The sequence below is a fragment of the Phaeobacter gallaeciensis DSM 26640 genome (assembly GCF_000511385.1).
Classification (GTDB): Bacteria; Pseudomonadota; Alphaproteobacteria; order Rhodobacterales; family Rhodobacteraceae; genus Phaeobacter; species Phaeobacter gallaeciensis.
In genome coordinates this window covers 115,344-229,905 of record NC_023138.1, presented here as the reverse complement: position 1 = coordinate 229,905, position 114,562 = coordinate 115,344, and the positions used below count along the sequence as shown (strand labels likewise).

Genomic DNA, 114,562 nt, shown 5'->3' with positions numbered 1-114,562 from the left:
GAGAACACCACTGTCGGGGATGTCGATACGCGATACTCGCCTTGTAGAACGGTCACCGTGGTAGAGTTAGCAAAGACGCTCAAGGTGATTTCCTTCCCAGTTATTTGTCAGGTCTTGCAAGCCTGAATCAATGTTCCGGCCATTCGCGCAAGCGAGACCTGTTGCTGCGCGGCGCCCATTTCCCAGGCAACGCGTGGCATCCCGTAGACGACGCTGCTTTTCTCGTCCTGCGCAAAGGTCTTCGCCCCAGCCTTGCGCAGTTCCAGCAGCCCTTGCGCCCCATCTTGCCCCATACCGGTTAAGATTGTGGCAACAACGCTTTTTGCGATGGGCACGGCAGACATAAAAAGTGCATCGACTGACGGCATGTGACCCGAGATCGGAGGGCCCTCCTTGAACCGGGTGCGATACGGCTTTCGGGGGGTCATACCCATGTGGCGGGGTTGGCCCGCCGCTACATAGACATGGCCGGGCGACAGCGTCATATTGTCGTCTGCCGCCAATACTTTAGCCGGGCAAATGCGGTCCAGAAGAGAGACTAGCCCGCGGCCAAAGTTCTTGCCGGTGTGCTGAACGATTAGGGTCGGCGGACAGTTCAGCGGAAATCCGACCAGCACGCTGCGCAGAGCTTCCACGCCACCGGTGGACGAGCCAATCAGGATAATCTTGTCACTACCTTGGCCTGCGGCGGCGCCAGCGGTTTGTTTTTGCAAGGGCGAGGCCTGATCCCGGCGCGGCGCCTTGACCATCATGTCGAAATAGCGTGAAAAATCGCGTGGGTTATCCGATTTCGTCAACTCGAAGATGCCAGCACCAACGTCCAGCAACGGCGAAGAGTTACGTGCTGGCGTTGACCCCTGATTGTCCATTACAGACACCCATCTGATGTCAAGCGCCGAGAAGAGAGCCAGCATCATTTCGAACTCGGGTAGTTTGGTGAACCCATCTTCGACGAAGGCAAAAGTGGGTTGGCCCGCCTCTGCCTGATTGTAGGCCATCATCAGATTGTTGGCCAAAAGCACCTGAAGGCCAGGATAGGTGGCCTCCATATGTTGTTGTAGGGTCTGCGCAAAACGCCGGTCCGTGGTGATGATCAATAGGCTCTGTGACAATGCTCATTCCGCTTGTTGCGTTCGGACAAAGGCCGAAGTGTTTCAGATGTACGTGCCCCCAACCGTGGTTTGAGGCTGGAGGCTTTTGGGGGGATCAGAAATCCTGCCAGATATCCTTGGCGGCATTGCCGCTGGTGCTGGCCGCTGCGGGGACCGGCTGCGGTGTCACAGCCTCGATGTCCCAATCATCGCCATGGGCGCTGGGGGCGGCCGGTGGAGCATCCTGCATGGCAACCGTTTTCTGGGGTTGGGCTGCTGGGGCCGCTGTGGATTTGCGGGCCGGGGCGGCCGCCTGCCCGCCGCCCGCTGCGACACGGAAATGGGCAACCAGGTCGGCCAGCTTGCTGGCATCCGCATTCAGCATGTGACCGGCGGCGGTGGCCTCTTCAACCATGGCAGCATTCTGCTGGGTGACCTGATCCAGCTGGGTCACGCCGGTGTTGATCTCATGCAGGCCGGTGGATTGCTCGCTCGCCCCGGTTGCGATGCCGGACACCAGTTGCGAGATATGGCTGACCCGTTCGACAATGCCCTGAAGCGCATCGCCGGTTTTGCCAACCAGATCCACGCCACGCTCCACCTGTTTGGTGCTGTCGCCGATCAGGGTCTTGATCTCCATCGCGGCATCCGAGGAGCGCTGCGCCAGGGCGCGCACTTCGCTGGCGACCACGGCAAAGCCCTTGCCCGCCTCACCGGCGCGTGCGGCTTCCACCCCGGCATTGAGTGCCAGCAGGTTGGTCTGGAAGGCGATATCATCAATCACACTGATGATCTGCGAGATATGGGTCGAGGATTGTTCGATCTCGGTCATGGCAGAAACCGCGCTCTGGACGACTTCACCGCTGGTCTCGGCCTCCTGTTTGGCCTCCTGCATGATGGTTTCGACGCTGCGCGCGCCTTCGGCGGCGGATTTCACGCTGGCCGTCATCTCATCCAGCGCGGCGGCGGTTTCCTCCAGCGTGGCGGCCTGGCTTTCGGTGCGGTTGGACAGATCGTCAGAGGCCTGGCTGATCTCATTTGCGCCACTGCGAATGCTCTCGGCCGTGTCTATCACCTGGGTGACCGTGGAGCTGAGCGTTTCAGAGGTACGATTGAAATTCTCGCGCAGTTTTTCATGATGGGATGGGAAGGGGTCTGAGATGGGCTGGGAGAAGTCTCCGGTAGCAAGACGCACGAGACCCGAGCTGAGTTGCTCGACAACAACCTCTTGTTGTTGCTGCAGTTCTGCACGATCCAGTTCAGCAGAGCGTGCTTGCTTAAGATCATCCTGCAGGCTGATCAGCTGTTTGCCGATATCACCGATTTCGTCATTGCGGCTCGCTTCGGGGACATTTGACTCCAGATTTCCGGAAGCCACCTCTTCGATACGGTTGCAAATACGGCTGATTGGATGGGTGATTGAACGTGCAAAGAGCCAGCCTATGAGCGACATGACCGCTGCACAAACCAGAGAAATCAGGAGCAGAATATTGCGTTCCCGCGCGACAGGCGCAAACAACTCCGCACGGGCCTGTTCTGCAACAATTGCCCAATTGACTTGCGGCATGTCGATAGGTTGCGAATAGGCGACAACCGGGGTGCCGTGTGAGTCTACAGTATCGGCGTAAAAGCCACTTTCGCCGGTGAGAGCGGTTGAAATCTGTTCCGTTTCAGGCAGTTGTTCCAACACCTCGTGCACGTCGTCATGACGCGAGTTTGTGCGCACCTTCAAATCTTGGCCGATGATGAATACGTCCAGTGTCTCGTTCATGTCGGTCACAGGATTGACGATTTTGGTCAACATGCTGACAGGTACCTGCAGGGCAATAGCCCCCTGCAGGTCGCCAGCGGCGTCAAAAACTGGGCTGGCAACAAATGCAGCGGCGTCGCCGTTGCTCGGCGCGTAAGCTTCGAGATCCGCAAAAGTGACCTCTCCTGCGGACATGTCGATGGCTGCCCTGAAGGCCTTGCCAAGTCCAGAATCGGCATAAGCGCCATTGACCAGGTTCGAGGCGTAGTCGGCTTCCTTGGTGACCGAATAGACGACGTCACCCGCAGTATTGATCAAGAAAACGTCGTAATACCCCTTGTTTTGGAGCACCGCTGTCAGAGAGGGGTGAAAACGAGCATGGTGCATGTGGTAGGGCGAGTCCCCGACGCCCCGATTCAGCAGGTGTTTTTCACCTGCCGCGTTGGGGTTTGCGTCGATATAGGCGTTTCGCAGCGTTTTCTGCGGATCCCCTTCGATTCCTTCCCAAGTCATGGTGAACCATTCAAGAGCGGTCGCCGTTGAGGGGATCGCTGCCAGGGTCGATGCGTCAGCACGAATGCCCTCAACAAGCGCTTTCAGCGCCATACTGCGGTCCTCGGTCATGGCGTGAAATTGTTCCTCAGCATGTGCAATTGCATTGCGCTGAAAGGCGAGGGAGCTGATCGTTACAAAGATCGCTGTCACCAGCACGCTGAACCCTACGATGAAGAGGGGCAGCTTGTAGGCTAGGCGCAAGTTGGGAATAATTTTCATCGGATACTCCATTCACAGGCACAAGAAGTGGGTGATGGCCCTCTCCTTTTCCCTTTGATGCCTGCTAGGGGTTAATTTCGACCTTACGAGGGGTTGGTTTTTCACGGCAATTTCTCGGTAAAACGCCATAATGGACGTCAGTGCGAGTCCGTATAAATATATTCCCGCGCGTGAGTGCTGGTGTTCTGGCGAGGCGGGGCGGTCCAGAAATTGACCATCAGCACGCAGGTAAAATTTAGCGAAATTCCAGCTGGTTTTTACTGTCAATTCCACGCCGATTCAGGGCGCCCCACGGTGGGTCCGGCAATCAAATATTAAGGCCCGCCGTCTACTCCTACCGTATCGACTTGAAACCTGTCGCCGAATACGGGGGTGCGAATCGCTGACCATGACGACGGAAACGCAAAAACACATCTTGGACCTGCCCAATGCCTTCTCGGATCTGGATCCGCTGATCGCATTCTTGCGCGGGGCGCGCACTCAGGCAGTGGAGATTGATTGCAGCAATGTGGCGGTCATGCCGTCACGCTGCCTGCAGCTTCTGCTGAGTGCAGAACAACAATGGCGGTCAGAGGGGCTGGGGTTCTCAGTCGCCAAGATCACTGAAGGGTGCCGGAAATCGCTCACTCTTTTGGGGCTCGAGCCCAACCGATTTGAAGACGAGGAAACAGCATGAAGACGAAAGTTCTGGCAATCGACGATTCCCGCACCATCCGGAATCTCCTGGCCGCCGCTTTGGAAGAAGCCGGTTTTGAATACCACTGCGCCGTGGACGGCCGCGAAGGTGTGGACATGTATGCGGATGTGGCGCCGGATGTGGTGATCACAGATATCAATATGCCCAATCTGGACGGCTTTGGTGTGATTGAAGAGTTGCGCGGTGATGGCATCAACTCGAAAGTGCCGATTTTGGTTCTGACCACCGAGAGTGCGCCTGAGCTGAAAGCCCGCGCCCGTGGTGCTGGCGCCACAGGATGGATCACCAAGCCATTTGATGACGCGTCTCTGATTTTCGCGTTGAAGCGCGTTACCGGAGCCGCGGCCTAAGATGGCGGGGTCGATACAGGACACATTCTTCGAGGAGTGCGAAGAGCTCCTTGAAGCAATGGATGAGGGTTTGACCGCTATCGAAGGAGGCGATCACGACCCTGAGGTTGTCAATGCCGTCTTCCGGGCGGTTCACTCGATCAAAGGTGGCGCAGGGGCATTCGGCTTGGACGAGCTCGTCGCGTTTGCCCATAAATTTGAAACCGTCTTTGACGAGGTGCGTGCCAACCGGCTTCAACTTGATACCAAGCTTATTCAGCTGCTGCTGCGTTGTAGCGATCACCTGTCTGATCTTGTGGCGACCTCCCGCGATGGTGGCAGCGTTGATGAGGCACATAATGATGTGCTCGTCTCTGCTCTCGAAGAGTATATCGACGAGGAAGAAGAAGAGGTCGTATTCCAGCCGATGGGTTTGGGTGGTGCTTTTGAAATGGCGCCGATCGAAGTGGAAAAGGAGCGGGTCTATACCATTCGCTTCCACCCACTGAAGGATATGTACGGCACGGGCAACGAACCTTACTTTCTGTTCCAGACCCTCGCCGATCTTGGCACGCTGGAGGTCACACTGGACGAGAGTGAGCTGCCCGGCTTCGACGCGCTGGATACCGACGAAAGCTATCTGATCTGGGCGCTGACGCTGACCACGACAGAGCCGAAGTCGGCAATTGAGTCGGTTTTTGAATTTGTGGAAGGACTGTGTGAGCTGTCCATCGATTCCGATATGGATGAAGAGGACGATGCCAATGCGCTGGCTGCGCTGGAGGCTGCCTTTGGGGCCGCTCCAGAGGAAGGTGGTGATCAGGTGACTGCCCCTTTTGAACCGCCGGTCTCAGCTCCAGAGCCGGAGGCCGTGGAAGCCCCGGTGGCCGCCAAAGCGGCGGCGCCGAAAGCTGAGGCCGCGAAATCCGAGCAGCGTGGGCCAAACCCGACGCTACGGGTTGATCTGGAACGGGTCGACCGGTTGATCAACGCTGTAGGCGAATTGATCATCAACCATTCGATGCTGGCACAGCAGATTGCCAACCTTGATGTTGCAGATCTGCGGGATGTGGAAACTGAACTGGAGGGCTTCAAGAATCTGGCCCGTGATATCCAGGAAGGTGTCATGTCCATCCGCGCACAACCCGTTAAGCCGCTGTTTCAGCGGATGGCGCGAATCGTGCGGGAAGCCTCCGCCGCGACTGGCAAGACAGCCAAGCTGATCACCGAGGGTGAGGGCACCGAAGTTGATAAGACCGTTATTGAGCGACTGTCTGACCCGTTGACCCACATCCTGCGCAACGCAGTCGATCATGGTATCGAAAAACCTGAGGATCGCGACGCGGCGGGCAAGACCAAGAGTGGTGAAATCCGGCTATCGGCGTCTCATCGGTCTGGAAGTGTCTGTATCGAAATCAAGGATGATGGTGCGGGTGTCAATCGGCCGCGCGTGAAGCAGATTGCCATCGACAAGGGCCTCATTCCCGAGAATGCGGACCTTTCCGATAGCGAGATCGACAACTTGTTGTTCCTGCCGGGATTTTCCACGGCAAAAGAGATCTCAAATCTGTCCGGGCGCGGTGTCGGAATGGATGTGGTCAAGAATGCGGTGACAGCCTTGGGGGGGCGGATCAATATTTCCTCCACACCGGGTAAGGGTTCGGTATTCACCATTATTCTGCCACTGACTCTCGCTGTGATGGACGGGATGGTTGTTTCCGTAGCGGATCAGACCATGGTTGTCCCGATCACTTCGATTGTCGAGACGATGCGCGGCAGCGATGATATGGTCAATAATCTGGGCGCGGATGGCACGCTGCTGTCTATCAGGGGGAATTTTGTTCCTGTCTGCGACGTTGGCGGCGCGTTGGGACTGTCCAAGGCTGATCAGGATCAGCCACCTGGGGTCTATCTTCTGGTCGAGACAGAGACGGGTCAGCGCAGTGCTTTGGCTGTGGATGACATCCACGACCAACGTCAGGTCGTCATCAAAAGCCTTGATGGCGTTTGCGGAAACATCCCCGGCGTCGCGGCCGCAACCATTCTCGGTGACGGCAAGATTGCCATGATCCTTGACCCCGAAAGTATTCTTGCGGCTTCGCCTTCGGCAGCCGCTTTCGACACAGAGCGGAGAATAAGCAATGCAATCGCAAGCTGAAGCCAAATATGACGATTCGGAAATCAAACACGCCCAGCACAGCGAATTTGTCAGTTTCACCGTTGCTGGCCAGGCGTTCTGTTTGAAAATCACCCAGATCCGGGAAATTCGGCGCTGGTCTCCGGTCACGATCCTGCCTCATGCACCTGCGGATGTGCTGGGGGTCATGAACCTGCGCGGGGCTGTGATCCCGATCTATGACCTGTCTGCACGTTTCGGACTGCAGCAGACAGAGGCGAGTGAGCGAAATGTTGTGATCGTCGTCTCGGTGCATGGCAAGCCTGTTGGCCTGTTGGCCGAGTCCGTTTCGGAGATCATTTCGATCAATCCGGATGACATTCAGGACACGCCGCCGGTCGATAGCCGTAACACGATGGACTACATCCAAGGGATTATTTCGCACGATGAAACGATGGTGCGGATCATCAATCTGGATGCTGTTATCACTGTACCGGAACAGGTGATCTCGTGACTATTGCTAATCCCATTGATACTCGTGCGGATGGTTTCACCCTGTCAGATCAGGACTTCGAAGCTATCGCCGACTTTGCGCACAAGCACTTTGGGCTGGCTATGTCGAGCAGTAAGAAGCCTTTGGTTTCTTCACGCTTGGCGCGGCGGTTGCGCAAGCTGAATTATACCGATTTCAAATCCTATCTTAAGGAATTGAACGGTCCCAATGCGGATGCAGAGCGCAGTGAACTGCTGTCTCTGCTGACCACAAACGTGACGCAGTTCTTTCGCGAACCGCATCATTTCGACACGCTGCGCGATGATGTCCTGCCGCCGTTGCTGGAGAAAGCACGTCGTGGAGATCGTGTGCGCATCTGGTCTGCAGGATGTTCGAACGGTCAGGAGCCTTACACCATCGCGATGGTGTTAAAAGAGCTCTGTCCAGATGTTGAGAAGCTGGATGTAAAAATCCTTGGCACGGATATCGATCCGGTGGTTGTTCGCAAGGCGTCCGCGGCCCGGTATTCGGCTGATGAACTGTCGCAAATACCCCAGAAATATAGCGGGTATTACAAGATCGAAGGCCAGGATGGGGCAATCCGCGATGATCTGCGCGCATTGCTGACATTCGGGGTGCTCAATCTGATTGAACCCTTCCCGTTCAAGGGCAAGTTCGATGCGATTTTTTGCCGGAACGTGGCGATCTACTTCGATACTCCGACGCAGCAGAAAGTCTGGCATGCCTTCCAACGCAGCCTGAACCCCAGTGGCTATTTGTTCATCGGTCATTCGGAACGCATGTCGGGGCCCGCGGCATCGGCGCTGCAGACCGTTGGCATCACCACTTACCTAAACTCTCCTGCCGGTGGGAACACCTGAGCAGTCCGGCACAATAAGAGAAAATGAGGAACTAAAAATGAGCTTGAAAGACTCTCTGCGCGTGATGGTCGTTGATGATATGTCCACCAGTCGGGGCATCCTGACCCAATGTCTGGATGAGCTTGGCGTGAGCAACTATATGGTTGAAAACAACGGGCAATCGGCATTTCAGAAGCTCGTCGCCAATCCGGTGCACCTGGTCCTGTCTGACTATAATATGCCGGGCATGGATGGTCTGGGTCTCTTGAAGGCCTTGCGTGAACATCGTGTGACACAACGGGTGGGCTTCATCCTGGTGACTGGCAAGCCAACGCCCGAAATCGTCGAGGTTGGCCGCCGTCTTGCGATGAACAACATCATTCGCAAACCCTTCACAGTTGCCACGATGAAGCAGGCTATTGAACAAGTGGTTGGTCGCCTATGAATATGCAATCGGCACCACCGCCGAAAGGCCACACGATCAGTGACCTTTGCGATGTGTCGCGCGCTGAGATGAAGCGGCTGCAAGAACAGGTGCAGGTGCTTGAGGATACTGTGTTGACGATCTTTGAGCGCGGGACACCTCCCACACGTGAAGAACGACAGTCTTTGCAGGACTTTGATCTGGTTGTGCAGACACTGGCTGCAATGGTGAAGTTCTATGATGAACTCAGAAAACTTGCAGCGGACACCGGCGGTATCAACCTAGAGGACAGCAGTGCGGTGGTAACACTACACAAGCTGCGTGACCGGCTGCGTGATCCCGCAAGTGCAGCTCAGGAGTAAGAACACTTGCACCGCCTTCTCGGCGGTGCAGGCCTGCACCGGAATTGGTTTTCTGCGCAGATTGCCTGACGCCATGACTGCAAGCACCACCGTTCGCGCCTCGGCAGGCTCCCCTGTGCGAGTATCAACAATGGTCAAGAGAGGACCAAACCCTGAATAGAGCGAGCTGAAGCGCACGCTCTGATAGGAAAGCGCTATGTTTAGTCTCGATCAACTATCTCTTGGACATAAAAACGTAGTTCACCAGACGTAGACCTCCATTTCATTGGCGGAGATGGAGTATCCGGTTTGACCAAGATTGGTTGACTGCAATTGCGTGCGCATGGTCCCTGTCACCCAAACAGGATCCCAGAGCATGTCGCCCGGCCAAGGCGTCTTGGTGCTCACCATAACCAGTTGATTTGCAGGTGGTGGGGGGGTGTGGATACAGGCGCCGACGTAGGGAACCAACATGAAGTCGGTGACCCCGTCGGAACTGATTTCAAAGGGAATGATGAAGCCGGGCATTTTGATGAAAGCACCGTTGAGCGCTTTGTTCAGTTTTGTGGCATTGGCGTCGTAAACCGGCGACCATGTATCATTTTCCATGTCCAAATCGCCTTCACCGATAATCTCCGAATAGGGAACACCGGGTGGAATCAAATCCTCCCACATGATTTCTCGGGGGGTCGCTCCAAAAGCCATATGCGGCGCCATGACAGATCCAGCCAAACCCATCATAACCGTTCTGCGGTTCACCATGTGCATTCACCTCACTCAGAGCATCACGTTTTGACGACCATACCATCAGCGACAGACATTCTGTAGGCTCGCATGGCGGGTATGAGGCTCACAATCACGCCAGCGCAGATTACACCCAGAATGAGCCAAACCTCGCGCAGCGTCGGAGTATCAATCGGTATCCAGAGGCCGAAAGTGCTGTCTAGGATAGGTTGGGCCACCAGCAATCCAGCGTATTGCAAAACCAGTCCAAGAAGTGCGCCAACGGTGGCCATCACCATTGCTTCCAGCACCAGTAAGCTGAGGATGGTCCGGGGTCGGGCACCCATGGCGCGGAAAATTGCCATTTCACGGCGCCTTTCGTTAAGGCTGGAAAAAATTGTCGCCATCATTCCGATCAAGGCGGTGACCACCACCATCGCTGACACCGCGAGCAAAGCGGTTTCCGCGATGCCGACAATGCTCCACAGCTCCTGCAGCGCAACGCCTGGCAAAATCGCCAGCAGGGGCTCCTCGCGATAGTCATTGATGGCGCGTTGCAACGCGAAGGTCTGGAGTGGGCTTTCAACGCCTATGAGGGCTGCGGTTATAGCCTTGGGCGTCAGCTCCATCTCACGGATGACGTCGACCGGCGTTGATTGGCCGGGGATTTGGGCGCCGCTTTTCCAGTCAACATGTATTGCTTCGATTGCCTCCATGCTAACGATGACTGTGCGATCAACTGGTGTGCCCGTTTTCTCCAGTATCCCGGACACGCGGAAGGGCTGATCTTTATGTTTGGCAAAGGACGCAAGCCCATGCGCTACGATAATGGGGTCTCCGACATGATAGCCGAGTGTGGCAGCGACATCGGCACCAATCACGGTATCAAAGAGATCATCCATCCGGGTGCCATCGGCCATCACTAGAGATCGGCCTTGGCGGTATTTGTAATGATCGAAGAATGCTTTGGTTGTGCCCATGACACGAAACTGACGATGGCTGTCGCCCAGTGAAATCGGTACGATCCAGTCAACTTCGGGTCGTCTTGCGATGTCTTGATAGCTTTCCCAGGTGACATTGTTGGTCGCATTGCCAATGCGGAAAACAGAATAGAGCAGCAGCTGCACTGATCCAGACCGGGCACCGACAATTAGATCGGTCCCGGAAATTGTGTCGGCAAAGCTTGCTTTGGCACCCGTCCGTATTTTCTCGACACCAAGAAACAGAGCGACAGACAACGCGATGGCAAGGATTGTCATGCCGACAGTCAACGCGCGTGCGAAGAGGGAAGCAATTGCAAGGCGCACTATCATGTCATCGCCCTTTTCATGTGAGCGATATCTTCCATATGGATCACACGGTCAAAACATGCGCTGAGCCGTGAGTCATGGCTGACCATCAGCAGCGAGGAGCCATGCGATGCTGTCTGAGTAAAAAGTAAGTCTAAAAAGGCGCTCTGCACACCGCTATCAAGTGCTGAGGTCGGCTCGTCGGCGATGATCAATGGGGGGGTGCCGATCAATGCTCGGGCCACTGCAACGCGTTGCTGTTGGCCCACGCTCAGGGTCCGGGCCTTGGCGCTGATAACATCCTCTGGCAAATTGAGCGCAGAACACAGTCGCGCTGCCTCTGCAGTTGGGTCACTCACACGCTGCCGCCGTGACGGCGCGAAGCGGAGCGGGAGTAGAATGTTGTCTATCACCGATCCAAAGGGCAACAGGTTAAATTGCTGAAAGATAACCCCAATATGGTCTGCTCTAAACGTGTCGCGTGCGCCACCGCTCAACGCGGAGATCGTCCTGCCCGCGATCGAGATCTCGCCACGGTCCGGCAGGACTGTGCCGCAGATCAACGATAAAAGCGTGGACTTTCCCGAACCGCTTTCGCCCAGCAACAGCACAGTTTCACCTGCTGATACAGTAAGGTGCGGGACCGTCAGCGAGAATCCGTCGCGACCTGGCCAGCGATAGGCCAGATCGTTGATTTCGAGGGTTGCATCAACCACCAGGGGTCACGGCTCCAAGTTTAAGACTGGCGCGTTACGGTCAACCTGATAGGCCTGTGCGCCAGTTGATCTGATCACTTGCACATCCACACTTTGCGCCTGCTGAAAGGCAGTGAAATAGGCAAATGTTATGTCGCTCAACGCTTCAGGATTCGCACAGTCTAGCACGTAGTTGGCATGAAACTCGGAGTGGGCCGCATGCTCTGCGTGACCATCATGATGATCACTATCGTGCTCTTCGTGTTCATGTTCCTCATGTTCAGCGTCGTCATGTTTTTCATGATCCTCATGCCCGTGATCATGCGTGTGTTCATCATCGGCATGCTCCTCATGCCCGTGTTCGTCAGCGTGATCCTCATGTTCCTCCCCGCTTTCAAGTGCTGCATGAGCATCCACTATGCTGCAGAGCGCTGAATCCGGGACGACGAACAGCTGCAAAGGTGAGCTGAGTGTGGCAAGTGCAGTGTTAACCGCGGAGATATCTGCCTCACTTTTGGCGGCGTATTCAAACCCGACGATATCTGCCCCCGGGGCTTCGAATTCCATTGAGACGGTTGTGTTTTCGATCGCAATGTTGAGCGTCCCAACGCCGTGTTCATGGGCATCAAGTTCGCGCGTGCCCTCCGCCAATGCAGGCAGAGCGGTGACGATAGCAAGCAATGAGAGAGTTCGTTTCATGATCAATATCCAATATGTTAACAGTCGATCAGGCGGCGCATGCGCCGCACAATCCGTGGATTTCGACAATATGCCGCACGGCGTGAAAAGCATTCTGGTCGGTCAGGGCCGTAAGTTTTGGTAGCAGCTCGCTACCGTCATGTTCGTCAACACTGCCGCAATCGTCACATATCGCCAAGACGGGCACGCTCTCCGCATGGCTGCAACGGCAGGGCACAAAGGCATTAATCGATTCAAGACGGTGAGCGCGCCCCTGGTGGGTCAGCGCCGAAAGCGTACGATAGACGGTCGGGGGCGCAATATTAGGCTCAGATATCTGAAGTTGTTCAAGAATTTGATACGCAGTCATCGGCTTGTCACATGCCTTCAGTACGTTCAGTACATCCTGTTGCCGAGCAGCAGCGCGTTTTCTCATATCAAGACTCCCTCGCTGCACGGTTTATTATTTTATAATATAACAAACCGCAAGATATGAATTTTCTTGCTGCCTCCTAGATCGTCTGCCGAGAGCCGTTGTCACGATCCCAGCACATCCTTGCCGCTCAGCAGGATCTGTCACCTGTCACGGGCGCTCTCTCAGTCTTTGGTTTCAGTGCGAGGAACCGTAAAGAAAAAGTCGTCTGCAAGATCCTGTTCGGTGAGCTCATCCGGGATAACATCCGGACCGTTCAGGAACACATTGGTGCAAAAATGCGCATGCATTCGGGACAGCTTGCGCAGTCTGTCGCCTGTGATTTCCTGGTATAACGTTCGCATGTCGTCGCGTTTTTTTAATTCGTCAATCTGTTCCCGATGCCGCCGACAGGTATAGTCGTGCGCGGCAGCTATATCCGGGTCACTCAACAGCCGCGCCATTTCTGCCTCAAGTTCGGGGATAAGGCGTTGAATGGATCGCTCTTCCTCAGAATTATTATTCATTCGAAACCAGTAGGGTAGCCCTTGATCTCGTTCCGTGTGGTTCACACGGCCACGGTCCCGTTTGACCAGAAAACTCTCAGCACTGCGCACTGCATAATGATTGAGCTGCACCAGATCATACCCATAGGTTTCAATGGTTGAGCGCCAGCCGCTGCGGAACATCTGTTGTGGCATAGCCTGCCCGGATCCATTCACCCAATGGATATCCCTCCAGTGGTGCGGCCGCAGCCCTTTGGGCCGATGTACGCCGAGCTTTTTGAAGATGCCATCATTTCGGAACAGCGTTTTGAAGCCCCATGCCTGGTGAGGCCTGCGCGTGATTTCATAGGCGCATCGTGTGAACTCTCGCGTGACCAGCTCCCCTGAGAATTCCGACACGTCATTGTTGCCGAACAAGCGCCACGTCATGGCGATCATATTGGCGCCTTGCGTCGCTGCATAAAGATCGCTGAGATACCCGTCACCACATTTGATGTTGATGAATTCATCAACATCCATGCTGAGGATCCAGTCAGCGTCGCGGACAAGGGGTTCCTGTTGAGCCGCCTGAAATGCCGCATGTTGTGGGGGTGTCTTGGTGTCGTGGAGGGGGTTGTCTCGATGTTGGACAATCTCCTTGTCCTGCAGAACCCTCAGCAGCGCATCAGTGCCGTCCGTGCAGTCGTTGGTGTAGATGAGAAAATCATCAACCCCGATGACCCTATGGTAGGCCAGCCATTCCAGAATGAACGGCCCCTCGTTTTTCATGGTCGTGACGACGGATGTCCGGGTTCCCACGCTTGAGTGATTCAGGCGTTTCTTTTCAGGCATACGCACCGGATTGCCGCCAAGATGTTCCAGTGAGAGTGTCAGCAGCTCCGGCGATTCCAGTAAGCTTCCTTTTGCCACGAGGTGTGAGATTTTCCGTGTTGGATGACGTAGGACCATGTTTCGAAAGAAATTTGACGGTTGCGTCGGCTCGGCTATGGCTCCGATAATCTGGCTTTGCTGCCAGATATGGCCGTCTTTGCTGCCGCCAGGCGCGACGCACCAACGTGGATGGCGGGTATTGCTGTCAAACGCAGTGCAGATGTGATCAGCAAATGAGGCATCTTGGTCCCGGCGGACGCGCCACGGATAGGTCTGGGCTCCTAGTAAGCGGATGTATTTGTCGTCTGCCTGTACTGCGCGGTCAAAGACATTCGGCCCTGATGGCGGGGCCAATAGGTCATATAGATCTATGTTTGCAACGGCGCGCGCGGCGCTTAAGAACCGTCTTCGGATGATTTCATAGATCAGACACTCGCCCAGCGGTGCTCTCCATGGATCTATGGGCGGCCGCGCTGACCAATCTCTAATAGGGGCGTTTCGAACATTCAAAGGGTGTGCTTCTGCAGGCAGTCCTTTCTGACCCAGTGGGATTTCCGAGTGTATCACGACCACTTGGCTTAGCCCTTTGATCGTGTGCGCCAAGTTGCGCAGTTCTCTGATGAAAAGGCGGCTTTCATCGGGTGGCGTTTGGTCGAGAATGACAGCCGCCTGCATTCCATGCTGCGTTGCATGATATTGCATCCAGGTCGCGGCTGTTTTCGGGCTTTCACCATTGCGGATTGCAAGCAGCACATTGAGACCGGCAAACAAGCTGGTTTCCACAGGTTCCGCAGTGAGGCTGAATGATTGCCCCTCTATATCAAGCGCAATCGGGTCGGTAGGGCTTGATATGGGAGTATCTAGGATCACAGCGCCGTTTCCGCTCCGAATTGGGGAAGCAGTCGTGTGCGGTGTTGAGATGTCTTCGAGCCGAGTACCAGATTTGAAGAAGAGTCTGGCCAGATAGCCGGTGCTTTGGGGTAGGGCAACGCAGTCCAGTAGGGTGGTTCCTGCGAGGCACTGCGTGCGCAACTGACGTTCCAGAACCTTATCCGATGTGATCGCGAAGTCTGAATGCGTCATAGAATATCCGTAGCGATTTCTTTTAAGTACCATGGCTTTGTAAATCTGACCTGTCAAAATGACGATCAATGCTGGGGTGCAAAGCAAGGCATCCTCTCTTCGAATGCAAATGGATATTCCATGTCACTTTGCCAAGAAGCTACCGATACGAACTGGTTGTTCCCCCGGTCCAGCGACGGAAGGCGCGGTGAAAGTTCGCAGCCGATGAAAAGCCAAGGTCGTCGGAGATGTCCTCGATGGATTTGTGACCAGCCCGCAGGTCACGGATGGCGATGTCACGGCGTAAAGCGTCCTTGATGGACTGGAAGGACGTCGCCTCATCCTCCAGCCGTCGCATAAGCGTGCGAGGTGTCACATTTAGCATCGCCGCCGCGTCCCCCAGACGGCAGTCTTCCCAGTTTGATCGATAAAGAAAATCCCGGATCTGCAGGGACAGCCGATGCTCGCGAAAACCGGTGAAAATCCAGTCCCGCGGCGCCCGATCCAGGAATGCCGCAAGTTCCGCCGGGCTACGAGGTTGCGGGGGTCCCAGCTGTTGCGGATCAAATGAAATCGCAGAACACCACTGAGAGAAGCGCACCGGGGCGGGAAAAATCACCCCGTAGTCCTGCGCAAAATCGGGTTGGTCAAATGCAAACTGCACAGCGCGAACCGGTACCTCGTAACCTGCAAGCCAAGACAGCAATCCATGCGCTAATTTGAGCAGGAGCATATGCCCGAAACGGTGAGCTTCCGGCGCGCCACGTGGCATGAGGCTTAGAGTGATCTTTGATTTTTCGGATTTTAGTTCAATGCAGTAGTCGTCCAGTATCAGATTCCAAAACGTCGAAAACCGATAGAGTGCTGCCGGCAGAGTTCCAGCTTCGCGCACAGTTGTGAGCAGGTGCTGAAGCGCCCGTGGACGAACCGGACGGCTCCACAGGCCAGGCATCTCATCGCCGGTTTCTGCAGCGGCAATTTGATAGAGCTTAACGATCTGATCCAGTGTAACGCGCTGAGTGGCTCTGTTTGCCTCGGGCTTTGAGTTGACAAGTTGGGACAGACCGCAGTGAGACAGGATCCTGTGTATCTGATCCACATCACAGCAGGGCTGAAGAGCGGACAGCCAGTCTTCGATGAAGGGCAGTGAAACGGTTGCCAGCGTGTCTGGATTAGGGCGTGTCATAGAGGCAATAGAATACGTCGATTTGTCACTTTCGGAAAGTCGTTTGTCAAATTCTGGAATGGGCAGTCTTCTGGCCATAGCTTAGACAATCGGCAACAGCTAGCACATCAACGAGGCGCCAATGGCTTATGAAGCTCCGATCCGTGACATGATGTTTAATCTCGACCATCTTTCGCAATGGCCGCAGGTCAGCGCCCTTGAGAAATACGGTGAGATTGATCGCACCGATGCCCGGGCCGCGCTGGAGGAATTGGGCCGGTTTTGCACTGATCTGATCGCGCCGCTGTCGGCTGTCGGCGACACCACGGGGGCACGGCTGGATGGAGATAAGGTCGTTCTGCCAGAGGCCTTTGCGGCTGCCTACGCACAGTTCGTTGACATGGGATGGCAAAGCCTGGCTCACCCGGCCGATCATGGTGGAATGGGGCTGCCCCGCGTGGTCGGCGCGGCAGCCACCGAAATTCTGAACGCGGCAGACATGAGCTTTGGCCTCTGCCCGCTTCTTACAGATGGTGCCATTGACGCGCTGCAATTGTCGGGAAGCGAGGCGCAGAAAGAGCTCTATCTGCGCCCGCTGGTCTCCGGCCGTTGGACCGGAACTATGAACCTGACAGAGCCACAAGCCGGCAGCGATCTGGGGCGTGTGCGTTGCAAGGCAGAGCCGCGCGCGGATGGCAGCTACGGGGTCAGCGGCACCAAGATTTTTATCACCTATGGCGCGCATGAGCTATCGGAGAATATTATTCATTTGGTTCTGGCCCGGACGCCGGGCGCGCCGGAGGGCCACCGGGGGCTAAGCCTGTTTCTGGTGCCCAAGTTCCTCGTTGATCAGGAGGGCACACCCGGCGACCGCAACAGCGTCGATTGCGTCAGTATTGAACACAAGCTGGGAGTACGGGCGAGTCCCACGGCTGTTTTGGAGTATGCCGATGCCACCGGCTATCTGATCGGGGAGGAGAACCGCGGTCTTGAATACATGTTCACCATGATGAACGCCGCGCGGTTTGCGGTTGGGGTACAGGGCGTCGCTGTTTCTGAACGCGCCTATCAACATGCGCTGTCCTACGCCAAGGAACGGGTACAGGGCCAGGCGATTGGGCTGGACCCTGACAAGACAACGGCGATCATTGGTCATCCCGATGTGCGCCGGATGGTTCTGCGTATGCGAGCACTGGTCGAAGGGGGGCGCTCTCTGAGTATGGCTGCGGCGGGTTGGCTGGATTTGTCCCAAAACGGCGATGATGACATCCGCGCCGAGACCGCGCCGGTGGCTGAATTTCTGGTTCCCTTGGTCAAGGGGTTCTGTTCGGAGCGGGCGGTTGAGGTAGCATCACTCGGGGTGCAGATCCACGGCGGCATGGGGTTCATCGAAGAAACCGGTGTGGCGCAGTTTTACCGGGATGCGCGCATTCTGCCGATCTATGAAGGCACCACCGCCATTCAGGCCAACGACCTGCTTGGGCGCAAGGTTTTGCGAGATGCCGGTCAAACGGCGCGCCGGTTCTCCGCTATGATTGCAGACACCGAGGCTGCGTTACAAACAGGGAGCGCCAAACTGCAGGATATCGCGGTACGTCTTGGCGAGGCCAGGCGGGCGTTTGATGCCAGCCTGGCCTGGCTGCTGGAAACCGCCCCCAATGAACCCAGAGCCGCATTTGGGGGCAGTGTGCCCTTCCTCAACCTCACCGGTACGCTTGCTGCCGGCTGGCAGCTGGCGCGCGCCGCGCGCGCTGCTGAGGCGGAACAGCAAAGGGGGAACGAGACCGAATTCATGGCGCAAAAAATCACCACCGCGCAGATATTTGCGCATCATGTTCTGGTCGAATGCGAGAGTGATCGTGCGCGCATCATGACGGGCGCAACCAGCCTTCTTGATGAAGCCAGCCAGCTCTGACCTCCGATAAAATATCCGCCTCCGGGCACATCTCCTAGTCCGAAAGGATCCAGCCATGTTGGCAAAAGACAGTTTCAGCTCATATCAGAACCTTGCAATCGACGTGCGCGACAACGGCGTCTGCGTCGTAAGCCTTGATCGCCCTAGCAAGCGCAACGCGCTGGATACCGCCACGATCGAGGAACTGGTTCAGTTCTTCAGCAATGCTCATCGCAAGGGGGTAAAGGCGGTGGTCCTCGCCGGGAAGGGCGACCATTTCTGCGCCGGTCTGGATCTGGTTGAGCATTGGAAAGAAGACCGAAGCCCAGATGAATTCATGCATGTCTGCCTGCGCTGGCATGAGGCGTTCAACAAGATGGAATATGGCGGTGTACCGGTGATCGCAGCACTGCAGGGCGCGGTGGTTGGGGGCGGTCTGGAGCTTGCCAGCGCCGCCCATATTCGTGTGATGGATCACACCACATATTTTGCTTTGCCAGAGGGGCAACGTGGGATTTTCACTGGGGGTGGCGCAACTATTCGGGTGTCTGATTTGATCGGCAAATCCCGTATGATCGACATGATCCTGATGGGGCGTGTCTATCAGGGGCAGGAGGCAGTTGATCTGGGATTGGCGCAGTACATCACTGATGGTTCCAGCTTTGACAAGGCGCTTGAGCTTGCTGATCGGGCAGCCGAAAACCTGCCGCTCACCAATTATGCCATCTGCTCTGCGATCAGCCATCTCAACAATATGTCCGGCATGGACGCGGCTTACGCCGAAGCTGTTGTTGCAGGCGTGGTGAACACACAACCGGCCGCCCGTGCACGGCTTGAGGCTTTCGCCAATAAAACCGCGGCTCGGGTGCGCCCGAACGACTAGCGCGATATTGGTCCCGTCAAACCGACGAGGGGAGGGCGGGACCGCGTCGCAGGGGAGTATTCCGGGTGGGTGATGCCGGCTTGACTGGCTTGATCAAATACAGCAATTCTTGAGGAATGACTAAAGCCAGAACGGGGGCGGCACTGCTGTCCCTCTCCCTTGATCGCGATGGTGCAGACACGCTTCAGGTGCAGCTTCTTACGCAGCTGAGGCGGTTGATTCTGGACAGAATGATAGCTCCGGGATCAAAACTCCCCTCCAGTCGAACGCTGGCCGAGGAGTTGTCGGTCTCTCGGGTGACGGTCTCTGCGGTCATCGATCAGTTGATCAGCGAAGGGTATCTGGAGGGGCGCGCACGGTCGGGCGTCTATGTCGAAGCAGAATTGCCGGATCAGGTGCCAGAGATGCAGTCCGGCGCTGCGCCCCATGTGGATCAGGTCAGGTCCGATATCATACCAGAAAGGGCGGCCCCTTCCGCGCCCTTGCAGCCATTTGATACCTCCTCACCCGAACTAACACTGTTCCCGTACCGGCAATGGGCGCGTCATCATGATCAGACCTGGCGAAGGCCGGATGCGGCGCTGCTGTCGCGTATCGATCCATTTGGCTGGCCGCCTCTGCGGGAAGCTATTGCGGATCATTTGCGCGAATGGCGTGGATTGCCCTGCACGGCAGAGCAGGTTTTCATCACATCAGGTGTTGTCGAAGCCATCGGTCTGATTGCCGGTGCAACGCTCAGCGAAGGAGACGAGGTGTTGATCGAGGAGCCGGGATACGCCGTCCTGAACCGGGCTGTGCACCACAACCGGCTTGTCTCTGTTCCGTCGCCGGTCGACCAACAGGGACTCGATATCAAGACGGCGCTTCAAACGACCCCTCGGGCGAAGGCGGCGATCGTGACCCCATCGCGCCACTATCCGCTCGGCGTCACAATGCCACTGTCCCGTCGGCTTGAGCTGATCGAATGGGCCGTCGCCCGCAACGCCTATGTGATCGAAGACGACTTCGACAGTGAATACCGGTTCCAAGGTAAACCGCTTCCCGCCATGATGAGCCTCAGCAATCAGGATCGGGTGATTTACGTCGGCAGCTTCTCTAAAGTGATTTTTTCCGCATTGAGGCTAGGGTTTGTGGTTTTCCCGAAGTCAATGTTGCCCAAGGTGAGGTCGGCATTGCCCCAGTTAGATCAGCAGGCATCGCTGATGCTGCAGCCGGTCCTGGCACGGTTCATGCAAAGCGGTGACTTCGCCATACACATCCGACGCATGCGGCGCCTATATGCCAAACGGCAGGCGGCAGTTTTGACGGCAATCAAGCTGCATGCCGCGGATCTTTTGATTGTCGATCCCGTGCCTGCCGGAATGCATCTGGTCGCTAGTTTGACGCCAGATCTACAGAGCCGCATGAGCGATACTGAAGCGGTAGAACGGGCTAAATCCGCCGGGGTTACCGTGCAGCCTTTGTCGTCCTTTTTCGCAGGCCCACCTGTGAGCCGAGGGCTTGTCATGGGGTTCGCGGGATTTTCGGAGGAGCACCTAGAGAAAGGTGTCCGAGCTCTCGCGGCAGCGTTGAGAGCCTGATACTCAGTTTCGTGATTGCGATATATTTAACATAATTCACATTAAGGGTAGTTTTGTTGTGCACGGGAGCGCGCTACCCTCAACTGAGCTCCTATTAGACGCCAAGGAGTTACTCAATGAGGAGAGTCTGACATCACACGAGCGCTAGGTTGCCGAGCGGCCGGTTCGTATCAGCCGTGCTGAACGACTACGCGGCGCTTGAGATGCCTGTTACGCGGCCTTTGGGATAAATAAGCCTATCCGGGGAAAGGAAGACTGCGCTCAGCTTTTGATTGGTGCAACAAGGCCGATCAGACCTGTCTTACCCAGTTATGAAACAAAAAAGCCCCCGGAAATCCGGGGGCCTTCGCTAATCGAATGATAGCCTTACTCTGCGGAAGCAAGCTGCTTTGGCAGGCGGAAGGTCCAAAGCGTGCCACCCTGGTTGAGATAGTTTACCTTCTTGGCGACTTCTCCACCCCAAAGCGGTACCGCGCCACCCCAGCCCGAGATCACTGTGACATATTGTTCCCCGTCCTGTTCCCAAGTGATTGGCTGGCCAACGATGCCTGAACCAGTCTGGAAGGACCAAAGCTCTTCGCCGGTTTCATCGTCAAAGGCGATGAACTTGCCTTCAGGCGTGCCGGTAAATACGAGACCGCCGGCAGTGGTCATCACTCCACCCCAAAGAGGGGCGTCGTTCTTGAACTCCCACTTCATCTCACCCGTGTCGGGGTCAATCGCTTTCAGGCTGCCGATATGGTCTTCGTAATTTGGCTTGATGGTAAAGCCAGACCCAAGGTAGGCCGCACCCTTCTTATAGGTGATTGGCTCGTTCCAGATATCCATGCCCCATTCGTTGGAGGGCACATAAAACAGGCCTGTCACCGGCGAATGCGCCATCGGCATCCAGTTCTTGCCGCCCAGGAAAGAGGGAGAGGCAAAGACAACTTCGCCCTTCTTGCCATCAGCCGCTTTTGATGGATCACCAGGGCGGTTTGCCTCGTTGAAGATCGGGCGACCGTTTTCGTCGATGCCTTCGGCCCAGGTGATGTCCTTGACGAAAGGCGTGGCTGAAACAAATGCGCCGTCTTCACGGTTCAGAACGTAGAAGAAGCCGTTCCGGTCCGCGGTGGCATAGCGCTTGTTGCCTGCGCGGTCGGTATAGGCGACCACTTCGTTCACACCGTCATAATCCCAGCCTTCGCGAGGCGTGGTCTGATAGTGCCATTTGATTTCACCCGTTGCCGGATCAAGACCAATGCGTGAGGCGGCATAAAGGTTGTCGCCGGTGCCATCGTTGTTTTGCCCCGCGTCGCGCAGCCAGGAGTTCCAAGGCGCTGGGTTGCCGGCGCCAAAGACCAGTGTGTTGGTGTCGATGTCGTAAGATCCGCCATTCCAGGTCGCCCCGCCGCCGGTCTTCCACATGTCCCCCGGCCATGTTGCGTTCAGCGTGCCAGTCATGGTGCTTTCTTCGCCATTCAGCATGCCCATATGGCCTTCGATCACGGGGCGATCCCAGACCAATTCACCGGTTTCGGCATCCCGCGCCTGAACCGCGCCTACAATGCCGAATTCACCGCCGGAGTTGCCAGTGATGACCAGGCCGTTCACGATCAACGGTGCCGCGGTATAGCTGTAGCCCGCCTTGTAATCGGCAATCTTCTTGTTCCAGACCGTGTCGCCGGTCTTGGCGTTCAGCGCAACGATGCGCGCGTCCAGCGTGCCGAAATAGACGTTGTCGCCGTAGATCGCCGCGCCTCGGTTGACCACGTCACAGCAAGGCAGAATACCTTCGGGCAGACGCGCATCATATTGCCACAGCTCTTCGCCGGTTTTCACGTCGATCGCGTAGAGGCGCGAATAGGAGCCGGTGATATACATGACGCCGTCATGCACCAGCGGCTGGGTTTCCTGGCCACGTTGTTTTTCCCCGCCCAGTGAGAAAGCCCAAGCCGGTACGAGATTCTTGACGTTGTCCTTGTCCAGGATGTCCAGTGGTGAGTGCCGCTGTAAGTGCCGTCCCATGCCATTGGTCAGAACATTATCTGTCGAGGCGGTGTCATTTGCGAGCATTTCTTCTGTAACACCCGCCCCATGCCCATCTGCCAGCGCAGAGGTCGCAAGCAGGCTAGCTGTGGCAGCGATTAGAAATTTGTTCATGTCTTCTCCTCCCAGTTGCCCTTCGGTGGGCGGTCCAATTGAGAGCCAACCGCGGAGCGCAGACTCTTTCCTCCGCCTCAATATTTGCAGGAACTGGTGCAATCGGTATTGCACAATGGTCGTAGGTCCCATTTGCGACTTTGGTCGCGCAGAAATTGCATCTTCAAAGAACTAAATTTTCAGCGGGAGGAGGGATGTGTCATGCGAATTGCGCCGATTATCGGATGGAGCACCTGTGAAGATTGCTAAGGTCACCTTCGCGGAGGATCGAAGCTATGTCATTGAAATGGGGCAAGAGCCCTTCAAGAGTCATTTTCTGTCCATGCGACCGTTTCGCTGTCTTGAGGGGCTGAACAAGCATTGGCGCCATGTGCCCTACCCCTTCGAAATCCATCGCGACATCAGCGCTGATTTGACAGATCTGGAGTATGACTTTCTTTTTATCTGGAAAGGCGCCACCGACTACGGGATCAATATGTGGAACGGAATCCACTACAAAAATACAATCTGAAGGAGAAGTCGCTTCATCGGAAAGCTGCATGAAATGAACATGGATGTGCTTTCTGCTCCGCCAGACCAGGGTGTGCTGCGCCCTCTCAAACCCGCTGATCTGCATGAAAGCGATCCCGAAAGCCATTGGCTGCCCCAACTGATCATCGAATAAACATCGCAAAGCACTTGGCGCAGGAGAAAACCATGAGGCTTGTTCAACATCTGCTGGGGGCTTTGGTTGCCCTACTCAGCCTTGGGGTCAACGTGCAGGCGGACCAAAGCGTGCTGCGCATTTCAGTGCTGAAATTCGGTACGGTCAATTGGGAATTGGACACGATCAAGCACCATGAATTGGACAAGGCGCATGGCTTTGATCTGTCCGTTCAGGGTGTTGCCGGGGGTGCGGCCGCCAAAGTGGCGTTCCAGGGGGGTGAGGCAGATGTCATCGTGTCGGACTGGCTCTGGGTTGCGCGGCAGCGGGCGGCGGGTAAGGATTTTGTCTTTATCCCCTACTCCAAGGCTGTGGGGGGATTGCTGGTGCCAAAAGGTAGCTCATCAAAAGAACTGCCTGATCTTGCCGGGAGCAAGATCGGTATCGCTGGTGGGCCATTGGACAAAAGTTGGCTGATCCTGCGGGCCTATACGGAGAAGAACCTTGGGATGGATCTGAAAGCGCAAAGCGAACAGGTTTTTGGCGCACCACCGCTGATTTTCAAAGCTGCCCTTAGCGGTGAGCTGGATGGTGCCATCAATTTCTGGCATTTCGCAGCAAAGATGGAAGCCACAGGCATGCACAAATTGGTTGATATATCTGACGCGGCGCGTGAGCTTGGGCTTGATCCGGAAACCCCGTTGCTGGGCTATGTTGTCAAGGGATCGTTGGTGCGCGAACAGCCCGAACTGGTGCAGGGATTTGCTGAGGCATCGCGTGAGGCCAAGGTAATGTTGGCTTCGGATGACGCAGAATGGGAAAGGTTGCGCCGCCGCATGAACGCCAAGTCTGATGCTGAGTTTTCGGCGCTCAAAGCCGGGTTCCGCGCAGGCATCCCCGCCCCACGCCCGGTTGATCCAGTGGCGGCCGCACGGATGCTGGAGGTGATGTATCAGGTTGGCGGAGAAGACCTGCTGGGCCAGGCGCGCAACCTGCCGGAAGGGACATTCTATGACCCCGAAAAACCCGGATAATGCGGTTTGAGACCGCAGGCTGCCATAGAGGATATTGTTCTTGATCTGGATCTGCGCCGCCTGATCCTGCAAGGCAAACCAATCTTGCACGGTATCCGCCTGCGCTTGAGGCGATCGGAGACGCTGGCACTGGTGGGCCCGTCCGGGATTGGCAAGACCTCGCTGTTGCGGGTTATCTCCGGGATCAACACAAATTTTGATGGGCAACGTAAGCTGAACGGCACCTGCGCGGTGGTGTTTCAAGAACCAAGGCTGCTGCCGTGGATCAATGCGCTGTGCAACATCTGCTTCACCACGGGCGTCTCGCCGGACCACGCGCGCAAAGCTATGTCAGAGGTTGGTCTCAGCGGTCGGGAAGCGGATTTTCCTGATCAACTATCACTGGGCCAGCAAAGGCGTCTGGCGCTGGCGCGGGCGTTCGCAGCAAAACCCAACCTGCTGCTGCTGGATGAACCTTTCGTTTCGCTGGACCCGGCATTGGCGGAAGAGATGATGTCTCTCTTTGCGCAGATGCGGGATCGCCACCACACCACAACAATCCTTGTCAGTCATGCTGAGGCCGAGGCGCAACGGCTTGCGGATCGGATCGTGACACTGGCTGGAAACCCGGCAAGTTTGGTTCCGCAGGTCTAGAACAGGGGTGTATATCGCCAGTTGTCGGCATCCGGCGTGACCTCATCAAGGTCATAACCTGCGTTCTGCAACCGCTGGGCAACTTTCAATCCTTCAAGTGCCGCCTCATCCACCAATTGCTGCCCCAGTGCCTCGTCCTGCGCAACGCCGTGACCGCGCATCAGCGCGATACCGTAGTTGAATTTTCCCACCGGATCGCCAAGCTCTGCCGCGCGACGATCCCATTCAGCGGTTGCATCCGGGTTATAGGCCGCGCCCAACCCGTTGCCATCCAACTGGCTCATCCAGGTCATGGCACCGGTGTAGCCATCGTTGGCACAATTGCGGAACAAGGTGCGCGCTGAGCCATGATCACCCGATTTGGTCAGCGCATAACCCATGGAACACAGAACCATGCCTGTCTTCCCCTGCTCTGCGCGCTGCAGCATGGGCTGCCAGGTCATTTCATCAGGGTTCAGTGTGCCATGCGCCTGATCCGCTTCCTGGGCCATCGCCCCGGTAACTGCAAAAACGCAAAATATCGTGGTGAGTATGGCATGTTTCATAAGGGGTTTCTTATCACAAAAAATCGAATGTTTCGAGCCTTCAGCGCCGTCCGATACGCGTACGGGCCGGATCATAACCCATCAGGGCACCAAGGGTGAAAACCGCCAGAGCCATACAGGTCCAACCCAACGCCGGGGCATTGAATTCGACGTAAAGCGCAAAGCGGATCAGTTCGACCGCATGGGTGAACGGGTTCAGCGCACAGATGTCATGCAGCAGTTCAGAGCTTTCGGCCATTTTCCAAAGGGGGTAAAGCGCGGAAGACAGGAAGAACATCGGGAAGATGACAAAGTTCATGACCCCGGCAAAATTCTCTAACTGTTTGATCAGGCTGGACAACAGCAATCCTAAAGCGCCCAGCATCAGCCCCGCCACCAGCAGCGCAGGTAGCACTGTCACATAACCCCAGCCCGGCATGGTGATGCCAAAGGCAGCGGCAATCGCCAGAAAGACACAGACCTGCAAAATCGAGATCATCGTAGAACCCACAAGCTTGCAGAACAGCAACCAGCCGCGAGGCAACGGCGAGGTCAGTAGCAACTTCATCGAGCCCATCTCGCGGTCATAGACCAGACTGAGCGACGACTGCATCCCATTGAACAACAGGATCATCCCGCACAGCCCCGGCACGATGTAGGTCTCATAAGTGATGTAGGTCTTATAAGGGGGAATAATGCTGAGACCCAACGCGGCGCGAAAGCCGGCTGCAAAGACCAAAAGCCAAACCAGCGGTCGCACCAATGCTGCCACGAAACGCTCTCGCTGATGGACAAAGCGCAGAGCCTCACGCAGCACAATAGCCCACAATGAGGTCAGATAGGCCGTCATGCGCCGGCCTCGGTCAGCCTGAGGAAGCGTTCCTGAAGTGTTGTCTCACCGGCGATATCACGTGCGAGCCCCTGCACAAGCACCTCAGCGCGATGGAGGATGATCAGATCATCATTCGGCTGCACCTCATCGGTCAGGTGGGTGGCCCAGAGAATTGTCTTACCCTGCTCAGCCAGTTGATGAGCATGTGCGGTGATGGCTGCACGGGATGCAGCATCCAATCCGACGGTTGGCTCATCCAGCAACAGAACCGAAGGGTCATGCAGCAGGGCGCGGGCCAATTCCGTGCGCCGCCGATGTCCGCCATTGAGTGTCCGCGTCTTTTCCCCTGCCCGCTCGCGCATCTCCATCAGATCAAGCGCGTGATCGATACGCATGCGTGCCGCACGCCCCGACAGACCATGCAGCGCCGCAAAGTAAGACAGGTTCTGCCGAACTGTCAGATCCAGATCCAGCGTGGTTTGCTGAAACACGATCCCAAGCTGGGCCAACGCCGAGCGTGGCGCTTGTTTCAGGTCGTGGCCAGCAATGCTGATATAACCGCTTGGCGCGACGAACAACCGGGTCAACAAACCGAACAATGTCGACTTGCCGGCTCCGTTTGGGCCAAGCAGCGCGCAAAAACTACCAACAGCGACGCTGAAGGACACATCCTTCAACGCCTGCTTGTTGCCGTGGGAGTAACTCAGGTCACGGGCCTGCAACCCATTCATTTTATGGTGATATCGAGGCGTTGAGTCTCTCCTGAGGTGCCTGGGATTTTGATATAATAGGCACCGGGTTTGATGGCGACAAAGCCGATTTCCATTTCGCCTGCTTCATCAAATTCGATGCTGTCCAACCCAAGCGGGCGAATTTCCAACCCTTCTACGACAATTTCGTCGATCCAAATGGCACGGAAAAATTCCGGACCCACAAGAGTGAGTTCCTGACTGCCATCGCCCTGAATTTCAAACTCGTAGTAGGTGCCGGATTTCAGCTCCCATGGGCCCGTTGGTGAAATCGGTTCTCCTGCGGATAGGATGATGGGGGGCAGATCTTCCTTGTTTTTGCCCGACAACAGGCCTGCCGCGCCAAAGCTGGGTTCATCATCATCATTATCCGCGAAAGCGATGGCTGGGGCACTCAGGGTCAGTGCTGCGATAACGGCAAGTCTCAACATGGTTCTTCCTCGAAGTTTGTAAGTATCAGGAACTGGTGGGTCTGAGGGCCGCGCCCCAAGGGAAACGCCCAACCTTGATGGATTTGACAGCCTTGCGCGATGCCACGTCGATTACAGTCACATCGCCAGAGACGCCGTTGGTGGTGAATAGTAAGGAACGGTCCGCATTGAAGGCCATGTGCCAGACGCGGCGGCCCACCAGAATGTAATCCTCGACCTCATAGGTTTCGGCGTTCACCACGGCGACGTGGTTTGAAGGGCCAAGCGCGACAAAGGCGTGGGTGTCACCTTCGGAAAATTCGAAACCAACAGGCTGCACCCGATCAGGATGCACGCCCTGCACCTCAAATTCGATCTTGGCCTTTTCGCTTTGACTTGCGCTGTCGAAAACCGTGATCGTACCGCCGATTTCGGAACTGACCCACATCTCGACACCATCCTTGACGAACTCGGCATGGCGCGGGCGGCTATCGACCAGCGTATTGGCAAAAAGCTTTTGCGTATCCGTGTCAATCCAATGGGCCATGTTGGTTGTTTCGGAGGTTGTGATGGCAATCTTGCCATCGGGCGAAACGGCCATCCCCTCAGGCTCAACCCCGACGTCAATCTGGGCAATCACCTTACGTGTTTCCGTATCGACCACTGTAGTGATCGCATCGTCTTCGTTGGCGATGTAAAGGTGGCGGTCGTTGGGGTGGAGGACGAATTGCTCGGGGTCATCCCCGGAAGGCAGTTCATTCAGAATCTTGCCGGTTTGCGGGTCCATCACCTGCACCGCATTGCTGTCGGAGGCGCAGATGTAGACGCGGCTGTAGTCCTTGGAAAAGATGATCCCGCGCGGGCGTTCACCGGTGTCATAGGTATTGATGACCTCTAGTGTCTCCGTAGAAATCACTGAAACCGTGTCGTCCTTTTCATTGGTCACCCAGATCTCATCCGCGTGGACGGCTGACGAGACAAGGGCGACAATCGCCACGCTGGTGGCAGTGGCAAATCTGATCATTCGAAGACCTCACAAGTGCTTTCCGGGCGGTCAAGGCCCAGGCTATCCAGTTCATTGGTTTGGTGCAGAAACCCCTCCAGCGGGGCCTGCGCGACAAGGGCACGGGGGTGCGCCAGCGCCACAGGCTGACGCAGCTGTCCGTTCCAGCGCCGATAGGTCAGCGGACGGCCCTTGAATCCTGCCAGTTCAAAATCATCCGACAAGATGTAGGTGCGCAGGCTTTGTACATCATCTGCATTGGTGCGGGTCACGGCTTCGCCCAGGGTACGGACTGCTGCCCAGGCCGCATAGTCTTGAGCATTCATCCTGCGCCCGCTTTGTTCCTCAAAACGCGACTGCAATTGCGCAGCACCCCATTGCTCAATCACCTCTGACCAGCCAAGGGCAGACAGCCCCTCCGATCCCACGACGGGACGGGCCTGCCATGTGTTGTAGAGTACGTAGCGCCCAAAATCATGAACCTCATCCGCCAGGATCAGGGCGTCGTAATCGCCAAAGGCATGAGTGAACAGCGGAACCTCCTGCGCAGCGTTCCTGCGCATGTCAGCATCAAACAGCCATTCCTTTTCGCCCTGCAAGGACAGTCCGAACTTGGCAAGCGAACGCCGCATGGCCGCCGCATAGCTTTGATCGGCAGGGTGGCTGCCGGTGATCATGACCAGATCATCCCAGCGCTTTTTTACCAGCACCTGCGCCAACGCGTCGGTGCGCATCATGTCAGAAGTAATCGTATGGAGCACATTGGCGCGGCATTCGCCATCCCGAAGGGACAGGTCCCCCGCTGAGGTGTTGAAGATCAGCGCCTCGGCTGCTTCGGGCAGATCTGCAATGGCACGCAAGTTATCTGCACTGGCGTCAACCACCAGATAGGGCGTGACCGCCAGCATCATGCGCGCTGCTTCGAGTGTATCCTCGCCCATCAATACCTGTGCGCTTAACAGCTCATAGGTTTGACCCAGAAATTTGCCGGTTGTCTGATTGTCTTTTAATCCGGCGTTCGCCCCGGCAAGCCCATTATCCTCAGGCACGGGATCAAGATTTGACAAGGTTGGCGGCAGCGGTTGCTCAACTTGCAAATAACCAACCACAAGGCGGGCTTCTGCACAAAGCACAGTGGCTAGACCTGACAAGAACCCGGCCAGGATTGTTGATCGAAAGAGCTTACAAAAGAACATGAAGCAAAGACTAGCCAAGCCCAGGTAAAGAGGAAGTACGACGATGGTCTAGGTCGGGCAGAAACAGAACCAAAGTCCAATACCACATCATTATTCCGTGCCTTAGGGAGTGATTTAACAAACCACATCTGAGAGGAGAGGCGACATGACGAAGTCTACAGCGAAGTCACTCGCACTGGGAGCAGCCATCGCAAGTATGGCAACCTTGGTTCTGGCCCATGGTGACGTGGCTCCGCAGGCGGTTGACACCACCGGGCTGCCTGAAATGGGCGAGGAATGGTTGAGCGAAAATCCCTATCGCGCTGACAAGGTTGGTGAAGAGACTTGGCTGCGCGCCATCGAAATCGGCGCTTCTGGCTACAATCAGAACTGTGCCCGCTGCCATGGGCTTGAGGTTGTTTCCGGTGGTCTGGCTCCTGACCTGCGCTTCCTAGAGGCTGAAGAATACGGCGATGAATGGTATGTCGAACGCTTCCGCGTGGGCTACACGCAAAATGGCACCACCAAGATGCCTGCCTTTGGGGAACTATTGGGTCAGGAAGCCGCTTGGGCCATCCGCACCTATATCGAAGCCCGCCCCGACGAAGGTGCACTGGATGACTACGCTGACGAGCTGAAAGCGCTCCGTGATCAGATCGCAGGCTACGCAACGGATGGCAATGGCACAGACGGTGGCGCACTGATTAACCGTCTGAATGAAATCTCAGGGCAGGTTGAAACCGCCTCTGGCGCTCCGGTGGCGGATAGCGTGGCTTTCCGCGCGGCCAGGTTGATTGATGGCACACCCGAAGGCTACAAAGCTGCACAAGAGGCGTTGACCATCGGCCTTTCGGCTGCAAACTGACTGTATGAAGCCAATCACACGCCTTTTTTCTCTCGTGCTTCTGGGTCTGCTCATTTGTGGGCAGGCCCAGGCTGCTGATCCTTGTGCTGATCATGTGCCGCAAGCCAAACCACAAAACGTGGGCCGCGACATTGTTGGCAAAGAGCTCGACCAATTGATCGAGCAAGGACACATGCTGTTTGCAGTCTATGAGAACTATCCGCCCTATTCCTGGGAGGAAGGCGGAACCGCCAAAGGGGTTGATATCGAAATTGCCCGGATTATCGCCGACGATCTGGGGGTGGAGGCCCGCTTTAATTTCGTCACGGCGGGTGAAAACCTCGATGCGGATCTGCGCAACAACATCTGGAAGGGCGCGCTGATTGGCGGGCGCGTCGCCAATGTGATGATGCGCATTCCCTATGACAGTGCCTTCAAGTGCCGGGTTGAACAGGTGGTGTTTACCGGCCAATACGCAGGCGAAAGCATTGCCATAGCTTATAATAAGTCTGCCTATCCGGACGAAAAACCGGTGCCTGCCTATTTCCGCTTTGATCTGGTGGGTGTCGAAAACGATTCCATCTCTGATTTCTATCTGTCGGGCTTTGTTGGCGGGCAGTTGCGGGGCAATATCCGTCGCCACCTTACAACGGGGGAGGCCATGGCCGCGCTTGACAGCGGTGCGGTCAAGGCAGTGATGGGGCCATTGGCAGAGCTTGAATTCGGGCTGACCGAGAACACAGCCGTGCACCAGCCGCCACTAGCGGGCTTTGCGGTCAGTCAATGGACGCTGGGGGTGGCTGTCAACTTCCGTTATCGCCCGCTGTCCTATGCGGTGGATGATGCGATCTATGCCGCCCTTCAGGACGGCCGTATTGCGGAGATTTACGCGCAATATGGCCTGTCTCATGCCGCGCCAGAGCGGTGACATTGGCGGCCAATTGCCCTGCTCTACCCAGCATATAGAACTTTAGTCGTACACACTTGGTACAATAGTGCGGATGCACCACCCGCCTTAGTCTTGGGCTCAGAACCGATGCCCGGCTGTCGGGATGTTCGCTGAATTTCTCTCAGACGGACAGGCCGACCGCCACAATGACGAAGATCCTATATGCGCGTGCTCAGAGAGACCTCAAACTATTGCACGCTCAGGAGCGCGGCGCAGGGATCTAGCCATTTTCTAATATTCAGCGGGAGGACAGAATGACAAATGTAACCATGACCGTGAACGGTAAGACCGTGACCGGCGCTGCGGAAGGGCGCACACTGCTGTCGTCGTTTCTCCGCGAGGGGCAGGGTCTGACAGGCACCCACATCGGCTGCGATACGTCGCAATGTGGGGCCTGCGTGGTGCATGTAAATGGCCAGGCGGTCAAATCCTGCACGATGTTCGCCGCCGAAGCCGCCGGTGCCACGGTGGAGACCATTGAAGGTCAGGCCAATGCGGATGGATCTCTGAATGTCATTCAGCAGGCGTTTCAGGATCATCATGGCCTACAATGCGGGTTCTGCACCCCCGGCATGGTGATGTCGGCCGCAGCTCTGCTCAAGGACAACCCAAAGCCGACCGAGCAAGAGGTGCGTGATTACCTCGAAGGTAACATCTGCCGCTGCACGGGATATCACAACATCGTCAAAGCGATCATGGCTGCGTCCGGGCAGGACGTTTCCACCATCGCTGCGGAATAGGAGGGAACCATATGCCCAAAGACAGTGGAATTGGCGCTTCGACCCTGCGCCGCGAAGATGTTCGCTTTCTGACCGGAACCGGCGAATACACTGATGACATCCAGATCGCCAAACAGGCCTGCGCGGTTTTCGCCCGCTCAACCTTGGCCCACGGCAAGATCAACAGCATCGACACCTCTGCCGCCGAAGCGATGCCCGGCGTGTTGGCGGTCTTCACCGGTGAGGATTTTGTTGAGGTCGGAGGTAACCCGGCAGGCTGGCTGATCAACAGTCGCGATGGCGAACCGATGAAGGAACCTAAGCGCCCGGTCCTGGCCCATGGCAAGGTACGTCATGTAGGCGATGCCTATGCCGCCGTGATTGCAGAAACGGTTGAACAGGCCAAAGACGCGGTTGAAGCTATTGAGGCCGATATCGAGGAACTGCCCGCTGTGGTCGACATGGGCGAGGCCCTGTCCGGTAGCAACTTCGTGCATGACGAAATCGGCACCAACCAATGTTTCGACTGGGGCTGGATCGAAGACAACCGCGCCGTCACCGATGAGGCGATCAAGAACGCCCATCACGTCACCACGCTGGAGCTAGTCAACAACCGTCTGGTTCCCAATGCGATGGAGCCGCGTTGTTCCATTGGTAGTTACAAGGCCAGCACGGGCGAATACACGCTCCACACGACCTCGCAGAACCCGCATCTGACGCGGCTCTTGATCTCGGCTTTTGTGCTGGGCATTCCAGAGAACATGCTGACCGTGATTGCCCCGGATGTGGGCGGCGGCTTCGGCTCTAAGATCTATCACTACGGCGAAGAGGCGCTGGTGTTGGCCGCGGCCAAGCGGTTGAACCGCCCGGTCAAATGGACCGCAGACCGGACGGAGGCATTCCTGACGGATGCTCATGGCCGTGACCATGTGACCAAAATCGAACTGGCGCTGGACGCCGAGGGCAAGTTCCTGGCGTTCCGCACCGATACCAAGGCGAATGTGGGAGCCTATCTGTCGAATTTCTCGACCGCGACACCGACCTTTCTGCACGGCACTTTGATTGCTGGCAATTACACCGTGCCGCTGGTCTATGTGAACGTCAAAGCGGTGTTTACCAATACCGCACCCGTTGACGCCTATCGCGGCGCGGGCCGGCCGGAGGCGACCTATTCTATTGAGCGGGTGATCGACAAAGCCGCACGCGAACTGGGCATGGACCCGATAGAGCTGCGCCGCAAGAACTTCGTTAAGCCGGATCAATATCCCTTCGCCTCTGCCGCTGGACTGGAATATGACTCGGGCAATTATGACGCGCTGATGGACAAGATGGTTGATGTCTCCGACATGGCCGGTTTTGCCGCACGTCGGGCCGAAAGCGAAGCCAAGGGTCTGCTGCGCGGCTTTGGTGTGAACGCCTATATCGAAGCCTGCGGCATCGCGCCGTCGAACCTTGTGGGGGTGCTTGGCTCTCGCGTAGGACTTTATGATGCGGCTACGGTTCGGGTGAATGCCACCGGCAACCTCAGCGTGATGGTCGGCGCTCACAGCCATGGGCAGGGCCATGAAACCGCCTTCCCCCAGGTGGTGGCAGAGATGCTCGGCATTGATGCGGCCAGCGTGGATATCGTGCATGGTGATACGTCGAAAATCCCCTTCGGCATGGGCACCTATGGATCCCGTTCGTTGGCGGTCTGTGGCTCTGCTGTTGTGCGCGCGACGGAGAAGATCATCAACAAGGCCAAGAAAATCGCCGGTCACATGTTGGAGGCTTCTGACACCGACATCGAGCTGAAGGACGGCGTGTTCTCCGTCTCCGGCACGGATAAATCCGTGACCTTTGGCGAGGTGGCGCTCAAGGCTTATATCCCGCACGACTTCCCGCTTGAGGATCTTGAGCCGGGCTTGGAGGAAACTGCCTTTTACGATCCGGCCAATTTTACCTACCCTTCGGGTGCCTATTGCTGTGAAGTCGAGGTGGATCCCGCGACGGGCAAGGTGCGCGTGGACCGGATGACAGCGGTGGATGATTTTGGCAATGTCATCAACCCAATGATCGTCACAGGTCAGGTCCATGGCGGTCTGGCACAGGGCATTGGTCAGGCATTGGTGGAGAACACCACCTATGACGCGGATGGCCAGTTGTTGAGCGCATCTTACATGGATTACTGCATGCCGCGCGCGGATGATGTGCCGTTCTATGCGGTGGATCATTCCCAAGGCACGCCTTGCACGCACAACCCTCTGGGCGTGAAAGGCTGCGGCGAAGCCGGGGCCATCGGCTCACCGCCGACGGTGGTGAACGCTGTGATCGACGCCCTGCAATCGGGTGGTCACAATATTACTGACATCGACATGCCTGTGTCACCTGGACGGGTCTGGCAGGCAATGCAGGCAAGCAAGTAAGGAGAGCGACATGTATAATTTCGATATCGAAAAGCCGGGCTCCGTTGCTGATGCAGTTGCAGCCCTTGGTTTGGAGGACGCGCAGGCGCTGGGGGGCGGGCAAACCCTCATCCCGACGCTTAAACAGCGTCTTGCTAGCCCTAGCACACTGGTTTCGCTGTCGGGCGTGGCCGAAATGCAGGGCATTTCCCTTGTAGGGCGTGATCTGCGCATTGGTGGGGCAACGACCCATGGTGCGGTTGCGGCAGATGGATCTTATCCGGCGCTGTCGGCACTGGCCGCCAACATCGGCGACCCGGCAGTACGCAGCCGCGGTACCATTGGCGGCAGCCTTGCCAACAACGACCCCTCCGCCTGTTACCCTGCCGCCGCACTGGCGTCGGGGGCGACGATCGTGACCAACACCCGCGAGATTGCGGCTGATAACTACTTCCAGGGCCTGTTTGACACAGCGCTTGAGGAAGGGGAAATCGTCACTGCGGTGAAATTCCCGATCCCTGAGGCCGCGAACTATCAGAAGTTCGTCCAGCCCGCCTCACGCTTTGCACTGGTTGGGGTGTATGTCGCGAAATTCGACAGCGATGTGCGGGTTGCTGTCACGGGTGCCTCCAACAACGGTGTGTTCCGCTGGACCGCTGCTGAGGAAGCCCTGTCAGGCAATTTCTCAGCCGATGCTGTTGAAGGGCTGTCGATGTCTGCGGATGATATGATCGCAGATTTGCATGGCTCAGCCGAATACCGGGCCCATCTGGTGCAGGTCATGACGGCCCGCGCGGTGGCGGCAGCGCGCTAAGGCATACTCCAAAGAACTGACTCAGGGGCGGATTTTTTCCGCCCCTTTTTTCATGATACCAATGGGTGGTTGCTGTTCAAAAATCAGGATATCACGGCGCACTATCATCCTTTTTGAGCGGAACAGATCAACAGGATTTTGAACTGCCATCAGACGCTCTTACCAAAGGGCATATGTTACGCTCCTCTTGCTCCAGATGCATTTGAGTTGGTGGCGGATCAATGCATTGCCTGACGCGGTGACTTCACCCTTGAGTTGACGCGCGCTATGTCGCCATTCTTGGATTGCTGGTGCAGCGCAGTGGGGCTGTGACCTTGATCAAATCACGCCGCACGCAGTTGAATAACCAAAACACCTATAGCGTGGTGAGATCGCCCGCCTCACTAATCAGCGTGATCCGATGTATTCCGGGAGTGTGACGGACCTGTCGAACCAGTTCAAGATCGGCCAGCACCAGACCTGTGGACAGGGCGTCAGCCATCGCCGCGCTGTCTGCCTCCACCGAAACCGTAGACCAGTGCGGATGCTGCCTGGGGTGCAGAATGTGCCCCTTGCTCCCAAGCGGTGTGGCCATTGGGCTTGACGTGGCAACGGCCCCTTTGCTGAGGCGGCGGGTTGCAAGCAAGCCATGAAACGGGTCCGCAATCCCCAGCCGCCAATCTCCGGCAGAGGCACGGAACTCGCCAATATTCACAAGGGCTGCGTTGAAACCCTGTTCCGCCAGAAAGTCGCTAATCACATCCGTGGCATAGCCCTGCGCAATGCCATTAAACGTCAGCGCCTGTCCCTGCCCCAGCTGAACCAACTCCTTGGCAAAGCTGACCTGTGTCCAATCAACCAGAGCAAGGCTGTGATCGGTACGACGTCCTTCAGCAAGTGCCCTCCACAAAGGTTGCACCGTTGGATCAAATAGCCCCTGCGTGATCTGATGTGCCGCGTCCGCCAATTGCATCAAGTGCAGCAGCGCCGCAGAGGGCACAATTGACCCTCCGGTGTTCAGGCGGACCAGTTCGGAGTCAGTCTGAAAAAGCGAAAAGCGGCGTTCCATCTGCGCGATGAGGTTTTGTGCAGTGTGCAATGTCCGCTTCGTGACGTCGGATGGACCTGACAGGGTAATGGCTACATCTGCCCCAAAGGCCCGTCCCTGCCAATGGTGTGGTTTGGCCACTGCAGGTGTGGCTGCAAAGGCCGCAGCAATGGTAAGGAAACGACGGCGGTTCAGGATCATTCTGCCGGGACCTCCAGCTTGCGGCACTTTGCGGCCAGGATCAGGGGAACACAGCGTTTTTCATCATCATGGATGGTCACGCAATCCAGACATTGGAAACACTCCGAATACTGGATTTTCCCCGTCTTCTTGATCGCACCATAGTTGCATTTCACCCTGCACAGTTGACAGGGGGAACCACACTCAGCCCGCCGCGCAATCCAATCCCGCCCCCGCAATAGACCACCGATAGCCATAACTGCGCCAAGTGGGCAGACATAGCGGCAGAATCCCTTGAACAGGACCATCGACAGCAGCAACACTCCAATCGCATAGGCGACGTAATACCATTCGCGGATAAAAAAGGTTGTGATCGCGGTCTTGAAAGGTTCCACCTCGATCGCCTTGTCTAGCGCTGCGGGTGCTCGGAAAAGCAATATTATCAGTCCCGCCAGGACCAGATACTTCAGCCATATAAGGCGCGTATGCCAAAGCTCGCTGGGCTCGATCTGCGGCAGGCGCAGCATTCGACCCAGGTGGTGGGCAAACTCCTGCAAGGCGCCAAAGGGACACAGCCAGCCGCAGAACATCCCCCGCCCCCACAGCACAAAGCCCAGAAGCGTAACGCCCCAGATCACCAGCGAGAAGGGGTCATAAAGCAGGAAAGCATAGCTGCCCCCTTCCAACGCCGCGCGGGCCACCGCCAAAGGTGTCGCAATGGAAAGCTGCCCCTGGCCCCACCAGCCGATAAAAACCGTGACAAAGGCCAGAATGCTCAGCCTGACGGAGGCGAAAAACCGATGCCCGGCCAGACGGTTCATGCCAAACAGCAACCAAGCCGTCAGCGCCAACAGGAAACCACCAAGGATGATCAGATCAGTGGCACGGTTGCGTATGGCATCCACCCAGGGCGGCGTGGGTTTGATCACCTCGGGGCGGGCATAAAACCGCTCTGGCGTGACATGGGTGGTCTCAACCGTGATTGAGCCGATCTCGGGCTGGAACGATCCATGGGCCCGCAAGGCGTCAATCTTCAGCGTCCACTCCGCAGTAGGATCAAACCCAAGGCGGCGGTCCGTTCTCAGGATCAGGGCAGCACCACTATGCAGGGTTTCTGGCAAGGTATCGTTCAATTCAATGTAGATGTCGCTATCCCGAAAAGCGATGGGAAACCCGCCCTGTTCCGCACTGATCAGATTGGGCGCAGTGTTGCGCACAAAATTTTCGGTCACTAACCCATGCCGCCCGGTCTCAATCAGAAGGACAGGTTCGTCCGTGTCAGAGATTTCCAGAAAATCCTGAAGCTCTGCATAGCTGCTTTTGCTCAGGACCGCCCGCGCGATGGAAGGGGCACCAATATCGACAATCCAGAGGTCCAGATAGGGCTCATCAGGCGCGTCTTTGGCCTCCGGGTCGTCATCTTCCCAAAGCGTATCGGCAAAAGCGGCGTCAATCTCGGCGTTGGAAATAATCTTGCGGGCGGCGATCCCCTGGGACACCAGATCATCCCAGGTCAGATCTTCTTCGTAAGACCTGTCGGGATAAGCTGGTGGCCCGCTTGAGATACCGCCCATTTTTTCGCGTGCCACCTGTAGGGCCGCGGCCAGAATGCTCTCATGGGCGATGCGCACAGAGGCCGTGCCCTTGGTCACCCCGTCCAGATAGACCAGCGCAGAACCTTCCGTGCCTCCGCCATAAGGTGATCCGACAACCAGCGTGTCCGAAATCGAATGGCCGCGGTATTGTTTGAAAAAATCATAAAACAGCTTTTCGGGAAGGCCAGAAACAAAGATGGGTTCGTTATGGGAAATAAGCTGCGCGTCCAGAAAGCGGCCATCCAGATCAAGCACCACAAGCACATTGATCGCCGCACCGGAAAATCCCGGTAAAGGGGCCATGGGTTCGGTTTCAAAGACATACCCCGCCTCAGCCCCGCCAGAGTTCAGCAGTTGCCAGACACCCTTGTCGTTGATCTTTTCCCCCAGGCTCATGGGTGGGACGATATAGGGTTCCAGGACGTCCCGGTCCAAAGGTTCCGCCTGCGCGCCCAGAAGGGTTGCACAGCAGAAAAAGACCGCCAACACAGTGGCGGATATTGACTTGCATACCGACATTGTCTGCAGGTTATGCCGGGCCTGCCTTTGCCCCTATGCGACCTTGGTCTCACTGCCGATAATTCTTCTGTGAGGGTCGCTGGTGTTGTGACAGTCTGCCAGACGCCATGGCTCGCTTGAAATTAGATATCCCAGCACTTTTTGGTTCGCTGTTTGCTTTCCTTGCGCTTTGGTGGCTGGCCGCCTGGTGGGGAAATGACCCTAGCGTGCTACCAAGCCCGGCTGAGGTCTGGCGCATCTTTCATCGCGAACTCGCCTCTGGTGAGCTGCAACACCACTTTGTTGCGACGTTACTGCGGGTGCTAGTGGCTTTTTGCCTCGCGATGGGGATCGGCTGTGTGCTGGGCATCGCCATGGGGGCAAACGCGCGGATCAACCGGTGGCTTTCAACCTGGGTGATGCTGCTGCAAAACATCCCCGCGCTGGTGGTCATCGTGCTGTGCTACCTCTGGATTGGATTGAACGAGGTTGCGGCAATCACGGCTGTCGCCCTCAACAAAACCGCTATGGTTGCCGTTTCCCTGCGCGAGGGCATGCAGGCGCTCGACCCTAAGGTCCGTGAAATGGCGCAAGTGTTTGGGATGAAACCGCTTGCCCGGTTGCGATTTGTTATTCTACCCCAACTCTGGCCCTATATTGCAGCCTCTATACGCAATGGGCTGGCCATCATCTGGAAGATCGTGCTTGTGGTTGAATTCCTGGGCCGCAGCAATGGCATTGGCTTTCAGATCCACCTTTATTTCCAACTGTTCGAGACCGCCTACGTAATAGCTTATGCGCTGAGTTTTGTCAGTTTCATGTTGCTTCTGGAAGTCACCCTGATCCGGGGGATTGAGGCGTATGCCACCCGTTGGCGTGGCGCTGCCGACACAAGCGAAAAAAACGGTTAGTATAGCAATGCGCACCCCAGTGTCCGTTGCATCGCAGCAATCAGCTCCTCAACCGTTTCGGTGCTCACATATTCACCCCCGGTGCGCGTGGCCAGACATTTGGCGCCGCTTGTGGCCGTATTGTAGCTGGTCTGCCCCTGACTTTGCCAACCAAAATGCGTTCCGCGCACTTTGAAACCGATGACATGCACGGTGGTGGCCAACCCCGATGCGGCAAGCTCGGCCGCCAATGCACAGGTTTGTCCGCCGCAGGTTTCCTTGCCATCGGTCACCAGCACAATGGTGCCCGGCTTGTTGGTGTGATCCAGCACCTGGGCGGCACGCCTAACCGCTTCGGTCAGGGCGGTCTGGCCTTCCGGCTCCAGGTCATCAATGGCCCCGATCACAGGGCCCGCAGCATTCGCAAGGGGCGGGAATTTCAGATCAATGCCAGAACACTGATCGCCCTGCCCGCTTGTGTCAGGCCCATAGACGATCAGCCCGATGCGCCTGTTCAGGGCAACCTGTGGCATCACCTGTCGCACCGCCCGGCGCGCTTCAAAAATGCGCGGCTCGTCAATCTGGTTAAAGCCCATTTCCGCCATGGAGCCGGAACCATCGAAGACAATCATCGCATCGGTTGAACAATCCGCCTGAGCAAAGCTGGCCGTGAGTGTGATGCTGGCACCGATGCTGATCGCGGTCAGACGTTGCCCCGCAGAACGCAGTCGACTCAGGAAACACCTCACTTTCAGCCCTCCATGCCTTAGCGCCGGTACACGTACTCCGGCGGTTCAACCACATGCGCATCTTTTTCAAGCAAGGCATCCAGCGCCACGCGCCCCGGGGACTTGCGGCAAACTGGGTCGGTCGCACCGGGATCACCGAGGATTGCCATCGCCTGACAGCGGCACCCTGCAAAATCAATGTCGCGGCGCTCGCAGCTTTGGCAAAGCTCCGGCATCCAACCGGTGCCACGATAGGCGTTGAAGGCCGCGCTCTTGTACCAAATCTCTGACAGTGAGCGGTTTTGGACGTTCTCAAATTGCAGGTGTGGTATCGTTTCTGCGGCATGACAGGGCAGCACCGTGCCATCCGGGGTGATATTCAGCCCGGTCGATCCCCAGCCATTCATGCAGGCCTTTGGAAAATCAGAGTAATAATCTGGTGGCACAAAGTCGACCACCAAGTCACCGCGCAAGTCCTGCACGGCTTTGGCGACTGTTGCCTTGGCCGCCTCCACCTGATCGCGGCTGGGTTGCAGGCTTGCCCGGTTGCGCAAGGCCCAGCCTTGAAACTGAACGCAGGCAATCTCTATCCGCCGCGCGCCCAGTCGTTGCGCCATGTCGATGGTGGCAGAAAGATCATCCAGATTGGCCCGGTGCATCACAGCGTTCAGCGTGAGGGGGAAGCCGATATTGGCAATCACCTCAGCCACATGCATCTTGCGGTCAAAGCCGCCCTTATAGCCGCCAATTCGGTCCGCCATGGCAGCCGTGACACCCTGAAGGGACAATTGCACATGATCCAGACCCGCATCGTCCAGCGCGTGCAGACGTTTTTCCGTTAGGCCGATGCCTGAGGTGATGAGATTGGTGTAGAGTCCGGCCTTACGTGCAGCTGTAACCAGTTCAACCAGATCACGACGCGATGCGGGTTCTCCACCGGAAAGATGCAGTTGCAAAACCCCCAGCGCCGCAGCTTGTTGAAAGATATCCCCCCATAGCTCGGTGCTGAGTTCACTGTCTTTTGACAACAGCTCAGTCGGGTTTGAACAATATGGACAGGCCAGTGGGCAGCGGTGGGTCAGTTCCGCCAGCATTGCCATGGGCGCGTCAATGCGGTTGGACATGCACCATCCCCTTTTCCCTCAGATCCTGAACAAAGGCGATCACATCCGGTTCAATCACATCCAGCGGGGCGTCGTAAACGTCAGACAGCGCCTGCGAAATACCGCGCAGGCTGGCTACGCCATCCAGCCGTTCCAGAACGGCCACCCCAACCTGATCAAGGATCAATACCCGCTCTGGTCCCAAAAGCACCTCGACCTGACGCAACTTGTCAAACTGCGTTCTGACACCGCGTGGCAGATAGGGCACGTTCTGCGGCTGCATCAGGCTAGCCCCTCACCGGCCTGCCAGCCACCCGGCGGAACACGCCCCGGTGTGACATAGGCGGACCAAAGCGCATCCAATTGCGCCCACAGGACCTCGGTCTTGAAGGTCAGCGCCCGCAGGGCGGCGTCCTGATCAGCGCGGGTCCGGGCATTCTCCATCACCCACTGCAGGCCAAAAGCCACATCTTTGGGGGCTTCACTCAACCGGTTCTGGAAGTAGGACAGGGTTTCGCCGTTGGCAAAATCGTAGTGTTCCAACAGTCCGGCAATGCGGTTCCTGTGAATGGCAGGGGCAAAAAGCTCGGTCAGGGAAGACGCCACGGCCGGCAGTAGAGGTTCATCCCTTACAAAACGCACATAGGCATCAACGGCAAAGCGCGTCGCGGGCAATATGCCAACCTCGGAGCGCACATAGTCCGGATCAAGGCCAACCCCTTCCGCCAGCTTTAGCCAGCGCGCAATGCCGCCCTCTCCGGGCGCGCGCCCATCGTGATCCTCGATCCGTGAACGCCAGGCACGACGCAGGTCAGGATCCGCAACCCGCGACATAAAGGCGGCGTCCTTCATGGGGATCCGCGTCTGGTAATAATAACGGTTGATAACCCAGGCCCGCACCTGATCGGGCGTGCAGCCGCCTGAATGCAACATGTCGTGGAAGGGATGCTTGTCATGGTACTGGCGCTCGCCAATCTCACGCAGCTTTGCCTCAAATACCTCGGCACTGTCAGGGGTATCCTTCACAGAGTGATCTCCATGCCGTCGCTGGCAATCTCCCACCCTGCCTTGAGCACTGTAGACCGCTCCGGGCTGTTGGGTTGCAGGATTGGGTTGGTGTTGTTGATGTGGATATACATCTTGCGGCCTTCTACTGACGCCAGCTGCGCAAGACTGCCAAGCGCACCGTTCTGCGGCACATGCCCCATGCGCGCCCCAGTCTTTTCTCCGGTGCCGGTACGCTGCATATCGTCGTTGTTCCAGACCGTGCCGTCAAACAGCAGCAGATCAAGACGATCAAGCCGCGCCAGCAACCACTCAGGGATTGCAGCACAGCCCGGCACATAGGCAACGCGCTTTCCATTGGCTTCAATCAAAAGGCCAACGGTCTGCTCACCCACTTCCTCAAGGTTCAGCGTTCCCCCTTCCAGGAACAAGGCAACCTTACCGGGGACGGGAAATGGCGTGGCTCTCAGGCCTGGCAGAGGTTCAAAACAGGTATCCAGAGTGATCTGACGTTTGGACACCAGTTGCGGATCGAGCACCCCAAACACCGAATTGCTGTTCACGATATCCAGCCCTGCTGTCGTGGCATATAATGTAAACGGTGTCTTTTCCCGCAGGATCAATGCACCGGCGATATGGTCAATGTCCCCATTGGTCAGAACCACCGACGACACGGGCGACTCCCGCAACCCGCGGGGGTGCAAAGGCGTAGCAGCGTCAAGCTGATGACGAATATCCGGTGAGGCATTCAGTACAACCCAAGAGTGGCCATCTAGCGAGACCGCAACAGAGGATTGTGTCATCCGTGGAATCTGGCCTGCGCGTGCATCAGTGCAATTCCGGCACCCACAGTTCCATTGGGGCAGCCCGCCTCCTGCGCCTGCCCCAAGAATGATCAGTCTCATGTGCAGTGAGTGATCAGATCACTTCACGACCGGTATCGCGCTCATCGTCTTCACCGGGGCCGTACATGTTGATTTCCATACCACACTTGATTTCCCGGGCTTTGGGCTTGCTCCATGCCATAACACATTCCTCCATTTTGCTACGCCTTACCCTAGAGACTGCCATATCCGAAAAATATGCGACTTTAGGACTAGGCAGCCTGTGCAATGCATCCGCCTGATCGAACCGTCCAATTGTTTGAAGCCAGAATGGCCGATACTCGTAGTTTACGACAATTGAGAAGCTTATTCTTGGCCATTCATCCGGCTCACAGGTGGAACCGTTGCGTCTTCTGAGGCGCGAAGACAGCCCTTCGGTTCAGGACTTTAGTCCAACGACCAACGTCTAATGGTCAGTAATTTCGACAAAACCTAAAAACTGGTGCAAAATCAGGAGGGGCTGAAAATGCGTTTGATCCAAGGTTTGTTACTCTCTGGCCTGCTGAGTTTCCCAGCGGTGGCTCTGGCGGAAGGGGACCCTGAAAAAGGGGAAAAGGTGTTTCGCAAATGCCGCGCCTGCCATGCGGTTGGCCCTGAATCCAAAGACAAAACCGGCCCGGCCCTTAACGGCATCCTTGGCGCAGCGGCCGGCGCATCAGCGGATTTCAAGTATTCCAAGGCTCTACAAAACGCGGCGGCAGAAGGTCTTGTCTGGGATGAAGAATCCCTCACGGCCTTTCTGACCAAGCCACGTGACTTTCTCAAGGGAACAAGGATGTCCTTTAGCGGTCTGCGTAAAGAAGCAGATATTGCCAATATCATCGCCTATCTCGGGCAGAACTAGACCGTCGATACATTGCGCAGATCATTTGTGATCAGAGTGAACTAAATCACCTGCCCTAAATTCCCAAAGGGAAAATCATAACTGCCCGCAAGGCCATCTCCACGCTCGAGGACCTTCCGGTGCAGACGAGTTGATCGAGAACCGCATGAACCGTGCCTACTGTCGTTTTCCGATGCGGAACGGGACACCCAAAAGAGAGGACTTCACGTATGAAACTTAGCGATGCCAAAACCATCGATACAGACTGGGAAACAGTCTTTGTTGCACTTCTTGACCCTGACGAATGGCTGGACACTTGAGCAGATTGGCAACCGGATGATCTATGAGGGTGCAAGACTGAGAGTTTGTTAGGAGACGATCTATCGCTACATTAACTCCGTAGATGGCATAGGCTTGCTCGTTGGATCGACCCGAAAATCTGAATTGTCGATTCTGACATGAATCTTGTCCGAAAGCGCATCGGCAGCCTCAGCTCATTTCACGGCAACTGTTCTCGCAAGGAACAGGAGCCGCTATGCGATATTCTGCGTTTGGACTGATCAAGGAAGCCCTCAGCGGGCACAAGGGTTGGCGCCCTCAATGGCGTGATGCTGCGCCGCAGGCGGCCTATGATTATGTGATCATTGGCGGTGGCGGGCATGGTCTTGCGACAGCCTATTATCTGGCCAAGGAGTTCGGTGGCGCGCGGATCGCGGTGCTGGAGAAAGGATGGATCGGCGGTGGCAATGTTGGCCGCAACACCACCATCATCCGCTCCAACTACCTGCTGGATGGCAATGAGCCGTTTTATGAGTTTTCTCTGAAACTCTGGGAGAACCTTGAACAGGATCTCAATTATAACGCCATGGTCAGCCAGCGCGGTATTTTGAACCTGATCCATAGCGATGCACAGCGCGACGCCGCCCGTCGGCGCGGCAATGCGATGATCCTCAACGGGTCCGACGCCGAGCTTTTGGACGCGGATGGCGTACGCGCAATGTATCCGTTCCTGAACTTTGATGACGCACGTTTTCCTATTAAAGGCGGCCTTTTGCATCGGCGCGGCGGCACGGTGCGCCATGATGCGGTGGCCTGGGGCTATGCCCGTGGAGCCGATCTGCGTGGCGTTGATATCATCCAGAATTGCGAAGTCACCGGCCTGCGTATCGAAAGCGGCAAAGTGCTGGGCGTTGAAACCTCCCGTGGGTATATCGGGGCAGGCAAGGTCGGTGTGTCGGTCGCCGGCAATTCCAGCCGTCTGATGGCGCTTGCAGGTATGCGCCTGCCGATCGAGAGCCACGTCTTGCAAGCCTTTGTTTCAGAAGGGCTGAAGCCCTTCATTCCCGGTGTGATCACCTATGGTGCCGGACATTTCTATTGCAGCCAGTCTGACAAGGGAGGGCTGGTCTTTGGCGGTGACATCGACATGTATAACTCCTACGCGCAGCGCGGGAATTTGCCGGTGGTCGAGGATGTTATCGAAAGCGGTATGTCGCTGATCCCGGCACTTGGACGGGCGCGGCTGCTGCGCAGCTGGGGCGGTATCATGGATATGTCGATGGATGGCTCCCCCTTCATCGACAAGACCCATATCGAGGGCCTCTATTTCAACGGCGGGTGGTGCTACGGCGGGTTCAAGGCCACGCCGGCAGCCGGCTATTGCTTTGCGCATCTTCTGAAAACCGATCGTCCGCACGAGACCGCGACCGCTTACCGGCTGGATCGTTTTATGTCCGGTCACATGATCGACGAAAAGGGCCAAGGCGCCCAACCGAACCTGCACTGAGGAATTGTCCAGATGATTATCAACCATCCGCTGCTTGGGCCCCGCGATGCGCAGGAGTTCACCTATTTGGGCGACGCAGGCCTGATGAACCGTCCCTACTGGCTGTCAGAAACAGCCCTGCAGCAGTTCCACGACTATCTGTATCTGCGCAAAAACCCGGCGGGCGAACATCGCGAGCTGTGGTTCCACGAACAGGGTGACCGGTCCTGGCTGGTGGTCACCCGTAATACCACGACCCATGAGATCCTGAGGGTCGAACTTGCCCGGGATGTGGCGCTTGCCAACAAGGCGGCAAATACCTCGCAGGAGCCGCAGCAATGAGCCAGAGATCCGTATTGAAAAATCGACTCTCGGGCGGCCTTATCGACCACGATGCATCGCTGTCGTTCCAGTTTGATGGCAAGACCTATGAGGGCCATCAGGGGGATACGCTGGCATCAGCGCTGCTGGCCAATGGTGTTCGGCTGATGGGCCGGTCCTTCAAATACCATCGGCCGCGCGGTGTGCTGACCGCAGGCAGCGAGGAACCCAACGCACTGGTTGAGCTGCGCTCTGGCGGGCGTCAGGAACCTAATACCCGCGCCACCGTTGTGGAGCTATATGCGGGGCTGGAGGCCCAATCGCAGAACCGCTGGCCATCGCTTGAGCATGATTTGATGGCGATCAATGACCGGTTTTCGAATTTCCTGACCGCAGGGTTTTACTACAAGACTTTCATGTGGCCGAAGGCGTTCTGGGAAAAACTCTATGAACCGATCATTCGTAAGGCCGCAGGGCTTGGCAGTCTGACCGAGGAGGCAGATCCTGATGCTTATGACAAGGGATACCTGCATTGTGATCTGCTGGTCATCGGCGCGGGACCGACGGGGCTGGCGGCGGCGCTGACCGCTGGCCGGGCTGGCGCGCAGGTCATCTTGGCGGATGAGGACTATCGCCTCGGCGGGCGCCTGCTAAGCGAAACCAAGGCGCTGTCGGAAATGTCTGGCACCGATTGGGTAGCGCAGACACAGGCGGAGCTGGCTACGCTGCCAAACGTCCGCGTCATGCCACGGACAACCGTGTTTGGCGCCTATGATCATGGGATCTATGGTGCGGTGGAGCGCAATGCCGATCACCTGCCCGCGCCAGCATCAGGGAAATCACGGCAGACGCTTTGGCGGATCTATTCCAAACGGGCGCTGATTGCGACCGGTGCTATTGAGCGTCCGATCGCCTTTGAAAACAACGACCGCCCCGGTGTGATGCTGGCAGGTGCCGCGCGCGCCTATGCCAACCGCTGGGCGGCGGCACCTGGTCAGTCGGTTGTGGTATTCGCCAACAACGACAATGCACATCTCACCGCGCAGGATCTCATGGCGAAAGGGATTGAGGTACGCGCAATCATCGATGTGCGCCCCGATGCACCTGCCCTAGCCGGGACTGAGGTTCTGGCTGGTGCGGAAATTATCGAAACCAAAGGTCGCCTTGGCCTGTCCTCCGTCACCGTGCGTCTGGCAAACGGGCAAACACGCAGCATTTCCTGCGATGCATTGGCCATGTCGGGTGGCTGGAACCCCAATCTGGGCCTGACGTGTCATCAACGGGGCCGCCCGGTCTGGAATGACGCGATCCAGTCCTTTGTACCGGGGGATGGGCTGCCGACAGGTCAACTGGTCGCCGGGGCGGCTGCGGGGGAGATGACCACCGCACAAGCTTTGAAAGGCGGTGCAGAGCGCGCCGCTGAGGCGCTTGGTGATCTCGGCATCTCAGCCGCGGCTATCGACCTCCCGCAAGCCGAAGACGCCCCGGTGAACCTGACCCCCTTCTGGCATGTCGAAGGAGCCAAACGCGCCTGGCTTGATTTTCAGAACGATGTGACCGTGAAGGATGTCAAACTCGCCCATCAGGAGAACTTCACCTCGGTGGAGCATCTGAAGCGCTATACCACGCTGGGCATGGCCACGGATCAGGGGAAAACCTCGAATCTCGGCGCCTTGGCGGTGATGGCGGAGCTGACCGGCAAATCTATTCCGGACACCGGCACTACGATTTTTCGCCCCCCCTACACGCCCGTTGCGATGGGTGCGCTGGCGGGCCGTGCTGTTGGCAAGGATTTTCATCCGACCCGCCTCACACCCAGCCACAAATGGGCTGAGGAACAAGGCGCTGTTTTTGTCGAGGTTGGCAACTGGCTGCGGGCGCAGTGGTTCCCCCGTGATGGTGAGACCCATTGGCGCCAGTCTGTGGACCGCGAAGTCCTGCAAACCCGCAATTCCGTTGGCATCTGTGATGTAACCACATTGGGAAAGATCGATGTGCAGGGTGCGGATGCTGCGACCTTCCTCAACACGATCTACGCCAATGGGTTTGCCAAACTCCCGGTGGGCAAAGTTCGCTATGGTTTGATGCTGCGCGAGGACGGCATTGCCTACGACGATGGCACCGCCGCGCGGCTGGCCGAGGACCATTTTGTCGTCACAACCACCACGGCCAATGCTGTTCTGGTCTATCGCAACATGGAGTTTGTGCGTCAGTGTCTCTGCCCTGATCTGGACGTGCAACTGATTTCAACAACCGAAGCCTGGGCGCAATACGCTGTCGCCGGTCCCAATGCACGCAAGCTGCTGCAAAAGATCGTCGACCCGGCGTTCGATATCTCCAACGAGGCGTTCCCATTTATGGGCTGCGGTGAAATCACGGTCTGCGGGGGATGCCGGGCTCGGCTGTTCCGCATCTCTTTCTCTGGTGAGCTGGCTTATGAAATCGCGGTGCCGACCCGTTATGGTGATGCCCTGATGCGCGAGATGATGGCCGCAGGGGAAGAATTCGATGTGACACCCTATGGCACCGAAGCGCTCGGCGTGATGCGGATCGAAAAAGGGCATGCCGCAGGCAATGAGTTAAACGGAACCACATCTGCGCTGAACTTGGGTCTCGGCCGCATGGTCTCGACCAAGAAAGATTGCATCGGCAATGTACTGAGCCGTCGCGACGGTATGAACACAGAAGATGCGCTGAACCTCGTCGGGGTCCGGCCTGTGAACAGCATCGACAGCGTTCCTGCGGGTGGGCACCTGATGGCAAGCGATGGGCCGGTCGATGCGGCGCATGATCAGGGATATGTGACCTCTGCTGCCTATTCACCCATCTTGCAAAGCGCAATCGGACTGGCCTTTGTCAAAGCCGGATCGAACCGGATGGGCGAGCGGCTGCGTCTCGTGAACCCACTGGAAAACCAAATCGTTCTGGTTGAGATTGTCAGCCCTCATTTTGTAGATCCCGAAGGGGAGAAGCTCCGTGCATAAATTGTCCCCCCTCACCCCGCTTGGCAGTGCTTTCCCCCGGATAGAGTCGATTGGTGATCTGACGATTTCCGAAGTGACGGACCGGGCGCTTGCCTCAGTGGCGGCTCGTAAAGATCAGGAACCAGCGCTGCGGGCAGCTCTTGCAGAGGCCTATGAGATGGAGTTGCCAGAAGTTGGCGGTTCGTCACAGGCTGATGCGCTCTCGGTCTTCTGGACTGGACCGGATCAATGGATGGTCTCAGGGCCATATGATCAAAATGAGCTACTGGCCCGCGATTTGAAACAGGTGGCTGGCGCCACTGCATCGGTGGTGGAACAGACGGATGGCTGGTGTCGGTTCGATGTTGCGGGCGCTGTTCTGAGTGATCTGTTTGAACGGCTCAGCAACGCGCCGGTCCGCGACATGAAACCCGGATGCGTCATTCGCGGCACCTTGGAGCACCTCGGCGTGTTCCTGTGGCGCCTTGACGAGGATCGCATGGCTGTTCTGGGGCCGCGCTCCTCTGCTGCATCCTTGCATCACGCGCTGATCACTGCCGCCCGCTCCCTCGCCTAAGATTGGGATCTGGATGTGCAGGCCGTGCCGGGCCTATCCCGCCGGCAGGGCATCCCCGCTTTTGACGCGCAAGGAGTTCTTGGCGCGCCGGTCATTGATCGGCGTGACGCCAAAGCTCTCGCGGTAGATCCGCAGGAATGCGCCGGGGGTGCTATAGCCGACCATATAGGCAATCTCTGTTACCGACGTACTGGAATACAGCACCAGCTGCCGCGCCTGATTCATCCGCATCATCCGGTAGTATTTCAAAGGGCTCTGCCCTGTGGCCTCTTTGAAGCTGCGTTCCAGCGACCGGGCGGACACCCCGATGGCGTCCGCTACGTCACTGATCTGGATCGGGTCTTCGATGTGTTCCGCGAAATGTTCGATCGCTTGGGTCACCTTCTTTGGCAGCAAGTCCTTGCTCTTGGCCGTTGAAAATGCAGGTGTTTTCTGAGAAGTTGCTGCGCTGCGCACATAGGGGTGCTGAAACCAACAGGCAACCTCAGCCATGATATCCCCGCCGAGATGCTCCTCAATCAAGGTGAGCATGTAGTCAAACACCGCTGTCGCTCCGGAGATTGTTACAAAGGAACCTTCGTCGCAGATCACCGTGCTTTGTGGTTCGATGTCCGGGAATTCTGCCTCAAATGCGGCCTCGTAACACCAGTGAACCGAGAGCGGTTGACCCGCCACCAAACCTGTCCGTGCCAGCGGAAAAACCCCACCGCTGAAGGCGCCGAGCCTAGTCTTGCTCCGGGTGATCCGCTGCAAGGCTGCATTGGCCCGTGCCGGTTGGTCAAACCGCGCATTTGGTCCCGCCGTAAAAAACAGAAAATCATGCTCGGCTAGATCCGCCAGCACGGTATCCGGACCAAAACTGACCCCAGCTGAGGAGGCGACCGGATCTGCGGTTTCAGCCACCACCGTCCAACGAAAGGCCTCCTTCCCGGCGATTTCATTGGCGGCGCGCAATGGTTCGATGCAGGAGGTCAGACAGGCCATTGGGAAACCGGGAAAGATCAGAATGCCCAGTGTGAGTGGCGCGTCGGTTCGGGTCATGACAGGCCTCCTTCGGTGAGTTCTGCAGCACAGGTGAGAATGTGTTTTTCCAGCAATCGCGCGGCCGGCGACAGGGCGGTATCAGTTTTGCGCAGCAGATGGATCTGACGTGTGGCCCGCGAATCAGCCAGCTGACAGAACACCAGCTCCGGCGCATTTGCAGCCCGTGCGGCCATCTCAGGCAAAATAGTGACGCCAATTTCTGCCCGCACCATCGCCATGATGGAGGTCAGGTTCTGCGCCTTTAACAGCGCCTTATCGTGCAATATCCGGGACGGCTCGGCATTGATCCCCGCGGACAGGCTGTTGGCGATCAAACGCTCATCCCGCAGCATATCCCAGTCGATTTTTCCACGTTCCTGCGCCAATGGGTGATTGCGGGTGCAGATCACCCCAAAGGCATCCGAGAGCAGGTGCTGGCTGTGCAGGCCGGAGCTGTTTTGGCCCAGTGTGGCAATCCCGATGTCGATACGCTCACGGGACAATTCATGTAGGACAGATATGGAATCCATATCACGAAGCTCAATGTCAACATGCTCGAAATCACTGATATGCCTTGAAAATACCAAAGGCATCACGGTGCCTGCAACTGATGGAACGGTTGCAATCCGCACATGTCCATGTGTGGCTTTGGCATAGCCTTCAATCGCTTTGACCATTGTGTCGTATTGCTGCAACTCGCGCTCGGCCTGTTCCAGCACAAAGGCCCCCAGCGCCGTCAGGCGGTTCTTTCGATCGGTTTCGAACAGCGGTTCGCCCAGATGCGTCTCCAACTGTTTCAGCATCATCGACACCGCAGACGGTGTGCGCCCCAGAATGCCGGCTGCGTCACTTAGGTTCCCGCTTCGGGCAACTGCGGCAAATCCGCGAAGCAACTCAATTTTAAGCGCCATAGCTATAGACTTCAAAGTTTCTGAAATGGTGTTCAGTTATTTGAGTTTGATTGAAGTGGCGTCTCATGTCCATACCCATGGAAACTGAATTCTGTGTGAGGCCTCTGACCATGACTGATATCCAAAAGAACCTGATCGCCGGTGAATGGCTTGCTGGTGAGAGCGAAGTTGAAAACCGGAACCCGTCTGACCTGAGCGATCTGGTCGGTGTCTTTGCCCAGGCGAGCGCCGATCAGCTGGAGGCGACACTGGATCAGGCGCAGGTGGCACAGCGTGAATGGGCCGCTTACGGTCTGGAGCGCAAACAAGCGGTGCTGAATGCCATCGGCAATGAAATGATGGCCCGCGCCGAGGAACTGGGCACGCTGCTCAGCCGTGAGGAAGGCAAACCGCTGGCCGAGGGTAAGGGTGAAGTCTACCGCGCCGGTCAGTTCTTCACCTATTATGCTGCCGAGTGTCTGCGCCAGATCGGTGAGAACGCGGATTCTGTACGCCCCGATATTGAGGTCGACGTCCGCCGTGAGGCTGTCGGAACCGTTGCGATTATCAGCCCCTGGAACTTCCCCACAGCGACCGCATCGTGGAAAATTGCCCCGGCGCTTTGCTATGGCAACGCGGTGGTCTGGAAACCTGCAAACATCACCCCGGCATCGGCTGTTGCGCTGGCGGAGATCATTGAGCGGCAGGACATCCCAAAAGGTCTGTTCTCCCTCGTGATGGGCTCGGGCCGGTCCATCGGCCAGCGTCTGGTCGAAAGCCCCAAGGTGAATGCCATTTCGTTTACCGGCTCGGTGCCGGTGGGCAAAGGTATTGCTGCTGCCGCCATCCAGAACCTGACCAAGGTACAGATGGAAATGGGCTCCAAGAACGCGCTGGCCGTGATGGATGACGCAGATCTGGATCTGGCCGTGACGCTGGCGCTTGGTGGTGCCTTTGGCGGTACCGGTCAGAAATGCACGGCCTCCTCGCGACTGGTGGTCCATGCCGGTGTTCATGACGCCTTCGTGGAGAAACTGATCGCAGGGGCACAAGCGATGAAAGTGGGCCACGCACTGGAAGCAGGCGTGCAGATGGGTCCAGTGGTCAGCGAACAACAGCTAACTGAAAACCTCGCCTATGTTGATCTTGGCAAGACGGAAGGTGCTGAACTGGCCTGCGGGGGGCAACGTCTGGAGATGCCGCATCAAGGTTTCTACATGTCCCCGGGCGTGTTCCTGAACAGCACCAACGACATGCGTATCAACCGTGAGGAAATGTTCGCGCCGCTGACATCGGTGATCAAGGTTGGCAGCTATGATGAGGCGCTTTCGGTGGTCAATGACACCAACTTTGGCCTGACCTCGGGGATCGTCACCAAATCACTGGCCCGCGCCACCCATTTCCGCCGCAACGCGCGCACCGGTGTTGTGACTGTAAACCTGCCGACCGCTGGCACGGACTACCACGTGCCCTTCGGTGGTCGCGGCGATAGCTCTTATGGCCCGCGCGAACAGGGTAAGGCGGCGGCGGAATTCTATACCACCGTCAAAACCGCCTATATCAGCGCAGGCCCGGTTTGATGCGGTCCGGGTTCCGGATTGACGGGCTGCAATACGCCAACTGGTCGGAGAAGATCTTTCGCCAGCTGCGTGACGGGGGCGTGGATGCAATCCACGTCACCATCGCCTATCACGAGAATTTTCGTGAAACGGTTCTGAACTTTGAGAAGTGGAACCGCTGGTTTGAGCAGTATCCTGATCTGATCATGAAGGGTCTTTGGGCCTCGGACATCGATAAGGCGCGGGAGACCGGGCGCACGGCGGTGTTCTTTGGGTTCCAGAACCCCTCACCGATCGAAGATGATATCGGCCTGGTCGAAATCGTTCACACTCTGGGCGCACGGTTCATGCAGCTGACCTATAACAATCAGTCGCTGCTGGCGACCGGCTGTTATGAGGCTGAGGACACCGGCATCACCCGCATGGGCAAGCAGGTCATCAAGGAGATGAACCGCGTCGGTCTGGTGGTGGATATGAGCCATTCCGCGGATCGTTCAACGATTGAGGCGGCGGACCTGTCAGAACGCCCGATTGCCATCACCCATGCCAATCCGCATGACTGGTCCCCTGCCCTGCGGAACAAGAAAGACGACGTGATCCGCGCGGTCACGTCCAATGGCGGGATGTTCGGCTTCTCCGTTTATCCGCATCACCTGAAAGACAAATCCGCCTGCACGTTGCAAAGCTTCTGCGAGATGATTGCGCGGACCGCGGATCGATATGGTGTGCAACATCTCGGCATTGGCACAGACCTTTGCCAGGATCAGCCCGACAGCATCGTCGAGTGGATGCGTGTTGGTCGCTGGACCAAGGAAATCGACTACGGCGAGGGTTCAAAATCCGCGCCCGGTTTCCCGCCGATGCCCAGCTGGTTTGAGGACAACCGTGACTTTGGAAACATCGAAGACGGGCTGCGCAATGTTGGAATGAACGAACAAGAGGTCGCCGCTGTCATGGGGGACAATTGGCACCGCTTCTTTGATGAGAATTTTGGCCCGAAGGCAGGGAGCTGACGGACCGGGGTACGTTTAACGGCCTAGCAAAATGATAGCGGGCCGACCAATGGGAGGGACAGATGTCAGAGACATCGATGGAAACAACATCGCAGGAGAGCCGCATTAATAAGCCGCTCTTTCTGCTTTCGGGCGGCTTTATCGCGCTGTTCTGTGTGGCCGCACTGGTCAATCTTGACGGCCTGTCGGCGCTGGTTGATTGGGGATTTAACATCGCCGCGACCTATTTCGGACTATATTGGCAGATCCTGCTTCTGGCGACGTTTTTGATCGGCCTGCTGCTCTGTGTATTGCCCGGAGGCCGTGCCATTCTCGGCGGGCTGGCCGCACCTGAGTTCACCACATTCCAGTGGGGCTCCATGATCATGTGCACATTGCTTGCCGGCGGTGGCGTATTCTGGGCCGCAGGCGAGCCAATTGCACACTTCCTCTATTCACCGCCGCTTTATGGCGCCGAAGGGGGCAGCGAAGCCGCTGTGACACCAGCCATCGCACAGAGTTTCATGCATTGGGGGTTCCTGGCCTGGGCGATCCTTGGCTCACTCTCGACCGTGATGCTGATGCATTACCACTATGAAAAAGGCCTGCCGCTAGCACCACGGACGCTGCTGTATCCTGTGTTCGGCGACAAGGCCATCAACGGCCCGATTGGCGTGATTGCCGATGCGTCGTCCATCATTGCTGTGGTGGCGGGCACCGTGGGTCCGATCGGATTCCTTGGGCTTCAGGTCAGCTATGGCCTGTCTGACCTCTTTGGCATCCCGGATGTCTTTGCCACGCAGTTCGTGGTGATCGGTGCACTGGTCGGGCTTTACACAATTTCCGCAATGACCGGGCTGTCCCGTGGCATTCAGCTGTTGTCAAAGATCAATGTGATCCTCGCAGCGGTCCTGTTGATCTACGTCCTTCTGGCGGGACCTACCGGTTTCATCTTCGGCTCGTTCTTCTCCGGGTTTGCGACCTACCTGGGCAATTTCTTCCAGATGGCTCTGTATCGCGGTGATGCGGCTGTCTTCGGCGCCCCCGGTTGGTTGGGGTGGTGGACCGTGTTCTTCTGGGGCTGGTTTATGGGGTACGGCCCGCTGATGGCAATGTTTATCGCGCGGGTATCCCGCGGTCGATCCATCCGCTCAATCATCATCATGCTGTCGGTTATCGCCCCCATCGTGACCAACTTCTGGTTCACCATCATCGGCGGCACAGGTATCGCGATGGAACTGGCCGAGCCGGGCACCATCTCTGCGGCGTTTGAAGGCTTTAACCTGCCCGCCGCTTTGCTGGCGATCACCAACAACCTGCCGATGGGATTCCTGGTTTCCATCTTGTTCCTGATCCTGACCACGATCTTTGTGGCCACGACCGGGGATTCGATGAGCTACGTGATTTCCGCTACAATGACCAAGGGCGACACACCCAGCACAGCTATACGTGTTTTCTGGGGCATCGCGATGGGTGTGATGGCCGTGATTTTGATCTCTGTCGGCTCCGGGGGCGTATCAAAATTGCAGAGCTTCATCGTGGTCACGGCTGTGCCAGTGTCACTGATCCTGCTGCCTTCACTCTGGGATGCGCTGCGCATCACCCTGGCGAAGGGCAAAGAGAGCTAAACACTTGCCGGGCGTCGCTGGCGCCCGGCATCCATTCCAACCGCCCGACCTGTTCAGATCATACGGGATATGACTAACGACCTGATTGCAAAGGCCAATCCGAATGACCGACATTCTCTGCCGTGAACCGAACACTGTCATGCGTCTGGCGCGCCTCGGTTCGATGCACCAATCACGCCTGTCTTTCATGCGGGTTTTGACCCGGCGTCTGGCACGCGAGGGCTGGCGTTTTGAACAAACCGCCTTTGACATTGATGAGACAGGTCAAGGCCATGCGGTTTACACCGCGCATGGGCCAGATCGCGCCTATTCACTGGTAGCATTTGCCCATGATCTGCCGCCAGAGAAACGTTCTGACCGCGTCATTGCGGAGGCGTGGGACGCCACATTCACCTTGTACGACGGGGTGCCCACCGACGCGGATATCACGCGGCTGTCGCAGAATATTCCTGTTCAGGAAGCCGGGCGTGTCTCCGGCTCGGAACTGTCTGTCTCCCGTGCGAACCGCTCTGTGCGGTTGTGGGAACATGTGGTCAGCTCCTTGGCGTCAGGCCAGCAACCCTCTGCTGAACAGATCGATGCGGTGGGCTACCTGATGCGGACCACCGCCGTTTATGGGTCGGGAAAACTGGGGGCGGCGGATCGTGAAATGATCGCGGAGCGCCCCGAGTTTCGCGCGCCTTTTCAGGTCGAGATGCTGTCGGTCTATCTGACCCGTTGGTTTGTGACCGATTTGGTCCAGCACATGGCGGATTGCCGCGCGAGAGCCAATGGCACCACTGCCGCCAAACTGGCTCCGGAGTTGGCGCGATCGATGGGAATTGGCAATTCTACCGGCCTTGGAATGGCGCCGTTTCTGCTGAACCATCCCGTATTGTTCAACAATTGGGTGGCTGCGCGTGAAAAGGCCATTCAGGCTGTGCGCAACATTGAAGAAGCCCATCCAGATGACATTGCGCTGTTCCGTTCGTTGGTTGAGCGCAGCAAAATGACAATTGCGGACTGGCAATCAGAACACCCGATCCAGATCCAGAAACTGAGCGCGCTGCGGTCGGACGCTGATCAGGTGACAAGTTATCTTGAAATCCAGACATTGGCGGGGCCGAAGCCCTGGGACGTCCTCTATCGCTGGGCTGAGGAGACGCTCTCGCTGGAAGGGCAGGAGTGGATCGCCTCGCTGATGCTGGAACCTTACGGCGGATTGGTCGATGGCTTTGCCGAAGACATGTCGGCGGACAACACTGCCACCTTCCGCATTGCCGGTGCGATGACGATTGGGGATTTGCGCAAGATCCTGTGTGATGTCTACGCGTGGGCCATCGATACCAACTGGCAGACGCCGGCGAACAAGGCACGTGCCTGGTATGTCTCAGAAGAGAAGCTCGAACCTCGGTTAGGGGAACGCTTCGAGGAGCCGATTGAAGAATATGAGCAGCCATTGGCACCGGGTCGTGATGCTGCCATGTTGTATCAAGCTCTCGCCCATTGGCCGGACGAGGCTCAGGTCGCCGATTTCTTGCTACGCCATTCGGAGCATCGCCACGTTCTGCGGCGTGCCCAGATCGTCGGGCGCGCGCCCTATGCGGAAATTCGTGACAACACGATTTCCGATCAGGTGCTCCCCATTGATATGCTGCGCTGCAAGCTGGCCTTTTTCGGGGCGACCAAATTCGACCCCCGGTCGGACCGCTGGGTGCGGATCTGCATGTATGGCAACGCCCCGCTTCCCACTGAGTTAACCGCTGAGAACGCAGAATTTTGGGTGTTCCCCGAACTGGAAGAGGGTGCAGCATGAGCCATTCGCTGAATGAAATCGAGGCCATGAGCAAGCGCGCTGCCCGCGGCGCTGGTCTCTCTTGGGGGCTGGCGGAAGAGGCTGCCAAGGGCACCCGATGGCTGTCTTCCTTTGGTTTTCCCGGCACCGAAATGCTGGCGGGTCTTCTGACCATGAATGACCGCATTCCGTCGATTGATGTCTCGCCTGTTTCGCTGCGGGCAGAGATCTGGCACGCGCCCGCCCGCAGGATGAGCCCGCTGATTGCCGGCGCGGCGCTGAGCGACTGCGCTGTGCGCCTGTTGGACCGCGGCCGGATCACGATGGAGAATGTGAATTTTCCCTTGCTGGCTGTCCCATTTATGGGCGGGGCCGCATTACGACTGGGGCGCCCTGTCGCTGCAGAATGGCAGGGCGCGCGGCTTGCCACCGATGGCAAGCGGCTTTGCGTGCAGGGAGAGAGCGACGCCTTTCTTACCCAACTGGCGGATCAGATGGTGTTTTCCGCACCGGCCGATATGACAGGCCAGAAGGAACCCGTCATGCGTGCCAATGTTTCGGAAGAAAGCTGGGACCAGCTAAGCCAATTCGCCCATCGCACCTTTGCGCCTGCCACCGAAGAAAGCCGCCTGCGGGGCGCTGGTGCAGGTCTCAGCGACAACGATTGATCACCCTTTCGGTGTCAGCTTGTCTGGCACCTTATCCTTATATTCAGACGAGAAAGATCGACATGACTGCGACAGAAACCCTGACCCTTGCTGAAATCGAAGATCTGGCCTTCCGCGCTCTGGTCAAGGCGGGCACCTCTGAGGCCAACGCCCGTCCCCTGGCTGTCGCCACAGCCATGACCGAAGCCGATGGCGTTGCATCACACGGGCTGGCCTATATTCCAATCTACGCCCAGCATGTGGAATGCGGCAAGGTTGATGGGCAGGCCACCCCTGTTGTCGAGCAGCCCCGCCCCGCTGTGGTGACCGTGGATGCGGCAACTGGATTTGCCCACAGCGCGATTGATCAGGGGTTCGAAAAACTGATCCCACTGGCTCGTGAAATGGGTGTTGCCGTTCTCGCAGTGAACAATTCCTACAACTGCGGTGTTCTGGGGGTTCACACCCAACGTCTGGCGCAAGCGGGTCTGCTGGGTATCGGTTTCACCAATGCGCCAGCCTCAATCGCGCCCTCGGGCGGGGCCAAACCGGTTGTGGGCACCAACCCGTTCTCCATCGCGGCCCCCGATGCAGATGGCAACGCTGCGTTGCTGATCGACCAATCTGCCAGCACCATCGCCAAGAGCGAAGTGATGAAACACGCCCGCGAAGGCAAACCCGTGCCTGAGGGCTGGGTTCTGGATGCGGACGGCCAGCCGACCACTGATCCCGACGCAGGTCTCAAAGGCTCCATGGTGCCCTCCGGTGGCTACAAAGGGGTCGGCATTGCGCTGACCGTTGAACTGATGGCCGCCGCCATGACCGGTGCGACGCTCGGCTCAGTCGCCAGCCCCTTCTCCGGTACTGCGGGGGGCCCTCCGAAGACAGGTCAGTTCTTCATAGCAGTTGATCCGAAGGCAACGGCGGGCGGTGCGTTTCAGGAACGTTTGGCCGACCTCATCGCCTCTATCCATGATCAGGATGGTGCCCGCCTCCCCGGTGATGGCCGTCGTGCCTGCCGGACCCGTGCCGCATCTGAAGGTGTGGCCGTCAATGCCGCACTCTTGGAGAAGGTCCGCGCGCTCCTCTAACCTATTGTGGCGAAGTCCACTTTCAGACAACAAAGAAGGAGGCCACCACGGCCTCCTTCTTTCATTTCATGGCCTGCTATCCCCGCAGGATTGCCCCAGCCGGATCAAACGGTGGCTGCTCCAGGATGACCGCACGGTGTGGACGGCCCAGCACCATCACCTCCACCACGTCGCCGGGGTTAGCATCCCGCACAAACCCCAGTGCAAGCGACATCCCGACGCTGTAGCCGTAGGCACCGGAAGTGACCCGGCCAATGCCCTTGCCATCCTTGAAGATAGGCTCACCCCCGGTTGCATCAGCATTCGACGCCTCCGTCCCCGCCTCATCCAGATGCAACAGCACCAGCTGTTCGCGCGCCGGATTTTCTAAAACACTTTGTACGCTATCTTTGTTCAGGAAGCCCTTTTGCAGTTTGCAAAGCCGATCCAAGCCAACCTCATGAGGCCAGTATTCCGGGCTGTATTCCCGGCTCCAGGAGCCATACCCTTTTTCAACACGCAGAGACATCAAGGCCCGGCTGCCAACGGGACCTGCGCCGTATTGCTCACCCGCCGCCAAAAGCGCCGCATAAAGCCTCTGCTGATCGTCACTTTTGCAATGTAGCTCCTAGCCAAGATCGCCGGTGAAAGACACCCGCAGGGCAAGCACTTCCACCCCTGCAAGCTCAATCATGGCCGACCGCATGAAAGGGAAATCCTCCGTCGCAAGCGATGTATTGGTCAGCCGTTGCAACATCTCGCGCGACTTCGGGCCAGCCACGTTGAAACCACAGGTATCATCCGTTTTTGATTCAAAGACCGTGTCCCCAGGCAGCGGCACCTCTTTGAAAAACCGTTTGTGATAACGCTCCGCCATGCCGGATCCGATAATCCAGAATTCATCGTCTGCGACACGGGTCACGGTGAAATCTCCGGCGATGCCCCCGCGTTTGGAGATCAGCGGTGTCAGGCAGGAGCGACCGACAGCCTTAGGCATCGTGTTGGCAAACACAGCGTTCAGCCAAGCCTCAGCTCCCGGTCCGGCACAGCGGTATTTGGCGAAGTTAGAAATATCAATAATGCCTGCGCGGCTGCGTAGCATCCGACATTCTTCACCCACTGGCCCCCACCAATTCTGGCGGGTGAACCCGTTGGTGTCCTTGGCACCCGGTGTATCGGCAAACCACAAGGGATGCTCCCACCCGGCATTAAGACCGAAGACTGCACCCATTTCGGCCTGAAGCGCATAGATCGGACGAGTCCGCGCGGGACGACCTGCACTGCGCTCCTCATTGGGGAAGTGGATGGCAAACCGATGCGCATATTGGTCCTTCACCCGTGCCTTGGTGAATTCCTTGGTCGCCCAACTGCCAAATCGCGCGATGTCCCAGGCGAACATGTCATATTGGGTCTCGCCCTCAATGATCCACTGCGCAGCCATCAGCCCCATACCACCGGACTGAGAGAACCCCGGAATAATCCCATTGCAGCAGAAATAGCCTTCCATCTCCGGAACCGGACCCATCAGAACATTGGCATCCGGCGACCAGATCATCGGTCCGTTGATGACACGTTTGATCCCTGCCTCTCCTACTGCCGGCAGCCGCTCAATGGCGTTCATCATATTATCCTCAATCCGTTCCAGATCGTCCGGGAACAGGTCATGGGCGAAATCCAGCGGTGTGCCGTCTTCGGCCCAGAATTTCATATCCTTCTCATAGGCGCCGACCAGCAGGCCCTGCCCTTCTTGGCGCAGATAATATTCGCCATCCCGGTCGCTGACCGATGGCAGCCGACTGCCATGACCTTCGACATCGGCCATGGTTTCAGTCACGAAATACTGGTGCTCCGTTGGTTGCAACGGCAGCTCAATCCCAGCAAGCGCTGCAACCTCTCGGCCCCAAAGCCCGGCAGCATTCACCACCCATGGCGTGCGGATATCCCCTTTCGGGGTTTGGACAAGCCAACTCCCGTCCGCCTGCTGCTCGGTGGCTGTGACGGGAGTGAAGCGATGGATCTCCGCGCCGCGTTGGCGCGCACCCACTGCATAGGCATTGGTCACACCCGATGGGTCCACATTGCCGCCGTCGGGTTCATACATCACACAACGGATGCCGTCATAATTGACCAGCGGGTTCAGGCGCTTGGCTTCCTCAAGGCTGATCTCGTAGAAATTCATGCCATAGAGCTTGGCCTTGGCGGCCTGAAGCTTCAGCTGGTGTTCGCGCTCCTCAGTCTGCGCCAGATACAGAGATCCCGGCTGAAACACCCCACAGCTTTGCCCGGTTTCCGCTTCCAGCTCTTTGTAGAGCGTCATGGTATAGTGCTGGATACGGCTGATATTTGTACTGTCGTGCAACCCATGAATATTGGCCGCTGCATGCCAGGTCGAGCCGGAGGTCAACTCATCCCGCTCCAACAGGACCACATCGGACCATCCCAGTTTCGTCAGGTGATAGAGGATCGAACAGCCGATGACACCTCCGCCGATGACAACTGCCTGTGCTTCACTGCGCATTTCTGCCCCCTTCAAGAGCCTTATGTCGCGGTCATAGTGGCCTGCACCGCCACCGCGACGGGTTGGACCGTTGGGTCCGGTTGAATGGCCTCACACCTTAGGGTGCCAGCCAGGATTGTATGAAAAATGCCCGTTTGCGACATCTCAGAAGACAAGCCGATGCGCCCGCCCCTGTGCGGCCAGGCGGGCGTTCAACGGGTCGGCCTCCGGCGCGCCGCTTTCCAGCGCAAAGACAAAGGCATGAGTGAGATAGAAGCAGGCCCGATCAATCTCGTCTTCGCCCTCCGCCGCGTCCGCAGCCAAAGAGTAGAGCCGTATCAGAGCGGCGCTGTCACCCTCCGCATGGGCCTGTAGCAGGGCCTGTTCAAGATCATCACGCTCCATGCCTCAGCCCTTCAGCGAAATCGCGATATTCTTGGTTCGCACATAATTATACAGCGCTTCCAAGCCTTTCTCGCGACCAAAACCGGATTTGCCGATGCCGCCAAACGGGGTGGAAATTCCACCAGCGAACCATTCATTGACAAACACCTGACCGGCGCGAAGTTTACGCGCAACGCGGTGCGACCGCGCCAGATCACGGGTAAATACCCCGGCGACCAAACCGAACTCCGTGCCATTGGCTATGGTGATTGCCTCCGCCTCAGTCTCAAACGGGGTGATACAGGTGACCGGTCCAAAGATCTCTTGTTGGGCGACGCGGGTATTTGGGTTGACGTTAGACAAAATCGTCGGCGCCATGAAATGACCCTCACGCTCCAGCCGTGCTCCACCGGCGGCAATACGGGCGCCATCCTGCCCTGCGGTTGTGATCATCGCTTCGATCCGTGCTAGCTGCGTTGCGGAAATCACTGGCGTGTGCTCTGGATTGTCGATGCCGTGTCCGACCGTCAGCCCATCAGCCAACGAAACCGCACGGGCCACGACCTCGTCATAGATCGAGCGATGCACCAGAACCCGTGCCATGGCCGAACAGACCTGACCGGCATTGAAGAAAATCCCCGATTGCAGGCTATTCATCAGCCCATCCAGATCCGCATCGTCAAACACCACCGCCGCAGATTTGCCGCCCAGCTCCATTAGGGACGGGGTCACCGTGTCAGCGGCAGCCCGCAGGATCGCCTGCCCGGTAGGCACAGATCCGGTAAAGACGATCTGATCGACTTCACTGCTGGCGACCAGACGCGCGCCAAGATCGCCGCCGATGCCATTCAGGATTGAAACTGCGCCGGCGGGCACCTCGGCGCGTTCCAGTGCCGTACCCAACAGCGCCAGCGCGATTGGATCCAGCTCAGGCGACTTGATAATTGTGGCGTTCCCTGCCGCCATTGACGGCGCCAACGACCGAGCGGCGATAGACACTGGAAAATTCCAGGGCACCACCTGCGCTGATACGCCATGTGGTTCATATATCGTGTAGTCGACGTAGTCCGGCCCTAGGGGGATCGACTTCCCTTCAATTTTGTCGGCAACGCCACCATAATATTCAAAATATAAGGCGGCTTCTTCGAATTCATCCCTTGCGGCATCCAATGTCTTACCGCTTTCACGGCAGAGGATCTCTGCGCCTTCCGCCTTGATGGCACGAATTTCGCGCGCCACGCGCAGCAACAATCGACCGCGGGCTGAGGGCTGCAGGTCCGCCAGATCACCTCGTTCAAAAGAGGCCCGCGCGGCCTCCAGCGCACGGGCTAATGTGGCCTCCCCCGCCATCGCCGCATCGGCAAAATCCTGTGCCTTGCCGGGATCCTCAACCGCTAAACGCGCGCCGCCGTCCCCTTCGTCCCAGGATCCGGCAAGGTAGTTCCGCGCCAGACCATCGCGCAGGAAATCGCTCATACCGCGCGCCCTCTTTGTACTTGCGTTGCGACCCAATGGTGAAAGTTGTGCGTCGGCCCGTCCATCGCCGGAGAGAAACGCCCACCATCGAACAATATCCCGTGGCGACCTTTCTGCATGCCTTCGACAACAAAGACATCTTCCTCAAAAACAGTCTTCCACAGTTGCGCGTTGGAGGCGCGCAGCCCGTCAAGCTCCGGCGTGTCCCGCTCGCTTTGGGCATAGTAGAGCTCAATATGTTCGACCGTATGGCCGCAGTCCTTTGGCTCCAGAACAATCGCAAAACTATGATCACGCTGCACACCCAGCAGGACATTGGGATAAACTGCGATATATTCAGCACCTTCATCCCATTGGTCACTCAATCCTGCAAAATCGGGCAGTTTGGCGCCCCCCTCATCGGTCAGCTGGCGATAGACCAAGGTGCCCTGACCCGAATATTGCCCGCGCTCCTCAATATTGTAGTGATCCTCCAGTCGGGAGTAGCTGTTGAGACCGGGGTGCACCCAAGGCAGGTGATAACTCTCGCAGTAGTTTTCGACCGCCAGCTTCCAGTTGGTCGCGACCTCCAGTTTCAGCGAGGACCCTTCGCCGCCGTGATGGATCGGCGTCTCAAATTCCTGCCAGCGTTCCAGCAATCCGGCATGAACCTCAGTGAAGTCAGGCGCCTGCCCATCGACGTTTACAAAAATCACATCCCGCCAGATATGTGAGCGGATACGGATCAGACCCAGTTTATCCATATCGACGTCTTCATGGGTGTTTTGCCCCGGTCCGCCAACATGTGGTGTTGTCCGCAAGGCGCCGTTCAGCCCGTAGCACCAGCTGTGATAAGGGCAGCGGATGGCACCACGGATCTTTTGCGGTTTGTCGACAAGGATCATGCCCCGGTGACGGCAGGTGTTCTGAAACACGCCAATTTCACCAGTACGGTCCCGCACCAGCAACAGTGGCATGCCAAGGAAATCAATCGGCTTGGCGTCCCCTGCCTCCGGTATGTCCTTGGCAAAGCCGATACCCGACCAATTCGCGAACAGAACCGATTTCTTTTCTTCGTCAAAAACGCGTGGATCGACGTAATGTTCATTTGGCAGACCATTGGCGGTGTTAACCGAGGTCAGCACAGACGACAGGGGGCTATGTGTGTTCATCGAACTCTCCATGGCGAAGGTGGCTGCCCTATTGGAGGCGCAGACCGGCTGCGCTCAATAGGAGAAAACTTCATTCATGGATGAACGAGACTAAACTGATGTATCGCGCGCTTGCGACAGGATCCATTGTTTCAGCTTGAGCGCATTGGGTGACAGTTCATCCTCCGGCAACCCGACCAGATAGAATTCCCGTGGTGCCGGAACACTATGATGGCCAACAATCGCCAGCTTGCCGCTGTCCAGCATCGGCTGGATCAGTCGCCGCCACCCAAGCGCAACGCCTGCCCCCTTTCGTGCGATTTGCAGCGCAACCGAATAGCTGGTCACCCGGGTGCCAGCAGCGATGTCGCCCTTGTGGCCCAATTCGTGGAACCAGTCGGCCCAAGTTGTCCAACTCTGGCTCGCGCTTTGCAGGTGGATCAGCCGTTGCTCTGCGAGTTCCTGCAGGGAAGCACCGTTAAGCCCCGCCGCGAGATCGGGCCGCGCAACGGGCACCAGTTGATCACGGTAGATTGCGGTATGCGCCAGTGTGGCATCACTGTCTCGTCCATAGCGGATAAAAAAATCAAACTCCCGCGTGTCATGAAACGGGCGGTCCTGCGTGATCTGATGAATGTTCAGATCCGGGTATTCCCGCCAAAACTGGATAATCACTGGAGACAGCCAAAGCGCTGCCACTGCCGTGGTCGATCCGACTGTTACCGCGTCCTCCTCGCCCATTTGTCGGGTTTTTGACAGCTGGCGCGAGATTTGCCGGAACGATGTGGCCAAGCTCTCATACAGCCCCTGCCCCTCACGGGTGAGTTCAACGCCACGGTGTTTTCGCTGAAACAGAGCAACACCAAGCTCTCCCTCCAGCGCCTTGATCTGATGGCTGACTGCGCCCGGTGTAACAGATAATTCCTGCGCAGCATTTTTGAAACTTAGGTGGCGCGCGGCGGTTTCGAAGGCCGCCAGTGTGGTGAGGGGTGGTAGGTCATAGTGGCGTCTGGACATGGTGGCTCTGCTATTAGGCGTGGCTAGGCATTATATCAGTTCACCTGAGTATGAGTATTTTTCGAATTGAATGGCAAACTCAAATGCGGTTCTGAGAGACATCAATTCACCCCTTGGAGGACAGACAGCAGATGGACACCCGGATCGCCCGTCTTGTTGGCAAAACTGCACTAAGCCCTGATACCGCCGATTTTTCCTTTGAACTCATTGAGGGGCGGTTTTCCGGTCTGGAATCCGGTGCGCATGTTGATGTGCACCTAGGTTCGGACCTTGTGCGGCAGTATTCGATCTGGAACTGGAGCCAGGATGGCCGTCAGCTGAATATTGCCGTCAAACAGGAAGCCAACGGCCGTGGCGGATCGCGTGCCATGCACGCATTGCAATGTGGGGATGAAATTGCGCTCGGCACTCCCCGTAACAATTTCAGATTACAGCCCAACACGCATGCCAATACGGATTATGTCACTTTGATCGCGGGTGGAATCGGTGCCACACCTCTAGTGGCCATGGCACGTGAGTTGGCGAATGCGCGGCGGGATTTTCAGGTTTACTATCTGGTCCGCTCACAGGATCTGGCCGCGATGGATCAGCAGTTTCGCGCGCTGGATCTGGGGGACCGTTATCATCTGCATTGTGACGATACCGACGGCCAGCTGGATCTGGCCGAGGTTCTGCGATCAATGCCGATGGGGAGTGATGTCTACACCTGTGGGCCGGAGCCGATGCTGAACGCGGTGCTGGAGGCAGGCAGTGTCATGCGCGGTGGCACCATCCATTTCGAACGTTTTGCTGTCCTTGCCGATACGGATACGGGTAACAATGAAAGCTTTGACATCGAAATCCAGTCAACCGGCGCAATGCTGCGGGTGTCCGCTGAAGAGAGCATTCTGGACGTCCTAAAGGCCAACGGCATCGCGGTGGATTTCGGCTGTTCTGAGGGTCTGTGCGGGGCCTGTCTCGTTGATGTGCTCGACGGGGAAGTGGATCATCGCGATGGCATCCTGACACCAGAGGAACAGGCGACAAACAGCTATCTCTGCACCTGTGTCTCCCGGGCCAAGGGAGATAAACTGGTGCTAAATCTCTGATACCTATAGCGGTCACCGCTGCGGAGCAGCGCGGCACCCCTGCCGCGCCACCGATCCGCTATTCGATCTTTGCCGGTAGGCTCAGGTCACCGGATGCAACGTCAAAAACGTCCACAACACAAAGCAATGGTGCATGCACGTTGGCATTGACCCGTAGGGCGGATGTTACGCCATCATAGGCCACGCCACTTAGGTCCACATCGCTGCGAAAGCCAACCGTTACGGCAATTTCCGGCCCGTCGAACAGTGGCGTGAAGCCTGGGCTGTCCAGGTAAATAGGCAGGCCCGGCCATGTTGCTGGCAGCTGCGGCGTGGCATCTGCGGGGATGTCACGCACCGCCAATGCGCCGGGGCCGCAGGCCTCGGTCGGGGTCAGGACCACCCAATGGCTATGCCACAGCAGGCCATCATTGCCTGTATCCCCATCATTGTTCTCATCCACCAGGGGCGTGTCATCAAAATCAGGATGGCTGGTGGCTGCCAGTGCAAGGATTCCGGTGCCCGGTTCAAACCCGACCGCCTCAGGGTCCAGTGAAGTAGGCCAGACGTATGAGAACACTCCTGCTCCGCCAACCGTACCTACGGGCTCCGGCGTGTCGGCCCCGGCATCACCATTTGTCGTCATGTGAAAGGTGACGGTGTTACCGGCCCGGTGCGCATGAGCCGCCAGAATGTCAAAGGACGCCACTTTCTGGGTGTCTGTTTCAGACAGTATAGCCCCCTTTTGGTGCACGGCATGATTGCCATCGGCAAGAGCGCTGCCCGCTCCAAGTACGAGGATGGCCGCAGGTGTAAATAATCGTGTCATAGTCGTCTCCAGTATAGTGGTAGCGAGTCGCTATAATAAACCATATTGCGCTATTGATTTCGAGTCGATACCAATAGTCCATGACATCACAATCCCGTATTCGTTCGCTGATCAATCGTCTGGCCCGCATCGACGCCGCTGGCGGATGGTCGGGCAGCCTCAACCCCGCCCAATACGCTGCATTGGATTACCTCGGACGCGCCAACCGATACTCAAGAGCGCCCTCTCACGTGGCTGAGTTCCTTGGGACAACACGCGGCACCATGTCCCAGACGTTAAAGGCGCTCGCACGCAAAGGATTTGTTCAGGAGCAACCCAAAACCGGTGATCAGCGCTCGATTTCCTATGGATTGACCGCAGAAGGGCTGGCACTTGCAGAAGCGCCTTCTGTCATCGGCGCGGCTTTGTCAGAGCTGGAGGATCAGGTGGCAGAGGCGTTGGAAAGCGCATTGGCGGCAACCTTGCGGACCGCATTAGACGCCCGTGGCGGGCGGGCTTTTGGCTTATGCAAAACCTGCCAGTTTCACGATACCGGCCCTGCCCATGGCTACTGTACCCTGCTGAATCTACCACTTCAGCCCGGTGACAGAGATCTAATTTGTGTGGAACATAAGGCGCTTTCAGATGATGCAACCTGACCTTTCAACCCGGATAGCGGGGATTTTTCACGGTCCTATTGCCACCCCTTGGGCAGACAAGGCCCCGACGGCCATCCACAAATCTCCCGTTCATGGGCTGCAGCAGATAGACTTCGACGGCTTCACCGGGGATGCCCAGGCAGATCTAACTGTCCATGGCGGCGCGGATAAGGCGATCCATCACTACGCAAGCGATCATTATCGCCTATGGCAGGACGAAGCAGAGATGCCGTTCACCTCGGTGCCTGCCGCTTTTGGTGAGAATATCGCCAGCCTGGGGATGACCGAGGACACCCTCTGTATTGGTGATATCCTGCGATTGGGCACCGCCGTCGTTCAGATCAGCCAAGGGCGGCAACCCTGCTGGAAACTGGGACACTATACCGGCAACACACGGATGCCCTACCTGTTTCAAAAAACAGGACGCACCGGATGGTACTACCGGGTGCTTGAGCCCGGAACCGCGCAGACAGGGGATACCATCACGCTGATGGAACGGCGACAGTCAGGCTGGACGGTACAGCGTGTCACGCGCGCACGGCTCACCCGTAAGGTTTCACCGGAAGATGCCGCAGTGCTGGCACGTATGGAGGATCTCGCCGCAGGTTGGCGCGCCGCCTTCACCCGCATGGCAGAGGGAGACACTGGCGAAGATACCCGCGCGCGGTTGACTGGCGCGCAGGAGTAGGACTCAGGTTGGTCCCTATTTCTAACCGCGTCACGACCGCAGTGATCAGCCGACCCGGTATTGCGGAGTCGTGGCGAGAAACTGTCCGTAGGCTGTCGCGTCTGGCGGTGAAAATTGCTCCACCAGCGGGTTTTTGCGCTTGTGCACCCGCGCGCCCATATCCGACAGCAGTTCGTCGAAGTGTTTGAAATGAAAGGGCGCTGAACACAGCCCGCCGTAAACTCGTGCCGCTGGCCGCTCGCGGCGGCGCCAGTTCAACATCATCTCAATACTGTCATCCATCTCAGCGCGACTCGGCTGATGGGCCAATTGCCCGTCGGCATAGCGCACCAGCCAGTTGGCGATCATCTCGGCCGACAGAACTGTGCAGAAGCTGGAATTGAACCCGACAAACCCCATTTCCGGCAGATCCGGGTTCACCGACAGTCGGTAGACGCGATACTGCCCGTCGTCCTCTATCAGCTTGTCTCGGTACTCTTGCGCCAGATAGGGTACGCCAAGCTTCCAGCCAACCGCCAGAATGGCGATATCGCAGGGAACCACTTCGCCAGTGCTCAGCCGCAGACCGTCCTCCTGATAGCTCTCAAAGGTGCCGATGACGGATGTGATACTGCCGTCATTCAGCCCCTCAAAGAGACCCGGCGTCACAATCGGCACGGAGCAGGACACTTCTTTCTCAATGGGAGTGGTGGGCACCATATTGTGCTTCTTAAGTCCCAGTTGCAGTTTCAGCAGGGTTTCCAACCCGCGAAAATTGGCCCAGACAAGAGGCTTCAGCGCTGCCGCGATGACACGCTGCAAGGGATTTTTGCCCCATTGATTGAACTGCTGTTCCTGCGCCCGCATATAGAGCAGCTTCTTGAAGTTGATGCCGCCGACGAAATAGGGCACGCGCCAGACGTTCTCCCGGTAGACCAGCCGTACAGATTTTGCGCCGTTCTTGGCTGCATTGACAGCAATATCGGTGGCAGACTTGGACCCGCCGAGGACCACCACGTCCTTCCCCGCCATCAGGCTGGGATCTGTGTAATCCGACGAGTGCATCACCTGCCCACCCCGCGCGACAAACTCCTCCTGACCTGGATGGCGGATGATGTTCTTTTCCGAAAACTGACCGGTGCAGATCGCCACAAAATCGAAATCCTGCTGCCAGATCTGGCCAGCGGCCTCAAGTGTGAGGGTCCATCCCGGTTGGCCATCCTGCCGCCGGTCCATCGCTGTGATCGAAGTGTTGAGCCGGAACAGCCGCGCCAGCCGGTGTTTCTCTGCATAGGAGTGCAGATAGGCATGGACCTGCGGTCCCTTGGGCCATTCCGGATACTCCGCGGGCATCGGATGGTCGGTGTAGCAATAGAGATCTTTTGGCGATTGTGTCTGCACGTCCGGGTAGGAGCGTGACAATTCCCAGACCCCCCCAAAGTCATGGCTGCGTTCGAACCCGATCACTCGATGCCCGCGCTCATCAAAAGCTTTGGCTGCGGCCAAACCGCTGACACCCCCACCGATTACGGCAACCGTTTTTCGTTTTATCATATTACGTTCTCCCCTCCCGGCCACTCTCCCGGCGGCCGTCTTTATCGGTCGGTCCGCCTCCCCGGCGGACCGGTCGCTGGCATGGATCCGACGGGTCAGATGGCGATCCGGCCCGTTTCAATCTCAGGCATCAGCTGGGGGTGGCAGGAAATCGACCTCATGCAGGGCAGACAGGCGCACCAGTTCCGCCGGATCAGTCACGCCGTCCAATTCAATGAACAGATCAAACAGCTTGCGCGCGGGCGCCACGCCGAAAATGCAGTGCGCTTCTGCGCCGGACCGATTAAAAATCGCGTGGGCTTTGCCCTTTGGCATACGCACCATATCGCCGGGTCCGGCTTTGTGGATATCGCCTAGAAATTCCACCTCCAGCTCCCCTGCCAAGACGCTGATCCATTCATCCTGCGTGGGGTGGATATGCGGCGGCACAAACGTATCGGCAGGCAAAACCGCATCCCAAATAAACGCATCATTGCTGAGCAATTTGGGGACGTAGGTCTGTCCCACCACCGTCCAAGACATCCCCTGGATGCCCTCGCTTGCCTTGGTGATCCCTTTTTCCATCGCGGTTTCCTCCCTGAAACTGTGTTGCGATGACCAGCCTGCACCGGGAGCGAAAATTCGATTATCCAGAAAACGAACCCATCTGATCCCTAGATGGTTGAGGCTTGAAATATCGTTGCAGCGATCTAAGCTGGAGCCACCAGACGTGGAGGCGAGATGGCCATCGCTGCCCAGACAGAGGCTGTTGAATATCTGAAAAATCATCCGTTGCTGCGCACCGGGGATCTTGATGAGGCGCGCCATCGGGTCGGGCAGAAATTTTGTGATCACCGATTGGATATTGCGCAGCGGCATCAAGACCTTGCAGTCCGCCACAACCACGTGGCCGGGCGTCACAGCTCGATCAACTACCTGCACTATGGTGCTGATGTGACCATTGATCCGGGCATGTTGGATTCCTTCTATTTGCTGCAGATCCCACTGTCCGGTCAGGCCAGTGTCCGGCATCGCGGCTCAGATATTGTTGCAAATGCAGGCACTGCGACGCTGCTCAATCCGGACCGGGACACGACAATGCAGTGGGGCGCTGATTGCCGCAAACTGCTGCTACAGATTGATCGCGGGCATTTGGAAACCGTGGCGCGCGAGATCATTCGGGCAGAACTGCCAGGACCAATCCGCTTTGCCACCCGCGTCGATCTCCATTCCGAGGGTGGGCAGCGCCTGAGGCAGATGGTCTGTGCCTGTGTTCAGGCGGCCGAGGCTGGGGTTCTGTTCCAAGGTGCGCTAAGTGGCTCCGATCTCCGGGTGGAAGAGGATCTTGCACGCGCGCTGCTGACACGGCTTCCCAGCAATATTTCTCATATTATTGAACGCGCTGACCACGGTGCGTTGCCGCCGGGTATCCGAGCGGCAGTGGAGTACATTCACGCCAACCTGAGCAATCCGATCCAGCTGAGCGATATCGCAGCCCATGTGGACCTGAACATTCGCACTCTGCAAAACGGGTTTCGTCGCGCCTTTGGGGAGAGCCCGATGCGGGTGCTTCGCAACGCTCGTTTGGATGCGGCGCATTATCACCTGATGGCACAGACCGACACGCCGGATGTGACCACCGCTGCCTTTTCCAACGGGTTTTCACACCTTGGCCGCTTCGCCCGCGATTACAAGGCCCGCTTTGGCCACTCGCCCAGTCACACCGCCCGCCGACAAGACTGCAGCTAACGTCCCGCCTTGCTTGCCCTTGACGGTGGAGCTACATCTTGCTGCAAACCGCATGGGTAAGCGCCGATGCGATGGAGACACCAGCCAAGGACACAGATGTCAGACGGCCAGCGCAAACCCACCCGGATCGAGACGACCGCCAAACGACGGCAACAGATCCTCGAAGCGGCCATCATGTGTTTCCTCGAAACCGGCTACCACCAGACCGGTGTGCGCGATATCGCAAATCGCGCAGGCGTCAGCCTCGGCAACCTTTATAATCATTTCCCGGGCAAACATGATGTGCTGGTGGAGATTGCCTCTCTGGAACGTGCGGAACTTGTCCCCTTTATCGACGGGCTTGCACAACCACGCGCCCCGATGAAGCTGCTCGAGAACTTCGTGAGAGCTTATGCGAAATACCTCGCGGTGCCGGAGAATGTCATTCTAGGGCTGGAAATCACCAGCGAAGCCATCCGCAAACCGGATATCGCCCGTCTCTTTCTTGACAATCGCAGGGAATTGGTAGTCGCACTCGCCAAAATTCTGGAACGCGGCAGAAATGCGGGTGACATGAGGAGCCAGCTGGCCCCCAATGAAACGGCACAGATGATTGTCGAACTTATTGAAGGCAGCGCCTACCGCAGCGTGCTGGAAAACGTGCCAATGCGACAGCTGCGGGGCAGTCTTCTGGATTTCATCCTCGCGGCGGTGCGCTCGGACTGAGGCTAAAGCGGAGTATCCCGGACCAGCCTCAGGCCCAGATGTGCTGGCGGCGATCCTACGGCACATCCACCCCGCGCCGGGTCGCGGACAAGGAATGGAACGGCTGCCAGATGTTCGCCTGCCACAAAATACGCCGGACAACGGCTGGAACTGGCGCCGGAGGCACCGGCGTAGCAATCCTGCGTCCACTCCCAGACGTTGCCGTCGAGATCAACAATTCCATCCGGTGATGTCGTATAGCTGCCTTGCGGACGCAGCGCCCGGCTCTTTTGTTCGCCCAGAAGATAGGTTGACGCCCAGGTGAGATCTGGATCTGTGAAGATCGGATCAGGCTCTTCAGGGAGGACGGATGCTGCGAGATGCTCCCATTCCGCAACACGCGGCAGGCGATATCCGCCATCGCTGCGGGCATTGATCCAGGCCAGATATTCGCCCACATCAAGATAGCTCAGCCCGGTTGCAGGCGTGATCGCGGCATCCTGATTGGGGCGTGTCCGCAGGTTCAATGCGCAAACCCCGTCGGCATGGCAGCGGTTCCACTCCGCTACCGTGACCTCATGTTTCATGACGTAAATGACATGCTGCCGGCCATGCTCGGCGACCGCAGGCACCAGCTCTGGCTGAAGGATGTCCTCCCCCGCAGGGCCGACAGACACGCGGGGAAGGAACATGGCGACCAACAGGACCAACGTCGCCACAAGGGCGCCCAGACCCAACAGGACAATCCGGTCAGCGGGGCGGTGCAATGTGGCAGCGGTCATTGTGCTCTCCTAGGTCTTGATGCGCGGTGCGCTGGTTCAGGTTTCAAAGCTGCGCGGCGCAACAACCTGTTCCATCAGCGCATTATCCCAGGCGCCACCGACGACGAAGTGGGCAGTGGCCCCCAGCAGAACCGCCTCAATCAGATTGTGGTTCACATAGGCATAAACGCCGGGCTGCTCGAAGGTGTACATCGCTGCCATGGCGCTGCCGCCACGCACGAACCAGCTTTCGATACCGGTGAGTGGCGCGTCGGTGAATGACCCGGTCTCCCAGACATAATTGCCGTGGCCGCCGATCAGGTGCGGACGGGAGTCGCGGTTGGCCTGGTTATGGATTATCAGAACCGTCTCGCCGACCTTTGCGCGCAGTGCGTTGTCGCCGGTCAGAGCACCAACAGCGCCGTTGAAGACCGAATGGGTCGGCACCAGTGTCCGCATCGCGTCCATACTGTCAGCGTAATCGTCGCCTGCCAGTTCATAGGTGCGATAGTCGCCGTTTTCGTCCATCGGCAGATAGTAATCCTGCTCACCGATATAGGCGATGCTGTCATAGCGCAGCGGATTGCCCTCCCCGTCTTTGAGGCCATCGCGCGGCAGCACCATGATGGCACCATTCATCCCATGGGTAACGTGGTAGGGGATCATCGCGCCGCCAGGTGCGCAGTGATAGGTGAAGCAGCCGGGTTTGGTTGCTTTCCAACGCAGAACAGTTTCTTCGCCTGGAAAAACATGGGTGAGACCGCCGCCCCCCAGTGCCCCGGTCGAGGCGTGAAAGTCGATGTTGTGTTCCATCTGACTGTCTGTCGGATTGCGCAGGGTGAGTTCGACATAGTCGCCCTCATGCACGATGATCAGCGGGCCGGGAACAGACCCGTTGTAGGTCAGCGCCCAGATCTCGGCACCGGTGTCCTCATCCACCACCATCAGCCGCTCTTCGGTGATCAGTTCAATCTCTACGATTTTCGGCCCGCCGGATGCTACCTGTTCATGTTTGGGAGCGAACGGCGGCGCGACCAATTCCTGTTTGACGCGGGTGTATCCCGACAGATCCACCGGGGCGGCCTCGGCCTGCGCCTGCGCTTCGGCTTGAATGAACTGGGGCGCCGCGCCGCGCAGTGGCGGCACCGCTGCACGACGACCGGCCCCGTTTGCAGAGGAAGCCAGCCCACCGGTCATCGCAGCAGCACCGGCCAGAACGGTTCCGCGCAGCACATTGCGACGGCTTGTTCGCGCAAGCCCGGGGTTGAAACGTTTGGTCATTGTCGCTCTCCTTGTCTTTGGCGTGCTCCGCCTTGGGCGAGCCGCATTTGCTGATGTCGCGATAAATTTAGGTGATCGTTGAATTCGGGACGTTGCGGCAGCGCAAAGACAGCGGAGGTTTTTTGGCTGACCAACCGGCGGTCAAAGCTTCACGCGGGTGACGACCCCTCAGTTTTGTTTTAGGATTACGACAACGCTTGTTCGGAGATGCCGTGCGCCACCTACATGAAAGCCTGCTTCGCCCGCTGCCACCATTCTCGCAGCTGGCCGACGCGCAGATCCGCACGATCCTTGATCACGCCAGCAGTCGTGGAGTTGGACCTGGTCAAACGGTTTTTGCTGAAGGTGATCCTGCGGAGACATTTTACCTGCTGCTGGATGGCACCATTCGGGTCGTACGGATCTCCAGCGACGGTGAACAGGTGACCTCCCTGCATATTCCGCCTGGACAGCTATTCGGAATTGCACGGGCACTCGGGCGCGACAGCTATCCAGCCACCGCCGTTGCCGCGAGCGAGGCGTTGATGCTATCCTGGCCAACCTCTCTGTGGGACAGTTTCATCGCCGACTATCCAGGCTTTGCCACAGAGACCTATAAAACGGTCGGTGCCCGTATTGGCGAGATGAACACCCGTATCATGGAGATGTCGACACAACATGTCGAACAGCGGGTTGCCCGGGCGTTGCTGCGATTGATCAATCAATCCGGCATCAAGGTCGCGCAAGGAATCGAGATCGGGTTTCCGATCACCCGTCAGGATGTTTCAGAACTCACCGGCACCACGTTGCACACGGTCAGCCGCCTGCTCAGCGCTTGGGAGAAGGACGGAATGGTTAGCAGTAAGCGCAAGAAAATCACTATCTGTGACCCCCATCGGCTGATGCTCCTCAGCGATCCGTAAGAGTGACATTGACGCAGTGCTGGCGTGTTGCACCCCCGCTGCACTGGCATTTTCTGATCTGATGGGAAACCGGAATCAGCCCCGGTTCTCGCGCGCGACTTCAACTGCGTCTGCCAGCGCAGCGCGAAACACCTCTTCATCCAGATGGTATTCTGTGCAGGCTTCGCTGACGGAGTGAAACGGGCTGACCATACACCCAACGCAGAGCATATCGTGGTCCATGAAGACCCGGACCGTCTCCGGCCAGGTTGTCATAAGGACATCCAGCGGCAGGTCGGGGTCGTCCAGTTTAAGCGGCGGCATGACAGATCAATCCTCTCTCTAAGGTGAGGTTAGCAGCGGCAATCGCGTCAAACCTTGCGCTTGCACAACCTTTGCCCCTGCTGCCCGGGCTATCACCAAGCGATCAGCAACTGCCGGAAAGGGCCACGCCATGGCTGAATTTCTGACCAAGTCGCGGGCGCGCAATGTGTTCTACGGAGGATCGATTTTCTTCGTCGTGGTGTTCATTGGCATGACCGTGCACAGCCACCGCTATGTAGTGACAACCTCCACCGCAGAAATGCCCCTGACCGAAGCCGTCACACTGGGCAAGCGGGTCTGGGAGCGACACTCCTGCATCAACTGCCACACGCTACACGGCGAGGGAGCATATTTCGCGCCGGAAGTCGGCAATGTGATGACCAGATGGGGTGTTCAGGATGACCCTGAAGAGGCCTTCGAAATCTTGAACAGCTGGATGGAGAGCCAGCCCAGTGGTGTCGAGGGGCGCCGTCAGATGCCCTATTTCGAGTTGACCGAAGAGGAAACCCGCGGCCTGGCCGAATTCCTGCGATGGGCCGATCAGACCGATACTCAGGGCTGGCCGCCGAATGACGCGGGTTAAGGGAGTGACATCATGAAATATCAATCTCAAAAGGTCGCTCAGGCCTATTTCATCTGCGCTATGGCGCTCTTCGCAATCCAGGTCCTCGGCGGGTTACTGGCAGGTTGGGTTTATGTCTCTCCCAATTTCCTGTCCGAACTGCTACCCTTCAATATCATTCGCATGTTGCATACCAACGCGCTGATTGTTTGGTTGCTGCTTGGCTTCTTCGGTGCGGCCTATTTCCTGATCCCGGAGGAATCTGAGCGCGAGATTTACTCGGTCAAGCTGGCCTACCTGCAGCTTGCGATCCTGATGGTCGGCACACTTGGGGCGGTTGGCTCCTATCTGGTCGGCATCCACGGTGGGCGCGAATTTTTGGAGCAACCGCTCTGGGTGAAATTCGGCATTCTCGTCGCCGCGCTGATCTTCTTGTTTAATGTGTCGATGACAGTGTTGGCGGGGAAGAAAACCGCGATTACCAATGTGTTGCTGATGGGGCTATGGTTGCTGTCGCTGCTGTGGATCTTCGCCTTCATCAACCCGGAAAACCTCTCTCTGGACAAGATGTACTGGTGGTTTGTTGTCCACCTCTGGGTGGAAGCAACCTGGGAGCTTGTAATGGCAGCGATCCTTGCGTTCCTCCTGCTGAAGCTGACAGGGGTAGACCGTGAAGTGGTAGAAAAATGGCTTTATGTTATTGTTGCCACCGCTCTTTTCTCGGGCATTTTGGGCACCGGTCACCATTTCTACTGGATTGGTTTGCCCGGCTATTGGCAGTGGGTTGGCTCGATCTTCTCAACGTTTGAGGTGATCCCCTTCTTCCTGATGATGTCCTTTGCCTTTGTGATGGTCTGGAAGGGACGCAAGAACCACCCCAACAAGGCCGCTCTTTTGTGGTCGCTCGGTTCCAGTACTGTCGCCTTCTTCGGTGCGGGTGTCTGGGGGTTCCTGCACACGCTGCATGGGGTCAATTTCTACAGCCACGGCACCCAGATCACCGCAGCACATGGGCACCTATCCTTCTACGGGGCTTATGTGGCGCTGAACCTCGCGATCTTTACCTATGCGATGCCAATGCTGCGTGGACGGGCGCCTTATAATCAGGTTCTGAATATGGCGAGCTTCTGGCTGATGACCGGCGGCATGGCGTTCATGACCTTCGTGCTGACCTTTGCCGGCACCATCCAGACCCATATGCAGCGCGTCATCGGTGACTACTACATGGATGTGCAGGACAGCCTGTCGATTTTCTATCTGATGCGGTTCGGGGCCGGCGCTGCGGTTGTGATCGGGGCCTTGCTGTTCATCTACGCGCTTTTGGTGGTGCGCCGGGATGAGGTGATTGCACCCGGACCGTCGCAGAATGCCAGCACTGTTGCGGGGGAGTAAGTCATGAACATGCATGCTCCCCGCCCGATCCCGCATTACCGTGAAATTGCTCAGGAATGCTCGTTGTTCGAAACCGCCCATGCCCAAGGCCTGCCCCTTCTGTTGAAGGGGCCGACCGGCTGCGGCAAGACACGGTTTGTCGAACATATGGCAGCCAGGCTGGATCGGCCGCTTTATACCGTGGCCTGCCATGATGATCTCTCCGCCGCTGACCTGATTGGCCGGTATTTGTTGAAAGGAGGCGATACCCACTGGGTCGATGGCCCACTGACCCGCGCTGTACGCGAGGGGGGGATCTGCTATCTGGATGAGGTTGTTGAGGCTCGCAAGGACGTCACCGTGGTGCTTCATCCTCTGACCGACAATCGACGCACGCTGATGATTGACCGTACCGGCGAGGAACTGATGGCGCCGCCCGGCTTCATGTTGGTTGCCTCTTACAATCCTGGCTATCAGAACGTGCTGAAGCGGCTCAAACCTTCGACACGGCAACGGTTTCTATCAGCCAGTTTCGATTTTCCCGATCCGCAGTCGGAATGCGCCATCGTCGCTCAGGAAAGCGGGCTGGATGTGTCGAAGGTGCAACCGCTGGTGCGGTTGGCCGGTCATATCCGCGCCCTGTCGGGCATGGATCTGGAAGAGGGCGTGTCGACCCGGCTGCTGATCTATACCGCTAGTCTGATCCACCGCGGCATGCCAATTGAGCCAGCGCTGGAGGCCGGGATCATCGAACCTCTCACCGATGAAGAGGACATCAAACAAGCGCTGCGCGATCTGATCGCGACGATCTACGGGTAGCGTTATGAAATTGCTCGACCTGATGGAGCCGGAGGAAACTGTTGGCAACCTCTGGCACGATATGGCCAGCAATCTCGCCGGTGAGGTCGCAGAGGATGGCGCGACGCTATCTGCTGCGGCCTGCCGGTTGCAGGATCTGAGGCCCAGCCTTGCAGTGCTGTTTCGCGCCTTGGGCGGGGCCGCGTCGGTCGATCTGGTGGAGGCACCTGCAACGGTGGCACAGCACCGGCGATCCCTGACGCACCGGGTTGCGGCTGATCGGATGCGCGAGTTCATTCCGCGTTACGACAGTAGGCGATTGGCCCTGCCCCCGGTGATGGCCTGCTTTCCCCGCTATGAGCTGAACCGGGCCGCCTATTTCTGGCTGGTCGCGCAAGCTGCGGTCGCCGATCCTGAAGAGTTGCAACTGCAGCCGACCAAATCAGCTCGCGCTGCCGATCTGGCCCGGATCCGGGCCACCCTCGCCGCCAGCCACCGTGCCGCCCGGCATTGCCCCGGCTTGCGGCAAAACTACCGCCAAATGGCAAGCCTGTGCCTGGAACAGCGCAAGGCGCAGCCAGCCCACGCCGCTGATCGTATGGTCGCAGAACAGGTTCTCGCGGCTTTGTCTCAGGATCCTTGGGAAGTCACGACCGACCAACCGCCGAGCACAGATTTGCCAACAGAGGCGGGGCGCTATCTGCCGTTTGCACCGGTACCATTCTGGCTCCGTTTTGAGGCCCCTGGCCACGCCGCCATGGCCGCAGAAGAACCCGCCGAGCAGGCGACCGCGCTGCCTACGGCGGCAAGCAGCAGTCGTAAGCTGGGCGCGCGCATCGATCAGGATCAGGCGCGCCGCAAGGACAGTTTTATCCTGCATCGGTTTGAATCCATCCTGTCTTGGGTGGAGTCGATGAATATCAACCGCAGTGTTGATGATGATGACACTGACAATGCTCAAAAAGCCGCAGAGGATCAGGATCTTATCCCGCTGACCAAACATGATCGTCGGTTGGCGTCCCGGTTGCGGCTGCATCTGGATCTATCGCCCGCAGATGCCGAACACGAACGGCTGAGCGCGGAATACACCTACCCCGAGTGGAACCACCTCAGCCAAAGTGAGATGACGGATCACTGCCGCGTGCTTGAGGCGGATGCACAACCTGATACGCAGCATCCTTTTCGACCCGATCCCCGCCAGATCCGGATGGTGCGTCGCCAGTTCGAAGCGTTACGTCCGCGTCGTGTCCTGTTGCCACGCCAAGTCGACGGCGCCGAGCTGGATCTGGATGCGGTTATCTCCAACCAAGCCGATCTGGCGGCGACTGGGCGTGGTAGTGATCGCCTTTGGCAGAGCGCACGGCAACAGCAACGCGACCTCTCGGTTGCCTTTCTGATCGACACCTCACGGTCCACTGAGGCCGCGATTGCTGACAGCAGCGTGATCGACATTGCCCGCAACGCTATGGCGGCGCTGGCTCTCGGGATTGACGTTGCAGGCGACAGATTGGCGATCTGGGGGTTCTCATCCCTGCGCCGCGACCGGGTGTTCCTAACCCGCTGCAAGGGGTTTGACATGCCGATGTCCGATGCTGTCACCGCCAATATCGGCGCGCTGCAACCGGGCCACTACACCCGTCTCGGGGCTGCGATCCGCCACGTCAGCGCCCAGCTGGCGGCAGAGCCATCCAGCCGTAAGCTGCTGATTGTCCTAACAGATGGCAAGCCCAATGATCTCGACCACTACGAAGGCCAGCACGGTATTGAGGACAGCCGCATGGCCGTGCGTAGCGCCCGCCGCGCGGGCCAAAGCCTGCATGGCATCATCATCGACGAAGACGGTCAGGACTGGTTCGCCCGGATTTTCGGCCGCGGCGGGTTTTCGCTCCTGCCGAACCCTGCCCGACTGTCACGGGCCCTGCCCGACATCTACCGTAGTCTGACACAGGAGAGCTGACATGCGTTACATCTTATCAGGAATAGTCTGCGCCGCGATCACCGCCCTGCCCGCGCTGGCTACGGGTTTTGACCGCCCCGCCCCGCAGTCACAGTCCGCGACCGCTGAGTTCTGGTTTGCGCTGGCCTGTATTGCATTGGTATTGGCCCTTGCGGCGGTCCATGCTTTGGTGGGGCGTCGATGACATCGCAGTCGGGCTGGTCACGCAGGCGTATCGCAATCGCACTTTTTCCTCTTGGTGCAGGCGCGATGGCCGTCAACGTCTTCTTTGCCTCCCTGATCACCAGCTGGCTTGGGCTGCCGGTGTTGGGAACTGCTGCATCCATCGCGATCGGCGCGCTGATTGCGGTGCCCGCTACCTACGCCTTCGCCGGACATATCCGGCGCCTGATGGACACCTGAGGGTTTTCAAGAACGGATCTGACCTATGACAGTGACAACAGATACAGGTCGCGAGGATGCCAACGCGCCAACCTGGGCACCCGCCATTCTCTCCTACGGCTTCCGCCCGTTTTTCTTTCTCGCGGCGCTTTGGGCTGGGTTGGCAATGATCGCCTGGATCGGATTGCTAAGCGGGGCGCTGACGCTCCCGATCATGCTGGATCCGGTCTCCTGGCATGCCAAGGCATTCCTGTTTGGATACCTCAGTGCGGTTCTGGCAGGCTTCCTACTCACGGCGGTTCCAAATTGGACCGGGCGGGCGCCGCTCAAAGGCTGGCCGTTGCTGGGTTTGGTGCTGCTCTGGCTCGCAGGGCGCGTCACCACCCTATTTGCCGCAGATCTGCCTGCTGTCGTTGTTGCCTTTGTCGATCTGAGTTTTCCACTGATCCTGGGATCCGTGATCCTGCGCGAGATCATCGCGGGGCGCAACTGGCGCAACCTTGTTGTTCTACTGTTGCTGGGGTTGCACACATTGGCGCTGCTATTGGTGCATCTTGAAACAGCAGGAGGCGGATACCCGGCGCATGGCCTTGGTATGCGTTTGGGATTGGCAACGGTGATTGGCATGATCTGCCTCATCGGTGGTCGCATCATCCCCAGTTTCACGGGCAATTGGCTCACTAAGACGGGTGTTGATGCCCGTCCCGCCAGCCCGATGCAGCGGTTAGACAAAGCTGTCTTGGCTATCAGCCTGCCCGCCCTTGGTATCTGGGTGGCGATGCCTGATCATCTCGCAGCGGCTGTCGCATTGACGATCTTTGCAATAGGGCATCTGCTGCGCATGGGGCGCTGGCAGGGACACCGCACGGCGGCAGAACCATTGCTCGCAGTACTGCATCTGGCCTATGCTATGATCCCTATCGGAGCCGTGCTCATGGTTGCGGCGCAAATACCGCACGTGCCACTGGACGCAGCCGCAGCACAGCACGTTTGGATGGCAGGTGCCATTGGCATGATGACCCTTGCGGTGATGATACGTGCCACGCTGGGCCATACCGGGCGATCGCTGGTGGCTGGCCCAGGCGCAAAACTGATCTTGCTGGCGCTTCTGGTGGCAAGCGTCGCCCGAGTTGTCGCCGGGATCGGTGCAGGCAGCCCTGATTGGCTCTATCACCTCTCGGCTACGGCCTGGTGCGCGGCATTTTTTGGATACGCAGTGGTATACGGTGTTGCTCTTTTCTCAGCCGGACGAGCCGCAGCGCAGGTCTAGCGCATTGTCAGACCCCCGGCGCGCCATCGCACGACACATGACCTCCTTGGTCTGCAAAGCCCTGTTTTCACCTCAGAACCACTCGCAATTCGACCGCAGTCACACTAGGACACTCTCTATGCGATTCGCGGTTCATATCTTTCCACGACTGGCCATGGTTCTGGCGCTCGTGTTGGCCCTGGCCAGCACTGGTTTTGCGCATACAATTGAGCGTGCCGAAGACTCCCCGGACTACGCTGCCTTTATCGCGGCAGGCGGTGCACTCAGTGATCTATGTGGCGACAGTCAGGATCCGGGGCACGGCACTCTCGCACAATGTGAAGCCTGTCGGCTGGTTGCAGCCGCGCTGATACCCGGCCATCCGGCAACACCCGGCGTCGCATGGGTGCAACGACCAACGGCCTCCGCGCCATTGGCAACGCGACCGGACAGCTCGCTTTGGCGTGATCCGGCCCATGGCAGCCGCGCTCCTCCCGCGCATTTGACAACTCTTCTCTGACGTCAATTGCAACTCAGGTGCTGTGCTAACAACAGCATCCAAAGGCTTGGAGCCAACCCATGAATATGCCCAATTCTACCGCGCAGCCGCAGGGCAGCGCGCAAAAGCTCTATTTTGCCGCCTGGCGGTGGCACTTCTACACTGGACTGTTTGTCATTCCGTTTCTCGCTGTGCTTGCGGTTACCGGCCTCGCCATGCTTTGGATCGCTTGGATCGATGGCCGCGATGGTGAGCGTACGCCGGTGGTTGCGCAAGAACAGGTTCAGCCGCTCTCGGTGCAGGCCGAAGCCGCGCAAGCACGCCTGCCAAACGGCGAGCTAAGACAATATGTGGCCCCCCGCGCCGCCGATCGCGCAGCGCTTTTCCGTGTCGATCACGAGGGTGATGCCATCATGATCGCGGTTGATCCCTATACTGCGGAGGTCATCGAGACCTTCCCGCGCCGCAGCGGATGGTATGATTTTGCGGATAATCTGCACAGTGATCTGATGCTTGGCGTCAGTGGTGACCGCATTCTGGAAACCGCGGCCTCATTGGCGTTGGTGCTGATTGCAACCGGCCTTTACATGTGGTGGCCCCGGACGATTGGGTGGCGTCGCGCCTTGCTGCCCAGCCTGGGACGTGGTCGCAGCCTGTGGAAATCACTGCATGGTGTGGTTGGCATCTGGATCTCACTGTTTCTTGTGCTGTTTCTCATTTCCGGCCTCGCCTGGGCCGGCATTTGGGGCGGTAAGATGGTGCAGGCCTGGAGCCAGTTCCCGGCCGAAAAATGGGACAATGTCCCGCTGTCCGACGATATTCATGCCAGTATGGATCACGCCCGTCGCGAAGTTCCATGGGCGCTGGAACAAACGCCGATGCCCGCCTCGGGCAGCGATGTGGGACTGGTTGGTGTGACTACTGCTGTCGTCGACCTCGACAGCATTGATGCCCTCGCCCGCCGCATCGGGTTTGAGGGGCGATATCAGCTGAGCATTCCGCGCGGCGACACCGGTGTCTGGACCCTCAGCCGGGATTCAATGAGCACAGACAGCACCAACCCCACCTCCGACCGGACCGTTCATATCGACCGCTACACAGGCAAGATACTGGCCGATGTCCGGTTTGCCGATTACTCCTGGGCGGGCAAGGCCATGGCGGTTGGCATCGCCCTTCATATGGGGACGTTGGGACTATGGAGCGTTCTCGCCAACACGCTGGTTTGCCTGTCAGTGCTATTCCTATGTGCCAGCGCAATCGTGCTCTGGTGGAAACGCCGCCCGACCAAGGCTGGCCGTCTTTCGGCACCGCCGATGCCAAAGGAGCTGCCCCTCTGGCAGGGCGCGGTCCTGGTTGGCCTCGCCGTGTCCATGGCGTTTCCGATGGCAGGGCTGGCACTTCTGACGCTACTTCTCGTCGACTGGATGTTCCTGTCCCGCCTCCCGGCCCTGCGCCACAGGCTGACGTAGTATTTCTTCCGATGCGCGCCACTATGTAAGTGGCGCGCATTTTTCGACTAGGAATACCGAGCAAATTAGGGCGTTACATCGGCTTCCCACACATTGCTTTCAAGGCTGGTAGGTGACGGGGGCTGCAAGGGGCATGGCTGCGCAATACTGCGCCGAGCAAGGGATCAGCCGTACATTCCTTGATCCATACACGAGAGGCCGTGCGGTGTGCTTTCAGGTAAATAGCGTTCACGGCTCGGCAGTTAATTTTCCAGTAACCAATGAGAAGGGGCATTACGGTCACTTCCTATCATGATCAGTAGTCAGATCGGCCGCCGACCCGACGCTTACCACAGAACCTTGGGAAATAAGGATCCAGTCGCGCCAGCTTCGCATCGGTCATCCAAAATCAATGGCTCCCGGCCCCAGAACAGGAATGTAGTCTCATTCAGATCCGCCAACGATACATTGTGGAGGGTTAGCGTGCTGCCCTCATCAAAAGTGAAGATGAAATCGATGCCTGATTGCATGCCAAAGGCAAGCGCTAGCTTATGATTAGTGAAGCCGAAGTCCCTGTCATCGCCGATACCGAGGGAAATACTGTCGTCACCGCGGATACGATCGTCGCCTCATTCCTTGGTATGCGGTCATTACCGCCGCCGTTGACGGTATCATTGTAGTTAGTGTTACTGAAAGCGTAGTTTTCATCACCTGCCGAAACGTCCATCGGTGTTTCAACCGGAGCTGGCGTTCCGCCTGAAGACCCACCACCTGAAGACGCGGGATCTACATCTATCGTAATCACGGCGAGATCAGATGATCCGTCATCATCGCCAATGATCATGGCACCAACCTTCCGATTTCCATCTGCTGGTGCGCCGAAGCTGCCTAAGTCCAGAAAGCGAGCTTTGCAAAGCCTAATAGCTTTATTTTCGACAGTACGACTTGCGCTTGCAACAGAACACCCTCTTTTCCGAGTTTTTTACTTGGTTTTGTATATGAAACAATCTAAGGAGGCCCCATAGTCTATAGGAGAGCCTGCTATGAACACTCGTTTCATCAGCGGCTTTGCCCTGACGCTTGCAGCAACCGTGACGTTTCTCACGCCAGCAACATCCGCAAAGGCCGAAGCCGTAACCCTAACCGACATCGCTGGTCGTCAAGTGACGCTTGAGGAGTATCCCGAAAAAATCATCCTTGGCGAAGGTCGGATGATGTATGCGATTGCAGCGATTACCGACGGTAACCCATTCGAGCATATTGTCGGTTGGAAAGACGACCTGGTTCAATATGATCCGGATGCGTTTCGCAAATTTGAAGCTGTATTCCCGCAAGACACGCAGCGGATGATAAATTTCGGAAACCCTTATGCCGGCGATTTCAGCATTGAGGCGGTACTCGAAGCAGATGCAGATCTTGTTCTTCTCGACAGCGGCAACCTCTTCAAAGCAGAAGAGACCGGATTGATTGATAAGCTCGACAAGGCCGGAGTGCCAGTTGTTTTCATCGATTTCCGCCGCAACGCAACCGAGAATACAGTGCCCTCACTCTTGATCCTCGGGCGCATCCTGGGCGAGGAAAAAGGCGCGGCAAAGTTTATCGACTTCTACATCTCTGAGATGAAAAAAGTCAGTAATGTCGTGGACCAAATACCAGCCGAGGAACGTCCGCTTGTGGTCCTTGAAAACGCAGCTGGCTGGCAACCAGACTTCTGCTGTTGGTCCTTTGGGCCTTACAACTATGGCCGTTTCGTGGAACTGGCCGGAGGTATGAACTACGCCTCGACACTGGAAAATGCCTATTCGGTAAGCCTGTCTATGGAAGGTGTCATTGATGCCGACCCCGATCATGTGATTGGAACCGGTGCCAACTGGGCTGAAGCCAAACCGGAAGTCACTTCCACCTTGCTTGGCTATGAAGGTGATCCGGCAGTGAATGCCGAGAAGATCGCGGCGCTTGCGGCACGTCCAGGTTTTGCAGAATTGCGTGCGGTAAAGAATGGCAACTACCATTCAATCTATCACCAATTTTACAATTCGCCATATCACTTCGTGGCAATCCAACAGATCGCCAAGTGGCTCTATCCCGAAGATTTCGAAGATCTTGATCCGCAAGATACGCTTGACAGGCTGCACGCAGAATTCATGCCTTACGAAGCATCCGGCCAGTTCTGGCTGAGCGCTGATAAATAAGAGAAGAAGGACCCGTCGCGCGCTGCGCGGCGGGTCAATCAAACATGTCAGACATTTCCAATGCTCCCAGCGTTGACACCATTGTCAGCGGATATCGAAAGCGCGCAGTGCTGCGCGTCGCGCTCGTCGCGGCCGCTGCCCTCGTCTTGTTTACAACAGTAGTGATCGATGTGATTACTGGTCCAGCCGATCTGAGTTTCTGGCGCGTGGCCCATGTGATTTTCGATCCATCAGTGGCGACGGCGAAAGAAGAGGTCATCATTTGGGACTTGCGACTTCCTATCGCAATGATGGCCATCGTGGTTGGGGCCATGCTTGGCGTTTCAGGTGCTGAGCTTCAGACAATCCTCAACAACCCATTGGCAGAACCATTCACCTTGGGCCTTTCTATGGCGGCCAGTTTCGGTGCTGCTGTGGCCATTGTTCTAGGATGGTCTGTTGTTCCAGGCGTTGGCGCACTATTTGTGACAGTGAATGCGTTTGTTTTTGCAATGGCCGCATCGCTTTTGTTGTTCCTTGCTACGCGCCTACGTGGTGCCGACCCCGAGACAATGATCCTTATGGGCATCGCAATGATGTTCACGTTCAACGCTTTGTTGGCCTTTCTCCAATACGGTGCGTCCGAGCTGCAACTTGCACAGCTTATTTTCTGGCAACTAGGTTCGCTTGCTCGAGCCACCTGGCCCAAAGTTGCGGTCTGTGCCGTTATTTTGGCAATCGTTCTTCCCTATTTCCTGAGCAGGTCCTGGGCTTTGACGGCATTGCGGATGGGGGAAGACAAGGCTGCAGCCCTCGGGGTTAACGTCAGCGCGCTTCGTCTGATGGTTCTTGCCGGCGTGTCACTCCTGTCAGCGGTTGCAGTGTCGTTTGTCGGGGCAATTGCTTTTGTAGGCCTCGTCGCACCACATATCGCCCGGATGATCGTTGGCGAAGACCAGCGTGGATTCCTTCCGCTTTCGGCACTTGCCGGAGCGTTGATCCTCTCCGGTACGTCGATTGCGTCCAAGGCTATCACCCCCGGCATTGTTTATCCGATCGGTATGATCACCTCACTAATCGGGATTCCTTTCTTTGTCGGCCTGATCCTCAACCAACGCAAAAGGCATTGGCAATGATGCTGGAAGCCAAAAATCTGAATTTCACCTATGGCACCCGCCCAATCCTGCGCGACGCCGGTTTTGCGCCGCTGAAACCAGGCCAGATGACCGCTTTGATCGGGCCGAACGCGTCAGGAAAATCCACCCTATTTCGCGTTATCGCAGGACTTTTGAAAGCCGGAGGTGAGGTGAGCCTCGGAGATACAGATCTGGCCACCCTGTCGCCCAAGGGGCGGCTTGCGCGTATTTGCTTCATGCCACAGTTCTTTGCTGCAAACGCTGCACTGACCGTTTTCGACGTCGTAATGATGGCGCGTAAGAACCTGAGCGGATGGCGGGTCACATCGCAGGATATGGAGGCAGTTGGGCAAGCATTGCACGACGCCCAGATAGGTCATCTTGCAGAAGCTTACATCAGTGAGTTGTCCGGTGGACAGGCGCAAATGGTCTCGGTTGCTCAGGCGTTGATCCGAAAATCGGATGTCTATCTCTTTGACGAGCCGACTTCGGCGCTCGATCTTAACCATCAGCTCCGCGTATTAGGGCAAATTCGCGAAGCTATCGCCGAACGCAATGCCATCGGGATCGTTGCGCTGCATGATTTGAACCTCGCCTCTAGGTTTGCAGATCATTTGATCCTGTTGCGTCAGGGACAGGTTCTGGCAGAGGGGCCGCCGGCCGACATCTTGCACCGCTCGGAAATCGGCGAAACTTACGGCGTCGATATTCGTATCACCACTGGTCCGAAGGAGGATCTTGTTGTCCATGCCTACTCCCACGTTTGACCGAAGGACATTCACTCTATCGTTGGGTGCTTTGGCTACTGCAACCCCGGTCTTGGCAGCGACCTGCGCAGACACCAGCAGTGCGGCTGATCATTCCGTGATGATGCTGAACGCAGATTGCACCGATGCCAATGTCGTCAACGTGTTCGAGCCTGCCATTCTGCACGTGAACCCTGGCGACAGTATCCAGTTTCTGGCCACAGACCCGAGCCACAACTCCGCTTCAAAACGCGGCATGATCCCCGAAGGCGCCGAGCCCTGGAATGGCGCAGTGGACGAGCCGTTGGTGGTGACACCGACAGTTCCCGGCATCTACGGCTACATCTGCCTACCTCACTACGATTGGGGCATGGTGGGACTGATTGTGGTAGGGAACGATTTGTCAAATCTTGCACAGGTCAAAAAGGTCCGTCATCCCGGCGATGCGCGGAAAAACTTCCGTGCGCTACTTAAGCAGCTTGAACGAGGGACGGGATAAATTGACGAAGCTTATCGATAGGTGGTCAAAACTCGGTCGAAGGCAACAACTCTTATATTCTAGAGGCCATGCCCTCTGAAGTCTAGCAGCCGCCTGCGTCAGATCCTTAACAGCAATCGGTGTTCTAATTCGGGTTTCTGAGGTGCCTCACCTTCGAAGGGGCTGTACCAAATGCACGACGGAAGGCCGTGGAAAAATTGGCGGCCGATCCATAGCCCGCTAACGCTGCTGCCTGTTCAACGCTCACTCGCGATTCCTCCAACGCTTCGCGCGCCAGACCCAGGCGCAACTGCCGCACATGGGCAAGCGGGGACCGGCCATGTGTAGCCTGGATCAAGCGGCGCAGGCCAGATTGGCTCAATCCTCCTTCTGCTGCCAACTGCTGCAGGGACGGTAACGGCCCGGGCTGGCAGGCAAACTCCTCAATCCGGCGCATCTGTGCTTGCTCGCGTGCGGTTAGATCTGCTGCCCCCGGCTGCTCAGAAAAATCTTCGAAACAACGGGCCACTAGTCCAAGCGACATTGCCTCGGCCTGCAGCCGAGCAACCGGGGTCGAAAAACCGGGTGTCAGAGCCAATTGCTCCAGCGTCCTGATTTCATCTATGTTTGCCACCCACTCGATACGATGGATCGAGCCGCCTTTGGGCTTTTCGGGTAGAGCCAAGCCGTTCTGATCCAGCCAATCATGTGACATCTGTATGCTGATTTTGCGGACATACTCATTTGGCCGCGAGCGGCGAGTGAACCGCTGACTCTCACCAATCGAAGTCAGAACCAGCTTGACCGGGTCCCCTTGTCTACGGCCGAGGTTCATCGGTTTCCCAGCGAGAGCGGCTTCGGTGCTGCCCTCAAGGAAGCAATGCAAAACAGCACCTGGTTTGCGCTGGCCATCGACCTCGAAACTCTGTCGCGCGGTGGCATTCAGGGTATGGAGGCCGAGTCCCTTCTGGAGCTGCAATGCCGTCACCAGCCCATCAAACACATGCGCCTTCGGACGGTCCGTCTTGCTGAACCAGTCCAGTTTCCGTTCAAATTCCATAACATTTGGAAGAGGACTGCGATGCTCGGCCATGTGTTCGTCCTGTCGGTGAAAACAAAAGTCCGGTGGCTGGGCGGTGACAAGTTTTGCGCGTTTTGCAAAGCTATTTGAACAGTGCGCAAAGGTCGCGGGCTGGCGATGCGGATCGCCGTAATTTACTTACCTCACTGAAATAGTCAACTTTTGGGGAAAGTACCATGTCGCGGATGCCACTGCGCTTTATCATGCTGGCAGGGACCACATTGTCCACGCCGTTTTTTGCCACGGGCGCTCTGGGTCAGGAGGAAGACATCCTGCTTCTGGACGAAATCCGTATCGAGGCTGCGGATGCGCAAGCACTGCTTGGCAATGACACCATCACTGAGGATGAGATCGAATCGCGTAACCCTTCCTCAACAAAGGATGTCTTTGCGGGTGAAAGCGCAGTGACGGCTGGCGGCGGCGCGGCGATTTCTCAGAAGGTCTTTGTGAACGGGATCGAGGAAAGCTTGCTCTCGGTCACCATCGACGGTGCCCGCCAGAACAAGTCGGCCTTTCACCACACGGGCAACGTGCTGCTGGACCCAGAGCTTCTGAAGTCCGTTGAAATCAGCAAAGGTCTTGCCCCCGCCGACGCCGGTCCCGGCGCATTAGCCGGCTCTATTGCTTATGAAACCAAGGACGCCAGCGACCTGTTAGAAGACGGAGACAACTTCGGCGGCCGTGCTCAGCTGGGAACCAGCAGCAACGGCACCGATCTGGAAAGCTCATTGACTTTGTTCGGGCGACAGGGTGGTTTCGAATACTTGCTGAGCGGCACCCGACGTTCGGGCGGCGACTACGAGGACGGCGATGGGAACCCGGTACTGGGCACCCAGGCCGACCTGACAGACTATGTGGGCAAACTCGCCTACGAGAGCCAATCCGGTCACCGTTTCGAATTCGCGGCCTCGCAGACCGAAGACAACGGGCTGCGCGCAGCCCAGGCGGGGCCAGGCGGCATCTTGTTTATCCGTCCCGACTTTGCCGGCATTACTTCCGGCCCCAGCGTGCTCGCAGAAGGCTTGTCGCGCCGTACCTCCTACACGCTGACCTACTCCAACACCCAGCCGCAGGGCATTTGGGATCCGGTCCTGCAACTGAGCCACAACGAGCAGGAAATTGATGCCATCGGAATCTATGGCACCAACAAGAGCTTCAGTGGCACCTTTAAGAACAAGTTCTCGATTGCGGGTGGCTCCGTGACCGCCGGCCTGGACTTTTTCAACGAAACCGCCGAAGGCCAGGGTCGCGGCCCAGGGCCGTTTGCAAGCTCCGGCAGGGAAGAGCTAGAGAGTGTCGGTTTGTTTGCTCAGGCCCGCCAGGACATCGGCGAGCGGGTGTCGGTTAGCTATGGCGCCCGCTATGACAAGCAGGAGTTCACCGGTGCCGAAGGGTCGAACTTCTCCGATGGCGGGTTCAGCGCCAATGGCTCGGTTGATGTGATCCTGTCAGACAACTGGACCTTAAACGCAGGTCTTGCCTCAAGTTGGGGCGGCTACGAGCTTGGCGAAGCGGCGCTGGTGAATTTCGGCACCGCATGGGATTATTCTGGCTTTACCACCTCCCGGGCCAACGCCGGCCGGATTGGAGTGCGGTTCGACAATGGCACCTGGAAGGCCAGCGCGGCCCTGTTCCGCACCGATGTCAATGATATCGCGGCAGTTCTGCCCACTAACGGCGCCCGCGGCGCAACGGCGGATCTGAAAAGTCAGGGCATCGATGCCTCGCTTGAATACGATTGGGCAGCTGGATTTGCTCGCATGAACTGGACCTATGCAGACGTCGAATTGAATGGGGCAGCCGTCGGATCCACCGCCTATTATTTGGGTCGGCCGATGGGACATGTCATTGCCCTTGAAGGCGGCTTCGCAATTGATGAACAGTGGAGTGTCGGAGGCACGGCTCAAATCGCACTTAAAAACAGCGATACAGCAACGGAACTGCCTGGCTACGAGGTCGTAAACGTCTATGCGGCTTATGCCCCGCGCAACCTCGGAAATCTCGAAATTCGCTTGGACGTGCGCAACCTCTTTGACGAGACCTACGCCAGCCGCAGCTCTGATGGCATCGATTCAAGCCGCGTGATTGCATTGAACGAGCCCGGGCGCACCATCGGACTGACCGCACGCCTGAAATTTTAGAAAACAGGTCTCACATGCATCAAAGGGGGGCAGTCGTGCCCCCTTTCTCAGTCCAGCCCATAAAGTAGCCAGGAAAAATGTTCACTCAAACCGGTCGATTTGAAACACGCTACGCCAGCAAGTATCTACAGCAACTGTGCAAACACTTCGCCCACAAGGTCGAAGTGACCTATGACACCATGTACGGCAACGTAGCTTTTCCATTCGGCAAGGCAGTCCTTCATGCCAAGGATGGAGCCTTGGTTGCCAAGATTTCTGGCACGGATGAAACGGCCCTCGCCAGAGCGCGTTCAGTCATCGACGTTCACTTGAGAACCTTTGCTTTTCGGGAAGAATTTCAGCAAATGGACTGGTGTACAGAAACCGGTTTGCCACCGCAGAGATAGCCGCGCCGTATGCGGACTAGACCTGAAATGGGAACGAAGATGCTTCAACTTTGCATTGACCGATAGTTTTAGGAAAGCCGCCTTTCACGAAGAGGCATGTTCGTTCCGGTCAAATTTCAGAATTTAACTCGGCTCAAGCCCGCTAGAGTGGGCACGATTTCTTTCGAGTGCTGCACTTACAGCGAATGACCGCAGCATCTGGGTTGGCTGCAGTGCGCCGGTTTTGGGGACAACCTCGACCAGACCCAACTGCATATGAATTCACGTGCTGCACTGCCTCTGAAGTCCGCTGAGAGCCAGTTAAGCCAACGCTGCAAACTGCATTGATGTCTGCTCAGGATTTCCATCGGTTGCTATCGGGTTCCGGCATTGATTGACGTGCTTGTTTTAAATCATCCCACAACCGCGACATGACCTGCCCCATCGGCATGTCCCGTCGCCTTATGGCGAAGATCTCGGTATGCCGTGGGGGGTATCCTTCGACCGTCAACTGCACAAGCTCTCCGTTCGCTAGTTCCTGCTGCATCAGATGCACTGGAATGCCACCCCATCCCAAACCCGCCTTGATCACCGATTTCTTGGCCTCGAAATCGGACACGGTCCAACGCTGCCCACCGCTGAGCAGATCGCGGCTCTGGTCGAAATCCTGGCCACCGGTGCCCGATACGATTACTTGCGTGTAGGTCTGCATCTCCCGGCGAGAGCGGATGCCGACACGCTGCGCGGCGGGAAAACTCGGGCTTGCAACAGGGCGAATGATAATTGTGTCCACAGGCAATGTTTCGACCTCTTCCAGGGGAACACCTGCAAGCCCGGAGATGATCAGATCCGCGTCGCCCTCCATCAATCGTGCCAAGGGTCCGCCCATCATTTCTGTCGCCACCCGAATATGGGTTGCGGGAAATCTCCGGCCGATGTCTCCAAGTACCGTTAGGATCGGATCGAGAGACATTGTCGCCGTCATGACAACCGAGATCATTGCCTCCTGTTCGCTGCGCAGACTCGCCGCGACCGATTTCAATCCATTGACCTGTTCCAGCACACGGGCTGTCTCGCGATAGAACACTTCGCCTTCTGTGGTCAGACTGGGGCGATACCCATCGCGGGAAAACAAATCAAAGCCCAACTCTGCTTCCAGTTTCCGGATTTGATGGCTGATGGCGGATTGAGCTTTGTTCAGCCTCTCTGCGGCTGCACGGAAAGTGCCCATAGCAACGATGGCGTCTAGGGCGATGAGTTGGTCCAGCGTCATCTGAGAGTTCACCTGATCTGATTTAGAGATCATACTCATGAAAACTCGATATTATCAATTGCTAGCTCCAAGAAGTACGACAGACAGACGATATAAAAAAGGAGCTTGTCATGAAACTCTACTACAAAGCCGGAGCCTGCTCACTTGCCAGCCATATCATGCTATACGAGGTGGGGGCCAAATTTGCGATCGAAGCGGTCGATACCGAAGCTGGATTGACCGAAACTGGGCGCGCCTACCGCGAGATCAATGCAAACGGATATGTGCCCACGCTGGAAACGGACGCCGGTGAAAACCTCGCCGAGGGGGTCGCGATCCTTCAGTATATTGCCGATAACAATCCGGAGCATACTTACGCACCTGCTGTTGGCAGTGTCGAACGCGCGCGCTTGCAGCAGTTCCTGAACTACGCTGCCGCGGAGTTGCACAAGGCTTGGGGGCCTCTTTTCGCCAGCGGCTCGACGGAGATAGAACAGGATGCGGCACGAGAGAACGTCACAGCTAAGTTCGATTATTTGGAGACGGTCTTGTCGGATGGGCGAGATTACCTGGTCGCCAACCAGTTTTCGATCGCAGATGCCTACACGTTTGTGTTGGTCAATTGGGCCAACTTCAAGGCAATTGACCTGTCGCGGTGGCCACAACTCGCGGCCTATTTCGCGCGCATTGCGGCGCGCCCAGCTACCATGTCAGCCTTTGCTGCTGAGGGGTTAGCGTGATGGCCGGGTCGGAAAATAGCGAGATCCGCGATCTGCTGGGGCGTTATTTTGAAGGGCTCTACCACTCGGACAGTAAGGTGCTGCGTTCGGTGTTTCACGCGGACCTGAGTTACGTGAACGGTACGGCCGGCACCTATGAACAGATGGGGCTGGAGGCATATATGGCGCGCATTGACGCGCGAACACCGCCCGCGTCCCGTGGTGACCCGCGCGAGGAGGTGATCGAACGGATTGCCCTCAAAGGGGAACGGATCGGCGTTGTCGAGGCGCGCATGACCATGATGGGCCGCAACTATCAAGACCTACTGACACTGATCAACACAGAGGGGGGATGGCGGGTGCTGACCAAAGTCTTTTCTTTTGTGGAGCGAAAGGATTGAAGCCATGCCTTATGTCAACATCAAGGTGACCCAGGAAGGTGGCCCTAACGGCATCGGCCCATCAGCAGAGGAAAAGGCCCAACTTGTCGAGGGGGTCACAGATCTGCTGCAAAGGGTTCTGAACAAAGACCCATCCACCACCTTTGTAGTGATCGACGAGGTTCCGCTCGACAACTGGGGTATTCAGGGTCGGCCAGTCAGCCACATTCGTGCTGCCCAATCCTGAGCCATCGGTTTACGCACCAATTCCAATCTAAGAAAAAAGCGGCGCGCGGATCATCGCGCCGTCAAACTCGATTGAACTCATAACATTCTTGGCCCTACGTTTTATGAGCGTAGTGGCCATCCTGCACCCACCGCTATCTCAGATAGCGTCGTGATGGGTACATCTGGTTATCGTCGGCTTCTATCTGAAGGCTATATATTTTTGGTATGTTCTACATGTCATTCATCGCCGGGCTGCCGGTCGCGACACTGCACTGATCTCTGCCATGCAATCCATACTGACCGATCTGATTGCACCAAGTTGGGTTGGACTTGTCACGGTTTGATGCCGCTCGGATTGCTCACTTAAGCGACCTTTCTTTCGAAAGCGAGCCAAACCGGAATGAGCCTCTGGGCGCACTTTGAAGTGCCTAAAGGCTCACCGAAGTTCGCGAAGGAGAATAGCTTGGAATGGAGAAACTACGCCCCAGAATCTGAGAGCCCATTTGGACGTCATTGATCTGGACGGTAATGAGATCAAGGCGCGTGTGTACCCTCATCTGGTCATCAAAGCTCAGGCAGTTCGATAACTCCGAAGCAATCGATGATCCAGTTGAGAGCAGTCCGGACAGACGGGTTCTTGGCGAGATCGGACTGGATGACTGTCCAATAGTCTTCTCTCAATACATCGATACGTTCGGAGAGACGCACTAGCCGGGGATCCTGATCGCCCTTGAAGCAAGGAAGTACGGCGATACCCACACCGTTGGCCGCTGCAGCCGCCATAAGATCAGTATTGACCATTCTGGCTGCAGGCGGGCGTTCACGCATTGTCTCTGCCAGCCATTTCATCGTTATGTAGTGCTCTTGCTCTACAACGAAGCCAAGCCACGGTAGCATCGCGAGCTCATTTGACGATAGTGGCAACGCCCGCGTCGTGCCGAACGCCGGTGCGCCATAGACGGCACTGTTGATAGACCCTACACGGCGGGTCACGCCAGTCGCATCGGAAGGTAGACCGTGATCTATGAAGATGTCGGGAGCTCGGGTGTCATTTGGAGAGATTGCGTCGGTGACAACGATCTCGATCGCGGGCCCGCTTTTCATCAGATGCAATCCCTGGGCGAGAACCGCGGCCGACGTCTGGCCTGCCGCGACCCGAACGGTCTCTTGCAATTCTGATGTGAGCCGCATCGATTTTTCTTCGACACGCAAGGCAGCGCTTTCGACGGCACGTGCGTCGGGCAGCATCTCTGCGCCTGCAGCCGTTAGACGATGTCCGTCCCGATCGCGCTCGAACAGCGGGACACCTACATATTGCTCTAGACCTCGAAGCCGACGTGAAACAGTCGGTTGCGTGACGCCGAGGCTCTCAGCAGCACGGCGCAAGCTGCCATGCTGAACGACCGCGAGAAAGATTTTAAGATCAGACCATTCCATGTTACATTATTCTAACACATGAAACCTATATGTGGTATTTTTTTAAAACACAATTGATGGCAGTTTGACCCCCTATTCAGCCGCATAAGGGTGCCATAATGTTCAAACCTATCGTTGTCACGGTTGCGGCCATGTTCTTCTGGGCGCTTTTGAGCGTCGTGAGCCGCATTCTCCTGCTCAAGTATGATTTGGACCCGTGGATGTTCAGCTTCATTCAACTCTGCGCGGGTGGCACAGCCCTGATCCTATTGAGCGGAGAAAGACGGCTCGACACGTCGAGTTTTTCCAGACCAACGACTTGGATGTTAGGTGCGCTCCGAGTCACGTCAGCCGCGATTTTCACTGCAGTACTGGCATTGATCAGCGTCCTCGAAGCGGGGTTGGTCGGTACTCTGAATCTACCAGTCATCATGCTTGTGGTCTGGGTGATGTCAGGTACCAGGCCGAGCAGCCTGGAAACAATCGGGCAGTTGCTCGTCTTTGGGGCCATTCTTGCGATTCTATGGTGTCTTGAAGCCGACATCCGTGGACCTGCGACTTGGCTGATGGTGCTCAATGCCTTTTGCCTTGCTGCCATAACGCTTCTGTCTGAGCGGCACCCCGACAATCTGGGCGACCAACCTGGCGCGCGGGCGCGTTTCACGGGCGCCGTACTACTGGTGACAGCAACCATTTTTCTGGGCGTTCGGTCAGTACATGATGGTTTCAGTACAGCCCCTGTCAGCATGCCACTTCTGATTTCGAGCGTCGCGGTTGGCGTGTTCCTACGTGCCCCTGCTATGTTTTTTGTTTTCTGGTCTATCCGATTGGTTGGTGCAATGCGCTACACCGCGTCTGTCACGCTTCTACCTCTCTTCGGATTGATCTTTGAACAGTGGGCCATAGCCGCAGGGCTGCTTGACGTCACCCGATTCCGGGTCGTGACGCTCTATCTGGCTGTTATCATTGTGGTCGGGACCGCCGTAGTTCTTGTCGCACAAACACGACGCACCTAGAAAACCTCAAGAACCACCAGTACGGAATTGGCTTTAGCGTGAATTGAGCCCTGAAAAGCCAACATCCATGCAATGCGCAGCATTGGTAAGTAGTGGGATGTGCCGGCTGCTTCACCCGTCAGGTTACGGGCATGGTTCGCCCGTACCGAGGCACATTTGGTTAGCCAAACAACCTGCCTGACAGTTGAAGCCTACCGGAAAGGACCCCTATCAGGCGGAGCAGCTGTCCTTGGCTGTCGCTATTGCGATGCAGCTTTGTGCTCATGCCATCTTTGGTCTCACTAAGCAGAGCTCTACGCTCCCATTTTCACACCAAAGCGAATGTTAGCGTTCATTAAAAGCGTTATTCATGGTTTGATGAACTGGCTTTAGCATGTAGGCAAGCAGCGTTTTTTCACCGGTTGTCATTTCAGCTACGACTGTCATGCCAGCCTGCAGGGGGCGCTCATACGCGCCTGTTCCGACTGACCGGCCATCCAATTGGATTGATGCGCGGAAATAGGTCTCGCCGGTCTGCTCATCAATCAATGGTACCGGCGACACTGCTGCAACCTGGCCTTGGATCTTTCCGAAACGCCGGACGTCATAGGTGTCGACGGTAAGATCGACTGGTTGTTCCAAGCCCACATGCCCGATTTCGTTGTTCGGGATGCGCGCCTCAACCATCAGATCCAAACGGGTTGGCAGCAGCTCGAAGATTGTCTCTCCTGGAGCAATCACCTCCCCTTCATTAGGGAAGGCAACGGATTGTATGATCCCTACGCTGGGCGCAGTGATCTGCAGATCTTCAAGCTTGCGGTCGACAATTCGCAAGAACACTGCAAGTTCACTGCGCATGTCGCTCAGTTCTTCAACCTCATTCAGCATTTCTTCGCGCAGGGTCAAAGTCTGTTCGGCCATTTCCGCCTGGGCAAGCGTTACAGCGCTTCGCGTTTGGGCGAGGCGGACTTCTCCGTCGGACGCCGTTGTGCGCAACGCATCCAGCTGATCTGCCTCGCGCGCGAGATCACGCAAAGTGGTCAAACCCTGCTTGTGCAGGCGGCGGGCACGTGCCAGCTCTTCTTTCTTGCGCTCTATCCGTTCCAGTGTGAAACGTTGCGAATTCTGAAGTATGTCCAGCGTCTCCTGCTGCTGAGCGATTGACAGACTCTTCACGCGCTGGCTCTCGGCATAGATTTCCAAAGTCGCGGCCGCGCGGTGCTGCTTTTGTCGGCGCAGCCCTTCTAGCTCACCTTCGTTGACCACTGTTCCGCTTTCCAATGTACGCAAAACGGTCCGGGCGCGAGAAAGTTTGCGATCAGCGGTTGCTATCTGTTCACGCAGCCTGTGCTGTTCCTTGCTCAGGTCCGGGTGACGCAACTCGACCAGCACATCACCCTCTTTCACCTGATCGCCATCCCGTACATGCACACGCTCGACGATACCGCCTTCCATCACCTCGATCTGGGTGTAGTCGCCAAGCGGCACGATCGTGCCGGGTGCCCGGGTGATCTGAGGCACATCAGTGCGCCCGGCTAAAACCACCAGCGCAGCCACCATGCCGGAAAAGATCATACAGATCATTGCCGCCAATCGCGCTTGACGGCTTTTGTCTCTCTGCTTGGCCTTTGCAATCGGGCCGTTTTCCTGCTGCTTCTTGGATGGTGTGCGCATTTTCAGGTTCCCATTGCTTTCATAACCGCCTGCACCTTTTTGATGGCCGCAGGTCCGGTATCGTTGACGATGACGCGATCCCCGTTCAGGTAAATCAGCCGATCCGCCATTGGCATAAACGAGCGGTCGGCAGTTGCTATCAGAACGGTCTTTGCACCGCGTTGAGTTTCCAGCCATTTTTTAAACCGGTCACGGCGGGCTTTCGATAGGTCGTTGGTCGGTTCGGAGAACAGAAAGATTGAAGACTGCCGTGCCATGCTCCGGGCTAGAGCAAGGGCCTTGATCAGTTCGCCAGGCAGGCCCGCCACAAATTGAGTGCTCAGGCGCGTGCTGCATCCATCCGGCATGGCCTTGATCTCTTCAGAGATGCCAATGTGCTCCAATACATCATGAATCTCCGCCTCACTCAGGGCCGGGGCGGCAAGGCGAAAGTTTTGAACCACGGTCCCGTGGAAGAGCTTAGGCATATAAGTTGAATAGGTTATTGATTTGCGCAGTTCATCCCGTGCGATCTGACGGATGTCGATTCCATCATGTTCAATTACGCCGGAGGAGGGGGACGCAAGCCCGCTGGCCAAATCCAGTACCGCGGTCCGGCTGGCGGTATCCCGCCCCATGATGACAACCAGCTCTCCCGGCGCGCAGTCGAAAGCCGCTGCTGTGAGCAGTGCAGGGTTCAGCGGATCCGGGCGATAATTCACGCCCTGGAATGAAATTGCGCCGCGCAGAGTTTTCTGATGCGACTGGTTCAGGCCCAGCTCCATTTCCTCTGTCAGTGATAACACCTGATTGGCCTGCCTTTGACTCTTGCGGAATCCGGCAATCTGCCCAAGCGAAGCTTGAAAAGCTTGAACAGGCGCGAGTACCTTGGAAACAAGGGCAATAGAGGCGATCAACGCACCAAAGCTAATACTGCCTGCAACCGCGCCATGTGCGCAGAGAATGATGGCCCCGACCGAACCAAGTGCTACAATGCTCTGCGACACGGACTGAATCAGGTTGCGCAGCTGACGGGCACGGGCGGTTGCTGTCTCCGATGCTTCCGCCAGCGGCATGCAGCGGCGCAGCCATTGTTCTTGCATGCCGAGATTGGCCAATGTGCGCTGATGTACCACCGCATCCTGAATCACCGCGGAGCTTGCTCTGCTGGCCGCTGCCGCGGCCTGATCCAACCGCTGCTGGAATGGCATCGCAAGCACCCCGATGCACATCAGCAGCACCGCAAGTCCAAGCGTCAAAAGCCCGACAGAAGGAGCGAGATAAGTCAGCACTGCAAAGAACATCAGCGCGAAAGGCAGGTCTATCAGCGTTGTCATCACCTGGCCGGTAAACAGTTCTCGCAAGGATTCAAATTGGCGGAAACGCGCAATTTGCTGACTTACACTGGATTTTTGCAGCTGAGACAGCGGCAGGCTCATCAGTTTCCCGAAGAGTGCTACTGCCAGTGCGCGCTCCCCTTGCTGGCCGACATAAGCTAGCGCCCTGGTTCGAACACTGCGGAATAGGAAATCAGACGTCGCAAGAATAACGACACCCGCGACCAAAGCCACCAGCAAGTCCACCGACCCGGAAGGGATCACGCGGTCATAGATGGCCATGATCAAGAGCGGCGCGAGCAAGCCTAACAGATTGGTCAGAAAACCTGCCAACAGCAGACCTGGTATCATCTGGCGCAGTGCCGCAAATGAAGCTCCGACCGTGCGATGCTCCTGTTCCGCGGGCTGGAAGCTGAACTTTTCGATCCGGATTACTGTGCAAGGATTGGGCCGCGCTTCCAGAGTGCCAGGGTGTTCTCCGTCTAGTCCTGCAATTTGCAGCATGGCCCCATTGCGGCGCAGAGCCACGTAGCAGTTCCCATGGTCTGGGATAACCAGCGCGGGGCATTCCGCATTGGTGATCTCGTTCTCCAGGCAGGCTGCACGTGCATAGGGAACGTCCAGATTCTCAAGAGTCTGGATCAAGTCGTCAGTATCCAGCGTTTCAGTAAGGTATGGAAATGCCTCTGTTATTGCTTCTTTGTTGTCCTGCCAGCCGCCGACGAGCAGCAGTTTCTTCAGCAACGCACCGGCGTTTTGAGTCGTGACCAGGCTCATGCCACGTCCTTTCTCTGCTCCGCTGCAGCTTGTTCGGCACGGGTGTCCGCGTCCCAATCTGCGGCCTCATCCCCCCCCAGGCAGGTCAGTTTGCATTCCACGTCCGCAAGACGCTTCATGCGGGGATCAGGGCTGTCCATCAGGATTGTCGGTTTTGGAGACAAGGAAGCCAAACATTCTGACAAGTTGTCCCGTTCTGCAGTATCCAGCACCGCAGTCGGTTCGCTCATAAGCAGGATGCGCGGTCGCAGCGCCAGTACGCGCACCAGTGCAATCAACTGGCGGTTAACGGGATCGTTTTCAAAAACACTGCCTGAGCCCAGCTTCGTATTGTAGCCCATGGGCAGCCGGTGAATCCGTTTTTCCAGCCCCAGCTTTGCCGCAAACTCTTTCGCTCTGGCAATATGCGTCTCGTCGCCAAATGCGCTTAGATTTTCCAAGAGAGTACCCGACAGAATGGCAGGGTCATTTTCCAGCACAACAATGGCATCCTGACCCCGCGCCGTTACAAGTGACTGCGCTGGAACCCCGTCAATCAGCACTTCGCCAGCCGCTGGGCTGCAATGCCCGGTTACAGCATCGTAAAGTGCCTGTGTTTGCCAGATCGCATCGCTGCTGACCAAGCCAACCTGGCCTGGCGACAAGACCATGGAGTTTTGTTCCGAGCGTTTGGCATCCCCGCCATCCCGCTGGAGCCCGAGATCGCGCAGGGTGATTTCTCCTTCAATCAAGCCTGCATACTTTGCTGGAGCGCGATCAACATCTAGCGCGTCGATTTCACGCAACTTTCTCCAAGACAGGGCGACACTCTCTGACTGCACCCAAAGTGTCATCAGTTTGGTTAGCGGTTGAACGATCCGCCCGTTCAGCAGCATGCAAGCTGCCATTTCGGCAATCCCGATCTGCTGCTGGATAACTAGGAAGGCGCCAAACAGCCCCATAGCAGCCACAGAGACCTGTCCGAACACTGCCCCGAAATTCTGAGCAAGGCCAGAAAACCGGATCAATCGATGGCTGAGATCGACGGTTTGATCTTCCAGCAGTTCAAACCGCCGCTTCATCTGGCGCTCCATCCGGTTGGCTTTAACGGTTTCGTTGCTAGACAGCACCTCGGACAAAAACGCGTAACGGCGGTTGTCCAGCGACTTTCGCTTGTCAAAAAGCGTCCATTGAGCCCGTTTCATCAGCAGAGAAAACACGAATACCGCTACCAGGCCGGTGATCGGCACAAGCACCAACCAGCCGCCGATCAATGCAACCATCACCGCGAAAACCAGCGTAAATGGCAAGTCTATCAGCAGGGCATGATTCTGCCCCGCGTGATGGTCACGCAACTGGGCAATGGCAGAAAAACGGTCAGTGTAAGTCGAAGCTACATCACGAGAAAAGGTCCCCGTGTTGGCGTGTAATATTCGGCTCGCAAAGCGCTGATAATTCGATACAGCGGCCTTTTCCGCTGCCGTGTTCAGTAGCGTCGAGCGGCTCCACCGCAGCGCTAATTCTGCTCCTGCACTCACTAGGAGGAGGAGAGTTAACATGCGCAGTGTTTCAACTGACCGAAAGGGGATCACCCGATCAAAAATCAGCAGAATAGAAATGGGAATAACCAATGCGACGACGTTTAGTGACAGCGATGCAGCCAGAACAGGCAGCTTCACGGCCAGGGAGTCGTCACGCCCCTTGAATGTCTCTTCTTCCATACCCGCCCCATGCCACTCAGTCTTGTGCACGAGACAATGAAATCTCTTTAGCCTTTGTGAATTCCGCGGCACCACGTAGGTAAGAATGAGTTAAAATTCAACCTATGTGTGTTAGATTTATTTAATGATTTCGTGTTAATATAATTTTCTATTTTATTTTATTCTGAGGTCTTCATGTCTGGTAAAGACGGTCATTCGATAACCCAGCCACACAATTTTCTAAAAGATCAAAAAGATAAGGAAGCTTTTGCAGAGGGGCTTTCAAAGGGGGCGCAAGCCACACCTGAAGACCAAAGCCGCAGCACTCTCCACACTGGCGAAATACAAGAAGGCGATGTCTCCGAAAGAACTGTTTTTGATGGAGAAACAAGTTTCTCCGTGCAAGAGGTGGAAACCCTATCCGCCCAAGAGACGCCCGGTGACAGCAGTCCAGACGCCGCTTTGCTTTCTCCTCACGAAGGCTCCGCTGTGTTTTTTGATGCAGAAGCGTCTCAAGACACAGATAAAGGCGCTGATGATGGTCAGATTGCTTTCCGGTCTCACCAAATTTCCAACGAAGGGGCCGCACCTGCACTAGGCGGCAGCGGTGCTCAGGAACCGTCGGCCCGTCAACCTGTCCCGATCGCCAAAGGCAGTGCTGGCGGCGGATCCCCTGAAACTCCCAAAGAAAATAGCCCGCCGGAACGCCTTTCACTCTTCTACGGTTCTTCTGTCTCCGAGAGCGCGGATGGTGCCGTTGTTGGCAGCCTCTCCGCCGAGGACCAGGATACGGGTGACAGCCACAGCTATGCGGTCTCCGATGACCGCTTCGAAGTTGTAGACGGCCAGCTCAAGCTGAAGGACGGTGTTACGCTGGACCATGAAACGGAAGCTGAGATTTCGGTGCAGGTCACCGCTACCGACAGCTTTGGTGCAGCGCATACCGAAGGGTTCACCATCGAGGTGAGCGACGGCAATGATGCGGTGAGCGGCGTGGATCTGGCGGGCGGTTCTGTCTCCGAGAACGCGGATGGTGCCGTTGTCGGCAGCCTCTCCGCCGAGGACCAGGATACGGGTGACAGCCACAGCTATGCGGTCTCCGATGACCGCTTCGAAGTTGTAGACGGCCAGCTCAAGCTGAAGGACGGTGTTACGCTGGACCATGAGACGGAAGCTGAGATTTCGGTGCAGGTCACCGCTACCGACAGCTTTGGTGCAGCGCATACCGAAGGGTTCACCATCGAGGTGAGCGACGGCAATGATGCGGTGAGCGGCGTGGATCTGGCGGGCGGTTCTGTCTCCGAGAACGCGGATGGTGCCGTTGTCGGCAGCCTCTCCGCCGAGGACCAGGATACGGGTGACAGCCACAGCTATGCGGTCTCCGATGACCGCTTCGAAGTTGTAGACGGCCAGCTCAAGCTGAAGGACGGTGTTACGCTGGACCATGAGACGGAAGCTGAGATTTCGGTGCAGGTCACCGCTACCGACAGTTTTGGCGCAGCGCATACCGAAGGGTTCACTATCGAGGTGAGCGACGGCAATGATGCGGTGAGCGGCGTGGATCTGACGGGCGGTTCTGTCTCCGAGAACGCGGATGGTGCCGTTGTTGGCAGCCTCTCCGCCGAGGATCAGGATGCGGGTGACAGCCACAGCTATGCGGTCTCCGATGACCGCTTCGAAGTTGTAGACGGCCAGCTCAAGCTGAAGGACGGTGTTGCGCTGGACCATGAGACGGAAGCGGAAATTTCGGTGCAGGTCACCGCTACCGACAGCTTTGGTGCAGCGCATACCGAAGGGTTCACCATCGAGGTGAGCGACAAGAACGAGGCACCAAGTGGATTATCTCTGGGAGGTGAGAGTAAAAACCTTGCTCAAAATGGAAGCTTTGAAGATTTTAGCCTGGAAACCGGTCGGTGGCGGGCCTTCAAAGAGGACGATACCGGCAGCTGGGATACTGACACCAGTATCGAGGTCTGGGACAATTTAGGTCGGATAGATGCCTCTGAAGGTGAGCAGCACCTGGAAATGGACTCCGGCCGCGGTGTCGATAGCATAAGTCAGACCATCCAGACGAGCGAAGGGCAAGTCTATGATATGGGAGTCGATTTACGCGAACGCCTTACAAATGGCACCGATACTGTCGAAGTATATTGGAACGATAATCTCGTTGGTGAATTGGATCCCGATAGCAAGGAATGGACAACTTTTGAGATGCAGGTGATCGGGACCGGCGAAGACAAGCTGGAACTGCGAGAGGCTGCCGATCAGAATGACGGCTATGGTGCACTGGTCGATAACATCACGTTGACTTCCGCGCAGAACGTTGTCGCCGAAAATATCCGCGGCGCCATCATTAATCGGGTGAATTTCGAAGATCCGGATGGCGATGACAGTCACATGTTCGAGGTTTCGGACAACCGTTTTGAAGTTGCCAATGGCTTCTTGCGCTTGAAAGAAACCGAAGCTCTTGACTTTGAAGAAGCCAGCGAAATCGACGTGTCTGTCACGGTGACGGACTCTGGCGGGCTCAGCGCCTCTGAAACCTTTACCGTTGGAGTGGCTGATACCGCCGATCTGACTGTTTCGACTGGGTTTCATGCGCGGTACTTCGATATGGAACAGAGGCTTAGTTCGCTGGAGGATATCGATTGGGACGCGGAGCCAACGCATCAGGAGTTAGTCACCGAGATCAACTATGAGAACGGCAGGGACTCCTTCTGGGAGGGCGGTTCTGAAGACACCTTTGGTGTAGAAATCAGCGGTGCCGTGCAAGTGGACGAAGGGGGTACATACCGGTTCGACCTTGGCGGTGACGATGGCGCTCAGTTAATGGTGAACGGCCAGCCGGTCGTCGAAAATGATGGGCTACATGCCTATCAGACCAAATCCGGCGAAGTGCAGCTGGATCCTGGCACCCACCATATTGAAGTGCGGTACTTCGAGAATTACGGACATGCGGGTCTGAAGCTTGAATGGGAAGGGCCGGGCATGGACGTGCCTGAGCTGGTGACAGCACCAGATATGTCCGAAGCGCAAACTGTATCCGGTATGCCGATTGCAATGAACGTCGCCCATCCGGAAGTTGAGCTAAGCGAGACTACGAACTTGGCGCTGGAGGGACTGCCAGCAGGCACGGTAGTGGAGGCCGCCGGCAAGACGCTTGTGGTGGAGGATGGCGGCAACGCCGACATCACCGGATTTGATACGGAAATGCTGACAATCACGCCGCCCTATGATTACGCAGGCCAAGTCGATGCCACGCTCACCATGATCGACAGCAGTGCTTCGGCAGGCAGCACAGACATCAGCCAGCCGATTACAATCAACGTCAACGAAGCGCAGATAACAGAGCCAACTGCAGAGTTGGTGACAGGGTTCCGTGCCGACTACCTGGACCTGGACCAGCGGATCGGCAAACTTGATGACGTGAACTGGGACGCGGATCCCACCCATCAGGAGCATCAGGCCGAAATCGATTACAAGAACAGCCGTGAATCCTTCTGGGAAGGTGGCTCCGAAGACACGTTTGCAGCCCGGATCCAGGGGCAGGTTACGGTTGAGGAAGGCGGATCCTATACGTTTTTCACCTCTGCTGACGATGGTGTGGTGGTCTATGCCAACGGGCAGGAGGTCGTCAAAGACGATGGCGCTCACAGGTACCGGGAAGATTCCGGCCGGATCGAACTGGAACCAGGCACCCACGACATTGAAGTGCGGTATTTCGAGAATTACGGGCGTGCGGGTCTGAAGCTCGAATGGGAAGGCCCAGATTCGGACGGCCGTGAAACGGTACAGGCGGATCAGGACATTGCCGTTGATGTAAACGGCACATTGGATGTGGGCATCGGCCTGGAAAGCGCGAGTGACAGCGCAACTGTGGGAATTGAAGGCCTGCCCCGCGATACGATCTTGACCAGTGGTGACAATGCTCTTGTGACCGATGGCGGGCCTGTGGATCTTTCGGGATGGAACATAGACGCGCTCGAGGTTTCTCCGCCGCCAGGCTACGAGGGTGAAATCAAAGGAGAAATTGTTGTAAGCGATACGGCCTTTAATGGCGCACCTGTGACCTCCAGCAGCGACTTCGCGATACCAGTTGGAGACGCAGCCGCTGCACCCGAACCTGTTTCTCAGGATGAGGAGGTGATCGCACCCGGCGGAGTGGCGAGCGCCGGAGAGGTCGCGTGGGATGCTTTGCCAGAAGCCGATGATGCAGGCGGTGAGGTGACTGATACGCAGCAAGAAGATATATTGGCCGAACCCGTTGTCGTTCAGGATGTGCCGGAGATTACGCAGATCGGCACAGAAACCTATGAGCGCATGGATTGGTGAGGTTCAGGTAACTGAAGTTTAGGACAATCCACACCTTGCTATGCTGCTAGCACAGGGGAAGCCCGTTTATGCAAACGACGGTGCAACCCGGATCAACTGTCCGATCCGAAGCAGCTACCTTGAAGGCGAAACTTCGAGTTAGCTGGAGGATAATCACCCTTAAGCCGCTTCAATACACTCCTGCCCCTCATGGCCGACTTTGTTCACGTAAAAACTCACCCGAAATGCCGACATCTCTTTACCAGGTGGCGGCCGAACCAAGTCAGAGGCATTTTCCAGATCAGCGATGATGCGCGGATCAAGGCGATCTCATCAGGAATCGAAGAGATCAGTCGAACAGAGAAAGACAGCGCCAACATTATGACCATTCCCGGGGTCGGCCCGCTTATCTCGACGGCCATCGTTGCCGCCATTGGCAAGGGCGAAGTGTTTGATCGAGGTCGGGACTTTACAGCTTGGGTGGGGCTGGTGCCGCCACAGTTCAGTACCGCGAAAGGACTATCTTTGGTCGGATCAGCAAACGCGGCAACAGCTATCTAAGGATGCTGCTGGTGCAGGCCGCCAATGTCATTCTAATGCGTTCACATCGTTGGGACAGCTTGGGATTAGGCCAATGGCTTCGGGGCGTTGTCGCTCGCATGCCGCACAATAAAGCTGCGGTTGCCTTGGCCAACAAACTCGTCCGCACCGTCTGGAGCGTTCTGCGCTACGGGTCGACGTACGAGGTTGAGAGAGACGAGGCTTTAGCCGCGATCTAGCGGCCAAGACCCAACGGAGTTCGCGAAGGAGAACAGCATGGAACGGAGAAACTACGCCCCCAGAATCTGAGAGCCCAAATGGTTGTCACCGATCTGGTTAGTAATGAGATCAAGGTGCGTGCGTAACCCACAATGGCCACCGCCCGCGAGCCGATAAACAGGCCGAATACAAATGAGCGACTACCGCAAGCCACGCTAAATTCTCAGTTGCGAACAGCAGCCGGTACATACATTGGGCTAGCTGTCGTCATCTGGCGGCGGTGACCACGTGCAGTATCGCTGCAACCCTGCGGCCGCCGCGATGCTGCATGTCGGCAGCGCATAATCTGAGACGGAAGCTGGCGATCTTTCGGGCTGTCTGAACAAGGCGCATCAATCTTGGAACAACAATGCCTGTCCACCGAAGCTAACGGACATATCTCTGCAATAGGCGGCCTTCATAGGATTTCAAAGAAGGCCGGGCCACGGAAATAGCACTCATGTTGTGCCGAAGTTCTGGAAACAGCTCCAGAATCTCTTCTCGCGTTTCTTCAGAGAAACTGTCGAGCGATTGATCGCCTGGATAAAAACTCTCGGAAGGCACGCCTTCCGCATAAATCACTTGGTGCCGATCAAACAGTAGATGGTAATACTCAACCTCACCGCCTGGTTTTGCCCGGATACTGCAATCGTTTACAAGATGCTTTGCCGCTATCAGCACCTCAGAACTGCCAAACATAAGTTCGGCGTGAGCGCTTGTGACCATCATACGATGATTGGGTGAGACACACAGATTGCGCGTGTTTCCTAAAGCGCCCGCTCGAAATTCGATGGGAGCATGCTTACCGATGGCAGCTACTTTGCGGTGCCCAATCCAACGGATTTTTTGAATGCCGCTGTCCAGTGTCACAACGTCGTCACCCACGCAGAGATCCTCGACGGCCTTCTCTCCTGAAGGTGTCTGGATGTGCGTGCCCCTGGCAAAACAAATCAATACATCCCAGGGAACGCCAGCATTGTTATTTACTGCTGTTACAGAATAAGTGACTCCGTCGATAAAGGGAGCCGTTGTGAAGACATAGCTGTTGGCGTATCCACCCCAAAAGTTGTTGGTGTCATCCCATATTAAAAACGCTTCAACGCTTTCGGTCGCACCAGAAACGGGATCGGTATATGACAATTCGTACCAGACCCCACTGGTGATCATTTCACCTGCTGTTAGCCAAGGGATGTCGGAGGAGATGACCGTCGACGTCGTGTCACCGTTGACAATCCCGGGCGTTGGCGTGCCATTGTAGTTACCGGTCGTCCAGTCATTAAGGATGGCATCGTCGTCCTGAGCGACGACCGAGGCCGTAGTGCTTGCATCAGCCACAAAACTGTAACCGGGGTTTCTACCATACCCCAAACCGGTGCCACCATAGGCTAGTAGACTGTATGTAGGCATTACTCGTACTCCTCCGGATCCGCGAGAACGGTCTCCGACTCTTGCAGGTCACACTCTAAGCTCCCACACATATCTGGCAACAAGAAGGGGAAGAATAGTAATATGCTATCAGATCAGTTTGACCCGGTGGTAGAGGTATCGGTGATCTGGTTTTTGGCAAAGTCTGCCCTATCGAACAGCTATTTTTGGAAAAACCTCGCTGCGAGCACAGCGGTATGCTGCGCTAGCAAATGCAAAAAATCGAAAGTCCGTTTCGTCCTGCATCCCGTTCGTTCGATGATGGTTAGCGGCTGCACGTGCGGCAAAGGTCTGTTCCTGCCATCGCTCATGCAGCATGGGATCGCCGCCCGACTGCCAGCCCCGCGACTTTGCAAAGGTCGCTTTCTGCGCCCCTCCGACCTTTGAGCGGGGCGCAGCATCGTCCCGGTCAACTTTGCCGCCCTGGAGGTCTACTCTCGGGAAATCTGGCTGGATCCTTTACTCTTGCAGCGAGGGCGTCGCCGCACATCGTGCAAACGTCCGCTTTGGGCTGCCTGTTGTCTTCGGATACCTGGACGGCTTGGTGATCTTGCTGCAGACCGCCTGCCGCACCGCCGCAGGTCAGCTCAGAGCCCAGAGCGCCGAATGCTGCGCTACGCATGAATGCCTCAAATCAAGGAAAATATATGGATCGAGCCTTCGATGCGATACTCGGGTTCATTCAAAAAACTGAGGTTTCGAGGGGTGCAAACGTTTAACAACTGATCTGCGCATCGAAATCGCCAGCCTGTCATGAAAGATGTCCAGAGCCGCTTCAGACTCTTTCGTAGAAAGCCAACCATCGACGATTCTCCAGCGGCGAAAGAACACCCAATCTATTGCGTTTCTGCGCGAGAATTCGAGAGAGCGTTTAGCTCGCTCTCTTGTTGGAACTTCACCAAGTCGCGCCTTCGGCCCGTACTTTTCTCGCCCTTCAGCGAGCTTTTCCTCATGCCAAGCTATTAGCTCGTCGATGTGCTCTTCGCTGATCTCAGTTAACTCCGAAATTTCTGCCGTTATTTCATCTGGAATGGTAACTGTAGCTTTTTGAACCGCATCCAAAAACCGCTCGTCGCGCAGGAACTCTAAGGACCAATTTTTCGGCGAAGTTCTCCACAGAATGAATTCCGCCTGTTGCGTCCAGCCGCCGTTTGAGACAAGGCCAAGTTGCTGAAGCAACGGCAAAACGTCATCATTGCAGAGTGCGCAGCCCAATCCAAAACGAGCTATAATATTTGGGGTCGGAGGTGGCGGTGGATCTTTCATAGCGATCACAAAACCGTTTCCTATACGAGTTGGGGGGAGGCTTCCGTCTGGTAGGCGGAATGAAAGCTTGTTTTGTTGGTTCGCAAGCCAAAGGACAGAAATGCAGATATCATCCCATCGCGGCATAGTCGCAGGAAGTTCAGGATCGTCTTTAGGTACTGCCCCCCAATCTGCTGCATCTGCAAAACCAAGCTTTACCAAGGCCATGCATCCGATTTGGTAGGCCGTAGACGCCATGTCATTCCAACCAGGCCGATCCGTAGCCTTGGGCAGAGTTCCTGCAAGGAAATGGGCGACGTCGTTGCGCCAGTTTTGTTGGTCATTGCCCATGGTCAGTCTCGGATAAGGCTTGTATCCTGACTGTATGGCTGGTGGCACAGCAAACAGCAACTCTCCCAATATCTCGTTTTCCAGAGCGGTGTGAAATCCACAAAGCCGTCATTGATGCAGTTGCAGCGAAAGCTCACTCTGTCCGCACCCCTTCCATTCGATGATGGTTGGTTTCTGCACGCGTGGCAAAGGTCAGCTTTTCCTCGTGCGGCTGCGGCATTGATCGCTCGTCATGGCACCAGATCCGCCGACTTTGCAAAGCCCGCTATCTGCGCAAATCCGCCATCCAATGTTCTTAATGAGACACGAATGGCGAACAGCCACTAAGTAGTGATCGAGAAAATTTCGCTAGTTGTGACGAAATTCAACCAGCCAGGTTCAGTCAGAAAATTTCGGCAGATCATCGTTACACGCCCGTATCTTATGTGACCAGACCCGAGGTTGTAAAAATGAGACCATACCCAACCACCTCGATCTAATCGGATTCCGGTGCAAGCCTTCACCGGCTGGCACAAAGCGAAACAACGAAAAATGATGGGGCTATCACCAGTGGAAAGACGATGGGTGCCAAATGGCAAAACTATGTGTCGTCCTACAACAGGGAGGTAGTGGCGGACCGAGGAGGATTCGAACCCCCGACCCCTTGATTCGTAGTCAAGTACTCTATCCAGCTGAGCTATCGGTCCACTGTGGCGGGGTTTATGCGCAGCGGTGCGCCGGTGCAAGCCAAAAGCGAAGGGACGGGCAGATTTTTACCCGACCCTCGAATTGGTTTGTTTCCGTGCGCCGTCAGAAGCCTAGTTTCGAACGCGTCTGCCGAACCTGTGTCTGGAATTTATATCCACGCACCAAGCCTGTATCTTTCCCCATCGGCCACCATTCTGGATCATTTGGCCAGCTGCGCCACATAACACCCCAGGCATCGACGACATGGCTGATGCAGGATTTGTCGCTTGCGCTGGCACCGGCACGGCGTCCGCTCGGGTAATACCAGACAAGATCCTGGCACATTTGACCATTGGCATCGACGCTCCAAGTGCCGGCGCCCAGGTTGTCACTTTGGTCAGCGCACCAAGCCCGGGCCTGACCGCCTGGCCCGAAATAGATACCGCCACCACAATTGTTGGTCCAAAGCTCAGTCTTGCCAGAGTAGATCTTGGCGATTTTCTGTGGGCTTGCGATTTTCGCGCTACGCGGCAACGGATCCGCAGCTACTGCCATAGGCAGGACGCAAGAAAGGGCTGCGGCAACGAGTTTACACTTAACAGTTATCATTTTTTACCTCTTTCGGTGAGCCTGAACTCGGCTCGAGTTGTTACCGCCAGGGGACCAAGCGAACAGCAGACCTGAGGACTGATGCCAGATTGGCGGAAGCTCCGGCCCGATTACTGCAATATCAGAACAGAAAGTGGTCTGCGCTTTGCAGTTCGGAAAACGCCGTATCCTCGACCAGAATGGTCACATTGGCAAAATAGATTGCAGCATCGTCGCCCACTTGGGCGAAATCTACATCATCCATGCTCTCCGCCCCGCGACCCAGTTTGATGCGGTCAACGCCAACCTCGAAGTCGGTTATGCGATCTGTGTGGTCGCCCTCGTTGAACACAAAGATATCGGCCCCGTCCCCTCCGGTCATGACGTCATCCCCGGTTCCACCGTACAGGCGATCAACACCGGCGCCGCCTCGAATTGTGTCACCACCTGACCCACCGATCAAACGATCATTGCCTCGGCCGCCTCCAAGAAAATCGGCTCCCACGCCGCCGAAGATGACATCACGGCCGACTCCGCCGCGTAGTAAATCGTCGCCACCGTTTCCGTGCAATGTGTCAGCTCCCCAACCCCCGCGAAGAACATCAGCGCCTAACCCGCCGGTCAGGAAATCATTGCCAGCCCCAGCCGCTACGGTATCATCGCCAGCGCCAAGCGAAACACGATCTCCGCCAGCATAGGTCCGGATTGCCGTCACATTGTCATTCAACAGTGCGGTGATTTGATCATCGCCGGACAGAATCTCACGTGCAACGTCTTCAGCCCGCAGCGAAACGAAACGGTCAAAGCTCATCGAGATATCAGAAATAGAGACGATCGGGGCGCCATTAAGCGAATGATCCATCGAGAAAATCTGCCAGTCGGCCTGATCATCGCTAGAGAAATCACCGCCTAGACGCAGAATTGATCCATCTTCGCCGGTCTGCTCAAGCTCAGTCGGTGAGACGATGGTTCCGAACGATGCACGTGAGGTCTCAAACCCGTCAAAAGCCAAGTAGTTGCTCAGCGAGGACACGCCTGGAAACGACGCAACGAATACATTTGCCATTGAGGGCTCTCTTTCGCGTTAGATGGAACGATTTAATTAAAAAGCGATAGGGCTTTTCCAAACCGCACGCAAACTTTTGGCCGGGAGTCATGGTTAATGAGGCATTAATGGGCGTACATCGCGCACAAAGCCCCTCAATACGATCGACTGTTTCTTGATCAATGACGAGGCTTGAGTGCCGACCGGCTTTATTACACTCTGATTCTAGGTGTTACGACTATTTTGGCATCACATGGCTCTAGGCTGAAAACGGCGCAGATATTTGTCTGTTGTGGGCAAGTTTTTGCACAATGCGTCAACCCCGGTTCTGCCATTGACGCTGATTCTGTGCTCCCGAATAGGAGCTGCCTCATGTTTCAAATAGAATGTCGGATCGCCGCTGATAGCGCCATCATGTCGACAAGATGCTGTAAAATATAAGAAATTTAAGCTATACACATTTTGCATAGCCGTATTGCAATCGGCATTGGATTGTTCGCCAGCCCTAAGATACCGATGAAATAACGATACCGTAACGGGAGGACGAATAATGAAACATTTTGCGAGCAGGCTCGCGGTTGCAACACTGACGGCGACCCTGAGCACAGCGGCAATGGCGGAAGTGACCATCAAGGTCGCCTATGATGCCGATCCGGTTTCGCTGGACCCGCATGAGCAGTTGTCGGGTGGCACGCTGCAGCTTTCGCATATGGTTTTTGATCCGCTGGTGCGCTGGACCAAAGACTTGCAGTTCGCACCGCGGCTGGCCGAAAGCTGGGAGCAAATCGACGAGACCACGATGCGGTTCAAACTGCGTGACGGTGTAACCTTCCATAGCGGAAATGCACTGACGTCGGCGGATGTCGACTGGACCTTTGACCGTCTGAAGGCCAGCCCGGACTTCAAAGGCATCTTTGCACCTTTCACCGACGTCGAAGTGGTGGATGAGCTGACGTTCGATCTGAAA

106 protein-coding genes, 1 tRNA gene and 2 pseudogenes (2 of these 109 only partly in view) are annotated in these 114,562 nt (G+C 56.9%); 58 read left to right on the top strand and 51 right to left on the bottom strand.

The features are described from left to right. From GAL_RS19270 to GAL_RS19260, 3 genes are all read right to left on the bottom strand, one after another. Positions 1-83: the start of a chemotaxis protein CheD gene (locus tag GAL_RS19270; RefSeq protein ID WP_024099221.1), read on the bottom strand. Its footprint begins 472 nt before the window's first position; 83 of the gene's 555 nt are visible here — the first part of the coding sequence; its start codon is at positions 81-83; the stop codon falls past the left edge of the window. 24 nt (positions 84-107) lie between these two features. Next, complete coding sequence (locus GAL_RS19265) at positions 108-1,049, bottom strand: CheB methylesterase domain-containing protein (protein ID WP_043939872.1); 942 nt, start codon at positions 1,047-1,049, stop codon at positions 108-110. A 157-nt stretch (positions 1,050-1,206) separates the two neighbouring features. Further along, entirely contained in the window at positions 1,207-3,615 is a 2,409-nt protein-coding gene (locus tag GAL_RS19260) for a methyl-accepting chemotaxis protein (protein ID WP_024099219.1), read from the bottom strand. Between the two features lie 388 nt (positions 3,616-4,003). On the opposite strand from GAL_RS19260, the gene GAL_RS19255 reads away from it, so the two are divergent. From GAL_RS19255 to GAL_RS19225, 7 genes are read left to right on the top strand one after another with little or no spacing between them, the layout of a single operon-like run. Beyond that, on the top strand, positions 4,004-4,291 hold the full coding sequence (locus GAL_RS19255) for an STAS domain-containing protein (RefSeq protein WP_024099218.1): 288 nt from the start codon (positions 4,004-4,006) through the stop codon (positions 4,289-4,291). Continuing rightward, entirely contained in the window at positions 4,288-4,662 is a 375-nt protein-coding gene (locus GAL_RS19250) for a response regulator (protein WP_014881839.1), read from the top strand. The genes GAL_RS19255 and GAL_RS19250 overlap by 4 nt, the downstream gene beginning before the upstream one ends. Position 4,663: 1 nt before the next feature. Continuing rightward, on the top strand, positions 4,664-6,799 hold the full coding sequence (locus GAL_RS19245; RefSeq protein ID WP_024099217.1) for a chemotaxis protein CheA: 2,136 nt from the start codon (positions 4,664-4,666) through the stop codon (positions 6,797-6,799). Beyond that, positions 6,783-7,271 (top strand): chemotaxis protein CheW, encoded by a 489-nt coding sequence (locus tag GAL_RS19240; RefSeq protein WP_014881837.1) that lies wholly within the window; start codon positions 6,783-6,785, stop codon positions 7,269-7,271. The genes GAL_RS19245 and GAL_RS19240 overlap by 17 nt, the downstream gene beginning before the upstream one ends. Continuing rightward, a complete protein-coding gene (locus tag GAL_RS19235) occupies positions 7,268-8,131 on the top strand; it encodes a CheR family methyltransferase (protein ID WP_024099216.1) in 864 nt (287 codons plus the stop codon). Before GAL_RS19240 ends, GAL_RS19235 begins: the two co-directional genes overlap by 4 nt. Before the next feature lie 37 nt (positions 8,132-8,168). Next, complete coding sequence (locus tag GAL_RS19230; RefSeq protein ID WP_014881835.1) at positions 8,169-8,555, top strand: response regulator; 387 nt, start codon at positions 8,169-8,171, stop codon at positions 8,553-8,555. Continuing rightward, positions 8,552-8,896 (top strand): hypothetical protein, encoded by a 345-nt coding sequence (locus GAL_RS19225; protein ID WP_024099215.1) that lies wholly within the window; start codon positions 8,552-8,554, stop codon positions 8,894-8,896. Before GAL_RS19230 ends, GAL_RS19225 begins: the two co-directional genes overlap by 4 nt. Positions 8,897-9,136: 240 nt before the next feature. Here the strand turns inward: GAL_RS19225 and GAL_RS19220 are convergent, their stop codons facing one another. From GAL_RS19220 to GAL_RS19190, 7 genes are all read right to left on the bottom strand, one after another. Next, positions 9,137-9,637 (bottom strand): DUF3299 domain-containing protein, encoded by a 501-nt coding sequence (locus GAL_RS19220; RefSeq protein WP_024099214.1) that lies wholly within the window; start codon positions 9,635-9,637, stop codon positions 9,137-9,139. Positions 9,638-9,660: 23 nt separating this feature from the next. Continuing rightward, on the bottom strand, positions 9,661-10,911 hold the full coding sequence (locus GAL_RS19215) for an ABC transporter permease (RefSeq protein ID WP_024099213.1): 1,251 nt from the start codon (positions 10,909-10,911) through the stop codon (positions 9,661-9,663). Beyond that, entirely contained in the window at positions 10,908-11,603 is a 696-nt protein-coding gene (locus tag GAL_RS19210) for an ABC transporter ATP-binding protein (protein ID WP_024099212.1), read from the bottom strand. The genes GAL_RS19215 and GAL_RS19210 overlap by 4 nt, the downstream gene beginning before the upstream one ends. A gap of 6 nt (positions 11,604-11,609) precedes the next feature. Then, entirely contained in the window at positions 11,610-12,281 is a 672-nt protein-coding gene (zrgA, locus tag GAL_RS19205) for a zinc uptake protein ZrgA (RefSeq protein ID WP_024099211.1), read from the bottom strand. 28 nt (positions 12,282-12,309) lie between these two features. Then, positions 12,310-12,696, bottom strand: coding sequence for a Fur family transcriptional regulator (locus GAL_RS22310; RefSeq protein ID WP_024099210.1), 387 nt, complete (start codon positions 12,694-12,696; stop codon positions 12,310-12,312). A gap of 161 nt (positions 12,697-12,857) precedes the next feature. Then, positions 12,858-15,131, bottom strand: a complete 2,274-nt coding sequence (locus tag GAL_RS19195) for a glycosyltransferase family 2 protein (RefSeq protein ID WP_024099209.1) — start codon at positions 15,129-15,131, stop codon at positions 12,858-12,860. 139 nt (positions 15,132-15,270) lie between these two features. Further along, on the bottom strand, positions 15,271-16,296 hold the full coding sequence (locus GAL_RS19190) for a helix-turn-helix transcriptional regulator (protein WP_024099208.1): 1,026 nt from the start codon (positions 16,294-16,296) through the stop codon (positions 15,271-15,273). 121 nt (positions 16,297-16,417) lie between these two features. Here GAL_RS19190 and GAL_RS19185 point away from each other — a divergent pair, with 121 nt between their 5' ends. The 3 genes from GAL_RS19185 (at position 16,418) to pdxR (ending at position 20,632) form a co-directional block, all read left to right on the top strand. Next, positions 16,418-18,190: an acyl-CoA dehydrogenase gene (locus GAL_RS19185; RefSeq protein WP_024099207.1), complete on the top strand. Its 1,773-nt coding sequence runs from the start codon at positions 16,418-16,420 to the stop codon at positions 18,188-18,190. A 55-nt stretch (positions 18,191-18,245) separates the two neighbouring features. Continuing rightward, on the top strand, positions 18,246-19,052 hold the full coding sequence (gene dmdD, locus GAL_RS19180) for a methylthioacryloyl-CoA hydratase (protein WP_024099206.1): 807 nt from the start codon (positions 18,246-18,248) through the stop codon (positions 19,050-19,052). 116 nt (positions 19,053-19,168) lie between these two features. Next, complete coding sequence (gene pdxR, locus GAL_RS19175; protein WP_024099205.1) at positions 19,169-20,632, top strand: MocR-like pyridoxine biosynthesis transcription factor PdxR; 1,464 nt, start codon at positions 19,169-19,171, stop codon at positions 20,630-20,632. A 366-nt stretch (positions 20,633-20,998) separates the two neighbouring features. Here the strand turns inward: pdxR and GAL_RS19170 are convergent, their stop codons facing one another. Next, positions 20,999-22,774: a PQQ-dependent methanol/ethanol family dehydrogenase gene (locus GAL_RS19170; RefSeq protein ID WP_024099204.1), complete on the bottom strand. Its 1,776-nt coding sequence runs from the start codon at positions 22,772-22,774 to the stop codon at positions 20,999-21,001. 235 nt (positions 22,775-23,009) lie between these two features. Between GAL_RS19170 and GAL_RS19165 the strand changes: the two genes are divergently transcribed. The 3 genes from GAL_RS19165 to GAL_RS19155 all read left to right on the top strand — a co-directional run bounded on the left by GAL_RS19165 (position 23,010) and on the right by GAL_RS19155 (position 25,084). Beyond that, a complete protein-coding gene (locus tag GAL_RS19165) occupies positions 23,010-23,285 on the top strand; it encodes a hypothetical protein (protein WP_024099203.1) in 276 nt (91 codons plus the stop codon). Positions 23,286-23,470: 185 nt separating this feature from the next. Then, entirely contained in the window at positions 23,471-24,451 is a 981-nt protein-coding gene (locus GAL_RS19160) for an ABC transporter substrate-binding protein (RefSeq protein ID WP_024099201.1), read from the top strand. A gap of 6 nt (positions 24,452-24,457) precedes the next feature. Then, positions 24,458-25,084, top strand: a complete 627-nt coding sequence (locus GAL_RS19155) for an ATP-binding cassette domain-containing protein (protein ID WP_024099200.1) — start codon at positions 24,458-24,460, stop codon at positions 25,082-25,084. Here GAL_RS19155 and GAL_RS19150 read toward each other — a convergent pair. From GAL_RS19150 to GAL_RS19125, 6 genes are read right to left on the bottom strand one after another with little or no spacing between them, the layout of a single operon-like run. Then, positions 25,081-25,629, bottom strand: coding sequence for a tetratricopeptide repeat protein (locus GAL_RS19150; RefSeq protein WP_040104351.1), 549 nt, complete (start codon positions 25,627-25,629; stop codon positions 25,081-25,083). The two genes, GAL_RS19155 and GAL_RS19150, sit on opposite strands and share 4 nt — an antisense overlap. A gap of 40 nt (positions 25,630-25,669) precedes the next feature. Further along, a complete protein-coding gene (locus tag GAL_RS19145) occupies positions 25,670-26,458 on the bottom strand; it encodes an ABC transporter permease (RefSeq protein ID WP_024099198.1) in 789 nt (262 codons plus the stop codon). Further along, positions 26,455-27,171: an ABC transporter ATP-binding protein gene (locus tag GAL_RS19140; protein WP_024099197.1), complete on the bottom strand. Its 717-nt coding sequence runs from the start codon at positions 27,169-27,171 to the stop codon at positions 26,455-26,457. Before GAL_RS19140 ends, GAL_RS19145 begins: the two co-directional genes overlap by 4 nt. Beyond that, complete coding sequence (locus GAL_RS19135) at positions 27,168-27,620, bottom strand: hypothetical protein (protein ID WP_024099196.1); 453 nt, start codon at positions 27,618-27,620, stop codon at positions 27,168-27,170. The genes GAL_RS19140 and GAL_RS19135 overlap by 4 nt, the downstream gene beginning before the upstream one ends. A 25-nt stretch (positions 27,621-27,645) precedes the next feature. Then, positions 27,646-28,623: a YVTN family beta-propeller repeat protein gene (locus tag GAL_RS19130; protein WP_024099195.1), complete on the bottom strand. Its 978-nt coding sequence runs from the start codon at positions 28,621-28,623 to the stop codon at positions 27,646-27,648. Next, on the bottom strand, positions 28,620-29,798 hold the full coding sequence (locus tag GAL_RS19125; RefSeq protein WP_024099194.1) for an ABC transporter substrate-binding protein: 1,179 nt from the start codon (positions 29,796-29,798) through the stop codon (positions 28,620-28,622). The genes GAL_RS19130 and GAL_RS19125 overlap by 4 nt, the downstream gene beginning before the upstream one ends. Positions 29,799-29,943: 145 nt before the next feature. On the opposite strand from GAL_RS19125, the gene pedF reads away from it, so the two are divergent. From pedF to GAL_RS19100, 5 genes are all read left to right on the top strand, one after another. Further along, the gene (pedF, locus tag GAL_RS19120; RefSeq protein ID WP_024099193.1) at positions 29,944-30,642 is read left to right on the top strand and encodes a cytochrome c-550 PedF; all 699 of its coding nucleotides are present in this window, start codon (positions 29,944-29,946) and stop codon (positions 30,640-30,642) included. A gap of 4 nt (positions 30,643-30,646) precedes the next feature. Beyond that, positions 30,647-31,549: a substrate-binding periplasmic protein gene (locus GAL_RS19115; protein WP_040104350.1), complete on the top strand. Its 903-nt coding sequence runs from the start codon at positions 30,647-30,649 to the stop codon at positions 31,547-31,549. A gap of 275 nt (positions 31,550-31,824) precedes the next feature. Further along, positions 31,825-32,310, top strand: a complete 486-nt coding sequence (locus GAL_RS19110) for a (2Fe-2S)-binding protein (protein WP_024099191.1) — start codon at positions 31,825-31,827, stop codon at positions 32,308-32,310. An 11-nt stretch (positions 32,311-32,321) separates the two neighbouring features. Continuing rightward, on the top strand, positions 32,322-34,694 hold the full coding sequence (locus GAL_RS19105) for a xanthine dehydrogenase family protein molybdopterin-binding subunit (protein WP_024099190.1): 2,373 nt from the start codon (positions 32,322-32,324) through the stop codon (positions 34,692-34,694). Positions 34,695-34,704: 10 nt separating this feature from the next. Continuing rightward, on the top strand, positions 34,705-35,487 hold the full coding sequence (locus GAL_RS19100; RefSeq protein WP_024099189.1) for an FAD binding domain-containing protein: 783 nt from the start codon (positions 34,705-34,707) through the stop codon (positions 35,485-35,487). 21 nt (positions 35,488-35,508) lie between these two features. Here GAL_RS19100 and GAL_RS22915 read toward each other — a convergent pair whose 3' ends face one another. From GAL_RS22915 to GAL_RS19090, 3 genes are all read right to left on the bottom strand, one after another. Continuing rightward, a complete protein-coding gene (locus tag GAL_RS22915) occupies positions 35,509-35,637 on the bottom strand; it encodes a hypothetical protein (protein WP_275541794.1) in 129 nt (42 codons plus the stop codon). 205 nt (positions 35,638-35,842) lie between these two features. Then, complete coding sequence (locus GAL_RS19095; protein WP_024099188.1) at positions 35,843-36,715, bottom strand: FAD:protein FMN transferase; 873 nt, start codon at positions 36,713-36,715, stop codon at positions 35,843-35,845. Then, a complete protein-coding gene (locus GAL_RS19090) occupies positions 36,712-38,808 on the bottom strand; it encodes a 4Fe-4S binding protein (protein WP_024099187.1) in 2,097 nt (698 codons plus the stop codon). Before GAL_RS19090 ends, GAL_RS19095 begins: the two co-directional genes overlap by 4 nt. A gap of 107 nt (positions 38,809-38,915) precedes the next feature. Here GAL_RS19090 and GAL_RS19085 point away from each other — a divergent pair, with 107 nt between their 5' ends. Beyond that, positions 38,916-39,698 carry an ABC transporter permease gene (locus tag GAL_RS19085; protein WP_024099186.1) on the top strand — a complete coding sequence of 261 codons (783 nt, stop codon included), beginning with the start codon at positions 38,916-38,918 and terminating at the stop codon, positions 39,696-39,698. Here the strand turns inward: GAL_RS19085 and GAL_RS19080 are convergent. From GAL_RS19080 to pqqA, 6 genes are read right to left on the bottom strand one after another with little or no spacing between them, the layout of a single operon-like run. Then, a complete protein-coding gene (locus tag GAL_RS19080) occupies positions 39,695-40,426 on the bottom strand; it encodes a vWA domain-containing protein (RefSeq protein WP_024099185.1) in 732 nt (243 codons plus the stop codon). The genes GAL_RS19085 and GAL_RS19080 overlap by 4 nt on opposite strands. Before the next feature lie 17 nt (positions 40,427-40,443). Next, a complete protein-coding gene (gene pqqE, locus GAL_RS19075; protein WP_024099184.1) occupies positions 40,444-41,529 on the bottom strand; it encodes a pyrroloquinoline quinone biosynthesis protein PqqE in 1,086 nt (361 codons plus the stop codon). After that, the gene (pqqD, locus tag GAL_RS19070; RefSeq protein WP_024099183.1) at positions 41,513-41,791 is read right to left on the bottom strand and encodes a pyrroloquinoline quinone biosynthesis peptide chaperone PqqD; all 279 of its coding nucleotides are present in this window, start codon (positions 41,789-41,791) and stop codon (positions 41,513-41,515) included. Before pqqD ends, pqqE begins: the two co-directional genes overlap by 17 nt. After that, positions 41,791-42,534: a pyrroloquinoline-quinone synthase PqqC gene (gene pqqC, locus GAL_RS19065; protein WP_024099182.1), complete on the bottom strand. Its 744-nt coding sequence runs from the start codon at positions 42,532-42,534 to the stop codon at positions 41,791-41,793. The genes pqqD and pqqC overlap by 1 nt, the downstream gene beginning before the upstream one ends. Then, positions 42,531-43,418: a pyrroloquinoline quinone biosynthesis protein PqqB gene (gene pqqB / locus GAL_RS19060; protein ID WP_040104349.1), complete on the bottom strand. Its 888-nt coding sequence runs from the start codon at positions 43,416-43,418 to the stop codon at positions 42,531-42,533. The genes pqqC and pqqB overlap by 4 nt, the downstream gene beginning before the upstream one ends. Before the next feature lie 13 nt (positions 43,419-43,431). Beyond that, positions 43,432-43,539, bottom strand: coding sequence for a pyrroloquinoline quinone precursor peptide PqqA (gene pqqA / locus GAL_RS19055; protein ID WP_024099180.1), 108 nt, complete (start codon positions 43,537-43,539; stop codon positions 43,432-43,434). Between the two features lie 324 nt (positions 43,540-43,863). On the opposite strand from pqqA, the gene GAL_RS19050 reads away from it, so the two are divergent. The 5 genes from GAL_RS19050 to GAL_RS19030 all read left to right on the top strand — a co-directional run bounded on the left by GAL_RS19050 (position 43,864) and on the right by GAL_RS19030 (position 49,846). After that, positions 43,864-44,241: a c-type cytochrome gene (locus tag GAL_RS19050; protein ID WP_024099179.1), complete on the top strand. Its 378-nt coding sequence runs from the start codon at positions 43,864-43,866 to the stop codon at positions 44,239-44,241. Positions 44,242-44,755: 514 nt separating this feature from the next. Further along, complete coding sequence (locus tag GAL_RS19045) at positions 44,756-46,006, top strand: sarcosine oxidase subunit beta family protein (RefSeq protein ID WP_024099177.1); 1,251 nt, start codon at positions 44,756-44,758, stop codon at positions 46,004-46,006. 12 nt (positions 46,007-46,018) lie between these two features. Next, positions 46,019-46,327, top strand: a complete 309-nt coding sequence (locus GAL_RS19040; RefSeq protein ID WP_024099176.1) for a sarcosine oxidase subunit delta — start codon at positions 46,019-46,021, stop codon at positions 46,325-46,327. Continuing rightward, entirely contained in the window at positions 46,324-49,290 is a 2,967-nt protein-coding gene (locus GAL_RS19035) for a sarcosine oxidase subunit alpha family protein (RefSeq protein WP_024099175.1), read from the top strand. The genes GAL_RS19040 and GAL_RS19035 overlap by 4 nt, the downstream gene beginning before the upstream one ends. Then, positions 49,283-49,846: a sarcosine oxidase subunit gamma gene (locus GAL_RS19030; RefSeq protein ID WP_024099174.1), complete on the top strand. Its 564-nt coding sequence runs from the start codon at positions 49,283-49,285 to the stop codon at positions 49,844-49,846. Before GAL_RS19035 ends, GAL_RS19030 begins: the two co-directional genes overlap by 8 nt. Positions 49,847-49,879: 33 nt before the next feature. On the opposite strand, the gene GAL_RS19025 is transcribed toward GAL_RS19030, so the two are convergent. Beyond that, positions 49,880-50,887 (bottom strand): GlxA family transcriptional regulator, encoded by a 1,008-nt coding sequence (locus tag GAL_RS19025; protein WP_024099173.1) that lies wholly within the window; start codon positions 50,885-50,887, stop codon positions 49,880-49,882. Beyond that, a complete protein-coding gene (locus GAL_RS19020; RefSeq protein ID WP_024099172.1) occupies positions 50,884-51,780 on the bottom strand; it encodes a LysR family transcriptional regulator in 897 nt (298 codons plus the stop codon). Before GAL_RS19020 ends, GAL_RS19025 begins: the two co-directional genes overlap by 4 nt. A gap of 110 nt (positions 51,781-51,890) precedes the next feature. Between GAL_RS19020 and GAL_RS19015 the strand changes: the two genes are divergently transcribed. The 6 genes from GAL_RS19015 to GAL_RS18990 all read left to right on the top strand — a co-directional run bounded on the left by GAL_RS19015 (position 51,891) and on the right by GAL_RS18990 (position 59,450). Further along, positions 51,891-53,339, top strand: a complete 1,449-nt coding sequence (locus tag GAL_RS19015) for an aldehyde dehydrogenase family protein (RefSeq protein WP_024099171.1) — start codon at positions 51,891-51,893, stop codon at positions 53,337-53,339. After that, positions 53,339-54,331, top strand: a complete 993-nt coding sequence (locus GAL_RS19010; protein ID WP_024099170.1) for a membrane dipeptidase — start codon at positions 53,339-53,341, stop codon at positions 54,329-54,331. The genes GAL_RS19015 and GAL_RS19010 overlap by 1 nt, the downstream gene beginning before the upstream one ends. Before the next feature lie 62 nt (positions 54,332-54,393). Beyond that, entirely contained in the window at positions 54,394-55,938 is a 1,545-nt protein-coding gene (locus GAL_RS19005) for a BCCT family transporter (protein ID WP_024099169.1), read from the top strand. A 103-nt stretch (positions 55,939-56,041) separates the two neighbouring features. Further along, positions 56,042-57,733 carry a hypothetical protein gene (locus tag GAL_RS19000; RefSeq protein WP_024099168.1) on the top strand — a complete coding sequence of 564 codons (1,692 nt, stop codon included), beginning with the start codon at positions 56,042-56,044 and terminating at the stop codon, positions 57,731-57,733. Continuing rightward, entirely contained in the window at positions 57,730-58,380 is a 651-nt protein-coding gene (locus tag GAL_RS18995) for a DUF3726 domain-containing protein (RefSeq protein WP_014881772.1), read from the top strand. The genes GAL_RS19000 and GAL_RS18995 overlap by 4 nt, the downstream gene beginning before the upstream one ends. Before the next feature lie 62 nt (positions 58,381-58,442). Continuing rightward, on the top strand, positions 58,443-59,450 hold the full coding sequence (locus tag GAL_RS18990; RefSeq protein WP_024099167.1) for an Ldh family oxidoreductase: 1,008 nt from the start codon (positions 58,443-58,445) through the stop codon (positions 59,448-59,450). 76 nt (positions 59,451-59,526) lie between these two features. Here GAL_RS18990 and GAL_RS18985 read toward each other — a convergent pair. From GAL_RS18985 to GAL_RS18965, 5 genes and pseudogenes are all read right to left on the bottom strand, one after another. Next, positions 59,527-61,947, bottom strand: a pseudogene (locus GAL_RS18985) (GcvT family protein). A gap of 144 nt (positions 61,948-62,091) precedes the next feature. After that, a complete protein-coding gene (locus GAL_RS18980; RefSeq protein WP_024099164.1) occupies positions 62,092-62,331 on the bottom strand; it encodes a hypothetical protein in 240 nt (79 codons plus the stop codon). A gap of 3 nt (positions 62,332-62,334) precedes the next feature. Next, positions 62,335-63,786, bottom strand: coding sequence for an aldehyde dehydrogenase family protein (locus GAL_RS18975; RefSeq protein WP_024099163.1), 1,452 nt, complete (start codon positions 63,784-63,786; stop codon positions 62,335-62,337). Beyond that, positions 63,783-64,937, bottom strand: coding sequence for an aromatic ring-hydroxylating oxygenase subunit alpha (locus GAL_RS18970; RefSeq protein ID WP_024099162.1), 1,155 nt, complete (start codon positions 64,935-64,937; stop codon positions 63,783-63,785). Before GAL_RS18970 ends, GAL_RS18975 begins: the two co-directional genes overlap by 4 nt. 90 nt (positions 64,938-65,027) lie before the next feature. Further along, complete coding sequence (locus GAL_RS18965) at positions 65,028-65,933, bottom strand: LysR substrate-binding domain-containing protein (protein WP_024099161.1); 906 nt, start codon at positions 65,931-65,933, stop codon at positions 65,028-65,030. Between the two features lie 131 nt (positions 65,934-66,064). Between GAL_RS18965 and GAL_RS18960 the strand changes: the two genes are divergently transcribed. Continuing rightward, positions 66,065-67,021, top strand: coding sequence for a PDR/VanB family oxidoreductase (locus GAL_RS18960; RefSeq protein WP_024099160.1), 957 nt, complete (start codon positions 66,065-66,067; stop codon positions 67,019-67,021). A 58-nt stretch (positions 67,022-67,079) separates the two neighbouring features. On the opposite strand, the gene GAL_RS18955 is transcribed toward GAL_RS18960, so the two are convergent. Then, positions 67,080-67,829: a hypothetical protein gene (locus GAL_RS18955; RefSeq protein ID WP_024099159.1), complete on the bottom strand. Its 750-nt coding sequence runs from the start codon at positions 67,827-67,829 to the stop codon at positions 67,080-67,082. A gap of 80 nt (positions 67,830-67,909) precedes the next feature. Here GAL_RS18955 and GAL_RS18950 point away from each other — a divergent pair, with 80 nt between their 5' ends. Further along, complete coding sequence (locus GAL_RS18950; protein WP_024099158.1) at positions 67,910-68,467, top strand: MarR family transcriptional regulator; 558 nt, start codon at positions 67,910-67,912, stop codon at positions 68,465-68,467. Further along, positions 68,454-69,155 (top strand): MOSC domain-containing protein, encoded by a 702-nt coding sequence (locus tag GAL_RS18945; RefSeq protein WP_024099157.1) that lies wholly within the window; start codon positions 68,454-68,456, stop codon positions 69,153-69,155. The genes GAL_RS18950 and GAL_RS18945 overlap by 14 nt, the downstream gene beginning before the upstream one ends. Positions 69,156-69,200: 45 nt before the next feature. Here GAL_RS18945 and GAL_RS18940 read toward each other — a convergent pair whose 3' ends face one another. Both GAL_RS18940 and GAL_RS18935 read right to left on the bottom strand, forming a co-directional pair. Then, complete coding sequence (locus tag GAL_RS18940; RefSeq protein WP_024099156.1) at positions 69,201-70,688, bottom strand: flavin-containing monooxygenase; 1,488 nt, start codon at positions 70,686-70,688, stop codon at positions 69,201-69,203. Positions 70,689-70,811: 123 nt separating this feature from the next. After that, on the bottom strand, positions 70,812-71,252 hold the full coding sequence (locus GAL_RS18935) for a cupin domain-containing protein (RefSeq protein WP_024099155.1): 441 nt from the start codon (positions 71,250-71,252) through the stop codon (positions 70,812-70,814). 156 nt (positions 71,253-71,408) lie between these two features. Here GAL_RS18935 and GAL_RS18930 point away from each other — a divergent pair, with 156 nt between their 5' ends. Then, positions 71,409-72,416, top strand: coding sequence for an AraC family transcriptional regulator (locus GAL_RS18930; RefSeq protein WP_024099154.1), 1,008 nt, complete (start codon positions 71,409-71,411; stop codon positions 72,414-72,416). A gap of 96 nt (positions 72,417-72,512) precedes the next feature. Next, on the top strand, positions 72,513-73,121 hold the full coding sequence (locus GAL_RS18925; RefSeq protein ID WP_024099153.1) for a TetR/AcrR family transcriptional regulator: 609 nt from the start codon (positions 72,513-72,515) through the stop codon (positions 73,119-73,121). A 2-nt stretch (positions 73,122-73,123) separates the two neighbouring features. Here GAL_RS18925 and GAL_RS18920 read toward each other — a convergent pair whose 3' ends face one another. Continuing rightward, a complete protein-coding gene (locus GAL_RS18920; protein ID WP_024099152.1) occupies positions 73,124-73,882 on the bottom strand; it encodes a formylglycine-generating enzyme family protein in 759 nt (252 codons plus the stop codon). 36 nt (positions 73,883-73,918) lie between these two features. Then, positions 73,919-75,142, bottom strand: a complete 1,224-nt coding sequence (gene nirK / locus GAL_RS18915) for a copper-containing nitrite reductase (RefSeq protein ID WP_024099151.1) — start codon at positions 75,140-75,142, stop codon at positions 73,919-73,921. A gap of 212 nt (positions 75,143-75,354) precedes the next feature. On the opposite strand from nirK, the gene GAL_RS18910 reads away from it, so the two are divergent. Then, positions 75,355-76,044 carry a Crp/Fnr family transcriptional regulator gene (locus GAL_RS18910; protein WP_024099150.1) on the top strand — a complete coding sequence of 230 codons (690 nt, stop codon included), beginning with the start codon at positions 75,355-75,357 and terminating at the stop codon, positions 76,042-76,044. A gap of 75 nt (positions 76,045-76,119) precedes the next feature. Here the strand turns inward: GAL_RS18910 and GAL_RS18905 are convergent, their stop codons facing one another. Further along, on the bottom strand, positions 76,120-76,347 hold the full coding sequence (locus GAL_RS18905) for a DUF1858 domain-containing protein (RefSeq protein ID WP_024099149.1): 228 nt from the start codon (positions 76,345-76,347) through the stop codon (positions 76,120-76,122). Positions 76,348-76,477: 130 nt separating this feature from the next. Between GAL_RS18905 and GAL_RS18900 the strand changes: the two genes are divergently transcribed. From GAL_RS18900 to GAL_RS18860, 9 genes are all read left to right on the top strand, one after another. Beyond that, positions 76,478-76,930, top strand: coding sequence for a c-type cytochrome (locus GAL_RS18900; RefSeq protein WP_024099148.1), 453 nt, complete (start codon positions 76,478-76,480; stop codon positions 76,928-76,930). Positions 76,931-76,942: 12 nt separating this feature from the next. Continuing rightward, positions 76,943-78,301 carry a cbb3-type cytochrome c oxidase subunit I gene (locus GAL_RS18895; protein WP_024099147.1) on the top strand — a complete coding sequence of 453 codons (1,359 nt, stop codon included), beginning with the start codon at positions 76,943-76,945 and terminating at the stop codon, positions 78,299-78,301. A 3-nt stretch (positions 78,302-78,304) separates the two neighbouring features. After that, a complete protein-coding gene (locus tag GAL_RS18890; RefSeq protein WP_024099146.1) occupies positions 78,305-79,099 on the top strand; it encodes a CbbQ/NirQ/NorQ/GpvN family protein in 795 nt (264 codons plus the stop codon). Positions 79,100-79,103: 4 nt separating this feature from the next. Then, complete coding sequence (locus GAL_RS18885; protein WP_024099145.1) at positions 79,104-81,035, top strand: nitric oxide reductase activation protein NorD; 1,932 nt, start codon at positions 79,104-79,106, stop codon at positions 81,033-81,035. A 1-nt stretch (position 81,036) separates the two neighbouring features. Continuing rightward, positions 81,037-81,219, top strand: coding sequence for a hypothetical protein (locus tag GAL_RS18880; protein ID WP_024099144.1), 183 nt, complete (start codon positions 81,037-81,039; stop codon positions 81,217-81,219). After that, positions 81,216-81,437, top strand: a complete 222-nt coding sequence (locus GAL_RS18875; protein ID WP_024099143.1) for a hypothetical protein — start codon at positions 81,216-81,218, stop codon at positions 81,435-81,437. Before GAL_RS18880 ends, GAL_RS18875 begins: the two co-directional genes overlap by 4 nt. Before the next feature lie 25 nt (positions 81,438-81,462). Then, a complete protein-coding gene (locus GAL_RS18870) occupies positions 81,463-82,686 on the top strand; it encodes an NnrS family protein (RefSeq protein ID WP_024099142.1) in 1,224 nt (407 codons plus the stop codon). A gap of 118 nt (positions 82,687-82,804) precedes the next feature. After that, positions 82,805-83,185: a hypothetical protein gene (locus GAL_RS18865; protein WP_024099141.1), complete on the top strand. Its 381-nt coding sequence runs from the start codon at positions 82,805-82,807 to the stop codon at positions 83,183-83,185. A gap of 59 nt (positions 83,186-83,244) precedes the next feature. Further along, complete coding sequence (locus tag GAL_RS18860) at positions 83,245-84,633, top strand: PepSY-associated TM helix domain-containing protein (RefSeq protein WP_024099140.1); 1,389 nt, start codon at positions 83,245-83,247, stop codon at positions 84,631-84,633. Between the two features lie 523 nt (positions 84,634-85,156). On the opposite strand, the gene GAL_RS22305 is transcribed toward GAL_RS18860, so the two are convergent. Continuing rightward, complete coding sequence (locus GAL_RS22305) at positions 85,157-85,456, bottom strand: hypothetical protein (RefSeq protein ID WP_024099138.1); 300 nt, start codon at positions 85,454-85,456, stop codon at positions 85,157-85,159. Positions 85,457-85,655: 199 nt separating this feature from the next. Here GAL_RS22305 and GAL_RS18850 point away from each other — a divergent pair, with 199 nt between their 5' ends. From GAL_RS18850 to GAL_RS18835, 4 genes are all read left to right on the top strand, one after another. Continuing rightward, on the top strand, positions 85,656-86,804 hold the full coding sequence (locus tag GAL_RS18850) for an ABC transporter substrate-binding protein (RefSeq protein WP_024099137.1): 1,149 nt from the start codon (positions 85,656-85,658) through the stop codon (positions 86,802-86,804). Between the two features lie 44 nt (positions 86,805-86,848). Then, positions 86,849-87,919: a FecCD family ABC transporter permease gene (locus GAL_RS18845; RefSeq protein WP_024099136.1), complete on the top strand. Its 1,071-nt coding sequence runs from the start codon at positions 86,849-86,851 to the stop codon at positions 87,917-87,919. Further along, the gene (locus GAL_RS18840) at positions 87,916-88,686 is read left to right on the top strand and encodes an ABC transporter ATP-binding protein (RefSeq protein ID WP_024099135.1); all 771 of its coding nucleotides are present in this window, start codon (positions 87,916-87,918) and stop codon (positions 88,684-88,686) included. Before GAL_RS18845 ends, GAL_RS18840 begins: the two co-directional genes overlap by 4 nt. 100 nt (positions 88,687-88,786) lie before the next feature. Continuing rightward, complete coding sequence (locus GAL_RS18835) at positions 88,787-89,164, top strand: pseudoazurin (protein ID WP_244462809.1); 378 nt, start codon at positions 88,787-88,789, stop codon at positions 89,162-89,164. A gap of 124 nt (positions 89,165-89,288) precedes the next feature. Here the strand turns inward: GAL_RS18835 and GAL_RS18830 are convergent, their stop codons facing one another. After that, positions 89,289-90,236 carry a helix-turn-helix domain-containing protein gene (locus tag GAL_RS18830; RefSeq protein WP_024099133.1) on the bottom strand — a complete coding sequence of 316 codons (948 nt, stop codon included), beginning with the start codon at positions 90,234-90,236 and terminating at the stop codon, positions 89,289-89,291. Positions 90,237-90,400: 164 nt separating this feature from the next. On the opposite strand from GAL_RS18830, the gene GAL_RS18825 reads away from it, so the two are divergent. Further along, positions 90,401-92,365, top strand: a complete 1,965-nt coding sequence (locus GAL_RS18825) for a TonB-dependent receptor domain-containing protein (RefSeq protein WP_024099132.1) — start codon at positions 90,401-90,403, stop codon at positions 92,363-92,365. Between the two features lie 77 nt (positions 92,366-92,442). Then, a complete protein-coding gene (locus GAL_RS18820; RefSeq protein ID WP_024099131.1) occupies positions 92,443-92,751 on the top strand; it encodes a DUF2218 domain-containing protein in 309 nt (102 codons plus the stop codon). A gap of 334 nt (positions 92,752-93,085) precedes the next feature. Here the strand turns inward: GAL_RS18820 and GAL_RS18815 are convergent, their stop codons facing one another. Next, complete coding sequence (locus GAL_RS18815; RefSeq protein WP_024099130.1) at positions 93,086-94,042, bottom strand: LysR family transcriptional regulator; 957 nt, start codon at positions 94,040-94,042, stop codon at positions 93,086-93,088. Between the two features lie 71 nt (positions 94,043-94,113). Between GAL_RS18815 and gstA the strand changes: the two genes are divergently transcribed. From gstA to GAL_RS18800, 3 genes are read left to right on the top strand one after another with little or no spacing between them, the layout of a single operon-like run. Next, a complete protein-coding gene (gene gstA / locus GAL_RS18810) occupies positions 94,114-94,722 on the top strand; it encodes a glutathione transferase GstA (protein WP_024099129.1) in 609 nt (202 codons plus the stop codon). Beyond that, positions 94,722-95,102, top strand: coding sequence for a nuclear transport factor 2 family protein (locus tag GAL_RS18805; RefSeq protein WP_024099128.1), 381 nt, complete (start codon positions 94,722-94,724; stop codon positions 95,100-95,102). Before gstA ends, GAL_RS18805 begins: the two co-directional genes overlap by 1 nt. A 4-nt stretch (positions 95,103-95,106) precedes the next feature. Next, the gene (locus GAL_RS18800) at positions 95,107-95,328 is read left to right on the top strand and encodes a tautomerase family protein (protein WP_024099127.1); all 222 of its coding nucleotides are present in this window, start codon (positions 95,107-95,109) and stop codon (positions 95,326-95,328) included. A gap of 545 nt (positions 95,329-95,873) precedes the next feature. On the opposite strand, the gene GAL_RS18795 is transcribed toward GAL_RS18800, so the two are convergent. Continuing rightward, positions 95,874-96,746, bottom strand: a complete 873-nt coding sequence (locus GAL_RS18795; protein WP_081731456.1) for a LysR family transcriptional regulator — start codon at positions 96,744-96,746, stop codon at positions 95,874-95,876. 98 nt (positions 96,747-96,844) lie between these two features. Between GAL_RS18795 and GAL_RS18790 the strand changes: the two genes are divergently transcribed. Beyond that, a complete protein-coding gene (locus GAL_RS18790) occupies positions 96,845-97,741 on the top strand; it encodes a hypothetical protein (protein ID WP_024099125.1) in 897 nt (298 codons plus the stop codon). Positions 97,742-98,065: 324 nt separating this feature from the next. Here the strand turns inward: GAL_RS18790 and GAL_RS18785 are convergent, their stop codons facing one another. The 3 genes from GAL_RS18785 to GAL_RS18775 all read right to left on the bottom strand — a co-directional run bounded on the left by GAL_RS18785 (position 98,066) and on the right by GAL_RS18775 (position 103,187). Then, entirely contained in the window at positions 98,066-99,304 is a 1,239-nt protein-coding gene (locus GAL_RS18785) for an HlyD family type I secretion periplasmic adaptor subunit (protein WP_275541795.1), read from the bottom strand. 92 nt (positions 99,305-99,396) lie between these two features. Continuing rightward, positions 99,397-101,487, bottom strand: a complete 2,091-nt coding sequence (locus tag GAL_RS18780) for an ABC transporter transmembrane domain-containing protein (protein WP_024099123.1) — start codon at positions 101,485-101,487, stop codon at positions 99,397-99,399. Further along, on the bottom strand, positions 101,484-103,187 hold the full coding sequence (locus tag GAL_RS18775) for an ABC transporter transmembrane domain-containing protein (RefSeq protein ID WP_024099122.1): 1,704 nt from the start codon (positions 103,185-103,187) through the stop codon (positions 101,484-101,486). The genes GAL_RS18780 and GAL_RS18775 overlap by 4 nt, the downstream gene beginning before the upstream one ends. A 468-nt stretch (positions 103,188-103,655) precedes the next feature. Between GAL_RS18775 and GAL_RS22010 the strand changes: the two genes are divergently transcribed. Together GAL_RS22010 and GAL_RS22300 are read left to right on the top strand one after the other, a co-directional pair. Beyond that, complete coding sequence (locus GAL_RS22010; RefSeq protein ID WP_169731162.1) at positions 103,656-107,498, top strand: PA14 domain-containing protein; 3,843 nt, start codon at positions 103,656-103,658, stop codon at positions 107,496-107,498. A 288-nt stretch (positions 107,499-107,786) separates the two neighbouring features. Further along, positions 107,787-108,256: pseudogene (locus tag GAL_RS22300) on the top strand (IS110 family RNA-guided transposase); the annotation flags it as partial. 406 nt (positions 108,257-108,662) lie between these two features. On the opposite strand, the gene GAL_RS22560 reads toward GAL_RS22300, so the two are convergent. The 5 genes from GAL_RS22560 to GAL_RS21990 form a co-directional block, all read right to left on the bottom strand. Next, a complete protein-coding gene (locus GAL_RS22560; protein WP_024099119.1) occupies positions 108,663-109,682 on the bottom strand; it encodes a Hint domain-containing protein in 1,020 nt (339 codons plus the stop codon). Between the two features lie 696 nt (positions 109,683-110,378). Continuing rightward, positions 110,379-111,296: a hypothetical protein gene (locus GAL_RS18750; RefSeq protein WP_024099118.1), complete on the bottom strand. Its 918-nt coding sequence runs from the start codon at positions 111,294-111,296 to the stop codon at positions 110,379-110,381. A 609-nt stretch (positions 111,297-111,905) separates the two neighbouring features. Beyond that, positions 111,906-111,982: transfer RNA gene (locus GAL_RS18745), tRNA-Arg, on the bottom strand. A gap of 103 nt (positions 111,983-112,085) precedes the next feature. Further along, positions 112,086-112,517: a DUF995 domain-containing protein gene (locus GAL_RS18740; protein ID WP_244462810.1), complete on the bottom strand. Its 432-nt coding sequence runs from the start codon at positions 112,515-112,517 to the stop codon at positions 112,086-112,088. Between the two features lie 175 nt (positions 112,518-112,692). Beyond that, entirely contained in the window at positions 112,693-113,616 is a 924-nt protein-coding gene (locus GAL_RS21990; protein WP_024099116.1) for a calcium-binding protein, read from the bottom strand. 529 nt (positions 113,617-114,145) lie between these two features. Between GAL_RS21990 and GAL_RS18730 the strand changes: the two genes are divergently transcribed. Next, positions 114,146-114,562, top strand: the start of a protein-coding gene (locus tag GAL_RS18730; RefSeq protein ID WP_024099115.1) for an ABC transporter substrate-binding protein. 1,140 nt of this gene lie beyond the right edge of the window; only the first 417 of its 1,557 coding nucleotides appear in the window; the start codon lies at positions 114,146-114,148; its stop codon lies beyond the right edge, outside the window.

Bases quoted from the DNA above. Each gene is read 5' to 3' on its own strand.
- GAL_RS18890 (WP_024099146.1), top strand. From the start codon at position 78,305: ATGAACATGCATGCTCCCCGCCCGATCCCGCATTACCGTGAAATTGCT.
- GAL_RS19170 (WP_024099204.1), bottom strand. From the start codon at position 22,774: ATGAACAAATTTCTAATCGCTGCCACAGCTAGCCTGCTTGCGACCTCT.
- GAL_RS19150 (WP_040104351.1), bottom strand. From the start codon at position 25,629: ATGAAACATGCCATACTCACCACGATATTTTGCGTTTTTGCAGTTACC.
- GAL_RS19145 (WP_024099198.1), bottom strand. From the start codon at position 26,458: ATGACGGCCTATCTGACCTCATTGTGGGCTATTGTGCTGCGTGAGGCT.
- GAL_RS19190 (WP_024099208.1), bottom strand. From the start codon at position 16,296: ATGACACGCCCTAATCCAGACACGCTGGCAACCGTTTCACTGCCCTTC.
- GAL_RS22560 (WP_024099119.1), bottom strand. From the start codon at position 109,682: ATGCCTACATACAGTCTACTAGCCTATGGTGGCACCGGTTTGGGGTAT.
- GAL_RS18800 (WP_024099127.1), top strand. From the start codon at position 95,107: ATGCCTTATGTCAACATCAAGGTGACCCAGGAAGGTGGCCCTAACGGC.
- GAL_RS18830 (WP_024099133.1), bottom strand. From the start codon at position 90,236: ATGGCCGAGCATCGCAGTCCTCTTCCAAATGTTATGGAATTTGAACGG.
- GAL_RS19085 (WP_024099186.1), top strand. From the start codon at position 38,916: ATGGCTCGCTTGAAATTAGATATCCCAGCACTTTTTGGTTCGCTGTTT.
- GAL_RS18925 (WP_024099153.1), top strand. From the start codon at position 72,513: ATGTCAGACGGCCAGCGCAAACCCACCCGGATCGAGACGACCGCCAAA.
- GAL_RS18750 (WP_024099118.1), bottom strand. From the start codon at position 111,296: ATGGGCAATGACCAACAAAACTGGCGCAACGACGTCGCCCATTTCCTT.
- GAL_RS18790 (WP_024099125.1), top strand. From the start codon at position 96,845: ATGTTCAAACCTATCGTTGTCACGGTTGCGGCCATGTTCTTCTGGGCG.
- GAL_RS18795 (WP_081731456.1), bottom strand. From the start codon at position 96,746: ATGGAATGGTCTGATCTTAAAATCTTTCTCGCGGTCGTTCAGCATGGC.
- GAL_RS18845 (WP_024099136.1), top strand. From the start codon at position 86,849: ATGTCAGACATTTCCAATGCTCCCAGCGTTGACACCATTGTCAGCGGA.
- GAL_RS19230 (WP_014881835.1), top strand. From the start codon at position 8,169: ATGAGCTTGAAAGACTCTCTGCGCGTGATGGTCGTTGATGATATGTCC.
- GAL_RS19095 (WP_024099188.1), bottom strand. From the start codon at position 36,715: ATGATCCTGAACCGCCGTCGTTTCCTTACCATTGCTGCGGCCTTTGCA.
- zrgA (WP_024099211.1), bottom strand. From the start codon at position 12,281: ATGAAACGAACTCTCTCATTGCTTGCTATCGTCACCGCTCTGCCTGCA.
- GAL_RS18940 (WP_024099156.1), bottom strand. From the start codon at position 70,688: ATGATAAAACGAAAAACGGTTGCCGTAATCGGTGGGGGTGTCAGCGGT.
- GAL_RS19020 (WP_024099172.1), bottom strand. From the start codon at position 51,780: ATGGCGCTTAAAATTGAGTTGCTTCGCGGATTTGCCGCAGTTGCCCGA.
- GAL_RS19140 (WP_024099197.1), bottom strand. From the start codon at position 27,171: ATGAATGGGTTGCAGGCCCGTGACCTGAGTTACTCCCACGGCAACAAG.
- GAL_RS19125 (WP_024099194.1), bottom strand. From the start codon at position 29,798: ATGTTCTTTTGTAAGCTCTTTCGATCAACAATCCTGGCCGGGTTCTTG.
- GAL_RS19015 (WP_024099171.1), top strand. From the start codon at position 51,891: ATGACTGATATCCAAAAGAACCTGATCGCCGGTGAATGGCTTGCTGGT.
- pqqA (WP_024099180.1), bottom strand. From the start codon at position 43,539: ATGGCATGGAGCAAGCCCAAAGCCCGGGAAATCAAGTGTGGTATGGAA.
- GAL_RS18850 (WP_024099137.1), top strand. From the start codon at position 85,656: ATGAACACTCGTTTCATCAGCGGCTTTGCCCTGACGCTTGCAGCAACC.
- GAL_RS18880 (WP_024099144.1), top strand. From the start codon at position 81,037: ATGCGTTACATCTTATCAGGAATAGTCTGCGCCGCGATCACCGCCCTG.
- GAL_RS18825 (WP_024099132.1), top strand. From the start codon at position 90,401: ATGTCGCGGATGCCACTGCGCTTTATCATGCTGGCAGGGACCACATTG.
- GAL_RS19195 (WP_024099209.1), bottom strand. From the start codon at position 15,131: ATGACGCATTCAGACTTCGCGATCACATCGGATAAGGTTCTGGAACGT.
- GAL_RS18815 (WP_024099130.1), bottom strand. From the start codon at position 94,042: ATGAGTATGATCTCTAAATCAGATCAGGTGAACTCTCAGATGACGCTG.
- GAL_RS19045 (WP_024099177.1), top strand. From the start codon at position 44,756: ATGCGATATTCTGCGTTTGGACTGATCAAGGAAGCCCTCAGCGGGCAC.
- gstA (WP_024099129.1), top strand. From the start codon at position 94,114: ATGAAACTCTACTACAAAGCCGGAGCCTGCTCACTTGCCAGCCATATC.
- GAL_RS19100 (WP_024099189.1), top strand. From the start codon at position 34,705: ATGTATAATTTCGATATCGAAAAGCCGGGCTCCGTTGCTGATGCAGTT.
- GAL_RS18905 (WP_024099149.1), bottom strand. From the start codon at position 76,347: ATGCCGCCGCTTAAACTGGACGACCCCGACCTGCCGCTGGATGTCCTT.
- GAL_RS18960 (WP_024099160.1), top strand. From the start codon at position 66,065: ATGGACACCCGGATCGCCCGTCTTGTTGGCAAAACTGCACTAAGCCCT.
- GAL_RS18975 (WP_024099163.1), bottom strand. From the start codon at position 63,786: ATGAGCGATTTCCTGCGCGATGGTCTGGCGCGGAACTACCTTGCCGGA.
- GAL_RS19260 (WP_024099219.1), bottom strand. From the start codon at position 3,615: ATGAAAATTATTCCCAACTTGCGCCTAGCCTACAAGCTGCCCCTCTTC.
- GAL_RS19135 (WP_024099196.1), bottom strand. From the start codon at position 27,620: ATGTTGAGACTTGCCGTTATCGCAGCACTGACCCTGAGTGCCCCAGCC.
- GAL_RS22305 (WP_024099138.1), bottom strand. From the start codon at position 85,456: ATGATCATTGGCGATGATGACGGATCATCTGATCTCGCCGTGATTACG.
- GAL_RS19025 (WP_024099173.1), bottom strand. From the start codon at position 50,887: ATGACCCGAACCGACGCGCCACTCACACTGGGCATTCTGATCTTTCCC.
- GAL_RS18900 (WP_024099148.1), top strand. From the start codon at position 76,478: ATGGCTGAATTTCTGACCAAGTCGCGGGCGCGCAATGTGTTCTACGGA.
- GAL_RS18995 (WP_014881772.1), top strand. From the start codon at position 57,730: ATGAGCCATTCGCTGAATGAAATCGAGGCCATGAGCAAGCGCGCTGCC.
- GAL_RS19215 (WP_024099213.1), bottom strand. From the start codon at position 10,911: ATGATAGTGCGCCTTGCAATTGCTTCCCTCTTCGCACGCGCGTTGACT.
- GAL_RS19110 (WP_024099191.1), top strand. From the start codon at position 31,825: ATGACAAATGTAACCATGACCGTGAACGGTAAGACCGTGACCGGCGCT.
- GAL_RS19010 (WP_024099170.1), top strand. From the start codon at position 53,339: ATGCGGTCCGGGTTCCGGATTGACGGGCTGCAATACGCCAACTGGTCG.
- GAL_RS19160 (WP_024099201.1), top strand. From the start codon at position 23,471: ATGAGGCTTGTTCAACATCTGCTGGGGGCTTTGGTTGCCCTACTCAGC.
- GAL_RS18970 (WP_024099162.1), bottom strand. From the start codon at position 64,937: ATGAACACACATAGCCCCCTGTCGTCTGTGCTGACCTCGGTTAACACC.
- GAL_RS22915 (WP_275541794.1), bottom strand. From the start codon at position 35,637: ATGGCAGTTCAAAATCCTGTTGATCTGTTCCGCTCAAAAAGGATGATA.
- GAL_RS18780 (WP_024099123.1), bottom strand. From the start codon at position 101,487: ATGAGCCTGGTCACGACTCAAAACGCCGGTGCGTTGCTGAAGAAACTG.
- GAL_RS19040 (WP_024099176.1), top strand. From the start codon at position 46,019: ATGATTATCAACCATCCGCTGCTTGGGCCCCGCGATGCGCAGGAGTTC.
- GAL_RS19245 (WP_024099217.1), top strand. From the start codon at position 4,664: ATGGCGGGGTCGATACAGGACACATTCTTCGAGGAGTGCGAAGAGCTC.
- GAL_RS19225 (WP_024099215.1), top strand. From the start codon at position 8,552: ATGAATATGCAATCGGCACCACCGCCGAAAGGCCACACGATCAGTGAC.
- nirK (WP_024099151.1), bottom strand. From the start codon at position 75,142: ATGACCAAACGTTTCAACCCCGGGCTTGCGCGAACAAGCCGTCGCAAT.
- GAL_RS18805 (WP_024099128.1), top strand. From the start codon at position 94,722: ATGGCCGGGTCGGAAAATAGCGAGATCCGCGATCTGCTGGGGCGTTAT.
- GAL_RS19250 (WP_014881839.1), top strand. From the start codon at position 4,288: ATGAAGACGAAAGTTCTGGCAATCGACGATTCCCGCACCATCCGGAAT.
- GAL_RS18980 (WP_024099164.1), bottom strand. From the start codon at position 62,331: ATGGAGCGTGATGATCTTGAACAGGCCCTGCTACAGGCCCATGCGGAG.
- GAL_RS19255 (WP_024099218.1), top strand. From the start codon at position 4,004: ATGACGACGGAAACGCAAAAACACATCTTGGACCTGCCCAATGCCTTC.
- GAL_RS22310 (WP_024099210.1), bottom strand. From the start codon at position 12,696: ATGAGAAAACGCGCTGCTGCTCGGCAACAGGATGTACTGAACGTACTG.
- GAL_RS19005 (WP_024099169.1), top strand. From the start codon at position 54,394: ATGTCAGAGACATCGATGGAAACAACATCGCAGGAGAGCCGCATTAAT.
- GAL_RS18835 (WP_244462809.1), top strand. From the start codon at position 88,787: ATGATGCTGAACGCAGATTGCACCGATGCCAATGTCGTCAACGTGTTC.
- pedF (WP_024099193.1), top strand. From the start codon at position 29,944: ATGACGAAGTCTACAGCGAAGTCACTCGCACTGGGAGCAGCCATCGCA.
- GAL_RS18930 (WP_024099154.1), top strand. From the start codon at position 71,409: ATGGCCATCGCTGCCCAGACAGAGGCTGTTGAATATCTGAAAAATCAT.
- GAL_RS18895 (WP_024099147.1), top strand. From the start codon at position 76,943: ATGAAATATCAATCTCAAAAGGTCGCTCAGGCCTATTTCATCTGCGCT.
- GAL_RS18875 (WP_024099143.1), top strand. From the start codon at position 81,216: ATGACATCGCAGTCGGGCTGGTCACGCAGGCGTATCGCAATCGCACTT.
- GAL_RS18840 (WP_024099135.1), top strand. From the start codon at position 87,916: ATGATGCTGGAAGCCAAAAATCTGAATTTCACCTATGGCACCCGCCCA.
- GAL_RS19000 (WP_024099168.1), top strand. From the start codon at position 56,042: ATGACCGACATTCTCTGCCGTGAACCGAACACTGTCATGCGTCTGGCG.
- GAL_RS18950 (WP_024099158.1), top strand. From the start codon at position 67,910: ATGACATCACAATCCCGTATTCGTTCGCTGATCAATCGTCTGGCCCGC.
- GAL_RS19090 (WP_024099187.1), bottom strand. From the start codon at position 38,808: ATGTCGGTATGCAAGTCAATATCCGCCACTGTGTTGGCGGTCTTTTTC.
- GAL_RS19050 (WP_024099179.1), top strand. From the start codon at position 43,864: ATGCGTTTGATCCAAGGTTTGTTACTCTCTGGCCTGCTGAGTTTCCCA.
- GAL_RS19185 (WP_024099207.1), top strand. From the start codon at position 16,418: ATGGCTTATGAAGCTCCGATCCGTGACATGATGTTTAATCTCGACCAT.
- dmdD (WP_024099206.1), top strand. From the start codon at position 18,246: ATGTTGGCAAAAGACAGTTTCAGCTCATATCAGAACCTTGCAATCGAC.
- GAL_RS18885 (WP_024099145.1), top strand. From the start codon at position 79,104: ATGAAATTGCTCGACCTGATGGAGCCGGAGGAAACTGTTGGCAACCTC.
- pqqE (WP_024099184.1), bottom strand. From the start codon at position 41,529: ATGTCCAACCGCATTGACGCGCCCATGGCAATGCTGGCGGAACTGACC.
- GAL_RS18820 (WP_024099131.1), top strand. From the start codon at position 92,443: ATGTTCACTCAAACCGGTCGATTTGAAACACGCTACGCCAGCAAGTAT.
- GAL_RS19240 (WP_014881837.1), top strand. From the start codon at position 6,783: ATGCAATCGCAAGCTGAAGCCAAATATGACGATTCGGAAATCAAACAC.
- pqqD (WP_024099183.1), bottom strand. From the start codon at position 41,791: ATGCAGCCGCAGAACGTGCCCTATCTGCCACGCGGTGTCAGAACGCAG.
- GAL_RS19105 (WP_024099190.1), top strand. From the start codon at position 32,322: ATGCCCAAAGACAGTGGAATTGGCGCTTCGACCCTGCGCCGCGAAGAT.
- GAL_RS18865 (WP_024099141.1), top strand. From the start codon at position 82,805: ATGCGATTCGCGGTTCATATCTTTCCACGACTGGCCATGGTTCTGGCG.
- GAL_RS19220 (WP_024099214.1), bottom strand. From the start codon at position 9,637: ATGGTGAACCGCAGAACGGTTATGATGGGTTTGGCTGGATCTGTCATG.
- GAL_RS18920 (WP_024099152.1), bottom strand. From the start codon at position 73,882: ATGACCGCTGCCACATTGCACCGCCCCGCTGACCGGATTGTCCTGTTG.
- GAL_RS21990 (WP_024099116.1), bottom strand. From the start codon at position 113,616: ATGGCAAATGTATTCGTTGCGTCGTTTCCAGGCGTGTCCTCGCTGAGC.
- GAL_RS18860 (WP_024099140.1), top strand. From the start codon at position 83,245: ATGAATATGCCCAATTCTACCGCGCAGCCGCAGGGCAGCGCGCAAAAG.
- GAL_RS18990 (WP_024099167.1), top strand. From the start codon at position 58,443: ATGACTGCGACAGAAACCCTGACCCTTGCTGAAATCGAAGATCTGGCC.
- GAL_RS18775 (WP_024099122.1), bottom strand. From the start codon at position 103,187: ATGGAAGAAGAGACATTCAAGGGGCGTGACGACTCCCTGGCCGTGAAG.
- GAL_RS19265 (WP_043939872.1), bottom strand. From the start codon at position 1,049: ATGGAGGCCACCTATCCTGGCCTTCAGGTGCTTTTGGCCAACAATCTG.
- GAL_RS18785 (WP_275541795.1), bottom strand. From the start codon at position 99,304: ATGATCTGTATGATCTTTTCCGGCATGGTGGCTGCGCTGGTGGTTTTA.
- GAL_RS19115 (WP_040104350.1), top strand. From the start codon at position 30,647: ATGAAGCCAATCACACGCCTTTTTTCTCTCGTGCTTCTGGGTCTGCTC.
- GAL_RS18870 (WP_024099142.1), top strand. From the start codon at position 81,463: ATGACAGTGACAACAGATACAGGTCGCGAGGATGCCAACGCGCCAACC.
- pqqB (WP_040104349.1), bottom strand. From the start codon at position 43,418: ATGAGACTGATCATTCTTGGGGCAGGCGCAGGAGGCGGGCTGCCCCAA.
- pdxR (WP_024099205.1), top strand. From the start codon at position 19,169: ATGACTAAAGCCAGAACGGGGGCGGCACTGCTGTCCCTCTCCCTTGAT.
- GAL_RS18945 (WP_024099157.1), top strand. From the start codon at position 68,454: ATGATGCAACCTGACCTTTCAACCCGGATAGCGGGGATTTTTCACGGT.
- GAL_RS19035 (WP_024099175.1), top strand. From the start codon at position 46,324: ATGAGCCAGAGATCCGTATTGAAAAATCGACTCTCGGGCGGCCTTATC.
- GAL_RS18740 (WP_244462810.1), bottom strand. From the start codon at position 112,517: ATGGCAGTAGCTGCGGATCCGTTGCCGCGTAGCGCGAAAATCGCAAGC.
- GAL_RS18935 (WP_024099155.1), bottom strand. From the start codon at position 71,252: ATGGAAAAAGGGATCACCAAGGCAAGCGAGGGCATCCAGGGGATGTCT.
- GAL_RS18955 (WP_024099159.1), bottom strand. From the start codon at position 67,829: ATGACACGATTATTTACACCTGCGGCCATCCTCGTACTTGGAGCGGGC.
- GAL_RS19130 (WP_024099195.1), bottom strand. From the start codon at position 28,623: ATGATCAGATTTGCCACTGCCACCAGCGTGGCGATTGTCGCCCTTGTC.
- GAL_RS18965 (WP_024099161.1), bottom strand. From the start codon at position 65,933: ATGTCCAGACGCCACTATGACCTACCACCCCTCACCACACTGGCGGCC.